This window comes from Kribbella soli, from assembly GCF_004331345.1.
GTDB classification, from domain to species: domain Bacteria; phylum Actinomycetota; class Actinomycetes; order Propionibacteriales; family Kribbellaceae; genus Kribbella; species Kribbella soli.
Genome location: NZ_SJJZ01000001.1, coordinates 1,065,470 through 1,176,708 on the forward strand (window position 1 = coordinate 1,065,470; position 111,239 = coordinate 1,176,708).

A 111,239-nucleotide genomic window follows, 5' to 3' on the forward strand; every position below is an offset into this window, starting at 1 on the left:
GTCGCGGGCGTCGGCTCGCCGACCATGCTGCTCCCGGGCCGCGACGACAACTGGATCGCCGACGCCGGTGCGGCGAAACTCCCGCAGAGCGCGAACGCCGACGAGGCCGGCAAGCTCCTCGACGCGGCCGGATGGACGAAGGGCAGTGACGGCGTACGGACGAAGGACGGCAAGCGGCTGTCGCTGACCGTCCAGACCGTCACCGGGTGGAGCGACTACATCCTGATCAACGACACCCTCAAGCAGCAGCTAGCCGCGGCCGGCATCGAGCTCAAGCCGAGCCAGGTGTCCTGGAACGAGTGGAACGCCGCCCAGACCAACGGCAAGTTCCAGCTGTCGCTGGACTCTGTCGGCCTCGGCGCGTCCACGAACCCGTACTTCACCTACGACAGCAAGCTCGCCACGACGAACACCGCACCGGTCGGCAAGTCCGCGTCGGCCGGCAACCAGTCCCGGTTCTCGAACCCGGCCGTGGACGCCGCGCTCAAGACGGCCGCCGGTACGACGGACCAGGCCGCGCAGAAGGCGGAGTACGCGAAGATCCAGTCGATCATCGCGGACCAGCTGCCCTACATCCCGGTCTACGTGAACTCGATGCTCACCGAGTTCAACACCTCGCGAGCGACCGGCTGGCCGACCAAGGACAACATGTACGTCCTGCCCGCGGCCTGGAAGGCCTGGGACGCCGGCATCGTCCTCAAGACGATCAAGCCCGCCAGCTGAGCGCGGGCCGGCCGTGCGCTATCTGCTACGGAAACTCGCCTTCTACGTCGTCGCACTCTGGGCGGCCCTGACGCTGAACTTCCTGGTTCCCCGGCTGATGCCGGGGAACCCGGTCGACCTGATGCTGTCCAAGCTCGCGACCAAGGGACCGGTCACGCCGACCACCCGGAACGCGATCGAGGCACTGCTCGGCACGGACACCCACTCGTCGCTGTGGAGCCAGTACTGGACCTACCTGCATCACCTGGTCACCGGCGACCTGGGTACGTCGATCGCGTACTTCCCGGCGCCGGTGTCCCAGGTCATCGGCCAGACGCTGCCCTGGACCGTCGGCCTGATCGGTCTCGCGACGTTGATCTCGTTCGCGATCGGGATCCTGCTGGGACGCGCCGCCGGCTGGCGGCGCGGTTCCTGGGTCGACAACCTGATCCCGGTCACCACGATGCTGCAGTCGGTGCCGTACTTCTGGCTCGCACTGCTGCTGCTCTTCCTGCTCGGCAGCACCTGGCCGGTCTTCCCACTGAGCGGCGGGTACGACGTGTACTCCGTGACGCCGGGCTGGAGTCTGCCGTTCGCGCAGTCCGTGCTGTACCACGGAGCTCTGCCGGCGTTGACGATCGTCATCTCGTCGGTCGGCGGCTGGATGCTCGGGATGCGCAACATGATGGTCTCGACGATGTCCGAGGACTTCGTGGTGACTGCCGAGGCGAAAGGCCTGACGCCGGGCCGGATCCGGTCCCGGTACGTCGCCCGGAACGCGGTCCTGCCGTCCATCTCCGGGTTCGCGATCTCGCTCGGTTTCGTGGTCGCCGGGTCGATCGTCACCGAGGCGGTGTTCTCGTACCCGGGGATCGGCTCGGCACTACTGCTTGCTGTGGGCAACAACGACTACGCGCTGATGCAGGGCGTCTTCCTGATCATCACGCTCGCGGTCCTCGGCGCGAACCTGCTCGTCGACCTCCTGTACGGCGTCATCGACCCACGCACCCGTGCGCGGTCCTAGAGAGGGGTGAACATGACAGCAACCACTGAAGGCGCAGTCGCCGTGGCGGCCCCGATCCGCCGCCGGACCTTACCGCCGATGACCGTCAAGCTGGCCGTCGGCCTGGGCATCGCCGGTCTGATCATCCTGTTCGGAGTGATCGGTCCGCTGCTGGTCGGCGATCCGTCGGCGGTCCGGGACATCGGCCTGACCGCGCCGGGGAACGGATTCCTCCTCGGCACCACGCAGAGCGGTCAGGACGTGTTCGCCCAGCTCGCGTACGCGACCCGCGGCTCGCTGATCATCGGCGTCGTGGTCGGTGCGATCACACTGCTGCTGTCGTCGTTCTTCGGCATCGTCGGCGCGTTCGTCGGCGGCTGGACCGACGAGGCGTTCTCGCTGTTCACCAACATCATGCTGGTGATTCCCGGTCTGCCGCTGGTGATCGTGATCTCCAGCTACGTCCCGAACAAGTCGATCTGGCTGGTGGCCGCGGTCCTCGCGATCACCAGCTGGGCCGGATCCGCGCGCGTCCTGCGCGGCTTCACGCTCAGCGTGCGCAGCCGCGACTACGTGCTCGCGGCCCGGATCGGCGGCGAGAAGCGCTGGCGGATCCTGCTCGTCGAGATCCTGCCGAACCTGATCCCGCTGCTCGCGTCGCAGGTGGTGTTCGCGGTGATCTTCGCGATCCTCGGCGAGGCGGGCCTGTCGTTCCTCGGGCTCGGCGCGTCCGGATCGTTCACCTGGGGCACGATGCTCTTCTACGCGCAGAACGGGCTCGCGCTCCGGCTCGGCGCCTGGTGGTGGTTCGCGCCGCCCGGCCTGGCGATCGCCCTCTTCGGCGCGGCCCTGTCGCTGATCAACTTCTCGATCGACGAGATCATCAACCCGAAGCTGCGCTCGCAGACGCGTGCCGAACGCAACAAGTGGAGCGTGAAAGCGTGAGTGTGTTGAGTATCGAGAACCTGAGCATCGACTACCGCGCTGAGACGACCGTGCACGCCGTACGCGAGGTCTCACTCACCCTGGAGCGCGGCGAGATCCTCGGTCTCGCGGGTGAGAGCGGCTGTGGGAAGTCGACGCTGGCGTACGCGATCACCCGCCTGCTCAAGCCGCCGGCGACGATCACCGGCGGACGCGTCGTGTTCTCGTCCCGCGAGGGATACGACATCGACCTGTCGAGCCTGGCCGGCGACGACCTGCGCGCGTTCCGCTGGGACAAGATCGCGATGGTCTTCCAGGGCGCGATGAACTCGCTCAATCCGGTACTGCGGATCTCCGAGCAGCTCGAAGACGTGTTCATCACGCACCGGCCCGAGCTGAGCAAGGCAGAGCGGCGCAGCCGCTGCGGCGAGCTGCTCGAACTCGTCGGCGTCGACCGGAACCGGCTTCGCGCCTATCCGCACGAGCTGTCCGGCGGGATGCGGCAGCGCGTGATGATCGCGATGGCGCTGGCGCTCGATCCGCAGGTGCTGATCATGGACGAGCCGACCACCGCGCTCGACGTGGTCGTGCAGCGGGAGATCCTCCGTGAGATCACGCGGCTGCGGTCGGAGCTGGGGTTCGCGGTCATCTTCATCACCCACGACCTGCCGCTGCTGCTCGAGATCAGCGACCGGATCGCGGTGATGCGGGCCGGGTTGATCGTCGAACTCGACGATGCGCTGACCCTCTACACGAAGCCCAAACACCCGTACACGAAGCGATTGCTGTCGTCCTTCCCCAGCCTGACCGGTGAGCGCGGCGGCTTCATACGGACCGGCGAGGTCGCCGACGTCGCCCTGGATGAGACAGATCAGACCGTGGAGGCCGGATGAGCGTGCTGGAGATGCGCGATGTCGTGAAGGAGTACCGGCTGCGCAACGGTCTGCGGACCACGCGGCTGCGCGCCGTCGACAAGGTGAGTTTCGAGCTGACTCCGGGCCGGACGATCGCGCTGGTCGGGCAGTCCGGGTCGGGCAAGTCGACGATCGCCAAGTTGCTGATGCAGCTCGAACGGCCGACGTCCGGAGCGATCCTGGTGGACGGCGAGCCGATGCGGTACCACGGTGCGCCTGCCGCGGCGTACCGGAAGGCTGTGCAGATGGTGTTCCAGGACCCCTTCGCGTCGCTGAATCCGTACCACACGATCAGCCATCACCTGGAGCGGCCGGTGAAGCTTCATCACCCGGACTTCACCCGCGAGCAGGTCGACGAGCGGGTGCTCGAGCTGCTGCGGCGGGTCCGGCTGGACGAGGACTTCGCCCACCGGAAGCCGCACGAGTTGTCGGGCGGTCAGCGGCAGCGCGTCGCGATCGCCCGGGCACTCGCCCCCGAACCGGCGATCCTCGTCGCGGACGAGCCGGTGTCGATGCTCGACGTCTCGATCCGCCTCGGCGTACTCAACCTCCTCGCAACCCTGCAACGCGAGGAGAACCTCGGGGTCCTCTACATCACCCACGACCTCGCCACCGCCCGCCACTTCAGCGACGAAATCATGGTCCTGTACGGCGGTGTCGTGGTCGAACGCGGTCCCGCGGACGACGTGATCCTGAACCCCCAGCACGAATACACCCAACTCCTCGCCGAAGCCGCCCCAGCCCCGGAGCGCCGCCTCGCCGAACGACGGTCGTAAACGACAAGTACGCCGGAGAACCAGGTGGCTCTCCGGCGTACTTTGCTGCTTTCAGAGCTTCAGCGAGGAAGCGACTACGTCTGCGAGGGAGTGGGCGATCTCGTCGGCGGTGTCCGAGGACTCGGCTTCGACCATGACCCGGACGAGGGGCTCGGTGCCCGACGGGCGGAGCAGGACTCGGCCGGTGTCGCCCAGGCGCGTGGTGGCCTCGGCGACCGCGGACTGCACCGCGGGGTCGGTGCCCGCGCGGGACTTGTCCACGTTCTTCACGTTGACCAGGACCTGCGGGAGGCGGGTCATCGCACCGGCCAGATCGGCCAGGCTCTTGCCGGTCTGGGCCACCCGGGCCAGCAGCATGACCGCGGTCAGCGTGCCGTCGCCGGTGGTCGCGTGGTCGGACAGGATCACGTGCCCGGACTGCTCACCGCCGAGCTTGTGGCCGCCGGCCTTCATCGCCTCGAGCACGTACCGGTCGCCGACCTTGGTCTGCTCGACCGCGATCCGCTCCCGGACCATCGCCTGCACGAAGCCCAGGTTGCTCATCACGGTCGCGACCACGGTGTCGTTCGACAGCTTGCCGCTGTCCCGCATCGCCAGCGCCAGGATCGCGAGGATCTGGTCGCCGTCGACGAGCTCGCCGTTCGCGTCCACCGCCAGGCAGCGGTCCGCGTCGCCGTCGAGCGCGATGCCGACATCGGCGCGGTGCCCGACGACCTCACGCTGCAGGCCGTCGATGTGCGTGGAGCCGCAGTTCAGGTTGATGTTCAGCCCGTCCGGGGCGGCGGCGACCGTGATCACCTCGGCGCCGAGCCGGCGCAGTGCCTCCGGCGCGGTCTGCGAGGCGGCGCCGTTCGCGCAGTCGATCACGACCTTGAGACCGTCGAACCGGTTCGGTGACGAGCGGACCAGGTGCGAGACATACGTCTCGAAACCCTGCCCGTCGTCGGTCACCCGGCCGACGGACGCGCCGGTCGGGCGCTGCCACTCCTCGCCCATCCGGGCCTCGATGGCGTCCTCGATCACGTCGTCGAGCTTGATCCCGCCGCGGGCCAGGAACTTGATGCCGTTGTCTGGCATCGGGTTGTGGCTGGCGGACAGCATCACGCCGAGATCGGCGCCGGTCGAACCGGTCAGGTGCGCCACGGCCGGTGTCGGCAGTACGCCGAGCCGGACCACGTCGACGCCGGCGCTGGCCAGACCGGCCACCACGGCGGCTTCCAGGAACTCACCACTGGCACGCGGATCCCGGCCCACAACGGCGCGTGGCCGGTGCCCTTCGAAGGCACCGGCCTCGCCGAGTACGTGAGCTGCCGCGACCGAAAGGTCGAGCGCCAGCTCCGCGGTCAGGTCCACGTTCGCCAGGCCACGGACTCCGTCCGTGCCGAACAAACGTCCCATCAGGTGATCAGCGCTTGCTGTACTGAGGCGCCTTACGGGCCTTCTTGAGACCGGCCTTCTTGCGCTCCTTGATCCGCGCGTCGCGGCTGAGCAGACCGGCCGACTTCAGGCCCTTGCGGTTGGCCTCACGGTCGGCGTCGTTCAGGCAGCGAGCCACGCCGAGCTGCAGCGCACCGGCCTGGCCGGTGATGCCGCCGCCGTTGATCCGGGCGATCACGTCGTACGAGCCCTCGAGGCCCGCGACGACGAACGGCTCGTTCACGTGCTGCTGGTGGACCTTGTTCGGGAAGTAGACGTCGAGGTCCTTCCCGTTGATCTTCCACTTGCCGCTGCCCGGGACGATCCGAACGCGAGCGACGGCCTCCTTGCGACGGCCGGTGGCGCCGGCCGGGTTGATGACCGCGACCCGACCCGTCTCGGCGCGCTGCTCCGGAGCCGGGTTCGTCTCGGAGGTGTAGGCGACCGGGCCCTCGGTGTCGATGGGGACCTCGGTGTCGAACTCTTCGGTCTCGGTGGTGATGTCGCTCACGCTGTGAATCCTCGTTTACCTGGTTCGTCGATCGCTTACTGGGCGATCTGGGTGATCTCGAACGGCTTCGGCTGCTGCGCCGTGTGCGGGTGCTCCGGACCGGCGTACACCTTCAGCTTGGTCAGCAGCTTCCGGCTCAGGCGGTTCTTCGGGAGCATGCCCCAGACGGCTTTCTCGACGGCCTTACGCGGGTCCTTGTCGAGGATCTCGCCGATCGGCGTCGCCGTCAGACCACCCGGGTGACCCGAGTGGCGGTACGCCAGCTTGTCGGTCCGCTTGGTGCCGGACAGGGCCACCTTGGAAGCGTTGACGACCACGACGAAGTCGCCGCCGTCCACGTGCGGAGCGAACGTCGGCTTGTGCTTGCCGCGCAGCAGGGTGGCGATCTGGACGGCGAGCCGACCGAGCGTGACGTCGGTGGCGTCGATCACGTGCCACTCGCGAGTGACGTCAGCAGGCTTCGGGCTGTACGTGCGCACGGTCGTTGACCTTCGTTTCTCAGAGGTTGAACAAAACTGGACGTCGGCGAGCGGTCAGCCGACAAGACAGTGTCTGTACCGGACCTGGAACGCACAACAGCAGCCCAGAATACCGGCGCGGCCACGTTCGGGTCAAAGCGAGCCCACACGCCGAGGGGCCCCCGGCTTGGAAGCAGCTGAGGACCGCACTAGTTTAGCGGTGAAGATTGCAGTCCGAACCCGCGTCCCGCCGGCTGATCTACCCTCATTCATCCAGGCGATGACGCCAGCTTCCGAAGAGGGCATTGTGACCGAACAGTCGCTCACCGTCCGGGACAACCGGACCGGCAAGGACTTCGACCTTGCCATCACCGATGGCACCATCCGTGCCGCAGACCTCAAGCAGATCAGCGCATCCGACGGCGACGGTGGCCTGGCCACCTACGACCCCGGCTTCGTCAACACCGCGTCCTGCCGTTCCTCCGTCACCTTCATCGACGGCGACAAGGGCATCCTGGAGTACCGCGGGTACCCGATCGAGCAGCTCGCCGAGCAGTCGAACTACCTCGAGGTGGCTTACCTGCTGGTGAACGGCAAGCTGCCGAACAAGGCGGAGTACGAGGCCTGGGCGCACGACGTGACGTATCACACGTTCGTGCACGAGAACCTGAAGACCTTCATGCAGGGCTTCCGGTACGACGCGCACCCGATGGGCATGCTGCTGGCCTCGGTCGGCGCGCTGTCCACGTTCTACCCCGAGTCGCGCAACATCTTCGACGAGGAGTCCCGGGCGCTGCAGATCCGGCGGCTGATCGCAAAGATGCCGACGCTCGGCGCGTTCGCGTTCCGGCACGCCCAGGGCAAGCCGTACGTGTACCCGGACAACGAGCTCAGCTACACGGCGAACTTCCTGTCGATGCTGTTCAAGATGAGCGAGCCGAAGTACGCCGCCGACGACCGCCTGGTGCGGGCGCTGGAGATCCTGTTCATCCTGCACGCCGACCACGAGCAGAACGCCTCCACGAACGCGGTCCGCGCGATCGGCTCGACCCAGGTCGACCCGTACACCGCGGTGGCCGGCGGGATCGGCGCGCTCTACGGCCCGCTGCACGGCGGCGCCAACGAGGCGGTGCTGAAGATGCTCCGCCGGATCGGCTCGGTCGACAATGTGCCGTCGTTCATCGAGGGCGTGAAGAACGGCGAAGAGCGGCTGATGGGCTTCGGCCACCGGGTCTACAAGAACTACGACCCGCGGGCGAAGATCATCAAGAAGGCCGCCGACGACGTCTTCGAGGTCACCGGGATCAACCCGCTGCTGAAGATCGCCGTCGAGCTGGAGAAGATCGCGCTGGAGGACGAGTACTTCGTCTCCCGCAAGCTCTACCCGAACGTCGACTTCTACTCCGGCCTGATCTACGAGGCGCTGCAGTTCCCGCCGGACATGTTCACTGTGCTGTTCGCGATCCCGCGGACCTCCGGCTGGCTGGCGCAGTGGCTGGAGATGCTCGGCGACGGCGACCAGAAGATCGCCCGGCCGAAGCAGATCTACACCGGCGCGCGAGGCGTCCAGTACGTCCCGATGGGCGACCGCTGACCCCGGAAGAAGATCTAGAGCAGCCGCCGCGAAACGGACACCGTTTCGCGGCGGCTGTTCTTTTGTGGCCGCGCCCGGATACCAGGGATGCGTCTGGGTACCGGTCACCTACATCAGCAGCAAGGTGCGGGCCTCGCCTCTCTTGCCCTGATCAAGACTTGGAGCGGCGATGCCTGGTCTCACAGTTCAACGTAAAGCCCCTACCGTGGATTTACAGGCTCAGTTGATCGGAACCCTCGGGATCGACACCTCAACAAACTGCCTGGTAGTCCGCACCGTCATGAGCACTCCTGCCGTCCCCGACAGACTCGTCGACATCGATGTCGCCTGGCCTCCAGGCTGGAGTGTCGCACTCCGTGACGGCTCACTCGCCCTGGTTGATGCAACTGGACAGGTGGCCTGCCGGCCAGGCGACGAGATAGCCGTCGGTGGAGGCTTCGTAGACACAACCCGGATCGGCGTCGTCTCGTGCACAGGCCAGGAGCGGATATTCCAGGCATCCGGGCTCACACGCGTTTGAGCGTTGCTTGTCGACAAGGATGCCCGCCGCGGAGCGGTGTCGTTGGAAACGGCCCCGGGCGGACGATGGGTCGCGGTCCGGGGCCGTTCGGCGCCTCTGCGGACTAGGACGCGGCCGGCGCCTCGGCCGGTTCCCGGAGGTGCGCGACGAGTTGGTCCACCTGACCGCGGGCGCGGATCATCGCCAGGTGGTCGATGTAGTCCCGGGACTCCACGATCAGCCCGTCCCGCACCCGCAGTACGAAGATCGCCGGCACCCGGAACGGCTCGCCGGTCGCCACGATCGTCCCGGCGTACTCGAACTCGGCCACGATCACCTCGGGGTCGGTGGTTTCGTGCACCCGGAGGTTGTCCGGCTGGAAGCGCACCACCTCGGTGACCCGCGGGCCGACCCCGCCGAAGTGCTTGCGGAGCGCGTCCCGGCTGAGCAGCGGGTGGTCGCCGTACGGGTTCATCGGGTGCCGGACGTCGGTCTGCTCGGCGTACAGCTCGGGCAGGACGGCGAAGTCGCGGTCGGCGACGCCGTGCACCAGCTTCAGGAAGACCTCTTCAGGAGTCATCGGGTTCCTCACAAGATAAGCGGAGTGACGACTTCGAATATATGGAGTCACAACTTCGTTTACAACCTCTTGAGAGTTCCTGGCGTCTTCTAGGCTGAGGTGCGACGGAGGGGAGCTGGGGTGCGGGCAGACGCGCGGGACAATCGGGCCAGGATCATGACGGCCGCGGACGACGTCTTCGGGCAGTCGCCGGGGGCGTCCACCGACGACGTGGCCAGGCTGGCCGGGGTCGGGATCGCGACCGTGTTCCGGCACTTCGCGACCAAGACCGAACTGCTCGAGGCCGTCCTGACGCTGCGCCTGGAGCGGATCCGCGACCGGGCCCTGGAGCTGGCTGGGAGCGACGACCCAGGTCCGGCGTTCTTCGAGTTCTTCACGCAGGTCGTGTCCGAGTCCGCGTCGAAGCTCGCGATCGCCGAAGCGCTGACCGCGGCGGGGGCGGCGGCCGGCGAAGAGGCGCGGGAGGCCGGTCGCGGGATGCGGGAGGCGTTCAGCGGGTTGCTGACCGCGGCCCAGAAAGCCGGCGCGGTCCGTGCCGATGCGGAGATGCCCGAGGTGTACGCGTTGCTGATCGGCGCGTCCCGCGGCGCGACCGCGGCCAAGCTCGACCCCGAGACCCGCGACCGGATGCTCGCGCTGATCTACGACGGCCTGAAGCCTCGCCGGTGAAACGCGTCCTCAAGATCGTCGTTGCCCTGCTGCTGCTCCTGATCCTCCCGCTCGGGGCCTACGCGATCTCATTGCGCGTGCAGTACGCCGGCGACCCGTCCGCCCGGACCCGCAACCAGGACGCGATCTGGCTCGGTCACGCCTGGGTCGACGGCCGGAAGACCGCCGCCGACGTGACCGCGCTGGCGCAACGGTTGCAGGGCACCGGCATCCGCGATCTCTACGTGCACACCGGTCCGCTGGAACACGACGGCTCGTTGCCGTTGGCAAAGGTTTCTCCGAAGGCGCGCTGGTTCGTCGAGGCGGTGCATGCCGCGGCTCCCGCCGTACGAGTGCAGGCCTGGCTCGGTGACGTCGTACAGCCGGGCAAGGACCCCGGTATGAACCTCGATGATTCGGCCGTCCGTCAGCGGGTCGTCGCGTCGGCGTCCACCGTTCTGCAGCAGGGGTTTCAAGGCATCCACTACGACTTCGAGCCGGTGCGGTCCGGGTCGAAGGGCTACCTGGCCGTGCTGGACGAGACCCGTGCGTTGGGTACGACGTTGTCGGTCGCGGCGGCGCAGATCGACCCGCTCTGGTACCTGCACGCGATCCCTGTCGACAAGTGGTGGTCGCAGGACTACTTCCGCCAGGTCGCGGAACGGGTCAACCAGGTCGCAGTCATGTCCTACGACACCGCGCAGCCGCTGGAGTCCTTGTACGGCGGGTACGTCGCCAAGCAGACCAAGCTGGCGCTGGAGGTCACCCCACCGGCCACGGACCTCCTCATGGGCCTCCCGGCGTACTGGGAGAACAACCCGAGCCATTGGGGCAACGCGGAGACCGTCAGCGCGGCAGTCCGCGGCGCACGCCTCGGTCTGGGCGACTCGCCTCGTCAGAACTTCGGTCTGGCCTTGTACGTCGACTTCGCGGCCACCGACGAACACTGGGCGGCGTACCGCGACGGCTGGTGCGTGGCGCCTTAGAACGGGTTCCAGCGGCTCAGTAACAGGATGAGTGCGCAGATGGCCACGTAGACCGCGTTGATCAGCAGGACCGGTGAGAACCGGCGAGCGATGGGCTCCTCCGGCAGGCCGGTGTGCGAACGCAGACGGAGCGCCTCGAACACGGCTGCGACCTTGGGCAGGTCCCTGTTCGCGATACCGCCGACAACGTGCCAGTCGTCACCTGCCTCCAGGCTGAGCCCCTCGTCCTCGACCTCGACCGCCTCCACGGCCCGCCACGACAGGCGCCGCTCGAACCAGCCGGTGCGAATCCACAGGTCGGTGGCAGTCGCAGTCACCCGGAAGAACGCACGTGAGCCGAGCGAGTGCACCAGCTGCGCACCGACGGCCGTCGCCATCAAGGCGGGGAACCATTCGCCCCAGTTCGCAAGGGTCCCGACTGCAACCGGCCCAACCACCAGTACGCCGATCAGCGCCGGCAGGCTCCACCAGGACCGAGCCTGCAGCGGTACCTCCCACGGCAGCGTCGGCACCTCCAGCGCCGGATCTACGCTCGGCTTGGACGGCTTGCTGCTGTCTGGGTCCTGCTCTGCCAGGCCTTGCGTGGACTCGGCACGCCACGGCATGCTCCGCGGGGCCCGGAACGGGCTGACCGGCCGGAGCACCTGATCACCGAGCACGAGCGTCGGCCAGCCGCCCTCAGCCAGGTCACCGACCAGCAGTGCGTCGCCGCGGTACCGCTTGAGTGTTTCCGCCCACTCCCGCTTGAGCTTCGCCGGTGCGTCGTCTTCGTCCTCGTCGAGAGCACTGAAGGCGTCGAACAACCGCAGGTCGCTCTCCTCGTCGTCCAGATCGGTCTCGAGAAAGCCCAGCAGGACCGCGCCGTCCGCCGACCGGACCGCGAACGCAGAGGAGATGTCCGGCGCGATCCGGACCGGCAGGGCCTGTCCGTTCCAGGACCTGCGCGGACGGGCTCTGCGGAGCCGGATGTCGCGCAGCAGAAACAGGACGGCCAGCACCCAGGCGCCACCGGCCACCGTGTACCAAGGGGTGTAGTCGGCGAGCTCTGCGCGCAGCCGGAGCCAGTCCGGGTCCGCAGGGTCGACGAGGACCGGGACGTCCGCTCCGGTGTCGTAGTCGTCCACCACGGTCACGGTGTGACTGCTGCCGCTGGGCAGCTGCAGAACGAGGTCTCCGTCCTTGTTCATGCCCTTCACGACAGCGGTCTGCTCGACGGCACGTCGTAGATGCGTTTCCTCGCGCTGGTCCTGCCAGTGCATCAGACCGAGCGCGGCTGCGCCCACCAGCACCAGACCGCCCGCCACGAGGAGTCTGCTGGTCACACCGATCGTTGCTGCAGCCGGCACCTGCACCTGCTGTCGTGGCATCCGCGCAGCCAGGGACCGTTGTCTACTGCGGCTCGTGAAGCTCCAGAGGAGCAGTACGGCGCACAGGACGCCGTACACGCTCCAGCCGATCCGCGCTGAGGTGATGTCGTCGTACCGGAGGTCTAGGACCATGAACAGCACACCGGCAACCGCTGCGACGATCGGCCGCCACCACAGCAGGACGAGGGACGCGAAGCAGGCGATCATCGCCAGTGAGAACGTCCGGTCCGGGCCGCAGACCCTGGGGTCGTCGATCGAGCAGCCGCCCGTGTCACCGGCGACCGACGCCACGATCGCCCCGAGCCAGACAACCGGCAGGAGCCAGCGGTAGAGCCAGCTCGGAACGACTGTGCCGGCCCAGCGGGCAGCCAGATCGCCTGTCATCGCAGTCCCCCTCCACGGTGTGGAAGAACTGTAAGGCTCAGCGAGCGCGTTGGACGCGACCTTCGTCCCAGACCGGCTCGTCGGGTTCGTAGACCGAGCCGTCGGCGCCGAAGACCAGGTAGCGGTCGAAGCCCCGGGCGAACCAGCGGTCGTGGGTCACTGCGAGGACGGTGCCGTCGAACGAGTCGAGGCCCTCTTCCAGCGCTTCGGCCGACTCGACGTCCAGGTTGTCGGTGGGCTCGTCGAGGAGCAGCAGGGTCGCACCGGACAGCTCCAGGAGGAGGATCTGGAAGCGGGCCTGCTGACCGCCTGACAGGCTGTCGAAGGTCTGCTCGGCCGCGTGCGCCAGCTCGTACCGGTCCAGCTTCCGCGACGCCAGCTCGCGCCCCATACCGTCACGGTGGTCGTCACCGCGGTGCAGGATCTCCAGCAACGTCCGACCGACCAGCTCCGGGTGCTCGTGGGTCTGCGCGAACCAGCCGGGCCGCACGCGCGCACCGAGCTTGGCGTTGCCGGTGTGCGCCACAGACGGGATCTGTACGTCGCCAACAGGCTGGTGCTCCACATCCGGATCCGAACCACCGTTGGCGAGCAGCCGCAGGAAGTGCGATTTCCCGGACCCGTTGGACCCCAGTACGGCGACGCGTTCGCCGTACCAGACCTCTAGGTCGAAGGGCTTCATCAGCCCGGTCAGCTCGAGTGCAGTGCACACCACGGCCCGCTTGCCGGTGCGGCCGCCGGTCAGGCGCATGCTGACCTTCTGCTCGCGCGGCAAGGCCTGCGGCGGACCAGCCTCCTCGAACTTGCGCAGCCGCGTCTGCGCGGCCCGGTAGCGCGAAGCCATGTCGGAGTTGTACGCCGCCTTCTGCTTGTACATGAGCATCTGTGCGCGCAGCTTGGCGTGCTCCTCGTCCCAGCGCTTGCGCAGCTCCTCGAAACGCTCGAACCGGTGCCGCCGGGCCTCGTGGTACGTCGCGAACCCGCCGCCGTGCGTCCACGCGGTATTACCCGCCGCACCGAGCTCCACGGTGACAATCCGAGTAGCGGTGTTGGCCAGCAGCTCCCGGTCGTGGCTGATGTACAGCACGGTCTTGTCGGAGCTACGCAGCTGCTCCTCCAGCCACCGCTTCCCCGGTACGTCGAGGTAGTTGTCCGGCTCGTCCAGCATCAGTACTTCGTCCGGCCCGCGCAGCAACGCCTCCAGCACCAGTCGCTTCTGCTCACCACCGGACAGCGTCTTCACCTCACGCCAGCGACAGCGGTCGAACGGTACGCCGAGTGCGGCCGTCGTACAGACGTCCCAGAGGACCTCCGCGTCGTACCCACCGACCTCGCCCCAGTCCGCCACAGCCTGCGCATACCGGAGCTGGGTCTTCTCGTCGTCCGCCTCCATCATCTTCTGCTCGGCCTTGTCCAGCTTGGCCGCGGCCTGCTGGATCGCCTCTGGCGCCACACCGAGCAGCAGGTCGCGCACGGTCGACGCGTCGCGCACCGAGCCGACGAACTGCCGCATCACACCCAGCCCACCGGACCGGGAGATGCTGCCGCTGTGCGGTTTCAGGTCGCCGGCGACGATCCTGGTGAGGGTGGTCTTGCCCGAACCGTTCGCCCCGACCAGCGCAACCTTCGCGCCGTCCCCGACACGGAACGTGACGTCGTCCAGCAGCACCCGCCCATCCGGCAGCTCGAACCCCACACCGGCGACATCCACGTGACCCATCCCCCCAGTCTGACGGCCCCGGCAACCCCCACGCGACCAGTTATCGTGGCGCGCGTGACGACATCTGTCGGCCCGGAGATCCTGCCCGGCACCCGCGAGTACCAATGGGTGGCCGCCATCGTGGACGCAGTAGAACGCCGCACCGGCCGCCCCTCCTCCTGGAACCGCCAGCTGTTCGAGGAGCTCGGCGACACAACCGGGACGGCGCAGATCGACGGACCGATGACGATCCGCCGGGACGTCATCGACGCGGTGATGCACGCGTACGACGCGACCGGGCCGCTGAGCCTCAAGGAAACCGGCGCGGCCCGGGTCGGCGCGATGCACGTGGTCCACGAGACCGATCACCACCAGAACTCGGTGGGCGACGAGACCGCGCCGGACGCCGTGGCCTACACGTCGCCGGAGGGCGTGGCCCTGACCGAGGGGCTCGCGGACATCAACCGGGACCGGGTCGTCAACCAGGTCATCGAAGACATCGGCATGGACAAAGCGGTTCCGCGGATCAACAACCTGACGGCCAGGACCTTCTACGCCGGGTATCAGACCGGCGTACAGGGTGTGCTGGACGGCCTGCAGCAGATCAGCGGCCGGTCGCCGGAAGAGGTCCTGGCCGCTGTCGACCGGGCGCCGTTCGCGCAGCGGTACAACGCGATGGCCGACGTGGTGATCGACTCGCGGCTGGACGGTTTGATGCCGCCGGAGCACCGGTCGCAGATCCGCCTCCGGCTGACCCGGCCGCTGCGCGAGGAGCTTGCGAAGCTCGCGGACTACGACCCGAAGACCGACCTCCCGAACGAGCTGTCGGACCAGGCGGGCGGTCTAGCCGGGACAGCTGTGCAACGCCTGGAAAGCGAGCTGGCCGACATCGAACGCCACTACCAGCGGCACGGCGACAACCCGCCACGGATGCCGATGTCGCCCGAGCAGCGGGGCCTCGTCGAGCGGATCGAAACCCACTACGGCCGCCCGTCCACTCTGGAAACCGACCACCTACGCCAGTTCCTCACTGCCCATTCGACCGCCTCCGTCCGACCCACGCCGGCAGCAGCCGCACCAACCACCGGCCCAGCAACAGTTGCGGCCGACGCTGGGCGTGGAGCAGCAGCTGCCGCAGGAGGAGGAGCCGCAGCCGGGGGTGGGGCTGCAGCTGGAGGAGGTGCTGCTGCCGGAGGTGGGGCTGCGGCTGGAGCCGGGGCTGCGGCTGGAGGTGCTGCCGCGAGTGGTGCAGCTGCCGGGGTGGCCTGGGGTGGGTGGCGTGCTGACAGGTCTCGCCCGGGCGGTAGTCGACCCTTTGGAAAGGAATGATCGGCAGGGATGGACGCCTATCGTGAAGCGCAGCGGATGTACGCCGAAGTCATGATGTCGACTGCCTCCGGGCAGGAGCTGGTCGCCGAGCTCGAGCGGACGCTCCAGCGGATCGGTGAACTGCTGCCACAAGCGGCGCCGGAGCAGCGTTCCGCCCTACTGCTGATGAACAGCTCGCTCGCGGAACGGCTTGCCGGGCTGCCGAAGGAGAGCCGATGAACGAGGTCCTCGAGCGCGGACCGGAGATCCCCGCCGGTACCTGGGAGCACGACTGGGTCTCGTCGGTCGTCGCCAAGGCCGCGGAGTACGCCGGCCGGCCCTCCCGCTGGAACGGGAAGCTGTACGAGCAGCCCGGACCGGTCGCAGGCATCTGCCTTCCTGACGGCAGCATGACGATCAGCCGCGAACACGTGCTCGACCCGGCCCGCCCCGCCTACACCTCAGATCGAACACTGACTCACGACGAGCGGTTCGCGGCGGCAAGCGCGACCACGATGGCGGTGTTCAATGCACGGCTCTCGATGTCCGAGGTAGGGGACGACAGCGTGCCGGGCGCGACACCGATCCAGTCGCTCGAGGACGTCGCGCTCGAGAACGCACGGTGCGACCAGTTCAGCCGGGAGTACAGCGGCCGGATCGCCGAGAGCATGACCGAACAGTCGCTGCCCTTGGGCGCTCAGGCTCCGGCGTTCCCGGCATACTCGGCGGCCACGGACCGGCTGATGTACTCGCTGGGCGGCGACCTCGGGATGAATCGCGACCAGCTCGGCGACCTCATCGACAGCACCGCGCGGACGCAGCGGTTCAACGCGATCGCCGACCGGGCGCTCGACCGTCAGGTGGGCGGGCTGATCCCGGAGTCGCACCGCGCCCAACTGCGCGAGGACCTGACCGGGCCGCTCCGCCGCGGACTCGGCGGCCTCACGATGACGGAGATGAGCGAACTCACGAACCCCGGGTCGAAACAGAGGTGGGGCTGGGACTCGGGACAGGTGACCGCGACGGAGTTCGGCTCGAACCTGGACGACATCACGGACCATTACGAGTCCTGGAACGCGGAGCACCCGGACATCGAGCCGCCGGAGCTGCCGGACTCGCTGCGCGACACGTTCCGCGACCGCGAGGAAGCGACCCGGCAGGACTGGGCCAGTAAGGGCTGGCCGGCGCAGCGACCGGTCGCGGGGCGCGAGAAGGAGTACTACGAGCGGCTGCCGGAGCAGCTGTACCCGAACGCGCGCGAGCAGGAGATCGCCAAGCTGCAGCAGTTCCTTTGGTCGCACACGGCGCCGAGCCAGCGCAATGACTCGGCAGTCGACGCCGGCGGGCGGCCCGACAACGTCCGGCAGATCGGCTCGGCCCGCAAGCCCGACCGCGGGATCGAGTGAGCTACCAGTCCTTGAGAGCGCTCAGGTAGGTGCCGCCGGACGGGCGGACAGTGCCCGTCATGAACAGCTTCAGCGGCGCGGAGTACAGCCCGTAGACGTGGCTACCGGTGAAGAAGCCGGCCGACGTACACCCGTCGTACACGACCCAGATCTCCTTGACCCCGGCTGCGGTGGTGAAGCGGAGCGCGATCGCCTCGGACGGCTTGGCAGCCTGCGGAGCGCACTTGAACACCGGCAGGCCCGGGTTCCGCTCCGGGAGCACCTTGATCGCGTCAACCACCTGCTGCGCAACGGCAGCGTCGAACTCCTGCTGTCCGAGCAGACCGCCCTGGCCCGTGCTGTAACGGCACGCGCGCAGACCGGTCACCTGAGTGCTCAGGTCGAGCCCGGTCCCTGTCGGTACGTCGTTCGGCGCCGCGGCCTGCTGGATCGGGTGCTGGACCGGACAGCTTGCCTTCTCGGACTCGGAGTTCGGCACTATGCCCTGTGAGGGCCGCTCCGCTGAGGCAGCCTTGCCCTCGGAAGCAGAGTCACTGCTGGTGGCGACTGGTGACTCACCACCAAGCAGCCCCCACACACCACCAACGGCCGCAACCACCAGCACTGCACCAGCAGCCATCGACAACGCCTGCCGGCGGCGGTGCACCCGTCGACGTGCTTCACGCGCCAGACCGGTCTTCTCCATCCCCTGGGCGCCCGCGTGGTCCTGGAACGCAGAGGTGATCTTGGGGCCGAGCTCCTGCTCAGGGTCGTGCTGCTCAGGCATCCTCGGCTCCTTCCGTGCTCAGTGTGGTCTTCAACGCGGCCAGTGCTCGGTGTACGTGCGACCGCGCAGTCGCCTCCGCGCAGTGCAGCAGCTGGGCGATCTCGGCGTACGACAGCTCCTCGTAGAACCGCAGTACGACGGCAGCTCGCTGCTTGTCCGGGAGCGTCGCGCACAGGTCCCAGATGGCATCCGCCTCCGCGCGGGCCGCCGTACCGTCCGAAACGGCGCGCGCCGTGCGCACCGGGTCGTCGACCGGCGACTCCCGCCGGCGGAACCGCCGCCACCAGGAGATGTGCGCGTTCACCACCATCCGCTTCACGTACGCCTCGGGGTCGTCGGCACGGCTCACCCGGCCCCACCGCGCGCACGCCGTCGTCAGAGCGTCCTGTACGGCGTCCTCGGCCAGGGTCGAGTCGCCCGTGAGGACATACGCGAACCGCAGCAGGGCATCCGCCTTCTCGGTGACCCACGCCTCGAAGTCGAGCGGCCCCGTCCGAACCTCAGCTGCCGCCAAGACTGCCTCCATACCCCTCAGGACGCCCGTGTGCCGCTGTCCGTTGCAGTACGACACGGTCCGGCCGAGGTCACCGAGCCAACCGACCGTTGTCTCCGCCACCGCGCTCGTCACGAGACGCACCCTGTCCCCGATGCGGCCGCTGCTCACCCTCAGCTTGGGAGTGCGCCTCGACCACAGGCACAGAAATACCAGACGCAGGGCTCTGCTCAGCCTGCAACCGCACCGCAAACTGCTCCCAGTCATGCCCCTGCCGCGGATCCGGAGCATGCCGAGGCGTCGGGTTCACCACTTGCGGCGGTTGCTGCGGCTGCTGCGGCTGCTGCGGCAACTGCTGGGGCGTCTGCTGATGCGGTGCGTGCTGCGGCGGCGGGACCTGCTGCTGACCCACTGCCCGCGGCCCACCCTGCACCCCCGCCGCCCACCGCGTGTCCTGCGAACCAGCCACCGCCTGCTGCTGCGCCCACGACGTCTGCTGGGGATGCTGCGGTTGCTGGGGATGCTGGCTCGGTTGCTGGGGATGCTGAGGTAGGTGCTCTGGTTGCGCGGGTTGCGCGGGTTGCGCGGGTTGCGCGGGTTGCTGGGGCTGCTGGGCCCAAACCTGCCCCGGTTGCTGCGGCTGCTGCGGCTGCTGCGGCTGAGCCTGCTGGGGTCGAACGGCTTGTTGCCCAGTCTGCTGCGCCCACGGCGGCTGCTGCGGCTGCTGCTGCGTCGCCTGCTCCTGCCACGACTGGGCCACATGCTGCTGATGCGGAGCATGCCGCGGCGGCGGAGGCATCTGCTTCGGCTGCTGCGGTTGGGTGGGTTGCTGCGGCTGCTGCTGAGCCTGCTGGGGCCGAACAGCTTGCTGCCCAGACGGCTGCTGGGGCTGCTGGCTCGGTTGCTGGCCCCAGCCCCGTCCCGCTTGCTGAGTCTGCTGCGCTGGTTGCTGGGGCTGCTGCTGCCAGACCTGGTTCGGGTGTTGTGTGGGTTGCTGCGGAACGGCTTGTGGTTGCTGGGCCGGTTGCTGGGCGGCTTGGGCTCTGGCGGCTTCGGCTTGGGCTTTTTGGGTGGCTAGGCGTTGGTGCTCGGCTATTTTGGGCGCGGCTGTTTGGTGGAGTTTGGCCAGGAGGCGATTGCCCTCCGGGGTGGCCATCAGGGGCATCGCCTTGAAGTGGTCCTTGAGCGGCCGGCTGGCGAGGGCGGCGAGCCTGTTGTAGCCGCGGACGAAGTGGTTGACCTCCCGGTCGGTCCACGGCCGGTTCCGCTCGGTCTCGATGGCCCAGCGGCTCGACCCGAGCTGGTGCCGCCAGACGCCGTTCTTCTGCTCGTTCGTGAACACCGGCTCGGCCTCGCCCCGCCGGTACACGTGCACGGCATCGGCGGCCCCCTCCGCCTCGATCGCATCAGCCGTGTCCAGCATGTCCCGGTAGAGCTGATCGTGCTGCGCCGCATCGATCCACCGCCCGTACCCGACCTCCTGCCGGCTGTCGTTGAACCGCTCCATGATCCCGAGCTGGCTCTGCGACTCGTGCACCGCGGCGAACGCGACCTCGACCCGGTACCCCTTCTCCTGGAACGACCGCATCAGCTCGAGGTTGCCGATCGGGTACGGCACGACGACGTCCATCCGCCGTTCCTGCACGTCGTGCAGCGCCCACCCACGCCACTGCGCCGCGTCCTCCGCGTGGCCCACCGTCGCGCTGTAGTCGTCGTCGAGCGCCGCACCCGCATACTCGGGGTGCTTCTCGAGCAGCTCGTCGTGGTCGAGGACGTACGCCTTCTTCAGACCGAGGCGATCCATCGCCGCCGCCTGCATGGTCGTCTTGCCCGCGCCGGGCTGCCCGATGATGAACAGCACAGTGGGCTGCTGCCGCCACGGCGGGCGCCCGCGGCCGTGCTGGGCGAGTCCAGGCCGGATCCGCCGCTGGTAGAACTCCCCCAGCTTCTCCTTCGACAGCCGGCTCATTGCTGACCGGCGCGGACCCGGGCGAGTAGTTCGGGGAACTCCGCGTTGATCCGCGCGATCTCGGCCTTGTCGTCGGGCGACAGACCGCGCCGCAGCTCCTCGTACCCGGCCGACACGTCCGCCAGCCGATCGGCCTCGGCGTCGTCACCGGCGTCGTCGGCGACACCGATGCGGGCGCTGTACGCCGCAATCACCGCACCGATGCGATTCCGCGCAGCCTCGAACGCCCGCTCGTCGTCGAACGACCAGTGCGGGTCCGGCTCCGTGCTCCCCGTTTCTGTCATCCCCGCGACGATATCCCGGACATGGATGCCTAAGGCAAATTAATCCCGGCGGGCCCGCAGGACCCGAAAACCCTTGGCGCTGCCCGTCCGCTCACATGGATAGCCCTGCTCGGTCATCCACCGCTGCAGGGAGTCACCACCCAGATTCTTTCCGACAACGAACCGGGCGGTCCCACCCGGCGCGAGACGTCCCAGCCAGCGCAGCAGCATCTTGTGGAGTTCGGGTTTGCCGATGTGGATCGCCGGGTTCGACCAGATCTCGTCGAACCGCACATCCTCGGGTACGTCGTCCGGCAGCACCGCCCGCACCCGGTCCGCGACCCCCGCGGCCTTGGCGTTCTCCGCCGTCAGCTCGAGCGCGCGCGTGTTCACGTCGACCGCCCACACCGTTGCCTCCGGCACCTCCACCGCGAGTGCACACGCGATCGGCCCGTAGCCGGTTCCCAGGTCGAGGAACGTCCCGGCCTTACGCGGCGGCTCCACCTCCCGCAGCAACACCGCCGTACCGATGTCCAGCCGGTCCCGCGAGAACACTCCGGTCGCGGTGGTGAACGTGTACTCCCGTCCCCAGATCCGGGCCTCGACGGTACGTCGTACGTCCGCAGAGCCAGGCTCCGCCGAGAAGTAGTGGTCAGCCACGCTGGTGCACCTCTCCCCTGACCTGACGGGCCTGCAATGCCCGTGCGGCCAGCTCGTCGTCGGCGGGATAGCGCACTTCCTCCAGGGTCAGCCCGTGCGCCGGCAGGACCGACACAGCCGAGTCCCGCACCTTCCCAGCCAGTACTGCGGCCGGCCACTCGACGTCCCGACGTCCGTCGCCCACGGGGATCATCGACCCCACCAGTGCCCGCACCATCGAGTGACAGAAGGCATCTGCGATCACAGTGCCCTCCAGCTGCCCTACACCGGTCCGCTGCCACGAGAACTCCAGCAGCGCGCGCACCGTGCTGGCGCCTTCCCGCTTCTTGCAGAACGCCGCGAAGTCGTGCTCTCCGAGCAGACCGGTCGCGGCAGCGTTCATACGATCCACATCCATCGGCCGCCCCACCCGCAGGACATGTCCGCGGGTGAGCGGGTCCCAGCCGGCCGGGTCGTCGCACAGCCGGTACACGTACCGCCGGGCCAGGGCGGAGAACCGGGCGTCAAAGCCCTCAGGAGCCGCCGTGACGGCCGTGACAGCTACATCCTCGGGCAGGACGCCGTTCAGTCCTCTCAAGAGCCTCAGCGGGTCCACAGCGCCTTCGACGTCGACGTGGGTGACCTGTCCCCGGGCGTGGACGCCCGTGTCGGTCCGGCCGGCACACGTCACGGTCACCGGCTCCGGCAGTCGCAGTACGACGCGGACCGCCTCTTCGAGCTCCCCCTGCACGGTACGGAGACCCTCCTGACGGGCCCACCCGTGAAAGGCCGCTCCGTCGTACCTCAGGTCAATCCGCCAACGCACACGCCAATCTAACGCAGCAGAGCCCCCTCACCGCGCGGTGAGGGGGCTCTGAAGGAGTACTTACTTGTCGTCGTCCTCGGTCTCGCCGGCCTTGGCGAAGCCCGCGGCCTCGGCGTCAGCCTCGGTCTTGAACCAGACCTCGGCGACCGTCTGGTCGTACCACGGCGACTCGGTGGTGTGGTACTTCATCGAGTTCTCGTTGCCCTTGATGGTGAAGCCCTCGGGCGCAGAGCCGTCCTCGAGCGGGGCAGCGGAGTTGTCGAACTTGCCGGCCACGACGTCCTGAACCGGCGCGTCCTCGACCTTGTCCTCGACCTTGGTCTCGGCAGCCTTCTTGGCCGGAGCCTTCTTGGCAGCGGTCTTCTTCGCCTTCGGCGAGTCCGACAGCGCCTCGACCAGCTCGATCTTCACCATCGGGGCGTTGTCGCCCTTGCGCGGGCCGAGCTTGGTGATCCGGGTGTAGCCACCCGGGCGGTCGGCGTACCGCTCGCCGATCTCGGTGAAGAGCACGTGCACGACGCTCTTGTCCTTGATCCGCTTCATCACCTGGCGGCGCGAGTTGAGGTCACCACGCTTGGCCTTGGTGATCATCTGCTCCGCCAGCGGCTGCAGGCGCTTGGCCTTGGCCGCGGTGGTGGTGATGGCGCCGTGCTCGAACAGCGACGTCGCGAGGTTGCTGAGGATCAGCTTCTCGTGCGCCGGGCTGCCGCCCAGCCGGGCACCCTTGGTGGGGGTAGGCATCTCATTACTCCAGGAATCTCAGGCCCGTCGGGCCGTTGAGGGTAGGGCCCGACGGGCCTTGGTCAGCTCAGTACTGCTCGGTCTCGGCGAAGCTCTCGTCCTCGTCGTCCGCCTCGTTGCCGTAGGCACCGGACGCGGCGCGCAGGTCGAACCCGGGCGGGGAGTCCTTCAGCGACAGTTGCATCTCGGCGAGCTTCAGCTTGACCTCGTCGATCGACTTGGAGCCGAAGTTCCGGATGTCCAGCAGGTCCTGCTCGCTGCGCGAGATCAGCTCACCCACGGTGTGGATGCCCTCGCGCTTCAGGCAGTTGTACGACCGGACGGTCAGCTGCAGGTCCTCGACCGGCAGCGCCAGGTCGGCGGCCATCTGCTCGTCGACCGGGGACGGGCCGATGTCGATGCCCTCGGCCTCGACGTTCAGCTCGCGAGCCAGACCGAACAGCTCGACCAGGGTCTTACCGGCCGACGCGACGGCGTCGCGGGGCAGCATCGACGGCTTGGTCTCGACGTCGACCACGAGGCGGTCGAAGTCGGTGCGCTGCTCGACACGGGTCGCCTCGACCTTGTAGGTGACCTTGAGGACCGGCGAGTAGATCGAGTCGACCGGCATCCGGCCGATCTCGGCGTCGGCGGACTTGTTCTGTACGGCGGACACGTAGCCGCGGCCCCGCTCGACGACCAGCTCCATCTCGAGCCGGCCCTTCTCGTTCAGGGTGGCGATCTTCAGGTCCGGGTTGTGCACCTCGACACCGGCCGGCGGCGCGATGTCGGCGGCGGTGACGTCACCGGGGCCCTGCTTGCGCAGGTACATGGTGACCGGCTCGTCGTGCTCGGAGGAGACGACCAGGTCCTTCAGGTTCAGGATCAGCTGGGTGGCGTCTTCCTTGACCCCGGCAACGGTGGAGAACTCGTGCAGAACTCCGTCGATCTTGATGCTGGTGACTGCAGCCCCCGGGATGGAGGACAGCAGGGTCCGGCGGATCGAGTTGCCGAGGGTGTAACCGAAGCCCGGCTCCAGCGGCTCGATCACGAACCGCGAGCGGTACTCGTCGACGACCTCTTCGGTCAGGGTGGGGCGTTGTGCGATAAGCACTTCTGTCTTCTTTCTGTTCCGCGACGACCACTATTTGAGGTCGCGAAGGAAGAACACACCGATCCGGCCGGCGGCCCGGAGGCCGCCGGCCGGAGCCGGGTCAGTTCTTCGAGTAGAGCTCGACGATCAGGTGCTCGGCGACCTGGGTGTCGATCTGCTGCCGGGTGGGCAGCTGGTGGACGAGGATCCGCAGCCTTTCGGGCATCACCTCGAGCCATGCCGGTACGACGCGCTCGCTGTGCGTCTCCCGGGCGATGATGAACGGCGTCGTCTCGACCGACTTCTGCTTGACATCGATGATGTCGTGCGCGGCCACGCGGTACGACGGGATGTTCACCTTGCGGCCGTTCACGGTGAAGTGACCGTGGACGACGAGCTGACGGGCCTGCCGACGCGTCCGGGCCAGGCCGGAGCGGTAGACCACGTTGTCCAGGCGGGACTCGAGGATCTGCAGCAGGTTGTCACCGGTCTTGCCGGAGCGCCGCGAGGCCTCCTCGTAGTACCGGCGGAACTGCTTCTCGAGGACGCCGTACGAGTAACGCGCCTTCTGCTTCTCGCGCAGCTGGAGCAGGTACTCGCTCTCCTTCGGGCGGCCGCGGCCGTGCATACCCGGCGGGTACGGACGACGCTCGAACGCCTTGTCGCCACCGACGAGGTCGACCCCGAGACGGCGCGACTTCTTGGTCATAGGTCCGGTGTAACGGGCCATGGTTCGCTACCTTCCTCTCTCTGGGATCAGACCCGGCGCCGCTTCGGCGGGCGGCATCCGTTGTGGGCGACTGGGGTGACGTCCTGGATGGTGCCGACCTCGAGGCCGACCGCACCCAGTGAACGGATCGCGGTCTCACGGCCGGAGCCGGGACCCTTGACGAACACGTCGATCTTGCGCATGCCGTGCTCCATCGCCCGGCGCCCGGCGGCCTCGGCGGCCATCTGCGCGGCGAACGGGGTCGACTTACGTGAACCCTTGAAGCCGACGGTGCCCGCGGAAGCCCACGAGATGACCGCGCCGGTCGGGTCGGTGATCGTCACGATCGTGTTGTTGAACGTGCTCTTGATGTGCGCGTGGCCCGCGGCCACGTTCTTCTTCTCCTTGCGGCGCACCTTCTTCGCGCCGGCCGCGCTGCGGCTCTTGGGAGGCATTCAGTTGCTCCTGGGGTGGTCGAAAGTCATCCGGGTCACTTCTTCTTCTTGCCGGCGATCGCCTTACGGCGGCCCTTGCGGCTACGGGCGTTGGTCCGCGTGCGCTGACCGCGCACCGGAAGCCCGCTGCGGTGCCGGCGACCCTGGTACGACCCGATCTCGATCTTGCGGCGGATGTCCGCGGTCACCTCGCGACGGAGGTCACCTTCGATCTTGTAGTTGCCTTCGATGAAGTCCCGGAGCTTGACCAGTTCTTCGTCGCCCAGTTCGTGGACGCGCTTGTCACCGGAGATCCCGGTGGCTTCGAGCGTCTTCAGGGCGCGAGTACGACCTACACCGAAGATGTAGGTGAGAGCGACCTCGATGCGCTTGTCGCGCGGCAGGTCGACTCCTACGAGGCGTGCCATGTGGCGGTGTTCCTTTCGTCAGCAGAGGTGTGGTGGCGCGCTGCGTCCTTGCCCGCCTCGGTGACTCGTTGTGCTTCACCGGCAAGGCCCCGGCCTCTGTTCCAGGGGCGACGTCCGGGACGGATCCCGGACGAGCATGCGCGCTGTGGTGCGAAAGTGCTGTGCTACTGCGTGAAGGCTTTGTCAGCCCTGCCGCTGCTTGTGCCGCGGGTTCTCGCAGATCACCATGACCCGGCCGTGACGGCGGATCACCTTGCACTTGTCGCAGATCTTCTTGACGCTCGGATTGACCTTCATCGAGCTACTTTCTTCGACAGGTGTTGGTGGGTCTTACTTGTACCGATAGACGATGCGACCCCGGGTGAGGTCGTACGGCGACAGCTCCACGACGACCCGGTCCTCGGGGAGGATCCGGATGTAGTGCTGCCTCATCTTGCCGCTGATGTGCGCGAGCACCTTGTGCCCGTTGGACAGCTCAACACGGAACATCGCGTTCGGCAGGGCCTCGACGATGGTGCCCTCGAGTTCGATAACTCCCTCTTTTTTGGGCATGTCCTCGCACTTCTGTAGACGTGACTGGCTATGGCCACAAAGTAGCCAAGGAAAGAGTCTACGCCACACACCCAGGCGAAACCCAATCGAGACCCGGTCAGCGCACCCGTGAGGCCTCGAGCTCGGTCAGATGATCCGATCCCCAGGTATCCAAGGGTATCAGCGCTTCGTTGAGTGACTGTCCGAGTGCGGTCAGTGAGTATTCCACCTTCGGCGGCACCTGGTGGAACACCTCCCGATGCACGATGTCCCGCGACTCCAGCTCCCGCAACTGCTGGATCAGCATCTTCTCGGTGACGCCGGTGATCTCCCGTCGCAGCTCCCCGAACCGCATCGGCCCGTGGTGCAACGCCCACAGGATCCGCGGCTTCCACTTCCCACCGATCACATCGGCGGCCGCATCCAGACCACAGGTGTAGGCGCGCATACTTACCTTTCCGTCAGTACCTGACTATTTAGTGAGTACTTGTCCATCCTAAAGCTTTGGCTCCAGGGTGGACGGCATGAAGACACCTGTCACCGTCCTGGGGCTCGGGGCGATGGGGACCGCCCTCGCCCGGGCCTTCCTGGCCGCCGGCCATCCGACCACCGTCTGGAACCGCACGCCCGGCCGCTCCCCCGAACTCGACGTAGTCCGCGCCGCCACCGCCGGTGAGGCGATCGCGGCCAGTCCACTCGTCGTCGTCTGCCTGCTCGTCGACGACACCGTCCGGAGCACGCTCGACGGCATCGACCTCACCGGCAAGACGATCGTCAACCTCACCAACAGCACGCCCGACCAGGCGCGGGCCACCGCGGAACGAGTCACGGCCGCAGGAGCGCAGTACGTCGGCGGCGGGATCATGGCCGTCCCCGCGATGATCGGCGGCCCCGCGGCCTTCATCTTCTACAGCGGCGTACCGGAAGCTTTCGAGGAGCACCGCGCCGCCCTGTCCGTACTGGCACGCCCCGAGTACGTCGGCACCGACCCGGGGCTCGCCGCGCTCCACGACATCGCCTTGCTGAGCGCGATGTACGGGATGTTCGGCGGCGCGCAGCACGCGCTGGCACTGATCGGCACCGAGAACCTCCCGGCCGAACCGTTCACGGAACGCTTCCTGCTCCCGTGGCTGACCGCGATGCTCGGCTCCCTGCCCCGCATCGCCAAGGATCTCGACAACGGTCCGTCCGACACGGCCGGCTCGAATCTCGCGATGCAGGCAGCCGCCTTCGACAACCTGACCGACACGTCCAATGCCCAGGGCATCGACCCGATGTTGCTGGAGCCGATGGGCACCTTGCTGCGCAAGGCCGTTGCTGCTGGGCGCGGCGATGCGGATCTCGCGGCGCTCGTCGGCCTGCTCAGGACTCCTGCTGGGTAGCGGCCCACTGCTCGCCCTCGCGCCACATCTGTTCGGGCATCAGGTCCAGCAGGTCGCAGGCCGCGTCCAGTTGCGCGAGGGCGGTCGTCGCGTCCCGGTACGCCGGAAGAATCGCGACGAACCGCCGGCCCTCACAGCTGAAACCGAACGCCGGTACGTCGGCCAGCGTCTCGACCGCCCGCGAATGCAGGACCGCCATCGCGTGGTCCTCGCGTCCGTTGAACAAGCGGTACTGCGCCGTCAGCCCATCGATCGTCAACGGCAACGGCAGAAAGCTCGCTGCCGCGACCGGTGCCAGCCCCGAAGGCAGCACCTGCAGCGGCGGCAGGGGCCGATCCACGTGCAGATCAAGGAAGTCGAAGCCGAGTTCACGTCGCCGTACCTTGTGCCGGAACCGCCCGGTCCAGAACTCCCGGCCGCGATGCCGGCCCGACGTCACGTCGACGACCTCGGCCTTCGGGTCCACGTCGAACGGTGGGAACGGCCAACGATCCAGCAACTCGGTCCCGGACGCACTGATCCGCCAGCCGAGTTGCCCGGCGGCCTCGGCCCATGCCCGTCGCCGGCGGCCGTCACGGATCCGCAGCAGCACCGTGAACCCGATCAGCACCAGGAACCAGGCCAGCACCATCCAGCCCACCCACCGCGGCTCCAGGAGCAGCCCCACGATCGCCAGCGGTACGGCGACGGCGAACCAGATCACGTAGACGATCGCGGCCCCTTGGTGCAGCTGCCACGCCAGATCCGGCCGCAGCCGGGGACCGACGACGCGGCGACTCACCTGGGCCGCCGTCAACGGCGCCGGCCCAGGCCGCCGAGGGCGATGATCGCCCACGGGATCAGCAGCCAGACCGGCCAGAAGTGCGGCCAGTGCCCGCCGTTGCCGAGCCCGATCACGAACCAGATCAGCACGTTGATCAGCACGACACCGGTGAAGCCACCGATCGCTCCGCCGCGGCCGTGATTCGGGTGGTTGTCCTTCTTCCGCTCCGGGAAATTACCCGGCTCGGGCGCCGGCTTGCTGTCCTGCACCGCCTTGGGCGTCTCGTACGTCCGGACCGCCGGCAGGTCCCGCACCAGCGGCTCGAGCTCGCCGTACGTCTGCACGGTGTAGAGCTGGTCGAGGCGGGACGAGAACTCGGGCTGGTCCAGCCGGCCATCCGCGAACGCGTCCCGCAACCGCCCGGCGATCTTGTCCCGGTCGGCTTCGGTGAAACGCTGGTGCGGCTGGTACTGAGGCATGTCCCAAGTGTGCCTCAGCCCCGGTCCCCTCCGCGTCCCCCAACGGGTGGACCCGCGGGTTCCGTCAGTCGGCCAGGGCGCCGAACTTGATGCCGAGGTCCGCGAGCTGGGATTCGCCGCCATCGAGCGCGGTCAGCACCCACGGACCGGTCGGGGTCAGCGTGAAGGTGTGCTCGGTGTGCGCGGCGTACCGGCCGTCGTCGGTGACGACCGTCCAGTCGTCCTCGAGCGTGTGGTTGTCCTGCTTGCCGAGCGTGAGCATCGGCTCGACGGCCAGTGCCATGCCCTCGACCAGTTTCGGGCCGCGCCCGGGACGGCCGAAGTTCGGCACGTTCGGCGGCTGGTGCATCGCCGAACCGATCCCGTGCCCGACGAAGTCCTCGACGATGCCGTACGACGAGTTCGCGCGGACATGCGCCTCGACCGCGGCCGAGATGTCCGACAGCCGGCCGCCGAGCCGGGCCGCGGCGAACCCGCGCCACATCGACTCCTCGCAGATCCGGGCGAGCTCCAGCAGCTCCGCGTCCACCTCGCCTACCGGCACGGTGATCGCGGCGTCGCCGTGCCACCCGTCCACGATCGCACCGCAGTCGATCGAGATCAGGTCGCCGTCGGCCAGCACGCGGTCGCCCGGGATGCCGTGCACGATCTCGTCGTTCACCGACGCACAGATCGAGCCGGTGAACCCGTGGTATCCCTTGAACGACGGCGTCGCGCCGGAGGACCGGATGTTGTCCTCCGCGATCGCGTCCAGCTCGCCGGTGGTGATTCCGGCCCGGACCGCACCGCGGAGCAGCTCCAGCGTGCGGCCGACCACCAGGCCGGCCTTACGCATGGAGAGGATCTGCTCGCGGGTCTTGATCTCGATACCGCGGTCCCTAAACATCACAGCACATCATCGTGTTACTCGGTGACCGTCTTGAGGGCGGCGAGCACCCGCTCGCTCACTTCGTCGATCTCGCCGACGCCGTCGACCTCGACCAGCAGGCCGCGCTCGGCGTACACCTGCAGCAGCGGCTTGGTCTCGGCGGCGTAGACGTCCTGCCGGTGCCGGACGACCTCTTCGGAATCGTCCGTCCGGCCCTCGATGTGCGCCCGCTTCGTCATCCGCTCGACGAGTACGTCGATGTCGGCGACCAACGCGACCACGGCATCCAGCTTGTGACCGTGGTCGGCCAGGATCTCGTCCAGCGTGCCCACCTGGGCCAGCGTCCGCGGGTACCCGTCGAGCAGGAAGCCCTCGCCCGCGTCGGCCTCGGACAACCGGTCGCGCACCATCGCGTTCGTGACCTCGTCCGGGACGTAGTCGCCGGCGTCCATGTACCGCTTGGCCTCGACACCCAGCGGCGTCTCGTCCTTCACGTTCGCACGGAAGATGTCGCCGGTGGACACGGCCGGGATCTTCAGGCGTTCCGCAAGCACCTTTGCCTGCGTGCCCTTGCCCGCCCCGGGCGGACCCATCAGCAACATTCTCATCAGCGCAGGAACCCTTCGTAGTTTCGCTGCTGCAGCTGACTCTCGATCTGCTTCACCGTGTCGAGTCCGACGCCGACCATGATCAGGATCGACGTACCGCCGAACGGGAAGTTCTGGCTCGCGTTCAGCAGGACGAGAGCGACCAGCGGGATCATCGAGATCGCCGCGAGGTAGATCGCGCCGGGCAGCGTGATGCGGTCCAACACGTACTTCAGGTATTCCTCGGTCGGCCGACCCGCCCGGATCCCCGGGATGAAGCCGCCGTACTTCTTCATGTTGTCGGCGACCTCCTTCGGGTTGAAGGTGATCGAGACGTAGAAGTACGTGAAGAAGATGATCAGAGCGACGTACGTCGCCATGTAGATCGGGTGGTCGCCCTTGACCAAGTTGCCCTGGATCCAGTTGGACCAGCCCTTGCCTTGCTGGAACTGACTGATCAGGACCGGGAGATACAGCAGGCTGGAGGCGAAGATGACCGGGATGACACCGGCCTGGTTCACCTTCAGCGGAATGTACGTCGAGGTGCCGCCGAACATCTTCCGCCCGACCATGCGCTTGGCGTACTGCACCGGGATCCGGCGCTGGGCCTGCTCGATGAAGATGACCGCGGCCATGATGACCAGACCGATCGCGATCACCACGACGAAGGTGGTGATGCCCTTCTGCTTGCGGATGCTCCACAGCTGGGTCGGGAAGGTGGCGACGATCTGGGTGAAGATCAGGATCGACATACCGTTACCGACACCACGGTCGGTGATCAGCTCGCCGAGCCACATGATCACGCCGGTGCCGGCGGTCATGGTCAGCACCATCACGGTGATGGTGAACCAGTCGTCCTTGTAGAGCAGCGGCTCGTTGCAGCCCTGGAACAGCCGTCCCGGCGTCCGGGCCAGCGCCACGAAGGCGGTGGACTGCAGGATCGCCAGACCGACGGTCAGGAAGCGGGTGTACTGCGTGATCTTCCCCTGGCCCGCCTGGCCTTCCTTCTTCAGCGACTCCAGCCGCGGGATCACCACGGTCAGCAGCTGCAGAATGATGCTGGCGGTGATGTACGGCATGATGCCGAGCGCGAAGATCGCGAGCTGCAGCAGTGCGCCGCCGGAGAACAGGTTGATCAAGTTGTACAGGTTGGCGTTCTGGCCGCCCTGCGAGATCTTGATACACGTGTGCAGCGACTGCACGTTCACACCGGGAGCCGGAACGACGGAGCCGATCCGGAAGATCACGACGATGAAGAGCACGAACAAGATCTTCCGGCGCAGGTCCGGAGTCTTGAACGCGTTGGCAAAGGCGCCTAACACCCTGTCCTCCCACAAGTTTCCCTACCGCGGGCACGGCAGGGGCCTAGCTAAGCCGCTGGGCAAGAGACGAACCAGGGCCCGTCCGACCGGCGCAGGATATCAAGCACCGGGCGTTACGAGCCCTGGACCTCGTGTCACACCTCGGTCGTGGTTCCCCCAGCCGCCTGGATCTTGTCCGTGGCGGACTTGGAGAACTTGTTTGCCGAGACCTGCAGTGCCACGGTCAGTTCGCCGTCACCCAGTACCTTGACCGGCTGACCGCTACGAACCGCGCCCTTGGCGACCAGGTCGGCAATGCCGATCTCGCCACCTTCGGGGAACAGTTGTCCGAGCTTGTCCAGGTTAACGACCTGGAACTCCACCCGGTTCCTGCTCTTGAAGCCCTTCAGCTTCGGGAGCCGCATGTGCAGCGGCATCTGGCCACCCTCGAACCACTCGGGGATGTTGTTACGCGCCTTGCTGCCCTTGGTACCGCGGCCGGCGGTCTTGCCCTTGCTGCCCTCACCACGACCCACGCGGGTCTTGGCGGTCTTGGCGCCGGGCGCCGGACGCAGGTGATGAACCTTGAGCGCCATGTCAGTCGACCTCCTCGACGGTGATGAGGTGGCGAACCGCACGCACCATGCCGCGAACCTCGGGCTTGTCCTCGTGGACGGCGCTGTCGCCGATCCGCTTGACGCCCAGGGTGCGCAACGTGTCGCGCTGGTTCTGCTTACCACCGATGCCCGAACGGATCTGGGTCACCTTCAAGCGTGCCATCAGGAAGCCGCCTCCGCCCGCGCCTTCAGCAGGGCCGCCGGGGCGACGTCCTCGACCGGCAGACCACGGCGCGCGGCCACGGCTTCCGGGGTCTCCAGGCTGCGCAACGCCTCAACGGTGGCGTGCACCACGTTGATGGAGTTGGACGAACCCAGCGACTTGCTGAGGATGTCGTGGATACCGGCGCACTCCAGTACGGCGCGCGCCGAGCCACCCGCGATCACACCGGTACCGGGAGCGGCCGGACGCAGCATGACAACGCCTGCGGCCTTCTCGCCCTGGACCGGGTGCGGGATGGTGCCCTGGATCCGCGGCACCTTGAAGAATGCCTTCTTGGCCTCCTCGACACCCTTGGCGATCGCCGCGGGCACCTCCTTGGCCTTGCCGTAACCCACACCGACGGTGCCTTCGCCGTCGCCGACGACCACGAGGGCGGTGAAGCTGAAGCGACGACCACCCTTCACGACCTTGGCGACACGGTTGATGGCTACCACACGCTCGATGTAGGCGGTCTTGTCCGCCTGCTGACCGCGACCACCGTCACGGCCACGGCGCTCACCACCGGCGCCGCCTCCGCGACGCTGCTGGCCTCCGCTCATTTCGAACTACCTTCTTCCCTTGTCGCCATCAGAAGCCGAGCCCGCCCTCGCGGGCGGCGTCGGCCAGGGCCGCGATACGGCCGTGGTACTTGTTCCCGGCCCGGTCGAAGACGACCGAGTCGATGCCGGCGGCCTTGGCCCGGTCGGCGATCAGGCCGCCGACGGTCTTGGCCTTGTCGGTCTTGTTCGCCTCCGCGCCACGCAGGTCGGCCTCCATGGTGGAAGCCGAGACCAGCGTCTTGCCGGCGACGTCGTCGATGACCTGTGCGAACAGGTGCTTCGACGACTTCGAGACCACCAGGCGCGGCCGCTCGGCCGTGCCGTTGATCTTCTTCCGGACCCGGATCTGCCGACGCAGCCGGGAGGCCGTCTTCTTGGCGGAGTGCTTGTGCGGACGCAGTCCGATCGCCATGGTTACTTACCAGCCTTTCCGACCTTGCGGCGCACCTGCTCGCCCGCGTACCGCACACCCTTGCCCTTGTACGGCTCGGGCTTGCGCAGCTTGCGGATGTTGGCGGCGACCTCACCGACCGACTGCTTGTCGATGCCGATGACCGAGAAGCGGGTCGGTGCCTCCACGTTGAAGGTGATGCCCTCGGGGGCGTCGACCGTGATCGTGTGGCTGTACCCGAGCGAGAACTCCAGCTGGGTCGGTCCCTTGGACAGGACGCGGTACCCGACGCCGACGATCTCGAGCTTCTTCTCGTAGCCGTCCGTCACGCCGGTCACCAGGTTGGCGATCAGGGTGCGGGACAGGCCGTGCAGTTCCTTGCTCTTGCGCTGGTCGTCCGGGCGGGTCACGGCAATCGCGCCGTCCTCTTCCCGGTTGACCACGATGGGCTCAGCGACGACGTGCGAGAGCTGACCCTTGGGACCCTTGACAGTGACCGTCTGGCCGTCGATCGTGACGTCGACGCCGGACGGGACCGTGACCGGGAGCTTACCGATGCGAGACATTTCTGTGGTCCTCCTTCCGGTTCTTCGTCACCAGACGTAGGCGAGGACTTCCCCGCCGACGCCCTTGTTCTTGGCCTGACGGTCGGTCAGCAGTCCCTGGGACGTCGAGATGATCGCGACGCCCAGGCCACCGAGGACCTTGGGCAGGTTGGTCGACTTCGCGTAGACCCGCAGGCCCGGCTTGCTGATCCGGCGGACGCCCGCAATGGAGCGCTCCCGGCTCGGGCCGAACTTCAGGTCAACGGTCAGAGTCTTGCCGACAGCCCCTTCCTTGGGGTCCTCGACCTGGTAGGAGGCGATGTAGCCCTCCTGCTGGAGGATGTCGGCGATGCCCTGCTTGATCTTGCTGTACGGCATCGTGGTCGACTCGTGGTACGCCTGGTTGGCGTTCCGCAGACGCGTCAACATGTCTGCGATCGGGTCGGTCATCGTCATGGCCTGGGGCCTCTTTCCCGCCGTGGTTTCGCCGTGCGGCGACCTACGGTGACTAGATGGTGGTGAATAGGGAGAAGTTCGGGGGTGGAGACGGTCACCAGCTGGACTTGGTCACGCCGGGCAGCTCGCCCCGGTGTGCCATCTCCCGCAGGCAGATCCGGCACAGGCCGAACTTGCGGAAGACCGCCTTCGGCCGGCCGCAGCGCTGGCAGCGCGTGTAGCCACGCACCGCGAACTTCGGCTTCCGGGCCTGCTTGACCTTGAGTGCTGTCTTCGCCACGTCAGTTCTCCTTGAACGGGAAGCCGAGCGCCCGCAGCAGGGCCCGACCCTCGTCGTCGTTCTTCGCGGTGGTCACCACGGTGATGTCCATGCCCCGGACCCGGTCGATCCGGTCCTGGTTGATCTCGTGGAACATCACCTGCTCGGTCAGACCGAAGGTGTAGTTCCCAGTGCCGTCGAACTGCTTCGCGGACAGGCCGCGGAAGTCGCGGATCCGGGGCAGCGCGAGCGCCAGCAGCCGGTCCAGGAACTCCCACATCCGGTCGCCGCGCAGCGTCACGTGGGCGCCGATCGGCATGCCTTCACGCAGCTTGAACTGCGCGATCGACTTGCGGGCCTTGGTGACCTGCGGCTTCTGGCCGGTGATCGCGGCCAGGTCCTTCACCGCGCCCTCGATCAGCTTCGAGTCGCGAGCCGCCTCGCCGACGCCCATGTTCACCACGATCTTGGTGAGCCCGGGCACCTGCATGACGTTCTCGAACTTGAACTGCTCGTGCAGCTGGCCGACGATCTCCTCGCGGTACTTCGTCTTCAGCCGCGGCTGGGTCCGGGGGGAGGACGCAGCCTCGGTTACTGTACTGGTCATCAGATCTCCTCGCCGGTACGCCGGGCGATCCGGACGCTCCGGTAACCCGTGTACGTCGAACCGTCGGGACGGCGCTTCTGCACCTCGACGCGGTTGTAGCCGACGCGCGTGGTCACCTTCTCCTTCTTGCCGTCCTTCTCGACCTCGACAAGAAGCGCCACGTTCGAGACGTGGATCGGGGCTTCCTGGGTGACGATGCCACCGGTGGTGCCGCCGCGCTGGGCCTGCTGCACCTTGGTGTGCTTCTTCACCCGGTTGACGCCCTCGACGATGACCTTCTCGTCGTCCGGGAAGACCTGGATGATCTTGCCCTCGAGGCCCTTGGACCTACCGGCGATCACGCGAACCTGATCGCCCTTCTTCACGTTCAGCTTCTTCTGCTGGGCCATCTCAGAGCACCTCCGGCGCGAGCGAGATGATCTTCATGAAGCGCTTCTCCCGCAGCTCCCGGCCGACCGGCCCGAAGATACGGGTGCCGCGCGGCTCGCCGTCGGCCTTCAGGATCACCGCGGCGTTCTCGTCGAAGCGGATGTAGGAGCCGTCCGGACGCCGGCGCTCCTTCACGGTACGCACGACGACCGCCTTGACGACGTCACCCTTCTTCACACCACCGCCGGGGATCGCGTCCTTGACGGTGGCGACGATCGTGTCACCGACACCGGCGTAGCGCCGACCGGAGCCACCGAGAACGCGGATGCACAAGATCTCCTTGGCACCCGTGTTGTCGGCGACCTTCAGTCGCGACTCCTGCTGGATCATCTGTTGATCTCCTGGTTGTCTCGCTGGTTCTCACCGAGGTGAGCCTTGCGGAACGAATAATTTCGATTGGTTGCCGGACCGGGCCGAAGCCCTGGACCGGGAACTACTTGGCCTTCTCGAGGATCTCGACGACGCGCCAGCGCTTGGTCGCCGACAGCGGCCGGGTCTCCATCAGGAGGACGCGGTCGCCGATCCCGGCGGCGTTCTGCTCGTCGTGCGCCTTGAGCTTGCTGGTACGCCGGATGACCTTGCCGTACAGCTTGTGCTTGACCCGGTCCTCGACCTCCACCACGACGGTCTTGTCCATCTTGTCGCTCAGCACCAGGCCCTCACGGGTCTTCCGGCTGCCTCGCGCCTCGGTGGTCGTGCTCACGGTCTCGTCCTTCACGTTCTCGGTCATGCGTTGGCCTTCTCACTGTCGTCCGCAGCTTCGTCGGCGGCCGCCTCGGCCTCGACCGGAGCGTCCACCTCCTCGGTGATGCCGAGCGCACGCTCCGACAGCACTGTGTAGATGCGGGCGATGTCCTTGCGGACGGCGCGCAGCCGACCGTGAGACTCCAGCTGGCCCGTGGCAGCCTGGAACCGGAGGTTGAACAGCTCCTCCTTGGCTTCACCGAGCTTCGTCATCAACTCGTCCCGGCCCAGGTTCCGCAGCTCGGCGGCGGTCAGGGTAGCCATCAGTTCTCACCTGCCTCTCGGGTGATGAAGCGGCACTTCATCGGCAACTTGTGGATCGCGCGGCGCATCGCCTCGCGAGCGATGTCCTCCGGCACACCGGAGAGCTCGAACATCACGCGCCCGGCCTTCACGTTGGCGATCCACCACTCCGGCGAACCCTTACCGGAACCCATCCGGGTCTCGGCCGGCTTCTTGGTCAGCGGGCGGTCCGGGTAGATGTTGATCCACACCTTGCCGCCACGCTTGATGTGCCGGGTCATCGCGATACGCGCGGCCTCGATCTGCCGGTTGGTGACGTAGTGGCTCTCCAGCGCCTGGATGCCGAAGTCACCGAAGGCGAGCGTCGTACCACCCTTGGCCGCGCCGGAGCGCGTCGGGTGGTGCTGCTTGCGGTGCTTGACCTTGCGGGGGATGAGCATTGTTCAGCTCTCCGTTCCGGTCGTCTCGGCAGGCTTGTCAGCCGCCGGCGCGGACGCCTCGGCGGCCGCAGGGGCCGCGTTGTTGTCACGACGGTTGTCACGGCGGTCGTCACGACGGCCGCCACGGTCACCACCGCGACCGCCACGGTCACCGCGGTCGCCACCGTCACGACGGGCCGGACGGCCACGCTGCTGGGTAGCGGCGCGAGCAGCGGCCTGCGCCTCACGCTCGGCGCGAGTGCCGGCGACGTCGCCCTTGTAGATCCAGACCTTCACGCCGATCCGGCCGAAGGTCGTGCGGGCCTCGTAGAAGCCGTAGTCGATGTCGGCCCGCAGCGTGTGCAGCGGGACGCGGCCTTCGCGGTAGAACTCCGACCGCGACATTTCCGCGCCACCGAGCCGGCCGGAGCACTGGATCCGGATGCCCAGGGCGCCGCCACGCATGGTGGTCTGCATCGCCTTGCGCATCGCGCGGCGGAACGCCACGCGGCCGGACAGCTGCTCGGCCACACCCTGTGCGACCAGCTGAGCGTCGACCTCGGCGTTCTTCACCTCGAGGATGTTCAGCTGCACCTGCTTGCCGGTGAGCTCCTCCAGACTGCCCCGAATCCGGTCCGCCTCGGCGCCGCGGCGACCGATGACGATGCCCGGACGAGCGGTGTGGATGTCGACCCGGACCCGGTCACGGGTGCGCTCGATCTCCACACGGGAGATACCGGCGCGCTCCATGCCCTTGCTCAGCAGACGACGGATCTTGACGTCCTCGCCCACATAGTCCTTGTACAGCTTGTCGGCGTACCAACGGCTCTTGTGGTCGGTGCTGATGCCGAGACGGAACCCGTGCGGGTTTACCTTCTGTCCCACGTCAGGACTCCTTCTTCTCAGCGGTGGCCTTCTTGGTGGCCGCCTTCTTGGCGGTCGCCTTCTTGGCCGGCTTCTCGGCGGCCTCGGCCGGCTTGTCGGCGACCTTCTTGGCTGCCTTCTTCGCCGGTGCCTTCTTCGCCGTGTCAGCGGTGTCCGCGGACTTCTTCGCGGCTGCCTTCTTGACCGGTGCCTTCTCGACCGGCTCGGCCTCGACGCGCGGCGCGACGACCACGGTGATGTGGCTCGTCCGCTTGTCGATCCGGGTGGCCCGGCCCTGTGCACGCGGGCGGTGACGCTTCAGCGTCGGACCCTCGTCCACGTAGGCCTTCGCCACGACCAGGTCGGCGCGGTTCAGGTGTTCGGTGCCCTCGGCGTTCGCCGCGGCGCTGTCGACGACCTTGTACACGGTCGCGGCAGCGGCCTGCGGGGCGAACTTCAGAGTGGCGAGTGCGTCGTCGACGCCCAGACCGCGCACCAGATCGACCACGCGGCGCGCCTTCATCGGCGTCACGCGGACGAAGCGCGCGACCGCGAAGGCCCCGGGCTGCTCGCCCAGCAGGCTCTCGCGACGGGCGCTGATCGCCCTACGCTCTTGAACGCTCATGATGTTCGAATCTCTCCGTAGATTGCTTTCGCTTCGTCACTGTCCCAGCGGGATCAGCGACGCCGTGACTTCCGGTCGTCCTTCTCGTGACCCTTGAACGTCCGGGTCGGGGCGAACTCGCCGAGCTTGTGCCCGACCATCGAGTCCGTCACGAACACCGGCACGTGCTTGCGGCCGTCGTGCACCGCAATCGTGTGGCCGATCATGTCCGGCACGATCATCGATCGGCGAGACCAGGTCTTGATGACGTTCTTGGTGCCCTTCTCGTTCTGCACCTCCACCTTCTTTGCCAGGTGGTGGTCGACGAACGGGCCCTTCTTCAAGCTGCGTGGCATTGTGGCCGGCTCCCTATCAGCGCTTCTTGCCGGCCTTGCGGCGCCGGACGATCATTCGGTCGCTTTCCTTGCGGGTGCGGGTCCGGCCTTCCGGCTGGCCCCACGGGGACACCGGGTGACGTCCACCCGAGGTCTTACCCTCACCACCACCGTGCGGGTGGTCGACCGGGTTCATCGCGACACCGCGGACGGTCGGGCGCTTGCCCTTCCAGCGCATCCGGCCCGCCTTGCCCCAGTTGATGTTCGACTGCTCGCCGTTGCCGACCTCACCGAGGGTGGCGCGGCAGCGTACGTCGACCATCCGGACCTCGCCGGACGGCATCCGCAGGGTTGCCATCCGACCCTCCTTCGCGACCAGCTGAATGCTGGTACCGGCGGAGCGGCCCATCTTGGCGCCACCACCCGGACGCAGCTCGACAGCGTGGATCGTGGAGCCGACCGGGATGTTGCGCAGCGGCAGGTTGTTGCCGATCTTGATGTCGGCGGCCGGGCCGTTCTCGACGACCGTGCCCTGCTTCAGGTTGGTCGGGGCGAGGATGTAGCGCTTCTCGCCGTCGACGTAGTGCAGCAGCGCGATCCGCGCGGTCCGGTTCGGGTCGTACTCGATGTGCGCGACCTTGGCCGGCACGCCGTCCTTGTCGTACCGCTTGAAGTCGATCAGCCGGTACGCCCGCTTGTGACCGCCACCGTGGTGCCGGGTGGTGATCTTGCCGGAGTTGTTCCGGCCGCCCTTCTTCGGCAGCGGACGCAGCAGCGACTTCTCGGGGGTCGAACGGGTGAGCTCGACGAAGTCGGCCACGCTCGAGCCACGACGGCCCGGCGTTGTCGGCTTGTACTTGCGGATTCCCATTACGACTGGCCTCCGAAGATGTCGATGCGGTCGTCGCCCTTGAGGGTCACGATCGCCCGCTTGGTGTCCGGGCGCTTACCGAAGCCGGACCGGGTCCGGCGCCGCTTGCCCTTGCGGTTGAGGGTGTTGACGTCGCTGACCTTGACCTTGAAGACCTTCTCGACCGCGAGCTTGATCTCGGTCTTGTTGGCGTCCGGTGCGACCTCGAACGTGTACTTCTGCTCGTCCAGCAGGCCGTAGCTCTTCTCGCTCACGACCGGCCGGAGCAGCACGTCACGCGGGTCCTTGTTGACTCCGTGGCTCATGCCTCTACCTCCTCGGCCTCAGTCGACGTTGCGACGGCCTTGACGGACTTGCCCTTCGGCGCGCCGGCGACGAACGAGTCGAGCGCGCTCTTGGTGAACACGATCGCGTCGCTGACCAGAACGTCGTACGCGTTCAGCTGGTCGGCAGCGATCAGGTGCACGTGCTGCACGTTGCGCAGGCTCAGCCAGGTGAGCTCGTCGGCGCGGTCGACGACGACCAACGCCTTACCCGGCTCGGTCACCTCGCCCAGCACCTTCAGGGCCGACTTGGTGGAGGGCTTGTCGCCGTCCACGAAGCTCTCGACCACGAACACCTGGCCGTCACGGGCCCGGTCGGACAGCGCACCGCGGAGCGCGGCGGCGATCATCTTCTTCGGGGTCCGCTGGCTGTAGTCACGCGGCGTGGGGCCGTGGACGACGCCACCACCGGTGAACTGCGGCGCGCGGGTCGAGCCCTGGCGGGCGCGACCGGTGCCCTTCTGGCGGTACGGCTTGGCGCCACCGCCGGACACCTCGCCCCGGGACTTCACCTTGTGCGTACCCTGGCGGGCCGCGGCCAGCTGGGCCACCACGACCTGGTGGATCAGCGGCACGTTGACCTGGACGTCGAACAGCTCGGCCGGAAGCTCGGCGGAACCCTTCTTGCTGACCTTGTCGCCCTTCACGACGACGACGTCGACCGTGCTCACTTCGCAGCTCCCTTCGCGGCGTTGCGGATCAGCACGAGGCCGCCCTTGGGGCCGGGAACGGCGCCCTTGATCAGGATCAGGCCGCGCTCGACGTCGATCGCGTGAACAGACACGTTCTGCGTGGTGACCTGCTCGTGGCCCATCCGGCCCGCCATCTTCAGGCCCTTGAAGACCCGGCCCGGGGTGGCGCAGCCGCCGATGGAACCCGGCGAGCGGTGCTTCTTGTGCACACCGTGGGTGGCGCGCAGACCGTGGAAGCCGTGCCGCTTCATGACACCGGCGAAACCCTTGCCCTTGCTGGTCGCGGAAACGTCGACCCGCTCACCGGCCTCGAAGGCCTCGGCCTTGATCTCCTGGCCCAGGGTGTACTCGCTGGCGTCGGCGGTGCGCAGCTCCAGCAGGTGGCGCCGCGGCGTCACGCCGGCCTTGTCGAAGTGACCGCGCATCGGCTTGGTCACCTTGCGCGGGTCGATGTCGCCGAAGGCGATCTGGACGCCGTCGTACCCGTGGCTGGCCGAGGTACGAACCTCGGTCACGACGCACGGGCCGGCCTGGACCACGGTCACGGGGACGACGCGGTTGTTCTCGTCCCAGGTCTGGGTCATGCCGAGCTTGGTGCCCAGCAGACCGCGCGTGTTCTTTAGCTTGCTCATTGGCTGTTCGCGTCCCTCAGAGCTTGATCTCGATGTCGACGCCGGCCGGCAGGTCGAGACGCATCAGCGAGTCGACGGTCTTCGGCGTGGGGTCGATGATGTCGATGAGCCGCTTGTGGGTGCGCATCTCGAAGTGCTCGCGGCTGTCCTTGTACTTGTGCGGCGAGCGGATGACGCAGAACACGTTCTTTTCCGTCGGCAACGGCACCGGGCCAGCAACCTTCGCACCAGTACGCGTCACCGTGTCGACAATCTTGCGTGCCGAGCTGTCGATGACCTCGTGGTCGTAGGCCTTCAGCCGGATGCGGATCTTCTGTCCCGCCATCGCTTCGCTTTGTCCTTCTCTATCGTCTTCGCCTTCGTTGCTCCGACCCCCGCGGTCGGGTGTGTCGCGTGCGCGGAACGCGCGTGACCCACCGCTTCGTCGACCTGGATTGGAGATCGGGGCCCGGTCTCGGACCGGAACCTCGGCATGGTCTCCGGTCCAGCGCACCAGCCAGATCAAGAAGATCTGGGGCGCACCCCGGCGGCCTCGCCTGAGCAACCTGAATATTGTGCCATCGATGGGCGCCGGAACGCCAATCGGGTGGCTTCACGCCCGATCCGGAACCACCTGAGCGCCGGATCAGGCGCAAAGCAGAGGTCCGCGAAGGCTCAGTACTGGAGCCCTCGCGGACCTCGTGGGATCACTTGATGATCTTGGTGACCCGGCCGGCGCCGACAGTGCGGCCACCTTCACGGATCGCGAACTTCAGACCGTCCTCCATGGCGATCGGCTGGATCAGCTCGACCGACATGTCGGTGTTGTCGCCCGGCATGACCATCTCGGTGCCCTCGGGCAGCGTGACGACACCGGTGACGTCGGTGGTACGGAAGTAGAACTGCGGGCGGTAGTTCTGGAAGAACGGCGTGTGACGGCCGCCCTCCTCCTTGGAGAGGATGTAGACCGACGCCTCGAAGTTCGTGTGCGGGGTCGTGGTGCCCGGCTTGATGACAACCATGCCGCGCTCGACGTCCTCGCGCTTGGTGCCACGAAGCAGCAGACCGACGTTCTCACCGGCCTGGCCCTCGTCGAGCAGCTTGCGGAACATCTCGATGCCGGTGACCGTGGTGGTCTGCTTGGCGTCGCGGATGCCGATCAGGTCGACGGTCTCGTTGACCTTGACCACACCGCGCTCGATCCGGCCGGTGATGACCGTGCCGCGACCGGTGATGGTGAAGACGTCCTCCACCGGCATCAGGAACGGCTTGTCGATCTCGCGCTCCGGCTGCGGGATGTAGTTGTCGACCGCGTCCATCAGCTCGAGGATCGACTCGCCCCACTTGGCGTCGCCCTGCAGAGCCGGGTGCGCCGCGACCTTGATGACCGGTGCGTTGTCGCCGTCGAACTCCTGCTCCGAGAGCAGCTCGCGAACCTCGAGCTCGACGAGCTCCAGGATCTCCTCGTCGTCGACCATGTCGCACTTGTTCAGGGCGACGACCATCGCCGGCACGCCGACCTGACGGGCGAGCAGCACGTGCTCACGCGTCTGCGGCATCGGGCCGTCGGTGGCGGCGACGACCAGGATCGCACCGTCCATCTGAGCCGCACCGGTGATCATGTTCTTGATGTAGTCCGCGTGACCCGGGCAGTCGACGTGGGCGTAGTGCCGGGCCTCGGTCTGGTACTCGACGTGCGCGATGGAAATGGTGATACCGCGCTGACGCTCTTCGGGCGCCTTGTCGATCTGATCGAAGGCCGACGCCTCGTTGAGGGTCGGGTACTTGTCGTGCAGCACCTTGGTGATCGCCGCGGTAAGCGTGGTCTTACCGTGGTCGATGTGACCGATGGTGCCGATGTTGACGTGCGGCTTGGTCCGCTCGAACTTCGCCTTCGCCACTGGGGCCCTCCTGGATAAATGTTGACTACGCCGTACGCCGACGCGCTTTGGGTGTGGTGGTCAGGAGCGAGAAGTTACTCGCCCCGGGCCTTCTTGATGATCTCTTCCGCCACGTTCTTCGGAACCTCGGCGTAGGAATCGAACTGCATCGAGTAGGACGCGCGGCCCTGGGTCTTGGACCGCAGGTCGCCGACATACCCGAACATCTCGGACAACGGCACCAGGGCCTTGATGGCCCGGCTGCCACCGGGGCCTTCGTCCATCGACTGGATCTGGCCACGGCGCGAGTTGAGGTCGCCGATCACTTCACCCATGTAGTCCTCGGGCGTGATGACCTCGACCGCGAACATCGGCTCGAGGATGACCGGAGTCGCCCGGCGGGCGGCGTCCTTGAAGGCCATCGAACCGGCGATCTTGAAGGCGAGCTCGGACGAGTCGACATCGTGATAGGCGCCGTCGGTCAGCGTGACCTTGACGTCCACCATCGGGTAGCCGGCCAGTACGCCGAACTCCATCGCCTCCTGGGCGCCCTCGTCCACCGACGGGATGTACTCCCGGGGGATGCGGCCACCGGTGACGGAGTTGACGAACTCGTAGCCGCCTTCGCCGCCGGCCTCGACCGAGGTCGGCTCGACGTTGATGATCACGCGCGCGAACTGACCCGAACCACCGGTCTGCTTCTTGTGCGTGTAGTCGACCTTCTCGACCTTCTTCTTGATGGTCTCGCGGTAGGCGACCTGCGGCTTGCCGACGTTGGCCTCGACGCGGAACTCGCGCTTCATCCGGTCGACCAGCACCTCGAGGTGCAACTCGCCCATACCGGCGATGATGGTCTGGCCGGTGTCCTCGTCGGTCCGGACCTGGAAGGTCGGGTCCTCCTCGGCGAGCCGCTGGATCGCGACGCCCAGCTTCTCCTGGTCGGCCTTCGACTTGGGCTCGATGGCGACCGAGATGACCGGGGCCGGGAACTGCATGGACTCCAGCACGACCGGCTTGGCCGGGTCGCACAGGGTCTCACCGGTGGTGGTGTCCTTCAGGCCCATCACGGCGACGATGTGGCCGGCGCCGATCGACGCGATCTCCTCACGCTTGTTCGCGTGCATCCGGTAGATCTTGCCGATCCGCTCCTTGCGGCCCTTCGTCGGGTTCAGCACCTGGGTGCCGGTCTCGAGCTTGCCCGAGTACACCCGGATGAAGGTCAGCTTGCCCAGGTGCGGGTCGGCCGCGATCTTGAACGCCAGCGCCGAGAACGGCTCGCTGTCGTCCGGCTTGCGCAGCACGACCTGCTCGGCGTCCTTGACGTCGTGGCCCTCGATGGCCGGGACGTCGATCGGGCTCGGCAGGTAGGCGTTGATCGCGTCCAGCAGCGGCTGGACGCCCTTGTTCTTGAACGCCGTGCCGGTCAGCACCGGGGTCAGCTTGCTGGCGATGGTCGCCCGCCGGATCGCCGCGACGATCTGCTCCTGGGTGGGCTCGTCGCCCTCCAGGTACATCTCCATGATCTCGTCGTCGGCCTCGGCCAGCGTCTCGATCAGCTTGTCGCGCCACTCGGCGGCGATCTCGGTGTGCGTCGCCGGGATCTCCTCGACGGTGTAGTCCTCACCCATCGTGGTCTCGCCGCGCCAGGTCAGCGCGCGCATCCCGATCAGGTCGACGACGCCGATGAAGTCGGCCTCGGCCCCGATCGGCAGCTGCAGCACCAGCGGCACCGCGGCCAGCCGGTCGACGATCATGTCGACACAGCGCATGAACTCGGCGCCGGTGCGGTCCAGCTTGTTCACGAAGCAGATGCGGGGTACGCCGTACCGGTCGGCCTGACGCCAAACGGTCTCCGACTGCGGCTCCACGCCGGCGACACCGTCGAACACCGCGACGGCACCGTCGAGGACACGCAGCGAACGCTCCACCTCGACGGTGAAGTCGACGTGGCCCGGGGTGTCGATGATGTTGATGGTGTGGTCTTTCCAGGTGCAGGTCGTCGCGGCGGACGTGATCGTGATGCCGCGCTCCTGCTCCTGCTCCATCCAGTCCATCGTGGCGGCGCCGTCGTGGACCTCACCGATCTTGTAGGTGATACCGGTGTAGAAGAGGATCCGCTCGGTCGTCGTCGTCTTGCCGGCGTCGATGTGGGCCATGATCCCGATGTTGCGGACCTTGGCCAGGTCGGTGGTGATTTGTACGGCCACCTCGGTGGTCTACCTCTCGATTCTGTACTGCGTCAAAGGGGTGAGCGCTGGGGTCCGGATCGGACCCCGGATCACCAGCGGTAGTGGGCGAAAGCCTTGTTGGCTTCGGCCATCTTGTGCGTGTCCTCGCGGCGCTTCACCGACGCACCGAGACCGTTGGACGCGTCCAGGATCTCGTTCATCAGGCGCTCGGACATGGTCTTCTCGCGACGCGCACGGGAGTACGACGTCAGCCAGCGCAGGGCGAGCGTGGTCGAGCGACCCGGCTTGACCTCGATCGGCACCTGGTACGTGGCACCACCGACGCGGCGGCTCTTCACCTCGATGCTCGGCTTCACGTTGTCCAGCGCACGCTTCAGCGTGATCACCGGGTCGGTGCCGGTCTTGGTGCGAGTGCCCTCGAGCGCGTTGTACACGATGCTCTGCGCGATCTGCTTCTTGCCGTCGACCAGGATCTTGGAGATCAACTGCGTGACGAGCGGCGAACTGTAGACCGGGTCGATGATGACCGGGCGCTTCGGGGCGGGGCCCTTGCGCGGCATTAGCTCTTCTCCTTCTTCGCGCCGTAGAGGCTGCGAGCCTGCTTCCGGTTCTTCACACCCTGGGTGTCGAGCGAACCGCGGATGATCTTGTACCGGACACCCGGGAGGTCCTTCACACGACCGCCACGCACGAGCACGATCGAGTGCTCCTGCAGGTTGTGGCCGACGCCGGGAATGTAGGCGGTGACCTCGATACCGCTGGTCAGGCGGACACGCGCAACCTTACGAAGCGCGGAGTTCGGCTTCTTCGGCGTGGTCGTGTAGACGCGCGTGCACACACCACGACGCTGAGGGGAACCCTTCAGGGCGGGCGTCTTGTTCTTGGACACCTTGTCCTGGCGGCCCTTGCGGACCAGCTGGTTAATGGTGGGCACCGCGTGGGTCTCTTTCTGTCGTCCGGCTGGGTTTGTAGCTTTTGCCTGACCCCCGCGGTCGGGTGTGTCGCGTGCGCACGAGCAGACCGAAGCCGTAATCTTCCAGACTGTCGGCAGGAGTCCCGTGCCACGCGGCCCGATCCGTTGGACGAGGGGCACGCATGACGGCCCAGGAAAGACCCCGGGCACGATCGTTAAGACTAGCGGGTGCCTCAAGCACGGTCAAAATGAGTAACTGACCGCAGTAGAGAGGCTTCCGCGCTTTTAGTCTACAGGGTCTACGCCGTGGCCCTTCCGGCCAGGAACTCCGCTGCGATCGCGGCGTCTCCCTCGACCGTCAGAGCCGTTCCCGGCAAGCGCTTCCACAGGCATAGGTCGAGCTCGGAGGCGGTGCCCGACAGGACCGCTTCTCCGGCCGCCTTGCCGCGCTCGACGTGCGGTGGATCGCCTTGTGACACAGGCGTCAGCGTCCATTCGTGCCCGGTGTCGGTGGCCCGTACGCCGACCTGCCGGGTCACCGCCGGCGCGAACCCGCGGGCCAGCAGCCGGGGCAGGAACACCTCGAACACCTCGTCCACGCCGTCGGCCGCGACCGCCGCAGGTACGACGGCCAGACCACTGTCGACCTGCTCCCCCGCCGCAACCCCGGCCTGGATCAGGTCCACCAGATGGATCACCGTCTCATGCAGGCGCCGCCGGGCCCAGAATCCCGCCCGCTGCTCCACCGGAGCGAAGTTCCAGCACGGTTCGTCCGGGTCGACCGCACGGATCGCGGCCACCAACGCGGCGGCCGTACCGGTGTACCAATCCGGCCAGGAGATCGTCGTCCGCAGCACCTCCGGCACCTTCTGGGCGGTGCCGGAGAGCAGGATCGACGCGGCCCAGCGCTGACCTGACCCCACGTGCAGGGCCAGGTCGGCGACAGTCCAGCCCGGACAGGCCGGCACGTCCGCACCGGGATCGACCCATCCGAGGGCGGCCGCGAAGTCCTCGGCCGCCCGCTCGAACTCGGTGAGATGGTCGATCGGGTCAGGCACGGAACTCGACGTCGGTGATCAGGCCGTCGGCGACCCGGTAGAGGGCGAGCTGCGGGGTGGATTCGCCGTCGTCGTACGCGACCACATGCTCCACCACCCACTCCCCCACCATCAGCCGCTGGACGACCTCGGTCTTGCAGCGGCCGGCGGCGAAGCGCGGGCGGTAGAACTCGCGCAGGAACCGGCGGCCCTTCAGCTCGGAGCCGTCCGCGAGCAGGATCCGGGCGGTCGGCGAGTACATGGCCAGGAAGGCCTCGAGGTCGTGTGCGTCGTACGCCGCGTGCTCACGGCCGATCACCCGCGCGGCCGGGGTGTCGGCAGTGACGGCCGCGACCGTCGCGGCTCCCAGGCCCACCAGCGGGGGCTGTGCCGCGACAGGAGCGGCTGGGGCGGGGGTGCTGGGTGCGGGGGTGACGGGCGGCTGAGTAGCGGGTTCAGCCGGAGTCAGGGGTTCCTGCACCGCGACGGCTGCTTTGGCTGCAGGCGTCGTACGGCGGGTCGTGGTGGTCTTCTTCTTGGCCGGGGGTGGGACGAGGAGCTTGCCGTCGGCGCCAGGCTCTTCGCCGAGGTGGGCGATCGCCCAGTCGAGAGCCTTGGTCACGGCGGCGCGTGATTCTTCGGTGTGGTCGAGCATGTCGAACCCGTGGTGCCCTTTCGGTACGTCGATGATGTCCAGCGCGGCGCCGCCCGCGGAGACGAACTCCGCTACCGGACCGGCGAGCTCCTCACGCTCGAGTCCAGCTCTGGTCAGCAGCACCGGCAGGTCCTTGTGTTTGCCGATCACTTCGGCGGCGGTTACCAAATCGTCGACACCGGGCGGGGTGGCGAGCAGGGGGTAGGTCAGGGCGACGAAGCGCAGCCAGTCGGGGCGGCTGTCCAGCCACTCCCCGGCCAGCAGGCCGGCGCCGGAGAAGAACCACAGTCCGACCCGATCGGGGTCGACCCGTGGGTCGGAACGCAGTACGCCGACCGCTGCCTCCACCTCGTCCGCGGCCACGACCAGTCGGTCGAGGCCGTGGATCAGGCTGTGGTCGACGACCGCGGCCACCAGGCCCCGCCTGGCGGCAGCCGTCGCGTAGCCCTTGTAGACCGGCCAGTCCCGAGGCATCACCTCGAGGCCGGCGGGTCCAGGTCCCCCGTGCACAAAGAGAATTGCTCCGCCTCGGGCGGTACCGGGCGGGCGGTACAGGTCGATCTCCCCCAGGCGATCGACGCGTACGTCAGAACCTTCCAGAACCCCCAAGACGAAAGGCCGCAGGTAGGCCGGCAGATCCGTCATGCACCAATCTTGGCGCATGACGGGCACCTTTACAGCCGCCACCCCGAGTGTCTTTTCCGGCACCCGTCGTACTGGCGCGTAAATACGCCGAGGGCGGCACCTCCCAGCAGGGAAGTGCCGCCCCACCCCGCCCAAACCTCACGCGCCGCACGATCACCCCCGTCCCCTCCCTCTCCATCGGCCCGGCAAGAGTCCCCATCCACTCCCGGAGGGAGAACTCCCCAAACCGGTTCGGGGACGAGACCAATCCAGACTGGGGAGGATCATCCACCCGGATCGAGCTGCTCGCCTCCCCGAACCGGTTTGGGCGACGGAGGGCGCCACGAGAGCTCGGCGTCGAAGCGGTGGTGGCTCGCATCGGGTTTGCACAGGAGGCAAATGGTCGGGCGGGACAGGTGGTCGGCGGTGCATCTTCTCTGGCAGAGGATCCGCGGGCGATCCGTCGAGAGGAGTTGCCATGCGAAACGTCGAAGCGGTGCGGGACGCTGACCCACCTGACGAGACGGACCAGAGACTGACCCGATCGTTCAGGGAGCTGCGTCACCGGCAGTCGGGCGCCTTCAGCAGACATCAGGCGGTCGCGCACGGGATCACGGACAAGGTCCTTTCGCGGCGGCGTCGTGCGCGGCAGATCCAGCAGATCCACGGCGGTGTGTACGTCGACTTCACCGGGCCGCTGCCGTGGGAGACCCGGGTCTGGGCCGCTTGGCTCGCCTACGGCCCGGATGCCGCCCTCACTGGAGCCACGGCGCTGCGCTGGTACGGCGTCGAGGGAGTTCCAGGAGACGATCGCATTCACCTCGCGGTACCGCATTCGCGCAGGGTCGACCAGCGGGCTGGGGTTCTCGTCAGCCGCCATCGCGGTTTCGCAGCGCAACTACACGGCTCCCGGACACCCCCGATCGTGCGGCTCGAAGTCGCGGCTCTGATGAGAGCGAGTGCAGACCCGAACGCGCCCCGGCAGGCCGCTCTGCTACTCGATGTCTGCCGCCAGCGCGCTACTACTCCCCAGCGTCTGCTCGCCGAACTCGACTCGCTCACCAGACTGCCCGCTCGCCAGGTGCTCCGCCGGATCGTGCTGGACGCTGCGGACGGTGTGCAGTCGTTCCTGGAGCAGGTCTACTTGCGCCGAGTCGAGCGGGCGCATGCCCTGCCGAGCGCTGAGCGGCAGGCCCGGGTCGAGTCGACAGACGGGTCTGGCCGAAGCGTCCGATATCGCGACGTCCTGTACTCGCCCTACGGACTCGTCATCGAGCTCGACGGGCACGCCGGTCATTCGGACTCCGAGTCGCGGTGGCGCGACATGCACCGGGACAATTCCACGGCGATGAGCGGCAACCTGACCCTGCGATTCGGCTACCAACTGATCGGCCAGCCATGCCTGGCAGCCGCACAGGTGGCTACTGCCCTCCGCCTTCGAGGCTGGACCGGCACCGCTCGCGCCTGCTCGGCCGGTTGTTCCGTCGCTCGCAGCGCCGCCTAGCCAGTTTGGGGAGATTGTTCTCCCCAAATCGGGCGGCGGCCGTCCCCAAACCGGTTTGGGGCGGCCACTGCTCAGGGGTTCGGATACAGCGCGAGGGCGGCGCCTCCCGGTTCGGGAAGCGCCGCCCTCGGCGGAGTGACTGCGCTCAGTTCTTGTACGAACCGAGGTCGAAGTCGTCGAGCGGGACCGACTGACCGCTGGACGGGCCGAAGTCGTAGTCGTACGACTCGTAGCCGACCATCGAGTACATCGCGGCCTTCGCCTCCTCGGTGGGCTCCACCCGGATGTTGCGGTACCGGTCCATACCCGTACCGGCCGGGATCAGCTTGCCGATGATGACGTTCTCCTTCAGACCGACCAGCGAGTCGGACTTGCCGTGGATCGCGGCCTCGGTGAGGACGCGGGTCGTCTCCTGGAAGGAGGCGGCCGACAGCCACGACTCGGTCGCCAGCGAGGCCTTGGTGATACCCATCAGCACCGGACGGCCCGAGGCCGGCGTACCGCCCTCGGCCACGACGCGACGGTTCTCCGCCTCGAACATGATCCGGTCCGCCAGCTCGCCCGGCAGCAGGTTCGCCTCGCCGGACTCGATCACCGTGACCCGGCGCAGCATCTGCCGGACGATGATCTCGATGTGCTTGTCGTGGATGGCCACACCCTGCGACCGGTACACCTCCTGGACCTCGTCCACCAGGTGCTCCTGCGCCTTGCGGACACCCAGGATCCGCAGAACCTCCTGCGGGTCCGGCGTACCCTGCGTCAGCTGCTGACCGACCTCGACGTGCTGACCGTCCTCGATCAGCAGGCGGCCACGCTTCGACACCGGGTAGGCGACCTCCTCGGAACCGTCGTCCGGGGTGAGCACCAGCTTCCGGGTCTTGTCGGTGTCCTCGATCGCGATCCGGCCCGCGGCCTCCGAGATCGGCGCCTTGCCCTTGGGCTGACGCGCCTCGAACAGCTCGACCACACGCGGCAGACCGTGGGTGATGTCATCACCTGCGACACCACCGGTGTGGAAGGTCCGCATCGTCAGCTGCGTACCCGGCTCACCGATGGACTGGGCCGCGATGATGCCGACCGCCTCGCCGATGTCGACCGGCTTGCCGGTCGCCAGCGAACGGCCGTAGCACTTCGCGCAGGTACCGGTCTTGGCGTCACAGGTGAGCACCGACCGGACCTTGACCTCCTCGAGCCCGGCCGCGACCAGCTTCGCGATCGACACGTCGCCCAGGTCGGCGCCGCCGGCGAGCACGACGTTGCCGTCGGCGTCCAGGGCGTCGGTGGCCAGGGTCCGCGCGTACGCGCTGGTCTCCACGTTCTCGGCGTGCACGACCTTGCCGGACGGGTCCTTCTCGCCGATCTGCTTCGGCAGGCCCCGCTCGGTGCCGCAGTCCTCCTCGCGGATGATGACGTCCTGCGACACGTCCACCAGACGACGGGTCAGGTACCCCGAGTCGGCGGTCCGCAGCGCGGTGTCGGCCAGACCCTTCCGGGCGCCGTGGGTGGCGATGAAGTACTCGACCACCGACAGGCCCTCACGGAAGTTGGACTTGATCGGCCGGGCGATGATCTCGCCCTTCGGGTTGGCCACCAGGCCACGCATACCGGAGATCTGCCGGATCTGCATCATGTTGCCTCGGGCGCCCGAGTGCACCATCATCCAGATCGGGTTGTCCTTGGCGAAGTTCTCCTCCATCGCCTTACCGACCTCGGCGTTGGCGCCGGTCCAGATCTCGATCAGCTCCTGGCGCCGCTCGGACGAGGTGATCAGACCCCGCTCGAACTGCTTCTGGACCTTCTCGGCCTGGGACTCGTACCGCGCCATGATCTCCGGCTTGGACGGCGGCGTGCTGAAGTCGTCGATCGACACCGTCACGCCGGAACGCGTGGACCAGTAGTAACCGAGGTCCTTCAACGCGTCCAGGGCGTGCGCGACCTCGACCTTGGTGTACCGCTCGGCCAGGTCGTTGACGATCCCGCCGAGCTGCTTCTTGCCCACCTCGGTGTCGACGAACGGGTAGTCCGCCGGCAGCGCCTCGTTGAACAGCGCCCGCCCCAGCGTGGTCTCCAGCGCGAAGCCGCCGTTGTCCAGCTCGAGCGCGCCCTGCGGAGCCGCCGAACCGCTCAGCCGGATGGTGATCTTGGCCTGCAGTGCCAGCTCGCTGCGGTCGAAGGCCATCATCGCCTCGGCCACCGAGCTGAACGCCCGGCCCTCGCCCTTGGCGCCTTCCTTCAGCATGGTCAGGAAGTAGATGCCGATGATCATGTCCTGGGTCGGCATCGTGACGGGACGACCGTCGGCCGGCTTCAGGATGTTGTTCGTCGACAGCATCAGGATCCGGGCCTCGGCCTGCGCCTCGGCCGACAGCGGCAGGTGCACCGCCATCTGGTCACCGTCGAAGTCCGCGTTGAACGCGGAGCAGACGAGCGGGTGGATCTGGATCGCCTTGCCCTCGATCAGCTGCGGCTCGAACGCCTGGATGCCCAGCCGGTGCAGGGTTGGTGCACGGTTGAGCAGGACCGGGTGCTCGGTGATGACCTCTTCCAGCACGTCCCAGACCTGGGCGCGCTGACGCTCGACCATCCGCTTGGCGGACTTGATGTTCTGCGCGTGGTTGAGGTCGACCAGCCGCTTCATCACGAACGGCTTGAACAGCTCCAGCGCCATCGCCTTCGGCAGACCGCACTGGTGCAGCTTCAGCTGCGGGCCGACGACGATGACCGAACGGCCGGAGTAGTCGACGCGCTTGCCGAGCAGGTTCTGACGGAACCGGCCCTGCTTGCCCTTGAGCATGTCGGACAGCGACTTCAGCGGCCGGTTGCCCGGGCCGGTGACCGGACGGCCACGGCGGCCGTTGTCGAACAGCGCGTCGACGGCCTCCTGCAGCATCCGCTTCTCGTTGTTGACGATGATCTCCGGCGCGCCCAGGTCGAGCAGTCGCTTGAGCCGGTTGTTCCGGTTGATCACCCGGCGGTACAGGTCGTTCAGGTCGGAGGTGGCGAACCGGCCACCGTCGAGCTGGACCATCGGCCGCAGGTCCGGCGGGATCACCGGAACGCAGTCGAGCACCATGCCCATCGGGCTGTTGTTGGTGGCCAGGAACGCGGTGACGACCTTCAGCCGCTTCAGGGCGCGGGTCTTGCGCTGGCCCTTACCGGTCTTGATCGTCTCGCGCAGGTTGTCCGCCTCGGCCTTCAGGTCGAAGGTCTCCAGCCGGCGCTGGATCGCGGCGGCACCCATGGCGCCCTCGAAGTACTTGCCGAACCGCTCCTTCATGGCGCGGTAGAGGATCTCGTCGCCCTCGAGGTCCTGGACCTTCAGGTTCTTGAACCGGGTCCAGACCTCGTCGAGGCGGTCGATCTCACGCTGCGAGCGGTCGCGCAGCTGCTTGACCTCACGCTCGGCGCCTTCCTTGACCTTGCGGCGTACGTCGGCCTTGGCGCCCTCGGCCTCGAGCTGCGCCAGGTCCTCCTCGAGCTTCTTCATCCGCGTCTCGATGTCGTTGTCACGACGGTTCTCGAGCTGCTTGCGCTCCACGTCCACGCGGCCCTCGAGCGAGGACAGGTCGCGGTGCCGCGACTCCTCGTCGACGTCGGTGATCATGTACGCCGCGAAGTAGATGACCTTCTCCAGGTCCTTCGGGGCGAGGTCGAGCAGGTAGCCGAGCCGCGACGGGACACCCTTGAAGTACCAGATGTGGGTGACCGGCGCGGCCAGCTCGATGTGGCCCATCCGCTCGCGGCGCACCTTGGAGCGGGTGACCTCGACGCCACACCGCTCGCAGATGATGCCCTTGAAGCGAACGCGCTTGTACTTGCCGCAGTAGCACTCCCAGTCCCGGGTGGGACCGAAGATCTTCTCGCAGAACAGGCCGTCACGCTCGGGCTTGAGCGTCCGGTAGTTGATCGTCTCGGGCTTCTTGACCTCGCCGTGCGACCACTGGCGGATTTCATCCGCGGTCGCCAGGCCGATCCGAAGCTCGTCGAAGAAGTTCACGTCGAGCACGATGTGTTATCTCCCGTTGCTAAAAATGGTCTGAGTGAGTTGGTTGTTGATCTCAAGCGGCAACCCGCTCAGACCTCCTCGACGCTGTTCGGCTCGCGCCGGGACAGGTCGATGCCCAGTTCCTCCGCTGCACGGAAGACGTCCTCCTCGCTGTCGCGCATCTCGACCCGGCTTCCGTCGGACGAGAGCACTTCCACGTTCAGACACAGGGACTGCATTTCCTTGACCAGAACCTTGAAGGACTCCGGGATACCCGGCTCCGGAATGTTCTCGCCCTTGACGATCGCTTCGTACACCTTGACGCGGCCGACCACGTCGTCCGACTTGATGGTGAGCAGTTCCTGCAGCGCGAAGGCGGCACCGTAGGCCTCCAGGGCCCACACCTCCATCTCGCCGAACCGCTGGCCACCGAACTGGGCCTTACCACCCAGCGGCTGCTGCGTGATCATCGAGTACGGACCGGTCGAACGAGCGTGGATCTTGTCGTCGACCAGGTGGTGCAGCTTCAGGATGTACATGTAGCCGACACCGATCGGGTCCGGGAACGGCTCACCCGAACGACCGTCGAACAGCTTCGCCTTGCCCTGCCCGTTGACCATCCGGACGCCGTCCCGGTTCGGCAGCGTGGAGCTGAGCAGGCCGGTGACCTCCTCCTCCGTGGCGCCGTCGAACACCGGAGTGGCGACGTTCGTCATCGGCTCGGCCGCACCGGCGCCGATCTTGATCAGCCGCTGCGCCCACTCCTCCTCGTTCTCCGGGTCGACCTCCCAGCCGCGGCTGGCGATCCAGCCGAGGTGGGTCTCCAGGACCTGGCCGACGTTCATCCGGCCGGGCACGCCCAGCGGGTTCAGGATGACGTCGACGTGGGTGCCGTCCTCGAGGAACGGCATGTCCTCGACCGGAAGGATCTTCGAGATGACGCCCTTGTTACCGTGCCGGCCGGCCAGCTTGTCGCCGACCGAGATCTTCCGCTTCTGGGCGACGTACACCCGGACCAGCTGGTTGACGCCCGGCGGCAGTTCGTCGCCGTTGTCCCGGTCGAAGACCCGGACGCCGATGACGGTGCCCTCCTCGCCGTGCGGGACCTTCAGCGACGTGTCGCGGACCTCGCGCGCCTTCTCACCGAAGATCGCGCGCAGCAGCCGCTCCTCCGGAGTCAGCTCGGTCTCGCCCTTCGGCGTGACCTTGCCGACCAGGATGTCACCGGTGGTGACCTCGGCGCCGATCCGGATGATGCCGCGCTCGTCCAGGTCGGACAGCATCTCGTCGGAGACGTTCGGGATGTCCCGGGTGATCTCCTCCGGCCCCAGCTTGGTGTCGCGGGCGTCGACCTCGTGCTCCTCGATGTGGATCGAGGTCAGCAGGTCCTGCTGTACGACGCGCTGGCTGAGGATGATCGCGTCCTCGTAGTTGTAGCCCTCCCACGTCATGAACGCGACCAGCATGTTGCGGCCGAGGGCCATCTCGCCCTCGTCGGTGCACGGACCGTCGGCCAGCGGCGTACCGATCTCGACCCGCTGACCGGCGTCCACCAGCGGGCGCTGGTTGATGCAGGTGCCCTGGTTCGACCGGCGGAACTTCGCCATCCGGTAGGTCTGGTAGGTGCCGTCGTCGGCCGCGATCTCGATCAGGTCGGCCGAGACCTCCTTGACCACACCGGGCTTGTCGGAGACAACCACGTCTCCGGCGTCGACCGCACCGCGGAACTCCATGCCGGTACCGACCAGCGGGGCGTCCGAGGTGATCAGCGGCACCGCCTGGCGCTGCATGTTCGATCCCATCAGCGCGCGGTTGGCGTCGTCGTGCTCGAGGAACGGGATCAGCGCGGTCGCCACCGACACCATCTGGCGCGGCGAGACGTCCATGTAGTCCACGTCGTCGACCGGCACGAGCTCGACCTCGCCGTGACGGCGACGGACCAGCACGCGCTCCTCGGCGAACCGGTTGTCGTCGTTCAGCGCGGCGTTGGCCTGAGCGATGACGAAGCGGTCCTCCTCGTCGGCGGTCAGGTAGTCCACCTGGTCGGTGACCTGGCCGTCGACAACCTTGCGGTACGGCGTCTCGACGAAGCCGAACGCGTTCACCCGGCCGTACGACGCGAGCGAGCCGATCAGACCGATGTTCGGGCCTTCCGGCGTCTCGATCGGGCACATCCGGCCGTAGTGCGACGGGTGCACGTCACGGACCTCGAAGCCGGCCCGCTCACGGCTCAGACCACCCGGGCCGAGCGCGTTCAGCCGGCGCTTGTGGGTCAGGCCCGCGACCGGGTTGGTCTGGTCCATGAACTGCGACAGCTGCGACGTACCGAAGAACTCCTTCAGCGCCGCCACCACCGGACGGATGTTGATCAGGGTCTGCGGCGTGATCGCCTCGACGTCCTGGGTCGTCATCCGCTCCCGGACCACGCGCTCCATCCGGGCCAGGCCGGTGCGCAGCTGGTTCTGGATCAGTTCACCGACGGTCCGCAGCCGACGGTTGCCGAAGTGGTCGATGTCGTCTTCCTCGACGACGATCTCGCCCTTCGGGGCCGGCAGCTCGGTCTTGCCTTCGTGCAGCGCGACCAGGTACTTGATCGTGGCGACGATGTCGTCGACGGTCAGCACCGCCATGTCGTGCGCCTCGTCACGGCCGAGCTTCTTGTTGATCTTGTAGCGACCGACCTTGGCCAGGTCGTAGCGCTTGCCGTTGAAGTAGTAGTTCTCCAGCAGCGCCTGCGCGGCCTCGCGGGTCGGCGGCTCACCCGGACGCAGCTTGCGGTAGATGTCGAGCAGCGCGTCGTCCTGCCCGGAGGTGTGGTCCTTCTCCAGGGTCAGCCGGATCGACTCGTAGTCGCCGAACTCTTCCAGGATCTGCGCGTCGGTCCAGCCGAGCGCCTTGAGCAGGACGGTGACGTTCTGCTTGCGCTTGCGGTCCAGGCGGACGCCGACCATGTCGCGCTTGTCCACCTCGAACTCCAGCCACGCGCCGCGCGACGGGATGATCTTGGCGGTGAAGATGTCCTTGTCGGACGTCTTGTCCGGGGTGCGCTCGAAGTACACACCGGGCGAGCGGACGAGCTGGGACACGACGACCCGCTCGGTGCCGTTGATGACGAAGGTGCCCTTGCGCGTCATCAGCGGGAAGTCGCCCATGAAGACGGTCTGGCTCTTGATCTCACCGGTTTCGTTGTTCATGAACTCGGCGGTGACGAACAGCGGCGCGGAGTAGGTGACATCCCGCTCCTTGCATTCGTCCACCGTGTTCTTCGGAGGCTCGAAGCGGTGGTCGCGGAACGACAGCGACATGGTGCCGCTGAAGTCCTCGATCGGGGAGATCTCCTCGAAAATCTCTTCTAGGCCGCTGGGGCCGGACAGGTCCGACCGCCCCTCGGCCTCGGCGGCGGCCACACGGGCCTGCCACGTTTCGTTACCGACCAGCCAGTCGAAACTGTCCACCTGAAGCGCAAGCAGATCCGGAACCTGGAGAGGCTCGGAGATCTTTGCGAAGGAGATGCGGCGGGGGCCGGTGACGTTGGAAATGCTGTCGGACTGGGGGTTGCGCGAGGCGACCAAGGGGCGTCCTTCCACGGGCTCGCAAAATCACATCGGTGCTGGGAGCGCACGCCAAGCCGCCCCAGTCAAGTTGAGAACTCGAGCGAGGGCGAGAGAAAAGGCAGCGCAAAGCAATAGGCTACATGATCCAGGCAAGCCTGTCCAATGGGGTCCAATAGTCTGCCGTCGGACCACCATCTCCGTCAAGGACCGACCCGGAGTCTCCAGTGGGCAGATCGCCCACGAGACACCCAGCGCCCCTCTGGTGCGGAGTTACCTAGAGATTACAGTCCGGCGATCTCCTGGACCAGCCATCGGTCGCCGTTTCGGACCATCGTGAACCGGGTCCGGTTCAGGTCCACCCGGGGACTACCCTTCGTGATCGTGCTGGTCGTCGTCTGGTTGACGAAGATGATCAGCGTGACCCGGTCGGCGTCGCCGTCGCGGACCCCGACCTCGCGGACGTCGGCCTTCACCGTGGCCTTGGTCTTGGTGGCCAGTTCGCCGGCCACCTTCGCGGTCTCGTCGAACTTCGCGGCGAACTCCGGAGTCATCGTCGCCCGCGCGGCGGCGAAGCTTTTGTCCAGGTCGCGGTAGTCGTAGCTGAGCGCCGTCTCGGCCGCCTTCCGGCCCGCGGCGGAGGCCTGGTTGCGGGCGTCCTCGGCCTGCTTGCCGTGCCACGCCTTGATCCCGAGCACCGCTGCGACCGTCAGAGTGAGTACGACGACGACGCCGAGCGCGGCCGTCAACGCGGTCCCCAGACCCCGTTTCTGCTCACTCTCCGTAGAGATTTCGGCGGCCGGCGACTTCTCGAGAACGCCGTCATTGGCGTCGTCTGTGGCCGGGGTCACATCCTGCGGACGAGGCTCCTCGACCGATTCCTCGACCAGTTCGTCCTCGACGACGACCGGCGCGCCCGGGGCCGGCGCGTCCGGCTGGTCCGGTTTCGCCGTACGGCGCTGGCCGGCGATCCGTGGGCGGCTGCGGCGGTCCGACATCAGCCCACCACCTGCAGGTCGGCGGTCAGCCAGCGGTCCTTCTCGCGGACCATGTCCAGCTTGATCCGGTACCGGCGCTGAACGCCGTCGGCCGAGGCCGTGTTCGTCACCACCGCGTTCACGATCACCAGCACCTGAGCCGAGTCCTTGTCGTTGGAGACGACGGCGGCTTCCTTGACGTCGCCCTTGGAGGTCGCCTTGTTCGTCACCACGTCGGTCTTCACCGCGGCGATCCCGGACTGGAACTCCTGCTTGAACTGCCCCGTGGAGTCGTCCAGGACCCGCTTCGAGTCCGCGTCCCAGGTCTGGTAGTCGTACGTCGTGAAGTCCAGCGCCAACTGCCGCGCCGCCTTCATCGCGCCGTCGCGTTGCGAGTCGTCGGCCCGCTGCTTGCTCAGGGCGACCACCGACAGCGTGAGGCCGGCGATCGCCACCACGAGCAGCACGCTGAGAGCCCAGGCCAGCACCAGCCGGCCGTTCCGTGCGATCACTTGCCGGTCACCGGTCCAAGGATGAGTGCCTTCCAGGAGTCGCTGCCGAGCAGCTCCTGCTGTCCGCCGGTCGAGCCGAGGATCATGCCCGGCATCCCGTCGGTCCCGCCGGCGGCGCCGGTCGCCGGGTCGTACCCGAGCCCGTAGCCGGACCTGTTCAGGTCCTCGCTCGACGACGGCGACGGCTTGTTCTGCGAGCCGCGCACGTTGATCCCGCTCGACGGATCCGCCGTACAACCGGCCTTGGTGTTCGCCGGGGTGGGTTTGACGTCCTGCGGGACCCGCTTGTTCGTCCCGCCGTACCCTGGCCGGCAGGCCGGCGGCTGGAGCCCGACGACCAGGCCGAAGTGCGCGTCGTAGTGCCCCTCGGCGTTCTTGGCGGGCACGACGTACCCGCCCATCGACACCGCCGGGTACACCACGAACAGCTGCTCGACGGCGTCCAGCCGGACCGCGGTCAGTTCGCTCACCGTCAGCAGGTTACCGAGCAGCACCGCGACCGACGCGCTGTTGTCCTGGATCAGGCCGGTGATCTGGGTGGAGGCGAGCGAACCCTGGTCGATCACCTTGCGCAGGTTGCTGTCCGAGCTGACCAGCGTGTCGGACAGCAGCGCCAGGTTCTTCGCCCAGGTCTTGATCGCGTCGCCGCTGGCCACCTGGGTCGCGAGGACGGTGTCGCCGTCGTTGATCAGCTTGATCGTCTGCAGCACGTTCGCGTCCGCGTCGTCGATCAGCTTGCCGGAGCTGTCGATGATCTTCTGCAGGTCGGTGCCCTTGCCCTTCAGCGCCGCCCCGAGCTCGCGCACCGTGGTCCGCAGGCTCTCCTTGTCGACCGAGTTCACCAGCTGGTCCAGGTTCAGCAGCAGCTCTGTGGTGTCGATCGGGATCGCGGTGTCCTTGCGCTCGATCTTCGAGTTGTCCTGCAGGTACGGCGCTCCGTCGCGGCGCGGCTGCAGGTCGACGTACTGCTCGCCGATCGCGGACCGGTTCGCGACCACCGCGAGCAGGTCGTTCGGGATCTTGGTCTTCTTGTCGATGTCGAGGTTCACCTGGACACCGTCGGAGAGCAGCTTGAGCTCCCCGACCCGGCCGACCGGCTGGCCGCGGTAGGTCACCTCGGCGCCGCTGAAGATGCCGCCGGACTCGGCGAAGCTGGCGCTCACCGTGTAGTCATCGTCGACGATCAGCTTGTCGATCTGGGCGTAGCGGGCGCCGACGAAGGCGACGCCGACGACGGTGATCAGCAGGAACACCATCAGCTGGATCCGGACCGCTTTGGTGATCATCCGACCACCCCCGGCATCAATGCCTTGGCCAGGTCGGGATCGAACCCGGACCGGTTCAGCTTCGGTGAGCAGACCGGCAGGCCGAGCACCGTGATGCAGGTCGTCGCGGTCCCGGTCGGAACCGGCAGCGACGGCAACACGCTGCCCTGCCCCGGACTGGTCGGCAGGTGCACCGGGAGGCTGATCCGGCCGGTCGGCAGCGCGGTCGGGCCGACCGTCGGCAGCTGGATCCCGAGCAGGCTGTCGAGTGCCTTCTTGGTGTTCACGTCCACCGTGATCCCGAGGTTGGTGTAGTCGCCCTTCGCGGCCTTGGCGGCGTTGTCGGGGAACGGATAGGTGAACAGCAGCTCCAGCGACTTCGGCAGGTTCTCCCCCGCCTCGGCCAGCTTGGTGAGGATCGGGTACAGCGACTGCAGGTTGGCGACCAGGTCCTTCTGCGCGGACGTGATCACCCGGGTCGCGGTGTTGCCCAGCGTGGCCAGCGCCTGCAGCGTCTTGACCAGCGCGGCGCGCTGCTTGTCCAGGGTCGCGATCGACGTCGGTAGCGAGTCGATCGCGGTCGCCAGCGTCGCCTTCTGCGCGTTCAGCTTCTTGGCGAGCGCGTCCACCGACTTGATCGCGGTGACGATCCGCGCCTTGTTCTGGTCCAGGGTGCCGACGAACGTGTTCAGCTGGGTCAGCACGCTGCGGATGGCCGGCTCGTTGCCGGTGAGCGCCTTGTTCAGCTCTTGCGTGATGATCTGCAACTGCGCGACGCCGCCGCCGTTCAGCAGCAGCGAGAGCGCGGACAGCACTTCCTCGACCTCGACGTTGCTGGTGGTCCTGGACAGCGGGATCAGCTCGCCGTTGTCGAGCTTGCCGCGCGCCTTCTCGGACCCGGCGGGCCGGGCCAGCGACACGAACTTCTCGCCCAGCAGGCTGGTCTGGCGGATCGTGGCGTGCGTGTTGTCCGGCAACTCGAGGCTCTTCGGCAGCTTGATCCGCACCTTGGCGACGTACCCGTCCAGCCAGACCTTCTCGACCGTACCGACGGTGACGTCGTCGACCTTCACCGACGACTTCGGCACCAGGTCCAGGACGTCCGCGAACTCGACGGTGACCGTGTACGACGGCCCCTTGATCTTCGCGCCGCCCGGCAGCGGGAGCGAGTAGACGGAGAAGTCACAGCCGCTCAGCAGCATCGCGAGCGCGGCGACTCCGGCGACGATCGACGTACGGCGTTGGATTCTGGGGAGCTTCACTTGACCAACCCCCCGAGCGTTGGGTCCACGGGGTCGGGGCTGTTCAGCGGGGCCTTCGGTGTCGGCGCCCACGGCGTACCGGCAGGGCCGCCGCTGACGGGCCCGGTGCCGGTCAGCGATTCGATCAGCGGCAGCTTGGCCAGCGCGTCCAGGACCGGCTTCAGCGTGGAGCACATCGACATCGGCTGGTTCGCCTGCAGCAGCAGCGAGCAGACGAACGTCGCCGGGTCGTCGAGCTGTCCCGGGTTGATGCGCTGGTCCAGCGTGCCGAACTGCGGGTTGTAGATCCGGGCAAGGTTGCCGAGACCGAGCGGTGCGGTGTCGAGCACCTCGGCCAGCGCGGCCTTCTCGTTCACCAGGATCTGCGACAGCTTGGTGGCGCCGGTGACGGTGTTCTTCACCAGCGTCCGGTTCTCCTTGACGAACGTCGCGACCTCGCCGAGCGCGGTGGCGAGCAGCGACAGCGCCGTACCCAGGTCCTTGCGCTCGCCCGCCAGGGTGGTCGAGGTGGCGGCGAAGTTCGTGTTGAACTGCCGGACCAGCTGGTCGTTCGCGGCGAGCGCGGACACGAATGTCTGCAGCTGCCGGATCGTGTTGAACAGTGCCGACGAGTTGCCCGACAGCGTGCTGGTCAGCTTCGAGACGTCGGTGATGGTCTGGTTCAGCTTGGCGCCCTGGCCGTTCAGGTTCTTCGCCGAGACGTCGAGCAGCCGGGCCAGCGCGCCCTGGTCGTTGGCGCCCTTCGGCCCGAGCGCCACGGACAGGTCGTTGAGGCTCTGGTAGATCTGGTCGAGCTCCAGCGGTACGGCGGTCCGATCGAGCGGGATCTGCGCGCCGTCGGCCATCACGGCGCCCTTGGAGTACGCCGGCGAGAGCTGCACGTACCGGTCCGCGACGATCGACGGCGAGGCGATCACCGCCTTCGCCTCGGCCGGCACCTTGTGCTTGGCCTCCCACCAGAACTTCACCCGCACGCTGCGGCCGGCCGGCGTGACGCTCTCCACCTCGCCGACCTTGATGCCGAGGATCCGGACGTCCGATCCCGGGTACACCGAGACCGCACGCGGGAAGTACGCCGTCGCCGTCACCCGCTCGGGCTTCGGCCACAGGGACACGGCGCCGACCACGATGATCACCAGGACCACTGCCATCGCGATCAGCCGCGAAATCGCATTGACCCGCATCAGCCGCCACCTCCCAGGATCGGGGGGATCCCGGTGGGCAGCACCTTGGGCAGCGGGATCTCGGGCACCGGCGCCAGGTTCTGCAGGTACGTGTCGAACCACGGCCCGGTGCCGAGCGTGTTCGTGAAGACCCGGACGAACGGCGCCAGACCCTTGATGCTCGCGTCCAGGGAGGTCTGGTTCTGCAGCAGGACCGCGAGCACCGCGTTCACCTTCTGCAGGGTCGGCCCGAGGTCCTTGCGGTTCTCCCGGACCAGTGCGGTGATCTGCGCGGACAGCTTCTGCGTCGACACCAGCAGCTGGTGGATCAATGCCCGCCGGGCCTGCACGGCCTGGAAGACCTTGTTGCCGTCCTTCATCAGCTTGATCAGCTGCTGGTTGCGGTCGGCAAGCACCTTGGTGACCACGTTCGAGTGCTGCAGCAGCAGCTTGAGCTGCTCGTCGCGCTTGGCAACGTTCCGGGACAGCCTGGACAGGCCGGTCAGCGACGCCTGCACCTCTTCGGGCGTGTTCTTGAACGTCGCCGACAACGTGTCCAGGGCCTTCGCCAGCTGGGCGGTGTTGATCCGCTCGGTGGTGTTGGCCAGGTCGGTGAAGGCGTCCACGACGTCGTACGCCGAGATCGTCCGGGCCAGCGGGATCTCGGAGCCCGGCTTGAGCTCGCCGGGACCGGCCGGGTTGAGCTTCAGGTACTTCTGGCCGAGCAGGGTCTTGATCTTCATCTCGGCGCCGGTCTGGTCGCCGAGCTTCACGCCCTTGTCGACCACGAAGTCGACCCGGACGTGGGTCCCCTCGAGCTCGACGTCGCGAACCTTGCCGACGCGCACGCCGGCCACCCGGATCTCGTCGTTCGGCTTCAGGCCGCCGGCCTCGGAGAACTGCGCGGAGTACTTCGTCCCGCCGCCGATCAGCGGCAGGTCCTGCGCCTTGAACGCGGCCAGCATGATCAGCCCGATGACCGTCAGGCCGACCACACCGATCGTGACCTGGTTCTGTTCGCGGAAAGGCTTCACTTCTTACACCTCGCCGAGTTCAGGTCGTAGGCGACCGGGATGCGGGTGCCGGTGGGTAGTGTGACGTTGCCGTCGAAGTTGCACAGGTAGAAGTTGAACCAGGAGCCGTACGACGCGGTGCGGGTCATCGTGTTGAGCTTCTCCGGCATGAACTGCAGGGTCTTCACCCAGATCGACTGGGTGTCGTCCAGCGTGGTGGCGACCGCGCGCAGCTTGTCCAGGTCGGCCTTGATCGGCACCCGGGTCTGCTGCAGCAGGCCGGCGGTCTTGGTGTTCAGCGAGTTGATCGAGGTCAGCGAGCTGAGGATCGGGTTGATGTCCTGGCTCAGGCCGGTGATGAACTGCTGCAGGTTGACCAGCAGCTGGGAGAAGTTCGCCTGCCGCTGGGAGACGATCTGCAGCGTCGAGGTCAGGTTCGTGATCAGGTCGCCGATCACCTGGTCGGCGTCGGCGAGCGTGGTGGTCAGCGACGCCGTCTTGGCCAGCAGCGACTCGATCGTGCCGCCCTCACCCTGCAGCACCTTGATCACCTCGAACGCGAACTGGTTCACGTCCGCCGGGGTGAGCGCGGTGAACAGCGGCTTGAAACCGTTGAACAGCACCGACAGGTCGAGGGCCGGCGTCGTGCGTTCCTTCGGGATGACGCCGTTCTTCTTCAGCCGGTCGCCGCCGCCGATGCCGTCGGTGAGCGCGACGTACCGGTTGCCGACCAGGTTGCGGTAGCGCAGCGTCGCATGCGTCGAGGTGTCGATCACCTGGTCGGAGTCGACGCTGATCGTCACCATCGCCAGCGTGTTCTCGTACAGGGCGATCTTGTCGACCTGCCCGACCTTCACACCGGCGATCCGGACGTCGTCGCCCTGGTTCAGCCCGACCGCGTCGGTGAACACGGCTTTGTACTTCGTCGTCGGGTTGAAGCTGATGTTCCCGATCGTCACCGCCAGCAGCGCGGTCGCGACGGTCGTGATCACCACGAAGATCCCGAGCCGGACGGTGTCGAACGTGGTCTTCCTGTCGAAGAAGCTCATTTGAGGTTCACCTGCCCGCCGCGGAGGAGAGGCCCGACCATCAGCGTCGTCAGATCCGGTACGTCGTTCGCCGCGACACCCATCTCCGGGCCGACGACCGAGTCGATCACCTTCTGCTCGGCCGGCGATCCGACGCCCTGGGTGTCCATCGCGAACCCGGGCATCGCCCGGTTCAGCTTGACGTCGAGCGGGAAGCGCTGGTTCTTGTTGTGGTCGCCGATCACGCCGTCGTCACCGGTGATGTACGGCGCCGGGTTCTCCTGGGTGTACGGGCCTGGCTTCGAACCCGGGTGGCTGTAGTTCTTGCCGACACAGGTCGGCCCACGGTGGTCCTTGTACACCGGCAGCTCGTTCGGCTCGTACGGCGTCGGCTGGTTGGTGATCAGCTCGAGGTTGATGTTCAGCCGCCCGTCGCGGAACGTGTCGTTCAGGATCGGGGCGGTGTCGGTCATCACCTGGAGGAAGCACGGCACCTCCGGCGAGTACCGCTCCAGCAGGTCGAGGACGGGACGCGTGACCTGGCCGAGCCGGATCACCCGGTCCTCGTTGGCCTTCAGGAACGTGTCCCCGGTCGTGGACAGCGTCTGCACGTCGACGAAGAACTGCTGGAGCTGCTTCTGCTTCTCGACGACCGTGTTGCCGGTGATCGTCAGGTTCCGCAGCGCGCGGACCAGGTCCGGCGTCGCATCGCCGTAGATGTCCGAGACCTGGGTCAGCTTGGCGAGCGCGTCCATCAGCTTCGGGACGTGCGGGTTCAGCTTCTTCAGGTACCCGTCGAGCTGGGTGAGGGTGCCGGCGATCTCGGCGCCGCGGCCCTCGAGCGCGGTCGCGAGGGTGTTCAGCGTGGCGTTCAGGTCGGCCGGGTCGACGGCCTGAAGCAACGGCAGCGCGTCGTTCAGCACCTTCTCGATCTCGATGCCGACCGCGGTCTTGTCCCGGCTGATCACATCGCCGGCCTTGATGTGCGGGCCCTCGGCACCGGTCGGTGGCACCAGCGCGACGTACTTCTCGCCGAACAGCGTCTTCGGCAGGATCCGGGCACTGACCGCGGCGGAGATCTCAGCCACCTGGTCCGGCTTGAGGGCCAGGTTGACGGTCGCCTCGTCGCCGTCGGTGGAGACCCCGCGGACCTCGCCGACGATGATGCCGCGGAGCTTCACGTCCGCGTGCTCGTTGAGCTGCAGGCCGATGTGGCTGGTCTTGAGCTCGACGTTCACGGTCTTGGTGAAGACCTTGGCGTAGAACGCGTACGTCAGCCAGAGCAGGAACACCAGTACGCCGATGAACGCGACGCCCAGCACCTTGTGCGAGATGAGTCTGGTCACGTCAACCCGCCAGCCTGACGGTGGTCGTCGTACCCCAGATGGCCATCGACAGCAGCAGGTCGACGACGTTGATCACGACGATGGACGTCCGTACGGCGCGACCGACGGCGACGCCCACACCGGCCGGGCCGCCACTGGCGTGGTAGCCGTGGTAGCAGTGCACCAGGATCACCAGGACCGAGAACACCAGCACCTTGCCGAACGACCAGAGCACGTCTCCGGGTGGCAGGAACAGGTGGAAGTAATGGTCGTACGTGCCCGTACTCTGCCCGTAGAACGTGGTGACGGTGAGTCTGGTCGCGAAGTACGACGAGAGCAGGCCGACGACGTACAGCGGGATCACCGCGATCAGGCCGGCGATGATCCGGGTGGTGACCAGGAACGGCAGCGACGGGATCGCCATCACCTCGAGGGCGTCGATCTCCTCGCTGATCCGCATCGCGCCGAGCTGCGCGGTGAACCCGCAGCCGACGGTCGCGGCGAGCGCGATACCGGCGATCAGCGGGCCGATCTCGCGGGTGTTGATGTAGGCCGACACGAAGCCGGCGAAGGCCGAGGTACCGATCTGGTTCAGCGCCGAGTAGCCCTGCAGGCCGACCTCGGTGCCGGTGAAGAACGCCAGGAACGTGATCACGCCGACGGTGCCGCCGATCACCGCGAGCGCGCCGCTGCCGAGCGTGACCTCGGCGAGCAGCCGGAGGATCTCCTTGCGGTACCGCGTGACGGACTTGCCGGACCAGGCCAGCGCCTTGATGTAGAAGGCGAGCTGCTCACCGAGATGGTCGAGCGAGTTCAGCGGCTTCTTGACCAGCACGTCCACCCAGGCCGACACGTCAGGCCCCCTTCGGCGGAACGAGCTGGAAGTAGATCGCGGTCATCGAGAAGTTCGCGACGAACAGCAGCATGAACGTGATGACGACCGACTGGTTCACCGCGTCGCCGACACCCTTCGGCCCGCCGCCCGCGTTACAGCCCTTGTACGACGCAACGATCGCGGCGATCGCCCCGAACACCAGCGCCTTCGCTTGCCCCTGCCACAGGTCAGGAAGATGCGCCAGCGCGGTGAAGCTCGCGATGTAACTACCGGGGGTGCCGTCCTGGAGAACGACGTTGAAGACGTAGCCGCCCATCACGCCGACCACGCTGACGAAGCCGTTCAAGAAGAACGCGACCAGCATCGTCGCCAGCACCCGCGGTACGACGAGGCGCTGGATCGGGTCGATACCGAGCACCATCATCGCGTCGAGCTCTTCGCGGATCTTGCGCGAGCCGAGGTCCGCGCAGATCGCCGAGCCACCAGCCCCGGCGATCAGCAGCGCGGTCGCGATCGGCGACGCCTCCCGTACGACGGCCAGCACCGCGGCGGATCCGGTGAAGGCCTGCGCGCCGAACTGCTTGATCAGGCCGCCGACCTGCAGCGCGATCACCGCGCCGAACGGGATCGCGACCAGCGCGGTCGGGATGATCGTCACGCTCGCGACGAACCAGGCCTGCTGGAGGAACTCCTTCACCTGGAACGGCCGGCGGAACGTGGCCCGGCCAGTGTCGAGAGCGAAGGCGAACAGCGAACCGGCTTGCTTCAGCGGGGCGGTCGCGGAAACGGTCACCGGGCCCCCACCGTCGCGGTGGCGAACGAGCCGGGTGGCGGGGTGATGCCGTGTTCCCGGCACCATGCGCCCGGCTCCCGCTGGGTCGGCCGGAGCATGCCGCTGCTGGGCAACTGCTGGATCGGGATCGGCGGCAGCGGCGGCAGCTCCTGGCCGGCCTCGGCGGCCAGCTCGTCGGCGTCCTTCTCCTCGGACATGCCGATCGGGCCGACCATCTGCGCGTTCAGGAACTGGCGGACGACCGGTTCCTCACTGGACAGCAGCATCTCCCGCGGGCCGAACATGGCCAGGTGCCGGTGGTAGAGCATGCCGATGTTGTCCGGCACGGTGCGTGCGGTGTTGACGTCGTGGGTGACGATCAGGAACGTCGGGCTGAACGCCTCGTTCAGGTCGATCATCACCTGGTTCAGAAACGACGTACGGACCGGGTCCAGGCCGGAGTCGGGCTCGTCGACCAGGAGGATCTGCGGGTCCAGCACCAGCGCGCGGGCCAGGCCGGCCCGTTTGCGCATACCGCCGGAGATCTCGCCGGGTAGCTTCTTCTCCGCGCCCACCAGGCCGACCATCTCCATCTTCTCCATCACGATGGAGCGGATGTCGGACTCGGACTTCTTGGTGTGCTCGCGGAGCGGGAACGCGACGTTGTCGTACAGGTTCATCGAGCCGAACATCGCGCCGTCCTGGAACAGCACGCCGAACAGCCGCCGTACGTCGTACAGCTCGCGCTCGCTGCAGGTGGCGATGTCGGTGCCCTCGATGTACACGTGGCCCTTGTCGGGCTTGAGCAGACCGATCAGCGTCTTCAGGAACACGGACTTGCCGGTACCGGACGGGCCGAGCATCACGCAGATCTCACCGGCCGGCAGCGTCAGGGACACATCGCCCCAGATCAGCTGGCTGCCGAAGGACTTGGTGAGACCTTCGACGCGGACTTCTACGCCCACCGGCCCTCCTCACGGGAATGTCTGCTGGCCCCCGACCGACGACGTTCTGCCGTCCCAACGACGGGGCAGTGGCCTAGGTTACGCACGAGTACGGTTTTGCGTAACCCCTGAAAGTCAAGCGGATGAGATCCTAGCGATCCGAAATGCCAGAAGGGCGGCCCCCTTGCGGGGACCGCCCTTCTCTACACATTCGTTACGTCCCGCAGCGGAACGTAACGGAGGTCACTTGAGCGTGACGGTGGCGCCGGCGCCCTCGAGGGCCTCCTTGGCCTTCTCCGCGGCAGCCTTGTCGACCTTCTCCAGGATCGGCTTCGGGGCCGACTCCACGAGGTCCTTGGCCTCCTTCAGGCCGAGGCTCGTGAGACCGCGCACCTCCTTGATGACCTGGATCTTCTTGTCGCCGGCCGACTCGAGAACGACGTCGAACTCGTCCTGCTCCGCGGCCTCTTCGGCAGCGGCAGCCGGCGCGCCCGGAGCGGCGGCAACGGCGACCGGGGCGGCGGCGGTGACGCCGAACTCCTCCTCGAACGCCTTAACGAACTCCGACAGCTCCAGCAGGGTCAGTTCCTTGAACTGGCCGAGGAGCTCTTCGGTGCTGAGCTTCGCCATGGTGGCGGTCCTTCCTAACAATGGTGCTTGGTGATCACTGATGGGGGTGTTGCGTGAGCTGCCTCAGCTGTCCGCTGCGGCAGTCTCCTCGGTGCTCGCCTCGGCAGGTGCCTCGACCGTGTCCTGGACGGTGTCCTGGACGTCCGCCACTGCATCCTGCACAGGGGCTTCGGCCGGCAACTTGTCCTGCAGCGCCGCGAACAGGCGCGCGGCCTGCGACAGCGGAGCAGCGAACAACGACACCGCTTGCTGCGGGGCCGCCTTCATCGCACCTGCGAGCTTCGCGAGGAGGACCTCACGCGACTCCAGGTCAGCGAGCTTGCTGATCTCGTCAGAGCCGAGTGCCTTACCTTCCAGCACTCCACCCTTGATGACGAGCAGGGGATTCGCCTTGGCGAAGTCACGCAGACCCTTGGCCGCAACCACCGGGTCGCCCTTGATGAAGGCGATTGCCGAGGGGCCTTCGAGCAGCGAGTCGAACGAGTCGACTCCCGCATCCTTGGCCGCGATCTTGGTCAGCGTGTTCTTCACCACGGCGTAGTTCACGTCGTCACCGAGCGAAACTCGCAATTGCTTGAGCTGCGCAACGGTGAGACCGCGGTACTCGGTCAGCACGGCGCCGTTGGAGCTACGGAACTCGTCCGTCAGCTCCGCGACAGCGGCTGCCTTGTCCGGCCTCGCCATGGGGGTCTCCTTCTTTCGGCTTCCACGCCTCAGACCCCTGACAATGAAAAACGCCCCTGCGCAGGCGCAAGGGGCGTGAACATACAGATGTCACTATCCAAGTCACCTGCGCGGGCCGCCCACCTGAGTGGGACTTTCAGCTACCTAGGGCAGCAACCAGCGGTCTTCGGCTCGATAACAGTATCAACGTCTAGCTTGGCAACCAAATCGGCGGTCAGGCCGATTGTTCTGCTCGCGGATGCGGCGGGATCCAGCGGTGCATCGCCGTTGCCGCCGCCCATCCGGTCCCGGCCATGATCACGATCGCCGGCGCCAGTCCGAGCAGCGCAGTCGCGCCTGCGAGTAAGAGGGGTCCGGCGCCGTTGCCGGTGTCGGCGAAGAGACGGAACGCGCCGAGGAACTGGGCCCGTCCGACCGGCGGTGAGGCGTCCGCGCCGAGGGTCATGATGACCCCGGCGCCCAGGCCGTTCCCGATCCCCATCAGCAGTGCGACCGCGGTGAGTGTGGCCGTGGTGTGCGTCAACGGCAGCAGCAGATGCGCCAGCCCCAGCACGATCATCGACGGTACGGCGACCCACTTGCGACCGAGCCGGTCCATCACCGAACCGGCCGGATAGAACAGCAACATGTCCACCGCACCGGACAGTCCGAAGATGATGCTGGTCGTCTGCGCGTCCAGTCCGATGTGCAACGCCCACAGCGGGATCACCACCTGTCGCGACGCCCGCACCGCCCCGACGAGCAACGCTCCGACACCGAGAGTCCGCAGTACCGGGAAGTGATCGCGGATGACACCCCAGGTCGACTGTGCCGCGATCGGTCCCCTACCGCGTCTGTTGGCGACGTCCGGCAGGCTCACCAGGACCCCACAGGCGAGTACGGCGGCCACCAGGTGCACCCAGTACGCGCCGTCCGTACCGAGGAACTTCATCGCGCCTGCGCCGAGGAACGGGCCGATGAACGAGCCGATGCGTTGTACGCCGCCCAGTGTGGACAGCGCGCGGGCCCGTAGCTCGATAGGTACGGCTTCACTCAGGTAGGCCTGTCGGGCAAGGCCCCAGACCGCACCGGCCAGTCCGGTGCAGCCGATGGCGATGGCCAGACCCCAGACCGTCGGAACAACCAGGCAGGCTGCCAATGCAAACGCTACGAGGACGGTGGCCGACAGCATCGCGCTGCGCTCGCCAATGCGGTTCGTGAGTGCACCAGCTGGGATGTCACCGATCACCTGGCCCAGTCCGGCTGCAGCAACAACCAGACCGGCTACAGCGACCGAGGCGCCCAGGTGCGTGGCCGACAGCGCTACTACGGGTGCGATAGCGCCCTGACCGATTCCGTACAGCAGAGCGGGCAGATAGACCGCAGGTGCGATTTTCCAGAGGCTCCGGGCCTGTGACATCACCGGCCGCCGGCCAGCGCCGTACTGCGGTCCCGGGCAGCTGGGGTGGCCCCCAGCAACTCAGACACCGACCAGGCACCTTCGGCGACCCTCATCCCGAACTCCTCCATCCGCTCGACCGGCATCCGCATCTCGGGGCCGGAGACACTCAGACAACCGGCAACCTCACCGGAGTAGCCGAACACCGGCGCCGCGACGCTGCAGATCCCTGGCGTCCGCTCGGTCCGCGACATCGCGTACCCGCGCCGACGGATCGCAGCGAACTGCTCCGCGAGCACCTCCGGGTCGGTGATGGTTGCCGGCTGCACCTGTTCGAGCGGGCCCTTCAGGACCTCCTGCTGCCTCTCGAACGGCAGGAACGCCAGCAACACCTTCCCCGGTGCACCGAGTGGCAGCGCCACCGGCAGACCGAACTCCGTGTAGGTACGGCGCAACTGGTGATGGCTCTCGACCTGGTCCAGGACGACGCGCTGCCCTGACGGCAGCAACTCGTGCACGGCCGCGGTCTCCCCTGTGTCATCGCGGAGTGCACGCAGCACCGGCAGGGCAGCGTCGCGCAGGCCGGCCGGAATTCCGCCGCTGTGCGCCAGTTGCACGACCAGCGGGCCGATCGCGTACCGCCGGTGGGCGGTCTGCCGGACGAGGCCGTTCTCCTGCATGGCGAGCAGCAGCCGGTGCACGGTGCTCGTCGACAGACCGGTCGCCCGCGCCAGGTCGCTGATCCCGAGGTCCGGCGTCCGCGCGTCGAAGCAGCGAAGGATCGCCACAGCGCGGTCGATCGACTGCACCGAACCGCGCGCTTCCTGCATGGTGAAACCATATCCCGCGATACGGGAAAGCTGTCGAGGTAGTGTCCAGCCGGTGAGCATCACCGCCGCCTGGAGCCGGTTCGACGAATGGCTCGCCCAGAACGCTCCAACGACGTACGCCGTACTCGCACCGCCGGCCACCGACGCGGAGCTGGAGACGGCTCGGCGCGTGGTCGAACTGCCGCCCGAGCTGATCGAGTCGCTCAGGTGCCACAACGGCCTGACGTCCTGGGCGAACCTCTTACCGGAGGCGCCGCCGTCGAGCGCAGCTCAGATCGCCGAGAACTGGCAGATGCGGATGGACCTCGCCGCGGACGTCGACGGTTTCGCCGTTCATCAGCCGGAACCGGAGCCCTACTGGCATCCGGCCTGGATCCCATGGGCGGACGGTGACGGCGATCTTCAGGTCATCGACCTGCGCCCAGGCCCGTCGCGCGGACGACTGGGCATCGCGGCTCACGACGGGACCGGCGACTTCGACGCCGCCTGGCCGGACCTCACGTCGTACCTCTCAGAGGTGGTGCACTCCCTGCACCACGGCACCGGCGTCAACGGCTGGTACCCGTACCTCACCACCCACCAGGAGCTCTGGTGGGACCTCGGCCCGGACCAGCGGACCGTCAACGACGAGCCACTGATCCGGGTACCGGTCGAGAACTAGCTCAGGACGGCGAGTGCGTCGATCTCGACGAGCATGTCCGGCAGCGGCAGGCCGGTGAAGACGGTGGTCCGCGACGGCAGCACGCCGCTCGGCGTACGGGTCGACACGAACTCGGCGTACGCCTCGTTCATCGCGGCGAAGTCCTCGCGCTGGGTGAGGTAGACGCGCAGCATCACCACGTCGTCGATGCTCCCGCCACCGGCCTTCAGGATCGCCTCGATGTTCTGCAGGACCCGCGTGGTCTGGCCCTTCACGTCACCGGTGAACACGAAGTCGCCGCTGGCCGGGTCGACCGAGCCCTGGCCGGACACCTGCAGGATGTTGCCCTTGCGGACGCCCTGCGAGAACACCGGCATCGGCGGTGGCGCGTCGGTGGTGGAGACTGCGGTCTTGTCGGACATCAGGTCTGACACCTCTCAGTTGTAGTCGGCACTGATCGCATTGGCGGTGGCGAGCAACTCGGGCAGCAGCTCGAGCACCTGGTCATAGTTCAGCAGTACGTCGGGCACCGACAACGACACGGCCCCGACAACACGCCCCGTGCTGTCGGTCAGCGGCGCACCGATGCAGTTGATGAACGACTCGTGCTCAGCCTTGTCCTGAGCCCAGCCACGCTCTTTCGTCACCTGCAGCTCGTCCCGCAACCGGTCCGCGTCGGTGATGGTGTTGGGAGTGAACACCTTGTAGTCCAGCGTCGCCAGCACCGCCTCCCGCTGCCGCTTCGGCTGCGCGGCCAGCAGCACCTTGCCGACCGCAGTGCAGTGCAGAGCCGCCGGTACGCCGACCTGCGAGTACATACGCACCGAGCGCACGCTGTCGAGCTTGTCGACGTAGATGACCTCACCGTTCTCCCAGGCGGCCAGGTGAACCGTCTGGCCGGTCTTCTGGTTCAGCTCACGCAGATGCGGTGCAGCAACTTGCCGTACGACGTGTTGCTCGCGCGCAACGTCCGCGAGCGCGAACAGCCGCGAGCCCAGGCGGTAGCGGTGCGCCGAGTCACGCCGTACGAACCGCTCTGCCTCCATGGTGCGCAGCAGACGCAGCACTGTCGTCTTGTGCACGCCTAGCTCGGTCGCGAGCTGGTCGAGCGACCTCTCCCCCTCGCCGAGGCTCTTGAGGATCTGCAACGCCCTGCCGAGGCTCTGACTCATGCTGCACCGATCTTCGTTGCCGCCCACTCCTCGTCGGTGCAGCTCAGCAGGCGCTCGCGCACCTCTCGCGCCGGCGGCGGCGCGTGGTCTTCTGGAGCCGTCAGGACTGCAGCAGCGTTCAGGTGCCCCAGCCGGAGCCGCTGCGTCATCGGCAGACCTTGCAGCGTCGCGGCCAAGAAGCCCGCCGCAAACGCGTCACCGGCCCCGACCGTCTCCACTACGTCCACCGTGAGCGCCGGAACCTCAGTGCGACCGCCTGGCTCCAGCACCATCGCCCGGTGCGCGTCGTCCTTCACAACCAGGACTGGTGTCTCCAGTCGCTCGTACAGCTCGTCCGGGTCCCCCGTGCCGGCGAAGACCTCCGCCTCGTCAGCACCGATCAGCACGATGTCGGCCGCTTTCAGCAACCGCCACAGGGGCTCAGGGTCCCTGTCCCGCCAGAGCGCAGGCCGCCAGTTCAGATCCACGCTGAGCAGGAACTCACGCGGCTCGGTCGCCAGCCGCTCCAGCATTTCCGCACTGGTGGTGGAGATCGCTGCAGTGATTCCGGTCGTGTGCACCAGCTTGGCCTGTTTGAGTCGCTCGCTGACCTCAGGCCGTTCCAGGAACCCCGGGTCCATGGCAGCCGCCGCCGAGCCGGCCCGGTAGTAGTGCATCCGGGAGCGCCCGTCCTCCGACTCCTTCACATAGAGCGCGGTCGGCCGGACCGGGTCCAGCTCGACACCGCCGACGTCGACACCACGCGCCTGCAGATCCCGCAGTACGTGCTGACCGAAGCCGTCGTCCCCGAGCCGCGAGATCCACCCGGTCGGTACGCCGAGAGCCGCCAGCCCACCGGCCACGTTGCACTCCGCCCCGCCGACCGACCGCCGGAACGTCTCCACGTCTTCGAGAGGTCCCGGCCCGCCCGCCAGCATGATCATCGCCTCACCCAGGCAGATCGCCGCCGTCTCAGGAAGCGGTTCGGGCATCGGCACTCCTTGGCGGCGGGGTGATGGGATAGGCATGCGCGTTGACGCGACTTCCGGCGCGATGCTACAACCGACGAGTCAGAATACGCAATGAGCGTTGCGTATTTTGCAATCCAACTCCAGGGGGTCAGATGCCTGCTTACGATGCCGACACCGTCGCCGCTCTCGCCGATCAGCAGGTGAGCTGGCAGGACAAGGCCCTGCCGCCCGCCTTCTGGGGCCGCACCGTCGCGGAGGTGCTGGCCGACCGGCCTCGGCTGTCCCAGCTGCCCACTCCCCTGATGACGCTGTCGGCTCCCGGCCTGCGACACAACGTCGACACCCTCGCCACCTGGTGCACCCGGCACGGCGTCGCGCTCGCGCCGCACGGCAAGACCACGATGGCGCCTGCCCTCTGGGCGATGCAGTTAGACGCCGGCGCCTGGGCGATCACGCTGGCCAACGGGTTCCAGCTCGGCGTCGCCCGCGCGTACGGCGTACAGCGAGTGCTGATCGCGAACGCGGTGATCTCGCCCCTGCAGCTGCGCTGGATCGCCGACGAGCTCGCGGCCGACCCGTCGTTCGAGGTGCTGGTGTGGGCCGACTCGGTCCGCACCGTCGAGATCATGGAGGCGGCCCGCTCGGCGTACGTCGGCGCGGACGCGCGACCGCTCGACGTGATGGTCGAGGTCGGCGGCATCGGCGGCCGGACCGGCGCCCGGGATCTCGAGACCGCGCTCGCCGTCGGCGACGCGATCGCCAACGCGTCGACGCTGCGTCTCATCGGCGTGGCCGGGTACGAGGGCGCGATCGGGCACGGCGTCGACGAGGCCAACCTCGAGGAGGTCCGCGCGTACCTGCGAGAGCTCGCGACCGTTCACCACCGGCTGCGGCCGTTGTACGACGAGGACGTCGTACCGGTGGTCAGTGCGGGCGGGAGCCAGTACTTCGAGCAGGTCGCGAAGGTGCTCGCCTCGGAGGCCGGCGAAGGCGCCCGGGTGGTACTGCGGTCCGGCGCGTACATCGCCCACGACGACGGGCTCTACCGTCGGCTGTCACCGCTCGGCGAGCACCCGCGGACGGACGGCGAGCAGCTCGTACCGGCGATGCACGGGTGGATGCGGATCACGTCGCAGCCCGAGCCGGGCCTGGCGATCTTCGACGGCGGACGCCGCGACTTCCCGTTCGACCAGGACTTTCCCGAGCCGCAACTGATCCGGCCGCGGTCGGACGGCTCGCCGATCCTTCCAGCCACCGGGATGAAGGTGACGAACCTCAACGACCAGCACGGCTATCTGCAGTTCGGCGACGACCAGGACGTGGTGATCGGCGACGAGCTGCGCGTCGGCCTGTCGCACCCCTGCACGGCCTTCGACAAGTGGGGCCTGATCCCGGTCGTCGACGACCCGGACGCCGTGGATCCCGTCATCGTCGACCTGGTCCGGACGTTCTTCTGACATGAGCGATCTGCTGATCACGGGGGCACTGGTCGTCGACGGTTCGGGCGCACCCGGGTACCACGCCGACGTCGCGGTCGACGCCGGACGGATCGTGGCCATCGGCAACGACCTCCCGGCCGCGCACCGGACGATCGATGCGGACGGACTGGTGCTGTCCCCCGGGTTCATCGACATGCACTCGCACTCGGACCTGCAGATCCTGGTCAACCCCGACCACACCGCCAAGGTCAGCCAGGGCGTCACACTCGAGGTCCTCGGGCAGGACGGCCTGTCCTTCGCCCCGATCGACGATCCGACGCGGGCCGTCGTACGCCGCCAGATCGCCGGCTGGAACGGGGAACCGGACGACTTCGACTTCTCCTGGTCGACGGTCGCCGGGTACCTCGACCGCCTCGACCAGAGGATCGCCTGCAACGCGGCGTACCTGGTCCCGCAGGGCACGTTGCGCCTCATGGTCGTTGGCACCTCCAACCGTCCGGCGACCGGCGACGAGCTCGCGCGGATGAAACAGCTGCTCGCGGACGGACTGCGCGACGGAGCGGTCGGGATGAGCAGCGGGCTCACCTACACGCCCGGCATGTTCGCCGGCACCGACGAGCTGGTCGAGCTGTGCGAGGTCGTCGCGTCGTACGGCGGGTACTACGCGCCGCACCAACGCTCGTACGGCGAGGGCGCGCTCGAGGCGTACGCCGAGATGGTCGACGTGGCACGCCGCTCCGGGTGTGCGCTGCACCTGACCCACGCGGTGATGAACTTCGCCCCGAACGCGGGCCGAGGCTCCGAGCTGGTCGAGATGATCGACAAGGCCCTCGCCTCCGGGGTGGATGTCACCACCGACACCTATCCGTACCTGCCGGGCGCCACCACCCTCGCGGCGATCCTGCCGAGCTGGACGGCCGAGGGCGGACCGGACGCGCTGCTCGGCCGGCTCCGCGATCCGTCCGCGCGGGAGCGCATCAGCTACGAACTGGAGCAGGTCGGGTCCGACGGCTGCCACGGCTGCGTGGTGGAGTGGGACACGATCGAGATCGGCGGCGTCCGCAACCCGGCCCTGTCCGACGCGGTCGGCAACACGGTCGCGGCCCTCGCGGCACGGACCGGCAGGCCGGCCACGGAGGTCTTCTTCGAGATCCTGCTGGCCGACGACCTCGCCACCTCGATCCTGCAGCACGTCGGCCACGAGGAGAACGTGCGCGCGATCATGCAGCACCCGTCGCACACGGGCGGCTCGGACGGGATCCTGGTCGGCGGCAAGCCGCACCCGCGGTCGTGGGGCACGTTCCCGCGGTACCTCGCCCGCTACGTCCGCGAGCTCGGCGTACTCGACCTCGCCGATTGCATCCACCACCTCACCGGCCGTCCCGCCCGCCGCCTCCGGCTCCCGGACCGCGGGCTGGTCCGCGAGGGGTACGCCGCCGACCTGGTCCTCTTCGACCCCGCCACGGTTCAGGACACCGCCACGTTCCCCGAACCCCGCCGGCAAGCCGCAGGCATCCCGTACGTCTTCGTCAACGGCACCCCCGTCATCGACGACTCCCACCGAACGGCCGCCCTGCCCGGCCGCGCCATTCGCCGTACCTCGAGCTGAGAGGAACTTGTTGTGAACACCCTGGAGCTGCTCCGAGCCGATCGGGTTCTGACTGTCGTCCGCGCCCCGGAGATCTCGGACGCCCGCGACCTCTGCGCCGCGTTGGTTGCCGGCGGCATCCACGTCGTCGAGCTCACCTACACCACCCCGGACCTCCCCAGGCACCTGGAACGCGCCGCCTCTACCGCTGCCGAGACCGGCGCGGTCGTCGGCGCCGGCACCGTCCAGACCGGCGACCAGGCCACGCAGGCGATCAACGCCGGCGCCCAGTTCCTCGTCACGCCCGGCCAAGGCCCTGAGGCCGCCGCGATCGCCGAAGCCGCGCGTACCGCCGGCATCCCCGTTGTCCTCGGCGCCTTCACGCCGTCCGAGGTCATGACCGCGCTCGCCCTCGGCTCGGCCGCGGTGAAGATCTTCCCCGCCCACCAGCTGGGCCCGAAGTACTTCAAGGACCTCAACGGCCCGTTCCCCGGCGTCCCGCTGATCCCGTCCGGCGGCGTCAACGCCACCAACGCCCACGACTTCCTGGCCGCCGGCGCCCTGGCCGTCAGTGCCGGCACCGACGTCGTCTCCCCCGCCGACGTAGCCGCCGCCAGCTGGGAGTCCATCACCACCAAAGCCAAGAACTTCTGCGCAGCTATTGAACGGTGATGCTGCCGTAGCTGGTCCGTAGGTAGAGGCGGTTCGAGGAACTGGGGTCGTTCGGTACGTCGACCTCGGTGGAGCCTTGGGCCGCGAGCGCATCGATCGCGTACGTCGCCGTACGTGGGAGCTGGACCGTGAGAGAACCGTCGCTGGCCGTGGCGGTGACCTGATCCGGCGCGCTGTCGAAGAGCATGTTGATCGAACCGTGCACCGCGTCCACCGAAACCCGCGGGCTCCGCAGGCGGGTCAGGGTGACCGAAGCATCGGTGGCTTCCACGGTCAGCGGCGACGCGACGCCGGTCGCAGACATCGACGTACCGTCGGCCTTCGCGTGGACGGCGGCCGCACTCGGCACCTCCACCGTCAGCTCTACGTCGCAGTGCACATCGGGACAGGTGGTGTCGACGTCCAGCACTCCGCCAACCGTCGCCACCTTTACGGCAGGCTGTGCGACCGCGTACGTCCCGTCGACTGTCACATGCACCTGTCCGTCGGCGCTCGCCAGCAGTTGCAACGGGACGCCCGACACCACCTTCACTCCTTGCGGTCCGGGCGTGAAGGAGGCCGAGTATTCGTACGGAAGCTTCCCCCGGATCAACGACACGGTCACCGCCGCGCCGGTGAGCACCAGCACCAGCACCGGCACCAGTCCGATGATCAGCATCCTCCGCTGCGCGGTCGTCATCACGTGTCCAGGTACTTGAGCACGGCCAGCACCCGGCGGTGCTCACCGTCGGTCGGCGACAGCCGGAGCTTCAGGAAGATGTTGCTGATGTGCTTCTCCACGGCGCCTTCGCCGACGACGAGTGCCTGGGCGATCCCGGCGTTCGACTTGCCTTCCGCCATCGCCCGGAGAACGTCCTGTTCCCTCGGACTCAGCACCGCGAGCGGATCCACCTTCCGCGAGCGCACCAGCAGCTGCGAGATCACTTCCGGATCCAGCGCCGCGCCACCGCCCGCGACCCGGCGCAGCCCGTCGATGAACTGATCGACATCCGCCACGCGGTCCTTGAGCAGGTACCCGACACCGCCCGGGTTCCCACCGATCAGTTCACTCGCGTAGCGCTCCTCGACGTACTGCGACAACACCAGTACGCCGACCTCGGCGTACTGCTCGCGGATCACCAGCGCCGCCCGCAGTCCCTCATCGGTGAACGACGGCGGCATCCGTACGTCGACCACGCACACGTCCGGCCGATGCGCCTCGACCGCCTTCAGCAACGCGTCGCCGTCCCCGACTGCCGCGACCACCGCGCAGTCCTGCTCCTCCAGCAGCCGCACGATGCCCTCACGCAACAGCACCGAGTCCTCGGCGATCACCACCCGCATCCGCTCAGTCTCCTCAACCACAGCGTCCTCAACCACAGTGTTTTCAGGCACAGGGCACCTCCGCGATCAGCGTGGTCCCGCCGCCCGGTGGGCTGTTCACCGTGAGTCGTCCGTCGACGCCGGCCACTCGGTCGGTCAGCCCGCGCAACCCGGTGCCCTTGGAGGGATCGGCGCCACCTCGCCCGTCGTCCCGCACCTCGACCCGCAGTACGTCGCCGTCCCGCACCACCGACACCTCCACGTGCGCCGCCTCAGCATGTTTGGCCACGTTGGCCAGCGCCTCCGTCACCACGAAGTACGCGATCGATTCGATCGTCAGCGACGGCCGGTGATGTACGCCGATCCGCAGGCGGACCGGCACCGGAGATCGGACCGCCACCGCCGACAGAGCCGCGTCCAGACCGCGATCGCTCAGCACCGGCGGATGCAGTCCTCTGGTCAGGTCGCGGATCTCGACGATCGCCTGCATCGCCTCCGAATGCGCCTCCTCGATCAACGCGCGCACCGCGGGCTCCTTGTCCCCGAGGCGGTTCTTGGCCCGGCCGAGCGTCATCGCCAGCGAGACGAGCCGCTGCTGGGCACCGTCGTGCAGGTCGCGCTCCATCCGCCGCCGCTCGGCCTCGACGGAGTCGACCACCTGCTGCCGGCTCGTCACCAGTTGCGTGACGCGCTCCGCCAGGGCACCGCTCTCCGACCGGCCGAGCAACCTCCGCGCGAGCTCCGCGTCCAGGGCGGACGCCAGCCGCATCAGCCACGGCGACACCACGATCAGGAACACGGCCGCGACGATCGCCACCATCGCAGCGGACTTGGGCGAGTCGATCACGAAGGGCCCGAGCTGCGCCTGCGAGGCCGCGAACCGGTCGTAGTACAGCGGCAACGCGATCAGCACCGGAGGCACCGACCACGCGGCCAGGATCAGCACCAGCCAAACGATTGCCAGCGGCAACAGCAGGAGGTAGTACAGGAACTGCTGCCACATCCCCCGGTCGGTCACCGCGAGCGTCGCGTCGGCGACCCGTGATCCGCCCGGCGGCGGCGGGATCAGCGGCGCGATGACCTGCCCGCGAGTGATCCGTGCCCGCGCTCGCTCCCATCCGGCCACCCGGTACACGAACCGGTTCGCGCCGACGCTCAGCGGGATCCCGACGTACCCGAGCGGCCAAGCCAGTAAGGCGACCAGGACCGTGACCAGCGCCAGCAGTCCGGAGGTCAGCACCACGACCGCGTCACCCAGGATGTGAATGGTTGCCAACCACAAGTACGGCGACCGCCAGAGTCGCCAGGGCGCCCGGGGAACCGGATTCGCAGCAACCGTCATCCGGACCACCTCCCCGTGTCAGCGCCTGCTTGCCGTCACAACTTACGTCGTCGCCGTGGCCGGACGGCATGAGGACAGCCCACGGACCCGACCGGGGGTTATCCCCACCCCTGTTCGTGGGCTGGCCGGACTGTGCCGGGCGGCTGCCGCCGGGATCCTCGAAACCATGACGACGCCCCTGATCAGCAGCACTCGCACCGGCGAGATCGGCCGGAACCTGGACGGGAGAATCGGAGACGCGATCGACGACCGCGTGGCCGATGCGCTCGAGGACTACATCGCCGAGGGCCGGCTGGACGGCAGGATTCGCGCGCGTCGCTCACCCGGAGGTCTGGCCGCTCTGGTCGCCGCCGGTGTCGCCGCCGTGCTGCTTCCTTGGTGCCTGATCCTCGCCGCCACGCTGCCGAGCACCTACCAGGCGGGCCACTGGAAGCTGACCTGGATCGGTCTCGACTGCGGCACCGCGATCGCCGCCGGACTCACGGCGTACCTGCTGCACACTCGCAACAGGTACGCCGCTCTGACCGCGATGGCCGCCGGGACGCTGCTGACGGCCGACGCCTGGTTCGACATGAGTACGGCGGCGGCCGGGTTCGACCGCACCCTCTCGGTGACCGAGGCGCTCCTCCTGGAGCTGCCGCTGGCCGTGTGCGCCTTCGTGGTCGCCGCGCGCGAGCTCCGCCGGGTCTAGCCGATCAGTTCGAGCACAGGACCCTCGTGCAGCGCGCGGTAGACCTTGTCGCGCAAGGCATTCGCCTCCGCGTCGGTGAGGGTGCGGTCAACCGGCCGCAGGACCAGTCTGACCAGGAGGTTCCGTTGACCGGGAGTCATCTGGAGACGCTCACGGGCACCCGTCGGCAAGTCGTCATACGACGTTTCGCCCAGCACCTCCAGCGACTCCGCGGCATCGGCATCCGGGCCGAGCGCGGCGCGCACCTTGTCACCGAGAACCTCCGCCGATACGTCCGCCGACTCGTCGACGACAACCGACAGATCACGTCGTACCGGCGGCATCGACGAGACCGCCTTGTACGGCGCGAGATCCAGCATCTGGCCCGCCACACGAGGATCCGTCGAGCGGAGCAGGCGGATGTCCCGGATCCCCTTGCGGAGCATGAGCAGCCGGTCCAGGCCCGGGCCCATCGCGAGGCCGGTCCAGCTGTCGTCCAGGCCGGCCATGCGGAGGACGTGCGGCGCGGCGACCCCGCATTCACCGATCTCGATCCACTGATCGTCCAGCAGGACATCGATCTGCCGGCCGTGGATCGTGTACGGGTGGACGGCCGGCACGGTGCGGTAGGTCTGGCCGGGCAGGACGGTGTCGACCAGACGGGCGATCATGTCCTCCAGCTCCGGTTCGCCCAGCGTCACATTGCGGCTGACCCGCCACAGGTCGAGCTGATGCGGCGTACCGGTGTGCTGCCAGTCGACCGAGTCCCGGCGGTAACAGATGCCCGCGCAGATCATCAGCACATCGGACGACTCCGACCCGGCGAGCTCACGAAGAGCGGGCGGAATCATCGCCGACGTGTGACTTCGAAGGACCTCGGAAGCCGACGCGTAGCGCGTGTACCGAGCCTCCCGGGTCACCGCGTCCGACGCGTAGCCGAGGTTGTCGTAGTTGTCGGCCAGCGGTACGACGGGATGGTCGCGACGGGTCCAGATCTCGGTGTACGGCCACGCGGCACCGAGCGCCGTACGGATCGAGTCGACGACGAGCTGGACGGCGTGCGGGCCCTGGGCCGGGTCGGTGAGATCGCGCAGCGCGAGGGCAGAGTGCAGTTCTTCAACAGCGAGGACAGACATGAGTTTCTCTCCAGAATGACGGTCTCGACGGGGGTCCACCCCGGTCGGCCGCGGTCACCTCAGGAGAGAGCGCAGCAGCAGCTCACCCCGTCGGCACCGTCGTGCCGGCCGGGGCGCAGAAATCGCTGCCCGTACTGCGTCATGTCGTCCACTGTACCGTCCGGCCACCAGCTTCCGCCGCGAAATTCGGCCCGCAGCCGAACCACGGAGTGCGACGATGGGCCGCATGCGATGGATCGACACCCTGGAAGGCGCGGCCGCCGAGAAGCTGCCCGAGGCCGTGCACCGCTACTTCCGGCAGGGCTCGGCCGGCGGGGTCAGCGTCGGCGAGGCGACCTCGGCCTGGTCGGCGTACCGGTTCCGTCCGCACGTGCTGAACGACGTGTCCACCGTCGACCTGAGTACGACGGTGCTCGGCACACCCGTGGACGCGCCGATCCTGGTCGCGCCGTCGACGATGCAGCGGCTGGCCGACCCGGACGGCGAACTGGCGATGGCGCGCGGCGTCCGCGCGGCGAAGTCGATCCTCGGTGTGTCCAGCAACGCCGGTACGACGTTCGCCGAGCTAGGAGCGACCGGCGTTCCGTGGTGGCTACAGATCTACGTCGTGCGGAACCGGGAGATCACCGTCCGGATGCTCGACGCCGCCGTCGAGGCCGGAGCGCGGGCGGTCGTGCTGACCGTCGACACCCCGGTCGTCGGGCGCAAGGAAGACGACGGCGAGACGGTCTGGGACGTCGCGCAACCCGGACAGTTCCTGGCCAACCTGCCCGACGGCGAGTGGACCGACGACGACCTCGACAAGGCCGACGACCTGAACCCCGACGTGATCGGCTGGCTCGCGGAACGCACCGGCCTACCGGTGGTGGTGAAGGGCGTCCTCCGCGGCGACGACGCCAAACGCTGCGCGGACGCGGGCGCCGCCGGCCTCATCGTCTCGAACCACGGCGGCCGTCAGCTCGACGGCTCGGTCCCCACAGCGCGGGCGCTGCCCGAGGTCGCCGAAGCCGTCGCCGGAAGCAACCTCGAGGTGTACGTCGACGGCGGCATCCGCCGCGGCGAGCACGTCCTCGCCGCACTGACCCTCGGCGCCCGCGCGGTGTTCGTCGGCCGTCCTGCCCTCTGGTCCCTGGCTGTCGGCTCGTCCGAGGGCGTCACCCGGCTGCTGACCGACCTCGGCACCGAACTCGACCACACCCTGCGGCTGGTAGGCGTCTCCACACCGTCGTCACTGACACCGGACCTCGTCACGCACTGACCACCTGGGGAGTCCCAAGACGCAGAAAACCCCCGGGAGTCCCGGGGGCTTTCTGTTGATGAGGGGTGGAGGCTCAGGCCTCGTCCGCGTCCTCGGTGAGGTTGCGGCTCAGGTTGGGGTCAACCTGGACGCCCGGCCCCATCGTGGTCGAGAAGACCGTCTTCTTGATGTAGCGGCCCTTCGAGCTGGCCGGCTTCAACCGGAGGATCTCCTCGAGCGCGGCGCTGTAGTTCTCCACCAGCTGGGCCTCGTCGAACGACGCCTTGCCGATGATGAAGTGCAGGTTCGCGTGCCGGTCGACCCGGAACTCGATCTTGCCGCCCTTGATGTCGTTCACGGCCTTGACCACGTCCGGGGTCACCGTGCCGGTCTTCGGGTTCGGCATCAGACCACGCGGGCCGAGGACCCGACCGAGGCGGCCGACCTTGCCCATCAGGTCAGGAGTCGCGACGACGGCGTCGAAGTCGAGCCAGCCGTCGGTGACCTTCTTGATCAGGTCGTCGTCGCCGACGAAGTCGGCGCCGGCGGCCTTCGCGGCCTCGGCCTTCTCACCGGTGGCGAAGACGAGGACCCGTGCCGTCTTGCCGGTACCGTGCGGAAGGTTGACGGTGCCACGCACCATCTGGTCGGCCTTACGAGGGTCGACCCCGAGACGCATCGCGACGTCCACGGTGGAGTTGAACTTCTTGCTGCCGGCCGCTTCCTTGGCGAACTTGATCGCCTCGAGCGGGGTGTACAGGTGATCGAAGTCGATCTTCTCCGCGACTGCGCGGTAAGCCTTACTACGCTGTGCCATTGCTTGTCTCCTGGTGCGAACGGTGTTCGTCGTTCGCGGGTTGTGGTGAATCGGGCGATCGTCGCCCTTCCACTCCTGCTGACCCGGTGTGGGCCGGGTGGACTACTACTTGTCGACGGTGACGCCCATGGAGCGCGCCGTACCCTCGATGATCTTCATCGCCGCGTCGATGTCACGGGCGTTCAGGTCCGGCATCTTGGTGGTGGCGATCTCGCGGACCTGGTCCTTGGTGATCTTGCCGACCTTGTCGCGCTGCGGGACGGCCGAGCCCTTCTGCAGACCGGCGGCCTTCTTGATCATCTCCGGCGCCGGCGGCGTCTTGGTGATGAAGGTGAAGGAACGGTCTTCGTAGATGGTGATCTCGACCGGCACCACGTTGCCACGCATGGATTCCGTCTGGGCGTTGTACGCCTTGCAGAACTCCATGATGTTGACGCCGTGCGGGCCGAGCGCGGTACCGACCGGCGGGGCCGGCGTCGCTGCACCGGCCTGGAGCTGCACCTTGACCAGGGCAGCGATCTTCTTCTTGGGAGGCATTCTGTCGGGTCCTTAGACTTTCTGGATCTGGTTGAAGCTGAGTTCCACCGGGGTCTCCCGGCCGAAGATCTCCACCAGGGCCTTGATCCGCTGGGCCTCGGCATTGATCTCCGTGACTGTGGCGTGCAGGGTCGCGAACGGCCCGTCGACCACCATGACCGAGTCGCCCACACCGAAGTCGGCGACCTCGACCTTCTTCTTCGCCGCGGTCTTGGCGGGTGCGGCACCGGCTTCGGCTGCCGCCGCCTCGGCTGCCGCCACGACAGCCGGAGCGAGCATCTTCTCAACCTCTTCGAGGCTGAGCGGGACCGGCTTCTGGCTGTTCCCGACGAAGCCGGTCACCGACGGCGTGTGCCGCACGGTCGACCAGGACTCGTCGGTCAGGTCCATCCGGACCAGCACGTAGCCGGGGAGCACGGTGCGCTTGACCATCCGGCGCTGACCGTTCTTGATCTCGGCGACCTCTTCGGTCGGCACGATGATCTCGAAGATGTAGTCCTCCATGTTCAGGGAGTTGATCCGGTTCTCCAGGTTGCCCTTGACCCGGTTCTCCATCCCTGAGTACGTGTGGACGACGTACCAGTCGCCGATCTGCGACCGCAGCCGGCTGCGCAGCTCCTCGAGCGGGTCGCCCGGTTCCTCGGGCTCCGCCTCCTCGGCCGCTGCGTCGTCCTCGTCGTCGTCCGTCGCGGCGGCGGCCGCGGCCAGCGCGTCCACGTCGGCGTCGTCCTCGGACTCGTCGTCACCGGACTCGTCGTCACCGCTGGAGAAGACCACCTCGTCGGCCGCGGCAGGCGCCTCGGCGGTGGTCAGCGGAGCGGTCTCGGCGGTCTCGTCGGCCAGTTCCTCGGCGGCGTCCTCGACGTCGTCCTCGGTCACGACCTCGGCGGCCTCGGACTCGTCGGCCGCCGGCACCACCACTACCGGCTCGTCGTCGGAGGTGTCGGCGTCCGCGCGGGGCGTCTCCGCCTCGTCGTCGGCGGAGTACTCGTCGTCGTCCACATCGTCCTCGTCCTCGCCGGCGGCGTCGTCGTCGAGACCCGCGAACGGGTCGTCGTCGTCATCGTCGTCGTCAGCGAACAGATCGTCATCGGTGGCGTTCTCGTCGAAGTCGAGATCGAGGTCGGCGTCGGATACGTCGAACTCGTCCTCGTGGTCGAGGACCTCGTCGTCGCGCTCGGACACGTCGTACTCCGTCATCTGTGGCTCGGGGTCTTGTCTGCTTCGGGTCGGGTCAGGAGCCCGGGACCTACGGTCGGGATCGTGGTGGGCGGCCTCAGCCGAAGATCTTGAACATCGCCCAGCCGAAGGCGAGGTCGAGGACCGAGACGATCGCGATGACGAACACCACGAAGGTCAGGACGACCGCGAAGTAGGTGGAGAGCTGCTTGCGGGTCGGCCAGACGACCTTGCGGAGCTCGGCAACCACCTGGCGGTAGAAGCGCAGCAGGCCCCTGCCCTGCTTGCCTTCCGCAGGCTTGCCGGCGCCGGACGGTGCCGGGGTGCGCGTCTCCGTCACGACCTACCTCTTTCGCTAGCGGCGGCCTGACCGGCCCTGCGCCGGTCAGGATTTGCAGGGCACGAGGGACTTGAACCCCCAACCTTCGGTTTTGGAGACCGATGCTCTGCCAGTTGAGCTAGTGCCCTCTGCAATCCATCCGGACGCCGCGTCGGACCTGATCTCGGGCATGCCGGATCAGGGCCACCAACGCCCGGACCTAGAGAAGTGTACGGGGTCGGAGCCACCTGGTCGAACTCAGCCTCTCGGCATCCTTCGCCCTGGCCCTGCCCGCACGACCCCCCATCGGGCGCCGCACCGCGGTCAGAACCATACAGCCTCCAGATGGTCCCAACGGACAGTGCCCCCGGCGCGTTCCCCGCCCACCCCGTGAAACCCGCGAGCACCGCCGTACGGCGTGGTGCCAGGATGGGCCGCATGGGTTCCAGGATCTCGGCGCGGATCGGCGCCATCAGTGAATCGGCGACGCTGGCGGTCGACGCCAAGGCGAAGGCGCTCAAGGCGGCCGGGCGCCCGGTGATCGGGTTCGGCGCGGGTGAGCCGGACTTCCCGACGCCGGACTACATCGTCGAGGCGGCGGTCGCGGCCGCGCGGGATCCGAAGAACCACCGGTACAGCCCGGCCGGCGGCCTGCCGGAGCTCAAGCAGGCGATCGCCGACAAGACGAAACGGGACTCCGGCTACGAGATCGAGGCGTCCCAGGTCCTGGTCACGAACGGCGGCAAGCACGCGGTCTACAACGCGTTCGCGACGCTGCTCGACCCGGGTGACGAGGTCCTGCTGCCCGCGCCGTACTGGACGACGTACCCGGAGACGATCCGGCTGGCCGGCGGCGTACCGGTCGAGGTGCTCGCCGACGAGTCGCAGAACTACTGCGTCACCGTCAAGCAGCTCGAGGCGGCCCGGACCTCGAAGACCAAGGCGCTCCTGTTCTGTTCGCCGTCGAACCCGACCGGCGCGGTCGACAGCCCGGAGGCGGTCGAGGCGATCGGCCGGTGGGCGCTCGAGCATGACCTGTGGGTGATCACGGACGAGATCTACGAGCACCTGACGTACGGCGACGTACGGGCGACCTCGATCCCGGTCGCCGTACCGGAACTGGCCGACAAGACCGTCGTACTGAACGGTGTCGCCAAGACCTACGCGATGACCGGCTGGCGGGTCGGGTGGCTGATCGGGCCGAAGGACGTCATCAAGGCCGCGACGAACCTGCAGTCGCACCAGACCTCGAACGTCTGCAACATCGCCCAGCGGGCCGCGCTCGCCGCGGTGTCCGGCGATCTGAGCGCGGTCGACGAGATGAAGGCCGCGTTCGACCGGCGCCGACGGACCATGGTCCGGATGCTCAACGAGATCCCCGGTGTCGAGTGCCCGGAGCCGACCGGCGCGTTCTACGCGTACCCGTCGGTCAAGGGTGTGCTCGGCAAGGAGATCGCGGGGCGTACGCCGACGTCGTCCTCGGAGCTGGCCGATCTGATCCTCGACGAGGTCGAGGTGGCGGTCGTGCCGGGTGAGGCGTTCGGCGCGCCCGGGTACCTGCGGCTGTCGTACGCGCTCGGCGACGACGACCTGGCCGAGGGCCTCGGCCGGGTTGCCAAGTTGCTGAGCTGATTTCGCGGGGCGGGTAGGGGATCGGTAACCTTCGGTAATGACGCAGCGGGATCTGCGGGTGCTGCCGAAAACACACCTGCATCTGCACTTCTCCGGGTCGATGCGGCACCTGACGCTGGTCGAGCTGGCGGACAAGCACGGCGTACGGCTGCCGGACGCGCTGCGGACCGATTGGCCGCCGGAGCTGTCGGCGGCCGACGAGCGTGGCTGGTTCCGGTTCCAGCGGCTGTACGACATCGCGCGCTCGGTGCTGCGCACGGAGGACGACGTACGGCGTCTGGTCCGCGAGGCGGCCGAGGACGACCGGGCGGACGGCTCGCGCTGGCTGGAGATCCAGGTGGACCCGTCCGGGTACGCGAACCGGTTCCACGGGATCACCGAGTTCACCGACCTGGTGCTGGACGCCGCCCGCGACGCGTCGGCGTCGACGGGAATCGCCGTCCAGGTCATCATCGCCGCCAACCGGACCCGGCACCCGCTCGACGCCCGCACACTGGCACGGCTGGCCTCGCAGTACGTCGGACGCGGTGTGGTCGGGTTCGGCCTGTCGAACGACGAGCGGCGCGGTACGACGTCCGAGTTCGCGCCGGCGTTCCGCATCGCGCGCAGCGCCGGGCTGCTCGCGGCGCCGCACGGTGGTGAGCTGTGCGGTCCGGCGACTGTGCGGACCTGTCTGGACGAGCTGGGCGCGGGCCGCATCGGCCACGGCGTCCGTTCCGTCGAGGATCCCGACCTCCTGAAGCGGGTCGTCGACGCGCAGATCGCGTTGGAGGTCTGCCCCGCGTCCAACGTCTCGCTCGGCGTCTACCGGCGCCCCGAGGACGTCCCCCTCCGCAAGCTCTACGAGGCGGGCGCCCGAATCGCCCTCGGCGCCGACGACCCCCTGCTCTTCGGCTCCCGCCTGGCCGAACAGTACGAATCCGCCCGCACCGTCCACGGTTTCACCGACCCCGAACTGGCCGACCTCGCCCGCAGCTCGGTCCTCGCCTCCACCGCCCCACCCGACGTCCAGAAGACCCTCCTGACCGAAATCGACGAATGGCTAGGAACCCCCGCCACAGTCCCGGCCTGAGTTCCGGACAAGTGCTGGTTGCGTTCCGGTTCAGGTCATTGTCCGGGGGTCGGCGCGGGCCTAACTTTGCGTGCATGACGCCGACGAAGATCCTGCTTCCAGAGGACGAGCTGCCGACCCGTTGGTACAACGTGCTGCACGACCTGCCGACGCCTCCGCCGCCGGTGCTGCATCCGGGCACAGGGCAACCGATCGGGCCGGACGATCTCACGCCGCTGTTCCCGATGGACCTGATCCTGCAGGAGGTCTCGCAGGAGCAGTACGTCGACATTCCGGGCGAGGTGCTCGACGTCTACCGGCTGTGGCGACCCAGCCCGTTGTATCGCGCGCACCGGCTGGAGAAGGCGCTCGATACGCCGGCCCGGATCTACTACAAGTACGAGGGCGTCTCACCGGCGGGATCGCACAAACCGAACACCGCGGTCCCCCAGGCGTACTACAACGCGAAGTCCGGCGTCCGGAAGCTCACCACCGAGACCGGCGCCGGCCAGTGGGGTACGGCGCTCGCGTTCGCCTGCGCGCAGTTCGGATTGGAGTGCGAGGTCTGGCAGGTGCGGGCGTCGTACGACCAGAAGCCGTACCGGCGGACGATGATGCAGGTGTTCGGGGCGACCGTGCACCCGAGCCCGTCCGACCTGACCGAGGCCGGGCGGAAGATCCTCGCCGGTGACCCGGACTCCACCGGATCGCTCGGGATCGCGATCAGCGAGGCGGTCGAGGCTGCCGTGCAGGATCCCGAGGTGCACTACGCGCTCGGCTCAGTGCTCAACCACGTGCTGATGCACCAGACGATCATCGGCGAGGAAGCGCTGATGCAGCTCGCAATGGTGGGTGAGACCCCCGACCTGATCGTCGGCTGCACCGGTGGCGGGTCGAACTTCGGCGGCCTGGCATTCCCGTTCCTGCGGGAGAAATGGGCCGGCCGGATGTCACCGGTGGTGCGCGCGGTCGAGCCGGCCGCCTGCCCGTCACTCACCCAGGGCAGGTACGCGTACGACTTCGGCGACACCCTCGGGATGACGCCGTTGATGAAGATGCACACGCTGGGCCATGACTTCATCCCCGACCCGATCCACGCCGGCGGCCTGCGGTACCACGGGATGAGCCCGCTGATCAGCCACCTCTACGAGACCGGCGAGATCGAGGCCGTCGCCAAACCACAGTCCGAGTGCTTCGCCGCCGGAGTCCAGTTCGCGCGGACCGAAGGCATCGTCCCCGCACCCGAGCCCACCCACGCCCTGGCGGTCACCGTCGAAGAAGCCCAACGCTGCAAGGAGTCCGGCGAGGAGAAGGTCATCCTCACCGCCCTCTGCGGACACGGTCACCTCGACCTCGCCGCGTACGACGCCCACCTGTCCAACGCCATCACCGATCGCACCTGGGAGGACGCCGAGATCCAGTCGGCAGTAGCCGAGGCCCTGACCCACCTGCCCGCGATCGGCTGACAGGTCAGCGCCCGCCGCGCTTCCACCACGGCTTGGGCCGCTTCGCCACCGCGGTGAGCCAGTCCTCCGGGATGGCCCACTCGCGGGAGGTCAGCGCGTCGAAGTACTGCACCTTCAGGCTGTCCGGCAGCCAGTACGTCGCCTTGTGGCGGCCGGACACCTCGAAGTACGTCGTCCGTTGGCGACGGCTCCACACCGTCGCCTGGTTCGAGCTGTAGGCGAGGCGTACGTAGTCCCAGCGCGCCTGCTCGTCGTCCATGTCGAAGGGGCGCTCGACCACGCGCCCTCGTCCCTGCGGCTCCTGCTCGATCTCGTCGATCAGCTTCTGCACAACGGGGCGATCGTCGGTGAGCTTCGCCGGCAGCTGCAGTCCCACCGGATCCAGCACCACCGCACCCAGCCGCGGCCGCGCCACCTCCAAGAACACCTCGAGCAGCGCGAACCCTTCCTCCACCCGTCCGAACCGATCCAGCTCGGCGTGCAACGTCGTCACGGCTTCCTCGGGCATCCCACAACTTTAGAGGTCCGCCGTCGAGGGGGCTGCCCCTATCTGCCCCGGGATGCCCCGCCGCCCTCACGCTCAGCAACCGTCTCCCCGCGGCGAAATCACCGTCGATAGGCCGCCGCGAACCATTCACGGCGGCCGAGAACCCCTTTTTCCACAGGGATTCGGGGCAGATCGGGGCAGCATGGGGCAGATCGTCCACAAGGCCCGATTTCGTGGTCGCGGAGGGTGTTCAGCGCCTTACAGTTACCGCCATGTCAGGGCCGAACGAGTTTCTCCGCGAGGCGCGAGAACGCACCCCATCACGGCGCGCGCCGGGCGAACACATGTCCCGGAGCGAGCTGGCCGACACCATCTGCGCGTGGCTCTGGGACACGACCGAGATCAAGTACGGGCTCGACGGCCACTACATCGCCAAGCTGGAGCGCGGCGCGGTCCGCTGGCCCGGTGCGGCGTACCGCTCCGGGCTGCGCCACGTGCTCGGCGTTGCCTCCGACAACGACCTCGGGTTCTTCCCGCCGTCCGGCGTCTCCCTGACCGAGCCGGAGCTGACGCCGCCGGCGTCGATGGCCGGCCACGACGACGACCTGGTGAACGCGGGCGACGAGTCCATCGCGCTGCTGTCGTTCGCCGAGGAGTCGAATGTCGGCGAGCTCACCGTCGAACAGCTGCACGCCGACATCGAGCGGATCGCGCAGTCCTACCTGCGGACGCCGATCAAACCGCTGTTCGCGAAGAGCCGCGCGATCCGGGACCGCGCCTTCGGACTGCTGGCCGGCAACCAGTCGCCGCGCCAGTCCCGTGACCTGTATGCGGCCGCCGGCTGGGCGATCACGCTGCTCGCCTGGATGTCGGTCGATCTCGGAAGGCCGGACATCGCCGAGGGCCATACCCGGACGGCGTGGGCCTGCGCCGAGGCCGCGGACCACGACGTACTGCGGGGCTGGATCCGCGCCACCCAGCACACCGCCGCGTTCTGGCAGGAGGACTTCGCCCGCGCGGCGGCGTACGCCGAGGACGGCCTGCGGTACAACGCCGGCACGGCACGACTCTTCCTCGCCAGCGCGGCCTCGGTCGACCTCGCCCGCGCCGGACGCACGGACAGGGCCCGTGATCTCCTCGACGTCGCCCGAACTCTCGCCGTCCGCCCAGCCGATTCCGAACCTGGCGGAGTCCTGCTCTGTACGCCGGAACGCGCGGAAGGACTGTGGGCGGACACGCACCTGGCGTTCGGCGACGCACAACGCACCGCGGATCACGCCGACCACAGCATCGCCCTGTTCGAGGCCGTCCCGTACGCACTCCGGAACGCCGGTTCCGAGCGGATGGCCCGCCTGCAGCAGGCGAAGGCGCGACTGCTCCTCGGACACCTCGACGGTGCGATCGAGGCGGTCGACCCGGTGCTGGAGCTCCAGCCGGAGTACCGCGTTCGCCCGTTGATCCAGCGCCTCGCGGAGGTCGCGGCCCTGACAGCGCCGTACGCGCGCAGCCCGAAGGGCCGGATGCTGCGGGACCGGATCGCCGAGTTCACCCAGCAGCCGGGACTGCCGGCCCGCCTGACCACCCCGAACCGACGACGCGTGATCGAGGAGCACAGATGATCAGGGAAGTCCGCGATCACTGGTACTGGCGCCCGAACTGGCGTCCCGGGCGGTCGTTCTACACATGGCACGTCGTCTTCCCGAACGACGCCGTGCTGACCGACGTGCACGCGGCGTACAAGCGGCTGGTCGGTTCGCTGCCCGGCATCACACCGGTGCCGGTCCAATGGCTGCATCTCACGCTGCAGGGGATCGGGTTCGTCGACAAGGTCCCGCAGGCGGACCTCGATCCGATCATCGACGCGGCGCAACGGCGGCTCGAGTACTTCCGGCCGTTCGAGATCAAGCTCGGCCCCGCGATCGTCGACGTCGAGAGTCTGCAGCTCCCGGTCTCCCCTGTCGACCGCCTGCGCCGTCTGCGCGCCCAGCTCCGCGCCGCGATCACCGACGTCTGGGGCAGCGACTCGGTGCCCGCGCTGCCCGAGCTCGACCCGCACGTCTCACTCGGCTACTGGAACCAGCCCGCCCCCGCCGAGCCGCTCCGCCAGCGCGTCAACGCCCTGGCCGGCGGCGTCGCCAGGACCGAAATCACCCGCGTAAGCCTCATCAACCTGAACCGCGACCACAACCAGTACGAGTGGACCACCTACGCCTCCCTCCGCCTCGGCGCCCGGCCCACCGCCTCCGACGACACCAGAGCAGGCCGATGAACGCGACCACCGATCTCGCAGCGGCATCGATCATTCGTGCCCTCCTGGACTTCCGCACCTTGTGGACAACTCACGATCTCGTGACGACCAGCGGGGTCACCGCACCGTCCGTCCGCCGCGTGATCGACCAGCTTCATCAGGAACAACTAGTAGAGCGCCAGGCCCCGGGCGTCTTCGCCGTACCGAACTGGCTCGCACTGCTCCGTCGCTGGAACGAGGACTTCCAGTTCAGCCGCAACGTTCGGTTGACGTACTGGCGAAGCAAGCACGACGTCCGGGCCCTCCTCGACCGCATTCCGGGTACGGCGGTCCGGCACGCGCTCAGCGGCACTCTGGCCGCCCAGCACTGGGCACCGGAAACCCCGGTCGGGCCAACGGTGATCTACACACCGGATGCCCAGGCAGCCGCCCGGCTCTGGGAGCTGGTGCCGGCCAGGGGCAGGTCGATCATCCTGGCCCAGCCCACGACCGATCTCGCGTACACCCGTACCCGAAAGCTCGACAGTGGCCTCCGTCTGGCGGCACCCGCTCAGGTCGTGTCAGACCTCCTGACGGGCGCTGCCAAGTCCCCTGCAGCCGCTGATCCCCTGACGCACTGGATGCTGCAGCACGAACTCGAGTGGCGTTACTGAGCCGACGAGTAGGCGCGGATGGACACCACGTGCGCTCGTGGGGCGCCGTTGGTGTGGTGGGTGGTGAGGCGGAGGTGGGTGGCTCGGGTGGGGGTCTCCAGGTAGTGGTGCTGGGTGCGGTGGTGGTTTTCGGTGACCTGGGCGACTGACTGCCACGGACCGTCGCCGTCGCGGACCTCCACGTCGTAGGCGGCGACGAGCGTGGGGAGGGACTCGAACGGGGTGCGGTGGTGGTGGAGGTTGATGAGGTCCTCTTGGACGTCCGCGTCCAGGACGACGACGATCTCCGAGAGCTCGACCGCCTCAGTCCAGGCGAGTTCGAGCCAGGGCTCGGAATCCCAGGCCAGGTCTTCGGACGACCAGAGGTTCGGGCCGCCGTACGGGCGGGCGTAGCCGCCGATGACCTTCTCTGGTGCGTACGCCGCGGTCTCGCCGAGGCGGATGCACACGCCGCCGCGGGGCAGAATGTGTTTCCAGGCGCGGAACTGCTCTGTCCACTGCTCGTCGGGCGCCGGGTCGCGATGGGCGAAGTGAACCGTGCCGGGGAGACCGGTCTCAGCCGTGTGCACGGAGATGTCCGGTGTGCTTCGCAGTACGACGAACGCGTTGGACGGAGCTGACGGGCGCCAGGCCACCGGGACGTTGATCCAGCGCTTCTCGCCGGCCGGCACGTCGACGGTGCAGGAGTCGACGAGCTTGGCCGGGAGGTAGTTCTGCGCCTTGACCGGGTCGTGGAGCTCGACGGTCAGCGAACCTCCCGTCGAGTCGACGAGCAGCTCGAAACCATCGAGCGCGGGGTCGACCGGGATGACCATTCCGAGGTCGGTGGTCAGCGGCAGCGTTCCGGAGGAGACCTCGAGCGCCGGCCGGGTCAGAGTCGAGGACGCGGTGACGGTCGCCGACAGTGCAACGTTTTCCGGATCGTCGTCGATCACGCCGAGGATCGACGAGTCGGCGCGGGTCAGCGCGTGCTGCATCAGCCCGAACCGGTCGTGCGCCAGCTCCCGCGGCGTCAGCCCGTTGCGCAGGGCAACAGCTGCGCCGACCCCGGCCGCTTCGCCGAGCAGCGCACAGGTCGCCATCACCCGCGTCGTACCGAATGCGACGTGGCTCGCGCTGATGTTCCGTCCGGCCATCCAGAGATTCCGGACGTTCCGTGAGTACAGGGAACGCAGCGGAATGTGGTAGTTCCCGTCCGGATGCCAGTGCTTCGAACCGCGCTCGGCCGCGTACACGCCACCGGGCGGGTGCAGGTCGATCGACCAGCCGCCGAAGGCCACGCGGTCGTCGAAGTCCGTCTGGTCGAGCACGTCGTGCTGGGTCAGCACGTGGTCGCCGAGGAAACGCCGGTACTCACGTTTTCCGGGCACCGACCCGATCCACTCCAGGGTCAGGTTGTCCGCGTCGAACCGCCCGGAGTTCTTGATGTGGTCCCAGATCCCGTACACCACGGCCTGCAGCTCGTCGCGGATCGCCTCGTTGTCGTCGACGACGTCCAGCTCACCGCCCCACTCGATCCACCAGAACGCGCACCCGTTCATATCGGACCGGATCACGCGGCGTTCCGGAATCGAAGTTTCCGTGACGTCCCGGGCGAACGACGGCGGCACGAACCGCACCGGTTCCCCGGCGTCCTTGCTGTAGAAGAGGAGCGTGCTGCCGAGCGTGTTCGAGTCCGGTACGTCGGGCGCCCACGACTCGCCGTACTCCGAGCGCGGCTCCCGCCCGGTCCGGTGCTCCGCTCCCGCGAGGACGCCGACCAGGCCGTCGCCCGAGCAGTCCACGAACACCGGGCTGACGAACCGGATCTCCTTCTCGGACCCCATCTGCCAGCCGGTCACCGACCGGATCTCACCGTCCGCGGCCTCCACGGACCGGACGTCGGTGTTCAGGTACAGCGTTATCCGCGGCTCGGCCCGGACCGCCTCCAGCAGCACGAGATCCCAGTAGTACGGGTTTCCGAGAGGATTCCGGAACTGGTTCTCGACGAACAGCTCACCCATGATGCCGGTCTCGCGGGCGAAACTCTGGGTGCCGTGTGCGGTCGCCCCGCACACCCACACCCGGACCTCACTGGACGAGTTTCCGCCGAGCACCGGCCGGTTCTGCACCAGCGCCACGGTGCTCCCCTGCCGCGCGGCGCCGATCGCCGCGCAGATCCCGGCGAGCCCGCCGCCGACAACGGTCAGATCGGACTGGACCTCGAGCTGCTGCATGCATGGACCTTTCAGGTATCTCGCTGGACGACGGGCTGCCCGGGCCCGTTCGGATGATGTGCGGTCAGGTGGTCGGGCACCCGCTGTGCGACCAGGACGAACAACAGGCCGGCCGTCAGGACATCGCTCGCGCGGCCGGCGAAGAACTCGGTCCAGTTCGCGCCGTTCGGCGTACCGGTGTCGAGGGTGACGTCGGCGATCCGGCCGATCGGCGCGTCCGGCATCCCGGTGATCGCGACGGCGAGCGCACCCTGCTCGCGGGCGCGCTCGATGAAGTCGAGCGTGGTCGGATCGGTGCCGGACCGCGAGACGGTCAGCGCGACGTCACCCTCGCCGAGCAGGCCGGCGCCGATCTGCGAGGACTGCGGGCCGTCGAAGAACCCCACCGGAATCCCGATCCGCAGCAGCCGGATGTACAGCTCGCGGGCCGGGATCGCGTCGCCCCACTCGCCGTAGATGTGGGTCCGCCGGGCGCCGGCGATCGCGTCCGCGACCCGGGTGGCCGCGGTCAGATCGATCGCGGCCAACGCGTTCCGCAGCGCGTTCGCCTGCGTCGACGCGAGCACGTTCAGCACCTGCTCGGGCGGATCCGCCGGACCGATCGCCATGCCGATGTCGCTCGCCCAGCCGGCCTCCAGGCCGCGTCCGACCTCCATCGCCAGCGCGGCCCGCAGCGCGGGGTACCCGACGTACCCGAGGTGGGTCGACAGCCGGGTGACCGTCGCGGCCGAGGTCTGCGCGGCCTCGGCGAGCTTGGTGATCGAACCGCGCGCGACCTCGTCCGGGTTCGCCAGGATGTGTTCGGCGACCCGCTGCATCGCACCGTTCAGCTCGGGCAGCGCCCGCTTGACCAGCTGCAACGGACTCGGACTGCCGGCTCGTTCCATCGAGGAATCCATTCCGTGATCATCACGTATAGACGAACTGGGCACTCGCGACGCCGTCGGCGTCACTCACCACCCGCACCCAGTGCGCACTGAAACCAGGCGGGAAAACGTGTGACCGCACCTGCCCCGGCTCGACCGTCAACGTCTCCACCGCGCCGAACCGGCCGTGCCCGTGGAAGTCGATCTCGACCGTGATCGTCAGCGGGGTGTCGGAGAAGTTCTCCAGGTGCAGGCACTTTCCGTCGAAGCCCGTCATCAGGTACGGATCGGACGGAACGCCGGCGGAAACCGGTGTCTCCCACCACGGCCCGCCCCACCCGGCCGGCTTTCCGAAGCTCCACAGGTCGTCGGTCTTCCCGAACCACAACCCGGACTGCGGCTCGGCCGTCGTCGGATTGAGCCCGTGACTCGGTGAAGCGTTGTCCGCACCCGCCACCAGCATCCCGCGCCACGAGCAGAAATCACCCAGGACCCACAGGTGCGTCGAGATCGGGCGGACACCCCAGATCCGGCCGCCGTACGCCCACGGCGACACCTCGTAGAACATCCCGTGGTGGTCCATCAGCAGCCGCTCGTGCTCGACCTCGCGGATCCGCGGCCACTCGGTCTGCCACTTGTGGTCGAAACAGTGCGAGGCCTTCGGCAGCCGGTACCGCGTCCACTGCTGGTCGGCCTCGGTGAACACCTCGAGGATGGCCGAGGCCCGGTCCCACCCGGTCGCGAAGATCGTCCCGCCGAACTCGTGCCGCCCGCCGATCGCGGTGAACGGATCGTCCCGCAGGATCTTCCACGACGTACCGTCGTACTCGGCCAGCCGGCCGCGGGACCGCTCGCCGGCCCACTCCGGCTCGGCGTACTCGTTGGAACACACCACGAGCCGGCCGAAACTCGTGTAGCAGTCCTTGTAGTGGACCTTCATCTCGCCGTCGGTCCCGAGCTCGTCGTTCAGGTCGAAGAGCTGCGTGCATTCGTACGTCGTGACGTCGAGCTCGAACAACTCGCCTTCCATCGCGAGTACATAGACGTGCGTATCCGGTTTCGTCAGGTGCCGCGACGTACCGCAGACCCTGAGCGGCGCGAGCTCCGGGACCGTCACGATCTTGTGGTCCGCGGAAATCACGTGCGGACCGAGTACCAGCTTCGACGTGGGAAAATGCACGAAACGGTTGGTGTACGTTCCGTCCACGCCGAGAGTTTCCGGAACGATTTCCATCGACAGGTCGGCGTCGACCCGGCGCAGGCTGACGCCCGCGCCGGACGGCGCCTTGTGGGAGTTGTAGTTCTGGACGTAGAGCTTCCCGTTCCACGGCATCAGCGAACCGATGCCGAGCTCGCTGCGCGGCGGACCGAAGTCGCCGATCTGCGCGAGATGCGGAAAGACACCTGACACGTTCTGCATCATTTGATCCCTGTATGAGTCATGGCGGCGATGAAGCGGCGTTGCAGGACGACGAACACGATCAGCACCGGCACGATCGAGATCACCGAGGCGGCCATCGTCAGGCCGGGCGCGATCTGGCCCTGTTCGTCGACGAAGTTGGTCAGGCTGAGCGGCAGCGTGTAGCGGTCCGGGTTGCTGATCAGCACCAGCGGCGTCTCGTAGTCGTTCCAGGACCAGACGAACGCGAGGATGCCGAGGGCGCTCATCACCGGCGTTGCCAACGGCAAGTAGATCCGGGTGAACACCCGCCACTCGTTGGCGCCGTCCATCCGGGCCGCCTCGGCGAATTCCGCCGGCTGGCTGACGAAGAACTGCCGCATCAGGAACGTTCCGAGCACGGTGAACATCCCCGGCAGGATCAGCGCCCAGAGCGTGTCGTACAGCCCGAGTTTCTGGAAGTAGATGAACCGCGGAACGAGCAGCAACTGGGCCGGAATGATCGCCGTTGCCAGGTACAGCAGGAACAGCTTGTCCCGGCCCTTGAAGGACATCCGGGCGAACGCGTAGCCAGCCATTGTCGCGGTGATCAGCTCCCCCGCGACGCGCAGCAGCGCCACGAACACCGAGCGGCCGAACGCCGGAAGCACCGAGGTCGCCCCGCTCAGGACCGTGCTGAAGTTGTCCCACTGGAACGGGCTCGGGATCCACTGCATCGGGATCTTGTAGGCGTCCACGTCCGGCTTCAGCGCGGTCGAGATCATCCACGCGAACGGCGCCAGGAAAGCGATGGCGAGGATCCACAGCGGAACGCCCCAGATCCACTTGCTGTACTTCTTAGTCATTGAGGGCCCTCCCTCGCTGCGCCCGCCAGGTGAGCAGGGTCAGGACGAGTACGCCGACGAAGGTCACCAGGCCGATCGCCGACGCGTAGCCGAACCGGTAGAACTGGAAGCCGGTCTGGTACATGTAGTACGAGATCGTGGTGGTCGCGTCGCCCGGACCGCCCGCGGTGATCAGCGCGATCAGGCCGAAGCCCTGCGACGCCCCGATGATCAGCGTGACCAGCAGGAAGATCGTTGTCGGCAGCAACGACGGCCAGGTGATCACGCGGAACTTCGACCAGGCGGAAGCACCGTCGATGTCGGCCGCTTCGTACAGCTGCCGCGGCGCGTCCTGCAGCGCGGACAGGTAGATCAGCGAGCAGTACCCCACACCGCCCCACACCGCCATCACGATCAACGCCGGCAGCGCCCAGTGCGAGGAGGCGAACCACCCCGGCTGGACCCCGAACGCGTCGAGGACCTGGTTCACCAGGCCGGCCTTCGGGTTCATCAACATCAGCCAGGTCATGCCGATCGCGACCACGTTGACGATGTACGGCAGGAAGAAGATCGCCCGGAGGACAGCGCGACCCGGGAGCGGCCGGTTGAGCGCGATCCCGAGGGCGAGTCCGAGTACGACGGTGAGCGGGACCGACACCACGACGTACACCAGCGTCAGGCCGATCGCGTGCCAGAACCCGGGGTCCCGGGCGATCGCGACGAAGTTGTCGATGCCGTTGAAGGTGATGCCGCCGAGGCCGGACACCAGGTTCCAGTCCGTGAAGGCGAGCACCACCACGCTGATCAGGGGGATCAGCGTGAACGCGATCACGCCGAGCAGGTTCGGGGCGATGAACAGGAACCCGATCCAGCCGGACGGGCGGATCCCGGAGCCCTGCTCGGTGCGGGCCTTGGTACCGGCCGCGACGACCGTGGCGGTGGCCATCAGGGCCTCCTCTCGTTTCGGGCGATCGCGGCGTCGGCGAGCCGCCGTACCTCTCGGATCGCGACCCCCGGGTCCTTCTCGCCGAGCCAGCACAGGTCGCGCTGCTGCTTCACCGCCAGGGAAATCTCCGGAAATCCGGTCAGCCGGGTGTCGGTCGCGAGCTTCGGATCGGACGTCAGGACGACGCGCCGGAACGACTCGAGATCGAAGTACTTCTCCGGCTCTTTTCCGAGCATTCCGGAAACGATCTGCTCGTCGGTGACGTTGCCGAGCGCCGGCATCTTGCCGCCCTTGAGCATCGGCGTCGCGCCCTCGGTCAGCCAGAACTTCACGAACGCCCAGGCCGCCTCGAACTTGGGCGACTTCGGGTTGACCATGATGAAGTTGCTGAACGAGCCGCCGTTCCAGTTCTGGCCGTCGACGGTCGGCGACGGCGCGAACGCGACCTTGAAGTCGTGCGGGTACTTCTTCGCGTCGTACAGGTAGCGCAGGTTGAACGGGGCGGTCGACCAGAGGTGGAACTCCTCGCCGAGGAACGAGTTCTGCTGGTACGCGTCGAGGTGCCGGGACAGCACCTCGGTCCACGGGAACGCCGTTCCCTCGGCGATCATCTCGCGGCCGAGCCGGAAGCCCTGCTCGAAGTGCGGATCGCCGAAGTTCGAGCGGTTTCCGTCGTACCAGTAGTTCGGCCCGAGGGCGATCCGGGCGACGTCGGGCAGCGTGTACGTGCCGACCGTCTTGTCCGTCGTCAGCCTCTTCGCCGTCGCGCGGAACTCGTCGATCGTCCACGACTGCGGGAGCTCGACGCCGGCCTGCTGCCGGAGCTTCTCGTTGAACAGCACGAAGAACGGCTCCCGCGCGGTGGCGAGCGCCTTGACCTTGCCGTTGTCGATGTACGACCGCGGCTGCTCGGTGTCGAGGAACACCTGCAGGTCCGGATCCGCCTTGACCCGATCGGTCAGGTCCGCCGCCAGTCCGGACCCGGCCCGCAACGCCATCGCGCCCTGCGAGTACGTGAAGTACACGTCGATGTCGACGCCACCCTGGAGGGCGGTGTCGAGCTTGAGGTTGCCGCGGTCGTCGTTCACGAACCGCGTGTAGTTCACCTTGTACTGCGGAAACTTCTCCTGGAACGCCTTCACCACATCAGCCGGCCCGGATGCCGCCGGCACCCCGCCCCAGACCTGCAGAGCCCCCGACCGCCCACCATCGCCACCGGAACACCCCGGCACCACAGCAGCCGCCAGCCCTGCCCCCACCCCGGCCAACACCTCCCGCCGAGAAAATCTTTTACGCCTCACAACCCACCTCCCACCAGATTGCGCAAAAGATTAGCGACCCCAACCCCTCCTGCCTACCCCCAACGCAAATCTTTTTCACGTGCCGAAGAACGGGTAGTGGTCCCCAGACCCGGGCGCACCCGACCCCGACCCACGCCTCACCAGGCAATCAAGCCGCGGCCACTACCCGTTCTTCGGTACGCCGCAGGGCACTCTCGACAGTCGCCACCACCCACCGGGGATCGCCGATCACCTGCTGATAGGTGAACCGCAAAACGAGCCACCCGGCGGCGACGAGCTCGTCGTACCGCCGGCAGTCGGCGGCGAACTTCGCAGCCGATCCATGGAACTCGTATCCCTCAGCCTCCAGGACGACGCGCGCCGAACGGTGTCCCAGATCGACTCGCGCCCGGAACTCCCCGACATCTATCAGCAGCTGCGGTTCGAATCCCTCGATGCCGGCCGTCACCAGCAGACTCCGCAGCATCGACTCGAGGAAGCTTTCGGCGAGACCCGTAGCGGCGGCCCCGACCCGCACCGCGTTCGGCCGGCCGAGCCCGGACATCCCCACCGCTGCCGCAACCAGCTCGTCCTGGTTCACCCGACCCGTGGCGAGCGCAGCGTCGGCCACCGCCAAAGCCTCGCCGAACGGAAGGAGCCGGGCACAGTCCAGGACGGTTCGCAGCAGCGAGGTTCGGCGCGTACGCCGATCCGCTGTCGGTAGATCCGCCCAGTGGAAGATCGCCGGCGGACCGGGCCTGGTGTTCCTGTTTGTCGGCAGCGTGATGTGCGGCTTGGTCGGCGACGCAAGGAGAGGCAACTGCCAGCGCGCGGCTGCGCTGGTGTGCGACAGGACCCCGTCGTAGGCGATGGCGGTCGTCAGGTCGGGCGCCAGACCCGGCAACCCGTAGATCCCGCGGGTCAGCCGCTCGACATCGCCACGCTGAACAGCCGCCGCCACCGATCGCCTGGAGGTCGCCCGCACCAGCTCGGCGGACGTGGCCCAGCCACCCAACCGAGCAAGCACCTCGACGACGGACACCACCAAGACATCCTGCCCGCTCCCGCCGACCCCCGCCCAAAGTTGTCCACAGGTACCGAAGAACGGGTAGTGCTCCGCCCCGCCAGCCCAAGCCACGCACCCCGGCGCGGCCCACCCAGCCGAAACAGCCACCACTACCCGTCCTTCGGTTCACAACCCAAGGCGCCACGAACAGCCCGTGTTATCCACGGGCGGGTCCGAGGTGTGGGTCAGAGGGTGCAGTTCACCAGGACGGGTTCGTTGATCAGGGTGATGTTGAAGGATTGTTGGACTTGGGTGCGGACGTGGGTGGCCAGGGTCAGGAGTTCCTTGGCGGTGGCTTGGCCCCGGTTGGTGAGGGCCAGGGTGTGTTTGGTGGAGACGGCGGCGTTGCCGATGGTGAAGCCCTTGGAGACGCCGGCGTGTTCGATGAGCCAGGCGGCGCTGGTTTTGACGCGGCCGTCGGGTTGCGGCCATTGGGGAGCGCCGGCGGGGACCTCGGCGGGGGTGTCGAGGATGGGGTTGGTGAAGAAGGAGCCTGCGCTCCACGTGTCGTGGTCGGCGGGGTCGAGGACCATGCCTTTGCTGCGGCGCAGGCCGAGGACGGCTTCCCGGACCTCGGTCATCGGCGCGCGCGAACCCGGCTCGACGTCGAGCACGCGGGCAAGTTCGGCGTACCCGACCGGCGCCGACAGGTCGCCCAGCGTCAGCTGGAACGTGACCTCGAGTACGACGTACCGCGACGGGTCGGCCTTGAACCGCGAGTTGCGGTAACTGAACCCGCAGTCGCCCGCGAAGATCGTCTCGACCTTGCCGGCAACCCGGTCCCACACCCGCACGGACGCGACCGTCTCCGCGACCTCGTGACCGTACGCGCCGACGTTCTGCACCGGAGTCGAGCCGGCGAGCCCGGGGATGCCGGACATCGACTCGAGCCCGCTCCACTCCTCCGCGATCGCGCGCTGTACGACGCCGTCCCAGTCCTCCCCGGCCGCGATGTGCACCATCGCCCCGGAGCACATGTCCGCGTCGACGCTGATGCCGGACGTCGCGATCTTCACCACGGTCCCGCGGAACCCGTCGTCCCCGATCACCACATTGCTGCCGCCCGAGAGCAGCAGCACCGGCTCCCCGGCCGCGTCGGCGTCCCGGACTGCCGTGATCAGGTCGTCCTCGGTACTGACCTCGACGAACTTGTCGGCCGAACCACCGATCCGCAGCGTGGTGTAGTCGGCCAGCGAAACGTGCGTACTCACCGGACCCGCACGACCGCCCTGGCCCGGCCGAGCACCTTCTCCTCGCCGGCGAGGGCCGTGATGTCGATCTCGGCCAACCCGTCCGCGACCTTGTCGACCTTGGCCGTGAACGTCACGCTCGCGCCCTTGTCGTCGTCCGGTACGACGACCGGCTTGGTGAACCGTACGCCGTACTCCACCAGGTCGGCCGGATCGTCGATCCAGTCTGTGACCACGCGCACCGCGGACGCCATCGTGAGCATCCCGTGCGCGATCACACCGGGCAGGCCGAGCGCCGCGGCCATCCGGTCGTTCCAGTGGATCGGGTTGAAGTCCCCGCTGGCCCCGGCGTACCGGACCAGGTCCTCGCGCCGCAGCGTGACCGTCAACGGCGGCAGCTCGGTTCCTACCTCGGTCATGCGTCCGCCCGGTTGTGCGAGAGGGTCGACGTCGCCGTGGCGATCGGCTCGCCGTCGACGGTGGTCAGGGTGGTCTCGTACATGATCACCTCGACGGGACCGGCTTTGCGCACGGTGGTGATGGTGGCGGTCGCGGCGATGGCGTCACCGGCCTTGATCGGGCGGGTGTAGCTGAACTTCTGCGCGCCGTGCACGATCCGGTCCAGCCGCAGGCCGAGCTCCTCGTCGTTCAGCAGCTCCTCGAGGGCGCGGCTGCCGACCATGAACGCGAACGTCGGCGGCGCGATCGCGTCATCGCCCCGGTACGCCGGGTTACGGTCGCCGATCGCGTCGGCGAACTCCCGGATCTTCTCCCGGCCGACCTGGTAGGACTCGGCGGCCGCGTAACTCCGGCCGACCATCGTGGCGTCGATCGTCATATCCGCTAACCCTACTGGCAGACTATGGTCCGGGTTTCCGCTGCCCACGATTGTGACGGAGAAGGTTGAACGTGACGGCAGTGGCGGCGCTGGCGAAGTACGCGCCTCGGTACCGGCTGGAGATCGGCGCGCCGGAGGGCTCCGAGTGGCTGCGGGTGGACCGGATCCTGGAGCCCGGCAGCCCCGAGCTCACCGAGCTGCTCAAGCGGGACGACGAGGCCAGTTGCCACCGTACGGCGCACGCGAACGCGCTCAGCATGATGTCGTTCTACGCCGGCCGCGCGCCCGCGACCGCGCTCCTGCTCTGGGCCCTGGAGGGCCACGTCCTCGACATCCGCCCGCAGAACCTGTGGGTCCGCCCGCACGACGGGCACGGCATCGCGGCGGTCGCCGTACGCTCCGCCGACTTCCTCCCCGGCGGGCTGGAGACGCTGTACGACGTGGTGCTGCGACAGCACCTGCTTCCACTAGCCGAGGAGCTGCACCAGCGGACGCGGGCCGGGTTGCGGCAGGTGTACGGCGGCGTCGCGGCGGGCGTCGCGATGGGATTCTGTGCCGCAACACGCGAGGACGTCACGGTGGAACCGGCGCACCTGCTCAAGCGGTGGCGGACGTTCGTGGCGAAGGCCCCGGGCGGGCTCGCGCGGCTCGGCGAGGTGGAGGTGGCGGCCGGGAAGCTCGTCTACCTACGGAACACCTGCTGTCTGTATTACACGAGCGATGTCGGCAACGGGACCCTCTGCGGCTCCTGCTGCCTCACTCCTCGTGACGAGCGTCTCACCGCCTACGAGGGCGGCCGCCCGATTCTCACCGTCTGAAGGAACGGCCAAGGGCCGCTTCGGTAGTCCGAAGCGGCCCTTGCGAAAGACCTGAGGTCAGCGGGTCTCGCGGTGGTCCGTGTGGTCGTTGCACCGGTGGCAGTACTTCTTCAGCTCAAGACGATCCGGGTCGTTCCGCCGGTTCTTCTTGGTGATGTAGTTCCGCTCCTTGCAGACCGTGCATGCCAGCGTGATCTTCGGGCGAATGTCGGTTGACTTGGCCACTGCTGCCTCTTCTGTTCAGGAGTGCGCAACTGAGGTGATCGCACTCTCGAGATACTGCCTTGCCAGGTAGCGGGGGCGGGAGTCGAACCCGCGACACCACGATTATGAGCCGTGTGCTCTAACCACCTGAGCTACCCCGCCGGGTGAGTTCGTCATCCCACCCGGAGGTGGGATGCCGTTCTCAGAGCCCCTTTACGGAATCGAACCGTAGACCTTCTCCTTACCATGGAGACGCTCTGCCGACTGAGCTAAAGGGGCGGGCCGAGGAGAGAGATTACACGGTCCGCCGCCCCGATGTGAAATCGAGCCGACCGCACTGTGCAGGCCCCTCAGTCCGTCCCGGAAATCATACCGGGTCCGGCGGAGTGCTCTTGACCATTTTCAGTCCAGTACGGCGTCGTCCTCGGAGAAGTCGTCCGAGGCGTCCGTCGGCGGATGCGCGAGATGCCACTGAACCGACGCGCGGAGCGTCTCGGCCGGATCCACGGGAGCCCAGCCGAGCACCGTGCGCGCCTTCCACGGGTCCATCAGCAGGTGCTGGTCGATCGCCCCTGTGAGCGACAGGTCCGACGGCAGCAGGTCGTCCCGCACCCGCACCAACTCCGTGTCCTCGGTTCCCGCCGCCGCCAGGATCTGTTCGGCGAACAGCCGGTACGGCGCGGTCGACGGCTCCACCACGTTGAAGGCACCGGGGACGTCACTACCCAGCGCCAAGGACACTGCGGCTGCGACGTCGCCGACGTACACCCGGCTGAAGAGGAACTGCCCGGAACCGACCGGGATCCGGCGCCGCCCGGCCCGGACGCGCCGCAGGACGAACTCGAAGCGCCGCTGATAGTCGTGCTCGCCGTACACGGCTCCGAGCCGCAGCACGGTCGCGCCCCGCGGGAGATACCGCTCCTCCACCTCGAGGTTCTCGTACTTCGGCCCGTCGACGAAGCGGCGGTCCCGCAGCGGTGATTCCTCGGTCAGCGGCAGCGCGTCCGTCGTACGGTCCGAGTGCAGACCGTCGTACGCCCGGTAGACGTCGCCGCTGGAGATGGCGACGAGCTTCACGGACGGGCCGACCGCGCCGAGGGCCGCGTCGGCGGCCGCCGCGTTCATGCCCGAGATGTCGACGAGCGCCTCGGGATCGAACGGTTTCAGCGCGGCGGCCAACGCCGTCCCGTCGTGCCGGTCGACGTGCGCGTGCTCGACCGGCACCAGATCATCGGGCTCATGGTCGCCGCGATGCACCACCAGCAGCGTGTGCCCCTCCGCAGCCAGCCGCTCGACGACGGCCCGGCCGATGAACTGGGTTCCACCCAAGATCGCGATCCGCATGAACACAGTCCTACCGGTCCGGGCGCTCGGGTCCTAGGTTCGTCTGCGATCGGCAGACACCGGATGTCGAGAATCGCCGCACGGCTCCGTCGTACTGGCAGGACCTACGAGAGGAGCACGGATGTCCGAGACAGCAATGCCGCCGGTGGTGCCGGCCGAGGAATGGGCCGCGGCCCGCGCCGAACTGCTGGTCGCCGAGAAGGAGGCCACGCGCGCTCTGGACCGGATCGCGGCCCAGCGGCGGCGGCTGCCGATGGTGCGGTTCGACGAGTACACGTTCAGGGCGGCCGACGGTCCGGTCACGCTGCGGGAGCTCTTCGGTGAGCACCGCCAGCTCGCGCTGTACCAGTTCATGAACGCCGGTCCGGACGTGTTCTGCGGCGGCTGCACGTACTTCACCAAGAACGTCGCCAACCTCGCCGGCCTGGCCGGCAACGACGTGGCCTGGGCGACCGTTTCCGATATGCCGATCGAGCAGATGGCCGGGTACTGGAAGCAGATGGGCTGGGAGCACATCCCGTTCGCGTCCTCGGCAGGTACGACGTTTTCCGCCGACTGCGGCGTCGGCGGCGGCTTCCTGCTGAGCCTGTTCCTGCGCGACGGCGACAACGTTTTCCGCACCTACACGACCGGCCAGCGCGGCGTCGACCGGCTGCTGTTCAGCACGAACGTCTCCGACCTCGCCGTGTACGGCCGCCAGGAGGACTGGGAGGACTCCCCGGCAGGTTGGCCGCAGGCGCCGACGTACGGCTAGGTCCAGACGCGGCTCGGGTACGACGTCCGCAGTACCGGCATGACCTCTGTGACGAAGGTCTCGACGGACTCCCGGTTCTCCTCCTCCGGGAGTCCCGCGACCTCCAGCGAGATGCCGGAAAGCTCGTGCCCGAACGTTTCCTGGTACCGGCCGAACTTGTCGATCACCTGTTCCGGCGACCCGACCAGCACCGATCCGCCGTCGAGGAACTCCTCCAGCGTCCGGAACGGCAGCTGGTTGTGCCGGGCACCCGGTGAGTCCATGAACGCGTCGAAGATCGGCCGGTACCCATCGACCGCCTCCTGCGACGTTTTCTTCACGTACAGCCCGTTGAACCCGGCGCCCACCACAGCAGCCGCCGGGTCCCGTCCGTACGCCTCCCAGCGCTCCCGGTAGTGCCGGATCAGACCGGCGTACTTCTCCAACGGATGGAACCCGTTCGCCGAGAACAACGGGTCGCCCCAGCGCGCCGCCAGCTCGGTGGACTCCGTCGACGACGCCGACCCGTGCCACAGCGGGATGCCGTCCGGTCGGTACGGCCGCGGCTGCGTGGTCGCGTCCGTCAGCGCCGGGCGATAACGCCCCGACCAGGAAACTTCGGTTTCCCGGAGCAGTCGCCGGAGCAGCTCGTACTTCTCCCGGTTCCGCTCCCACTGCCCGTCCAGCTCGTACCCGAACAGCGCGTTCTGTTCCGGGTCGTTTCCCTTCCCGATGATGATGTCGAGCCGTCCACCCGACAGCTGGTCGAGCGTCGCGTAGTCCTCCGCCACCCGCACCGGGTCCAGTAGCGACAGCACCGTCACCGTGGTCAACAGCCGGATCCGTGACGTCACTGCCGCGATGTAGGACAGTACGACGGGCGGCGACGACGAGATGAACCGTTGCGCGTGCCGCTCCCCCACGCCGTACGCGTCGAAGCCCAGCTCCTCCGCCCACTGCGCCTGCTGGACGACGCGCCGGAACCGCTCGGACGGCGTGAGCTGCACGCCGCTGATCGGGTCCGGCGAGTTGTCGATCAGCGTGTACGTACAGAACTTCACCCGAGTGTCACCGCACCTTCTTCTCGCCCGCGGTCACCGGCAGACCGAGGCGATTGCCGGGCACCGGCGCCGGGCAGGTCCCGTACGCCGTGAACGCGAACGGCAGGTTGATGGTCCGGTTGAAGTCGATTCGCACCGACCCGTCCCGCTCCACCGGCCCGGTCGTCACCGTCCGCCAGGGCGCCGTCTCCTCGCCGTTCGTCTTGTCGTGGAACGAGAGGTTGAGCCGACTGTCACTCGCAGCGGTCGCGACCAGCTCGTACGCCGTACCTCCCAACGCCACGTGCACCGTGCCGACCGCGGTGATGTGCTGACGCAGATCGTCGCGCGCCGTCGACACCTCCACCCGCTGCGCCTTCGGGTACGGACTGAAATACCCGGTGATCGTCCACGCATCGTCGATCGGGTACGTCGGTACGCCCTTGAAGCCCTTCCGCGTCGCAGCGGCGGGGTCCCGTTGCCGGACGGCGTACCGGCCGCCGCGCAGGACGAGTTCCGCCAAACGGTTTCCGTGCAGCAGCCAGCTGAGTGAGCCGGCTTCCGGAACGCTGGCGGAAACCGTTCCGTGGACTGGTTCTCCGCCCGCTGTCAGTTCACCGGAGGCCGTGACGTGAGCCTGTTCGTCGGCCCACCATTTTCCGGCCAGACCGTCGATCGCGGTGGGCGTGTCCGACAGCCAGTTGAAGGCGACGACGGACAGCCAGCCGTAGTCGGTGTCCAGGTCGCGCTCCCGCGCCGCGTGCCAGGTCTGCCAGTCCTGCTCCAGATCGGAAACGACCGTCATGATGCTTTCCTTTGTTCGCGGTGGGCTACCTCGGAGCGGACCAGCGGGATCACGTACCGGCCGAAGTCGATCGCGTCGTCGTAGATGTCGTAGCCGCGGGCGGAGAAGATCCGGATCCCGAGGTCGTAGTAGTCGAGCAGCGCGGCAGCAACCGTTTCCGGCGTTCCGACCAGTGCCGTGGAGTTTCCGCCGCCACCGGTGAGGCCGGTCGGCGCGGTCCAGAGCGCGCGATCGTGCCGCTCACCGGCCGCGACCGCCTTCAGCAACCGCTGCGATCCAGCGTTTTCCGGCGTCTTCGACCGCAGCCGGGTACTCGCCGGAACACCGCCGGCCTGCACGTCCTTGATCCGGCCGAGAATGCGTTCCGCCTTCTCCCAGGCGAGTTCCTCGGTCGGCGCCAGGATCGGCCGGAACGCGATCTGGAGCATCGGCCGGTCCGTCCGCCCCGCACGCGCCGCCGCGGCGTCGATGGTCGCGAGCTGTTCCCGGGTCCCGGCCAGCGGCTCACCCCAGAGCGCGAAGATGTCCGCCTCGGCCGCGCCGACCGCGTACGCCGCCGCGGACGAGCCGCCGAACGAGATCCGCGGCCGCGGCTGCTGAACCGGCTTGATGTCGGCGAGGAACTGCTCGAACCGATAGTGCTTTCCGTCGAAGTCGAACCGGGTGTCCGAGGTCCAGGCCTGCTTGAGGATCTGGATGAACTCGGCCGTCCGCCCGTACCGGTCGTCCTTCGCCAGGAAGTCACCCTCGGCGGCCTGGTCCGCAGTCGACCCGCCGGTGATCACGTGCACCTCGAACCGGCCGCCACTGAGGTGGTCCAGGGTCGCAAACGTTTTCGCGGTCAGCGTCGGATAGGCGACGTTCGGCCGGTGGGCGACGACGAGGTTGATCCGCTCGGTGCGGCCGGCGACGTACGCCGCGACCTGGGCCGGGTCGGGCGAGCCCGAGTGGTAGGCGAACAGGATCCGGTCCCATCCGT

The 111,239-nt window shown here is 67.8% G+C and carries 122 protein-coding genes, 3 tRNA genes and 1 pseudogene (2 of these 126 running past the window's edge); 27 read left to right on the top strand and 99 right to left on the bottom strand.

Annotated elements, in window-relative coordinates; all coding sequences use genetic code 11:
• The 5 genes in view from E0H45_RS05325 to E0H45_RS05345 are tightly spaced (at most 13 nt apart) and all read left to right on the top strand, a layout consistent with a single transcriptional unit that may run on beyond the window.
• Positions 1-723 carry the end of an ABC transporter substrate-binding protein gene (locus E0H45_RS05325; RefSeq protein WP_131335142.1) on the top strand. The gene continues 972 nt to the left of window position 1, outside the view, so only the last 723 of its 1,695 coding nucleotides appear in the window; its start codon lies off the left edge, out of view; it ends in the stop codon at positions 721-723.
• Between the two features lie 13 nt (positions 724-736).
• Complete coding sequence (locus E0H45_RS05330) at positions 737-1,726, top strand: ABC transporter permease (protein ID WP_131335143.1); 990 nt, start codon at positions 737-739, stop codon at positions 1,724-1,726.
• 12 nt (positions 1,727-1,738) lie between these two features.
• On the top strand, positions 1,739-2,650 hold the full coding sequence (locus E0H45_RS05335) for an ABC transporter permease (RefSeq protein ID WP_131335144.1): 912 nt from the start codon (positions 1,739-1,741) through the stop codon (positions 2,648-2,650).
• Entirely contained in the window at positions 2,647-3,522 is an 876-nt protein-coding gene (locus E0H45_RS05340) for an ABC transporter ATP-binding protein (protein ID WP_131335145.1), read from the top strand. The genes E0H45_RS05335 and E0H45_RS05340 overlap by 4 nt, the downstream gene beginning before the upstream one ends.
• On the top strand, positions 3,519-4,319 hold the full coding sequence (locus tag E0H45_RS05345; RefSeq protein ID WP_131335146.1) for an ABC transporter ATP-binding protein: 801 nt from the start codon (positions 3,519-3,521) through the stop codon (positions 4,317-4,319). Before E0H45_RS05340 ends, E0H45_RS05345 begins: the two co-directional genes overlap by 4 nt.
• Before the next feature lie 51 nt (positions 4,320-4,370).
• On the opposite strand, the gene glmM is transcribed toward E0H45_RS05345, so the two are convergent.
• From glmM to rplM, 3 genes are read right to left on the bottom strand one after another with little or no spacing between them, the layout of a single operon-like run.
• Positions 4,371-5,717, bottom strand: a complete 1,347-nt coding sequence (glmM, locus tag E0H45_RS05350; RefSeq protein ID WP_131335147.1) for a phosphoglucosamine mutase — start codon at positions 5,715-5,717, stop codon at positions 4,371-4,373.
• Between the two features lie 7 nt (positions 5,718-5,724).
• Positions 5,725-6,246, bottom strand: a complete 522-nt coding sequence (rpsI, locus tag E0H45_RS05355; protein ID WP_131335148.1) for a 30S ribosomal protein S9 — start codon at positions 6,244-6,246, stop codon at positions 5,725-5,727.
• A gap of 35 nt (positions 6,247-6,281) precedes the next feature.
• A complete protein-coding gene (gene rplM, locus E0H45_RS05360) occupies positions 6,282-6,725 on the bottom strand; it encodes a 50S ribosomal protein L13 (RefSeq protein ID WP_131286311.1) in 444 nt (147 codons plus the stop codon).
• Positions 6,726-7,011: 286 nt separating this feature from the next.
• Between rplM and E0H45_RS05365 the strand changes: the two genes are divergently transcribed.
• On the top strand, positions 7,012-8,298 hold the full coding sequence (locus tag E0H45_RS05365) for a citrate synthase (RefSeq protein WP_238154810.1): 1,287 nt from the start codon (positions 7,012-7,014) through the stop codon (positions 8,296-8,298).
• 623 nt (positions 8,299-8,921) lie between these two features.
• Here E0H45_RS05365 and E0H45_RS05370 read toward each other — a convergent pair.
• The gene (locus E0H45_RS05370; RefSeq protein ID WP_131335150.1) at positions 8,922-9,377 is read right to left on the bottom strand and encodes a nuclear transport factor 2 family protein; all 456 of its coding nucleotides are present in this window, start codon (positions 9,375-9,377) and stop codon (positions 8,922-8,924) included.
• 120 nt (positions 9,378-9,497) lie between these two features.
• Here E0H45_RS05370 and E0H45_RS05375 point away from each other — a divergent pair, with 120 nt between their 5' ends.
• Together E0H45_RS05375 and E0H45_RS05380 are read left to right on the top strand one after the other, a co-directional pair.
• A complete protein-coding gene (locus tag E0H45_RS05375; protein WP_238154811.1) occupies positions 9,498-10,046 on the top strand; it encodes a TetR/AcrR family transcriptional regulator in 549 nt (182 codons plus the stop codon).
• Positions 10,043-11,011: a glycoside hydrolase family 18 protein gene (locus E0H45_RS05380; protein ID WP_131335151.1), complete on the top strand. Its 969-nt coding sequence runs from the start codon at positions 10,043-10,045 to the stop codon at positions 11,009-11,011. Before E0H45_RS05375 ends, E0H45_RS05380 begins: the two co-directional genes overlap by 4 nt.
• Here the strand turns inward: E0H45_RS05380 and E0H45_RS05385 are convergent.
• Complete coding sequence (locus tag E0H45_RS05385; protein WP_131335152.1) at positions 11,008-12,762, bottom strand: hypothetical protein; 1,755 nt, start codon at positions 12,760-12,762, stop codon at positions 11,008-11,010. The two genes, E0H45_RS05380 and E0H45_RS05385, sit on opposite strands and share 4 nt — an antisense overlap.
• A gap of 37 nt (positions 12,763-12,799) precedes the next feature.
• Entirely contained in the window at positions 12,800-14,482 is a 1,683-nt protein-coding gene (locus E0H45_RS05390; protein WP_131335153.1) for an ABC-F family ATP-binding cassette domain-containing protein, read from the bottom strand.
• A 54-nt stretch (positions 14,483-14,536) separates the two neighbouring features.
• Between E0H45_RS05390 and E0H45_RS05395 the strand changes: the two genes are divergently transcribed.
• The 3 genes from E0H45_RS05395 to E0H45_RS05405 are packed head-to-tail and all read left to right on the top strand — an operon-like array spanning position 14,537 to position 17,175.
• A complete protein-coding gene (locus E0H45_RS05395) occupies positions 14,537-15,790 on the top strand; it encodes a hypothetical protein (protein ID WP_131335154.1) in 1,254 nt (417 codons plus the stop codon).
• Between the two features lie 9 nt (positions 15,791-15,799).
• Complete coding sequence (locus tag E0H45_RS05400; protein ID WP_131335155.1) at positions 15,800-16,009, top strand: hypothetical protein; 210 nt, start codon at positions 15,800-15,802, stop codon at positions 16,007-16,009.
• Complete coding sequence (locus E0H45_RS05405; RefSeq protein WP_131335156.1) at positions 16,006-17,175, top strand: hypothetical protein; 1,170 nt, start codon at positions 16,006-16,008, stop codon at positions 17,173-17,175. Before E0H45_RS05400 ends, E0H45_RS05405 begins: the two co-directional genes overlap by 4 nt.
• Position 17,176: 1 nt before the next feature.
• Here the strand turns inward: E0H45_RS05405 and E0H45_RS05410 are convergent, their stop codons facing one another.
• The 14 genes from E0H45_RS05410 to E0H45_RS05475 all read right to left on the bottom strand — a co-directional run bounded on the left by E0H45_RS05410 (position 17,177) and on the right by E0H45_RS05475 (position 26,494).
• Positions 17,177-17,941: a hypothetical protein gene (locus E0H45_RS05410; protein WP_131335157.1), complete on the bottom strand. Its 765-nt coding sequence runs from the start codon at positions 17,939-17,941 to the stop codon at positions 17,177-17,179.
• Positions 17,934-18,569, bottom strand: a complete 636-nt coding sequence (locus E0H45_RS05415) for a SigE family RNA polymerase sigma factor (RefSeq protein ID WP_238154812.1) — start codon at positions 18,567-18,569, stop codon at positions 17,934-17,936. The genes E0H45_RS05410 and E0H45_RS05415 overlap by 8 nt, the downstream gene beginning before the upstream one ends.
• Entirely contained in the window at positions 18,526-20,403 is a 1,878-nt protein-coding gene (locus E0H45_RS05420) for a zeta toxin family protein (RefSeq protein ID WP_131335158.1), read from the bottom strand. The genes E0H45_RS05415 and E0H45_RS05420 overlap by 44 nt, the downstream gene beginning before the upstream one ends.
• Entirely contained in the window at positions 20,400-20,687 is a 288-nt protein-coding gene (locus E0H45_RS05425; RefSeq protein ID WP_131335159.1) for a hypothetical protein, read from the bottom strand. The genes E0H45_RS05420 and E0H45_RS05425 overlap by 4 nt, the downstream gene beginning before the upstream one ends.
• 39 nt (positions 20,688-20,726) lie before the next feature.
• Positions 20,727-21,326, bottom strand: coding sequence for a class I SAM-dependent methyltransferase (locus E0H45_RS05430; protein ID WP_131335160.1), 600 nt, complete (start codon positions 21,324-21,326; stop codon positions 20,727-20,729).
• Complete coding sequence (gene truA, locus E0H45_RS05435) at positions 21,319-22,131, bottom strand: tRNA pseudouridine(38-40) synthase TruA (RefSeq protein ID WP_131335161.1); 813 nt, start codon at positions 22,129-22,131, stop codon at positions 21,319-21,321. Before truA ends, E0H45_RS05430 begins: the two co-directional genes overlap by 8 nt.
• 60 nt (positions 22,132-22,191) lie before the next feature.
• Positions 22,192-22,872, bottom strand: a complete 681-nt coding sequence (gene rplQ / locus E0H45_RS43580; protein ID WP_131335162.1) for a 50S ribosomal protein L17, sunset domain variant — start codon at positions 22,870-22,872, stop codon at positions 22,192-22,194.
• A 67-nt stretch (positions 22,873-22,939) separates the two neighbouring features.
• Complete coding sequence (locus tag E0H45_RS05445; RefSeq protein WP_131335163.1) at positions 22,940-23,965, bottom strand: DNA-directed RNA polymerase subunit alpha; 1,026 nt, start codon at positions 23,963-23,965, stop codon at positions 22,940-22,942.
• 100 nt (positions 23,966-24,065) lie between these two features.
• On the bottom strand, positions 24,066-24,674 hold the full coding sequence (rpsD, locus tag E0H45_RS05450) for a 30S ribosomal protein S4 (RefSeq protein ID WP_131335164.1): 609 nt from the start codon (positions 24,672-24,674) through the stop codon (positions 24,066-24,068).
• A 26-nt stretch (positions 24,675-24,700) separates the two neighbouring features.
• Positions 24,701-25,108 (bottom strand): 30S ribosomal protein S11, encoded by a 408-nt coding sequence (gene rpsK, locus E0H45_RS05455; protein ID WP_130384622.1) that lies wholly within the window; start codon positions 25,106-25,108, stop codon positions 24,701-24,703.
• Positions 25,109-25,143: 35 nt separating this feature from the next.
• Positions 25,144-25,515: a 30S ribosomal protein S13 gene (rpsM, locus tag E0H45_RS05460; protein ID WP_020388083.1), complete on the bottom strand. Its 372-nt coding sequence runs from the start codon at positions 25,513-25,515 to the stop codon at positions 25,144-25,146.
• A gap of 183 nt (positions 25,516-25,698) precedes the next feature.
• The gene (gene rpmJ, locus E0H45_RS05465; protein ID WP_008361054.1) at positions 25,699-25,812 is read right to left on the bottom strand and encodes a 50S ribosomal protein L36; all 114 of its coding nucleotides are present in this window, start codon (positions 25,810-25,812) and stop codon (positions 25,699-25,701) included.
• A 33-nt stretch (positions 25,813-25,845) separates the two neighbouring features.
• Positions 25,846-26,067, bottom strand: a complete 222-nt coding sequence (gene infA / locus E0H45_RS05470; RefSeq protein ID WP_012923661.1) for a translation initiation factor IF-1 — start codon at positions 26,065-26,067, stop codon at positions 25,846-25,848.
• Positions 26,068-26,164: 97 nt separating this feature from the next.
• A complete protein-coding gene (locus E0H45_RS05475) occupies positions 26,165-26,494 on the bottom strand; it encodes a winged helix-turn-helix transcriptional regulator (RefSeq protein WP_131335165.1) in 330 nt (109 codons plus the stop codon).
• 76 nt (positions 26,495-26,570) lie between these two features.
• On the opposite strand from E0H45_RS05475, the gene E0H45_RS05480 reads away from it, so the two are divergent.
• Positions 26,571-27,428: an NAD(P)-dependent oxidoreductase gene (locus E0H45_RS05480; protein WP_131335166.1), complete on the top strand. Its 858-nt coding sequence runs from the start codon at positions 26,571-26,573 to the stop codon at positions 27,426-27,428.
• On the opposite strand, the gene E0H45_RS05485 is transcribed toward E0H45_RS05480, so the two are convergent.
• From E0H45_RS05485 to E0H45_RS05640, 32 genes and pseudogenes are all read right to left on the bottom strand, one after another.
• Entirely contained in the window at positions 27,409-28,209 is an 801-nt protein-coding gene (locus E0H45_RS05485) for a hypothetical protein (protein ID WP_238154813.1), read from the bottom strand. The genes E0H45_RS05480 and E0H45_RS05485 overlap by 20 nt on opposite strands.
• An 11-nt stretch (positions 28,210-28,220) precedes the next feature.
• Positions 28,221-28,670, bottom strand: coding sequence for a DUF1707 SHOCT-like domain-containing protein (locus E0H45_RS05490; RefSeq protein WP_131335167.1), 450 nt, complete (start codon positions 28,668-28,670; stop codon positions 28,221-28,223).
• Positions 28,671-28,734: 64 nt separating this feature from the next.
• Positions 28,735-29,556 (bottom strand): type I methionyl aminopeptidase, encoded by an 822-nt coding sequence (gene map, locus E0H45_RS05495; RefSeq protein ID WP_420323324.1) that lies wholly within the window; start codon positions 29,554-29,556, stop codon positions 28,735-28,737.
• A gap of 17 nt (positions 29,557-29,573) precedes the next feature.
• A complete protein-coding gene (locus tag E0H45_RS05500) occupies positions 29,574-30,146 on the bottom strand; it encodes an adenylate kinase (protein WP_202872203.1) in 573 nt (190 codons plus the stop codon).
• Entirely contained in the window at positions 30,146-31,447 is a 1,302-nt protein-coding gene (gene secY, locus E0H45_RS05505) for a preprotein translocase subunit SecY (RefSeq protein WP_131335169.1), read from the bottom strand. Before secY ends, E0H45_RS05500 begins: the two co-directional genes overlap by 1 nt.
• A gap of 134 nt (positions 31,448-31,581) precedes the next feature.
• A complete protein-coding gene (gene rplO / locus E0H45_RS05510; RefSeq protein WP_131335170.1) occupies positions 31,582-32,022 on the bottom strand; it encodes a 50S ribosomal protein L15 in 441 nt (146 codons plus the stop codon).
• 1 nt (position 32,023) lies between these two features.
• Complete coding sequence (gene rpmD, locus E0H45_RS05515; RefSeq protein WP_131286341.1) at positions 32,024-32,206, bottom strand: 50S ribosomal protein L30; 183 nt, start codon at positions 32,204-32,206, stop codon at positions 32,024-32,026.
• Positions 32,206-32,805 carry a 30S ribosomal protein S5 gene (rpsE, locus tag E0H45_RS05520; RefSeq protein WP_131335171.1) on the bottom strand — a complete coding sequence of 200 codons (600 nt, stop codon included), beginning with the start codon at positions 32,803-32,805 and terminating at the stop codon, positions 32,206-32,208. The genes rpmD and rpsE overlap by 1 nt, the downstream gene beginning before the upstream one ends.
• Before the next feature lie 28 nt (positions 32,806-32,833).
• Positions 32,834-33,217 (bottom strand): 50S ribosomal protein L18, encoded by a 384-nt coding sequence (rplR, locus tag E0H45_RS05525; RefSeq protein WP_131286343.1) that lies wholly within the window; start codon positions 33,215-33,217, stop codon positions 32,834-32,836.
• 2 nt (positions 33,218-33,219) lie between these two features.
• Positions 33,220-33,762, bottom strand: a complete 543-nt coding sequence (gene rplF, locus E0H45_RS05530) for a 50S ribosomal protein L6 (RefSeq protein WP_131335172.1) — start codon at positions 33,760-33,762, stop codon at positions 33,220-33,222.
• 27 nt (positions 33,763-33,789) lie between these two features.
• Entirely contained in the window at positions 33,790-34,197 is a 408-nt protein-coding gene (rpsH, locus tag E0H45_RS05535; protein ID WP_131335173.1) for a 30S ribosomal protein S8, read from the bottom strand.
• A 94-nt stretch (positions 34,198-34,291) separates the two neighbouring features.
• The gene (locus E0H45_RS05540; RefSeq protein ID WP_012923674.1) at positions 34,292-34,477 is read right to left on the bottom strand and encodes a type Z 30S ribosomal protein S14; all 186 of its coding nucleotides are present in this window, start codon (positions 34,475-34,477) and stop codon (positions 34,292-34,294) included.
• 1 nt (position 34,478) lies between these two features.
• Positions 34,479-35,063, bottom strand: a complete 585-nt coding sequence (gene rplE / locus E0H45_RS05545) for a 50S ribosomal protein L5 (RefSeq protein ID WP_131335174.1) — start codon at positions 35,061-35,063, stop codon at positions 34,479-34,481.
• Positions 35,063-35,452, bottom strand: coding sequence for a 50S ribosomal protein L24 (rplX, locus tag E0H45_RS05550; protein ID WP_131335175.1), 390 nt, complete (start codon positions 35,450-35,452; stop codon positions 35,063-35,065). Before rplX ends, rplE begins: the two co-directional genes overlap by 1 nt.
• A gap of 1 nt (position 35,453) precedes the next feature.
• Positions 35,454-35,822: a 50S ribosomal protein L14 gene (rplN, locus tag E0H45_RS05555; protein WP_012923677.1), complete on the bottom strand. Its 369-nt coding sequence runs from the start codon at positions 35,820-35,822 to the stop codon at positions 35,454-35,456.
• 103 nt (positions 35,823-35,925) lie between these two features.
• Positions 35,926-36,222 carry a 30S ribosomal protein S17 gene (rpsQ, locus tag E0H45_RS05560; protein ID WP_131335176.1) on the bottom strand — a complete coding sequence of 99 codons (297 nt, stop codon included), beginning with the start codon at positions 36,220-36,222 and terminating at the stop codon, positions 35,926-35,928.
• Complete coding sequence (gene rpmC, locus E0H45_RS05565) at positions 36,219-36,500, bottom strand: 50S ribosomal protein L29 (RefSeq protein WP_131335177.1); 282 nt, start codon at positions 36,498-36,500, stop codon at positions 36,219-36,221. Before rpmC ends, rpsQ begins: the two co-directional genes overlap by 4 nt.
• Entirely contained in the window at positions 36,500-36,919 is a 420-nt protein-coding gene (rplP, locus tag E0H45_RS05570; protein WP_130384638.1) for a 50S ribosomal protein L16, read from the bottom strand. Before rplP ends, rpmC begins: the two co-directional genes overlap by 1 nt.
• A gap of 3 nt (positions 36,920-36,922) precedes the next feature.
• Complete coding sequence (gene rpsC, locus E0H45_RS05575) at positions 36,923-37,783, bottom strand: 30S ribosomal protein S3 (protein WP_131335178.1); 861 nt, start codon at positions 37,781-37,783, stop codon at positions 36,923-36,925.
• A gap of 148 nt (positions 37,784-37,931) precedes the next feature.
• Positions 37,932-38,387 (bottom strand): annotated as a pseudogene (rplV, locus tag E0H45_RS05580) (50S ribosomal protein L22); the annotation flags it as partial.
• Between the two features lie 53 nt (positions 38,388-38,440).
• A complete protein-coding gene (rpsS, locus tag E0H45_RS05585) occupies positions 38,441-38,722 on the bottom strand; it encodes a 30S ribosomal protein S19 (RefSeq protein ID WP_130384641.1) in 282 nt (93 codons plus the stop codon).
• A 16-nt stretch (positions 38,723-38,738) separates the two neighbouring features.
• Complete coding sequence (gene rplB, locus E0H45_RS05590) at positions 38,739-39,572, bottom strand: 50S ribosomal protein L2 (protein ID WP_130384642.1); 834 nt, start codon at positions 39,570-39,572, stop codon at positions 38,739-38,741.
• A complete protein-coding gene (gene rplW, locus E0H45_RS05595) occupies positions 39,572-39,877 on the bottom strand; it encodes a 50S ribosomal protein L23 (RefSeq protein ID WP_130384643.1) in 306 nt (101 codons plus the stop codon). Before rplW ends, rplB begins: the two co-directional genes overlap by 1 nt.
• Positions 39,874-40,566, bottom strand: coding sequence for a 50S ribosomal protein L4 (gene rplD / locus E0H45_RS05600; protein WP_131335180.1), 693 nt, complete (start codon positions 40,564-40,566; stop codon positions 39,874-39,876). The genes rplW and rplD overlap by 4 nt, the downstream gene beginning before the upstream one ends.
• Positions 40,563-41,219, bottom strand: coding sequence for a 50S ribosomal protein L3 (rplC, locus tag E0H45_RS05605; RefSeq protein WP_131335181.1), 657 nt, complete (start codon positions 41,217-41,219; stop codon positions 40,563-40,565). Before rplC ends, rplD begins: the two co-directional genes overlap by 4 nt.
• Before the next feature lie 16 nt (positions 41,220-41,235).
• On the bottom strand, positions 41,236-41,544 hold the full coding sequence (gene rpsJ / locus E0H45_RS05610; protein WP_012923688.1) for a 30S ribosomal protein S10: 309 nt from the start codon (positions 41,542-41,544) through the stop codon (positions 41,236-41,238).
• A gap of 361 nt (positions 41,545-41,905) precedes the next feature.
• On the bottom strand, positions 41,906-43,099 hold the full coding sequence (tuf, locus tag E0H45_RS05615; RefSeq protein WP_131335182.1) for an elongation factor Tu: 1,194 nt from the start codon (positions 43,097-43,099) through the stop codon (positions 41,906-41,908).
• Between the two features lie 74 nt (positions 43,100-43,173).
• Positions 43,174-45,234 carry an elongation factor G gene (fusA, locus tag E0H45_RS05620; RefSeq protein WP_238154974.1) on the bottom strand — a complete coding sequence of 687 codons (2,061 nt, stop codon included), beginning with the start codon at positions 45,232-45,234 and terminating at the stop codon, positions 43,174-43,176.
• A gap of 122 nt (positions 45,235-45,356) precedes the next feature.
• Positions 45,357-45,827 carry a 30S ribosomal protein S7 gene (rpsG, locus tag E0H45_RS05625; RefSeq protein ID WP_130384648.1) on the bottom strand — a complete coding sequence of 157 codons (471 nt, stop codon included), beginning with the start codon at positions 45,825-45,827 and terminating at the stop codon, positions 45,357-45,359.
• Positions 45,827-46,201: a 30S ribosomal protein S12 gene (gene rpsL, locus E0H45_RS05630; protein ID WP_130384649.1), complete on the bottom strand. Its 375-nt coding sequence runs from the start codon at positions 46,199-46,201 to the stop codon at positions 45,827-45,829. The genes rpsG and rpsL overlap by 1 nt, the downstream gene beginning before the upstream one ends.
• 278 nt (positions 46,202-46,479) lie before the next feature.
• On the bottom strand, positions 46,480-47,238 hold the full coding sequence (locus E0H45_RS05635) for a maleylpyruvate isomerase N-terminal domain-containing protein (RefSeq protein WP_131335184.1): 759 nt from the start codon (positions 47,236-47,238) through the stop codon (positions 46,480-46,482).
• Positions 47,231-48,517: a nuclear transport factor 2 family protein gene (locus tag E0H45_RS05640; RefSeq protein WP_131335185.1), complete on the bottom strand. Its 1,287-nt coding sequence runs from the start codon at positions 48,515-48,517 to the stop codon at positions 47,231-47,233. Before E0H45_RS05640 ends, E0H45_RS05635 begins: the two co-directional genes overlap by 8 nt.
• A gap of 457 nt (positions 48,518-48,974) precedes the next feature.
• Between E0H45_RS05640 and E0H45_RS05645 the strand changes: the two genes are divergently transcribed.
• Positions 48,975-50,000, top strand: a complete 1,026-nt coding sequence (locus E0H45_RS05645; protein ID WP_131335186.1) for a hypothetical protein — start codon at positions 48,975-48,977, stop codon at positions 49,998-50,000.
• A 145-nt stretch (positions 50,001-50,145) separates the two neighbouring features.
• Here E0H45_RS05645 and E0H45_RS05650 read toward each other — a convergent pair whose 3' ends face one another.
• From E0H45_RS05650 to E0H45_RS05730, 17 genes are all read right to left on the bottom strand, one after another.
• Positions 50,146-54,006, bottom strand: a complete 3,861-nt coding sequence (locus tag E0H45_RS05650) for a DNA-directed RNA polymerase subunit beta' (RefSeq protein WP_131335187.1) — start codon at positions 54,004-54,006, stop codon at positions 50,146-50,148.
• Between the two features lie 68 nt (positions 54,007-54,074).
• Positions 54,075-57,557, bottom strand: a complete 3,483-nt coding sequence (gene rpoB, locus E0H45_RS05655; RefSeq protein ID WP_131335188.1) for a DNA-directed RNA polymerase subunit beta — start codon at positions 57,555-57,557, stop codon at positions 54,075-54,077.
• A gap of 263 nt (positions 57,558-57,820) precedes the next feature.
• A complete protein-coding gene (locus tag E0H45_RS05660) occupies positions 57,821-58,534 on the bottom strand; it encodes a hypothetical protein (protein WP_131335189.1) in 714 nt (237 codons plus the stop codon).
• On the bottom strand, positions 58,534-59,025 hold the full coding sequence (locus E0H45_RS05665) for a hypothetical protein (RefSeq protein WP_131335190.1): 492 nt from the start codon (positions 59,023-59,025) through the stop codon (positions 58,534-58,536). Before E0H45_RS05665 ends, E0H45_RS05660 begins: the two co-directional genes overlap by 1 nt.
• The gene (locus E0H45_RS05670) at positions 59,022-60,311 is read right to left on the bottom strand and encodes an MCE family protein (protein WP_131335191.1); all 1,290 of its coding nucleotides are present in this window, start codon (positions 60,309-60,311) and stop codon (positions 59,022-59,024) included. Before E0H45_RS05670 ends, E0H45_RS05665 begins: the two co-directional genes overlap by 4 nt.
• Complete coding sequence (locus E0H45_RS05675; RefSeq protein WP_238154814.1) at positions 60,308-61,552, bottom strand: MCE family protein; 1,245 nt, start codon at positions 61,550-61,552, stop codon at positions 60,308-60,310. The genes E0H45_RS05670 and E0H45_RS05675 overlap by 4 nt, the downstream gene beginning before the upstream one ends.
• A complete protein-coding gene (locus E0H45_RS05680) occupies positions 61,549-62,736 on the bottom strand; it encodes an MCE family protein (RefSeq protein ID WP_131335192.1) in 1,188 nt (395 codons plus the stop codon). The genes E0H45_RS05675 and E0H45_RS05680 overlap by 4 nt, the downstream gene beginning before the upstream one ends.
• Positions 62,736-63,749 (bottom strand): MCE family protein, encoded by a 1,014-nt coding sequence (locus E0H45_RS05685; protein WP_131335193.1) that lies wholly within the window; start codon positions 63,747-63,749, stop codon positions 62,736-62,738. Before E0H45_RS05685 ends, E0H45_RS05680 begins: the two co-directional genes overlap by 1 nt.
• The gene (locus tag E0H45_RS05690; protein WP_131335194.1) at positions 63,746-64,777 is read right to left on the bottom strand and encodes an MCE family protein; all 1,032 of its coding nucleotides are present in this window, start codon (positions 64,775-64,777) and stop codon (positions 63,746-63,748) included. Before E0H45_RS05690 ends, E0H45_RS05685 begins: the two co-directional genes overlap by 4 nt.
• The gene (locus tag E0H45_RS05695; RefSeq protein WP_238154815.1) at positions 64,774-66,102 is read right to left on the bottom strand and encodes an MCE family protein; all 1,329 of its coding nucleotides are present in this window, start codon (positions 66,100-66,102) and stop codon (positions 64,774-64,776) included. Before E0H45_RS05695 ends, E0H45_RS05690 begins: the two co-directional genes overlap by 4 nt.
• Position 66,103: 1 nt before the next feature.
• On the bottom strand, positions 66,104-66,934 hold the full coding sequence (locus E0H45_RS05700) for an MlaE family ABC transporter permease (protein WP_131335195.1): 831 nt from the start codon (positions 66,932-66,934) through the stop codon (positions 66,104-66,106).
• A 1-nt stretch (position 66,935) separates the two neighbouring features.
• A complete protein-coding gene (locus E0H45_RS05705; protein ID WP_131335196.1) occupies positions 66,936-67,709 on the bottom strand; it encodes an MlaE family ABC transporter permease in 774 nt (257 codons plus the stop codon).
• Positions 67,706-68,653: an ABC transporter ATP-binding protein gene (locus E0H45_RS05710; protein WP_131335197.1), complete on the bottom strand. Its 948-nt coding sequence runs from the start codon at positions 68,651-68,653 to the stop codon at positions 67,706-67,708. The genes E0H45_RS05705 and E0H45_RS05710 overlap by 4 nt, the downstream gene beginning before the upstream one ends.
• Positions 68,654-68,875: 222 nt before the next feature.
• On the bottom strand, positions 68,876-69,262 hold the full coding sequence (gene rplL, locus E0H45_RS05715; RefSeq protein ID WP_131286391.1) for a 50S ribosomal protein L7/L12: 387 nt from the start codon (positions 69,260-69,262) through the stop codon (positions 68,876-68,878).
• 63 nt (positions 69,263-69,325) lie between these two features.
• Entirely contained in the window at positions 69,326-69,946 is a 621-nt protein-coding gene (rplJ, locus tag E0H45_RS05720; RefSeq protein WP_131335198.1) for a 50S ribosomal protein L10, read from the bottom strand.
• A 214-nt stretch (positions 69,947-70,160) separates the two neighbouring features.
• Positions 70,161-71,345 carry an MFS transporter gene (locus E0H45_RS05725; RefSeq protein ID WP_131335199.1) on the bottom strand — a complete coding sequence of 395 codons (1,185 nt, stop codon included), beginning with the start codon at positions 71,343-71,345 and terminating at the stop codon, positions 70,161-70,163.
• Positions 71,345-72,154, bottom strand: coding sequence for an IclR family transcriptional regulator (locus tag E0H45_RS05730; protein ID WP_131335200.1), 810 nt, complete (start codon positions 72,152-72,154; stop codon positions 71,345-71,347). Before E0H45_RS05730 ends, E0H45_RS05725 begins: the two co-directional genes overlap by 1 nt.
• A gap of 52 nt (positions 72,155-72,206) precedes the next feature.
• Between E0H45_RS05730 and E0H45_RS05735 the strand changes: the two genes are divergently transcribed.
• Positions 72,207-72,815: an SMI1/KNR4 family protein gene (locus E0H45_RS05735; RefSeq protein WP_238154816.1), complete on the top strand. Its 609-nt coding sequence runs from the start codon at positions 72,207-72,209 to the stop codon at positions 72,813-72,815.
• Here the strand turns inward: E0H45_RS05735 and E0H45_RS05740 are convergent.
• The 3 genes from E0H45_RS05740 to E0H45_RS05750 are packed head-to-tail and all read right to left on the bottom strand — an operon-like array spanning position 72,812 to position 74,937.
• Positions 72,812-73,216 (bottom strand): RidA family protein, encoded by a 405-nt coding sequence (locus tag E0H45_RS05740; protein ID WP_130384668.1) that lies wholly within the window; start codon positions 73,214-73,216, stop codon positions 72,812-72,814. The two genes, E0H45_RS05735 and E0H45_RS05740, sit on opposite strands and share 4 nt — an antisense overlap.
• 15 nt (positions 73,217-73,231) lie before the next feature.
• Positions 73,232-73,966, bottom strand: coding sequence for an IclR family transcriptional regulator (locus tag E0H45_RS05745; RefSeq protein WP_131335202.1), 735 nt, complete (start codon positions 73,964-73,966; stop codon positions 73,232-73,234).
• Positions 73,963-74,937: a sugar kinase gene (locus tag E0H45_RS05750; RefSeq protein WP_131335203.1), complete on the bottom strand. Its 975-nt coding sequence runs from the start codon at positions 74,935-74,937 to the stop codon at positions 73,963-73,965. The genes E0H45_RS05745 and E0H45_RS05750 overlap by 4 nt, the downstream gene beginning before the upstream one ends.
• A 131-nt stretch (positions 74,938-75,068) precedes the next feature.
• Here E0H45_RS05750 and E0H45_RS05755 point away from each other — a divergent pair, with 131 nt between their 5' ends.
• The 3 genes from E0H45_RS05755 to E0H45_RS05765 are packed head-to-tail and all read left to right on the top strand — an operon-like array spanning position 75,069 to position 78,615.
• Positions 75,069-76,373 (top strand): type III PLP-dependent enzyme domain-containing protein, encoded by a 1,305-nt coding sequence (locus E0H45_RS05755; protein ID WP_131335204.1) that lies wholly within the window; start codon positions 75,069-75,071, stop codon positions 76,371-76,373.
• Position 76,374: 1 nt separating this feature from the next.
• The gene (locus E0H45_RS05760) at positions 76,375-77,964 is read left to right on the top strand and encodes an N-acyl-D-amino-acid deacylase family protein (protein ID WP_131335205.1); all 1,590 of its coding nucleotides are present in this window, start codon (positions 76,375-76,377) and stop codon (positions 77,962-77,964) included.
• Positions 77,965-77,976: 12 nt separating this feature from the next.
• Complete coding sequence (locus E0H45_RS05765) at positions 77,977-78,615, top strand: bifunctional 4-hydroxy-2-oxoglutarate aldolase/2-dehydro-3-deoxy-phosphogluconate aldolase (RefSeq protein WP_131335206.1); 639 nt, start codon at positions 77,977-77,979, stop codon at positions 78,613-78,615.
• On the opposite strand, the gene E0H45_RS05770 is transcribed toward E0H45_RS05765, so the two are convergent.
• From E0H45_RS05770 to E0H45_RS05780, 3 genes are read right to left on the bottom strand one after another with little or no spacing between them, the layout of a single operon-like run.
• On the bottom strand, positions 78,602-79,294 hold the full coding sequence (locus E0H45_RS05770) for a DUF4097 family beta strand repeat-containing protein (protein WP_131335207.1): 693 nt from the start codon (positions 79,292-79,294) through the stop codon (positions 78,602-78,604). The genes E0H45_RS05765 and E0H45_RS05770 overlap by 14 nt on opposite strands.
• Positions 79,294-79,938: a response regulator transcription factor gene (locus tag E0H45_RS05775; RefSeq protein WP_131337657.1), complete on the bottom strand. Its 645-nt coding sequence runs from the start codon at positions 79,936-79,938 to the stop codon at positions 79,294-79,296. The genes E0H45_RS05770 and E0H45_RS05775 overlap by 1 nt, the downstream gene beginning before the upstream one ends.
• 43 nt (positions 79,939-79,981) lie before the next feature.
• Positions 79,982-81,259, bottom strand: coding sequence for a sensor histidine kinase (locus tag E0H45_RS05780; protein ID WP_131335208.1), 1,278 nt, complete (start codon positions 81,257-81,259; stop codon positions 79,982-79,984).
• A gap of 166 nt (positions 81,260-81,425) precedes the next feature.
• Between E0H45_RS05780 and E0H45_RS05785 the strand changes: the two genes are divergently transcribed.
• Entirely contained in the window at positions 81,426-81,950 is a 525-nt protein-coding gene (locus E0H45_RS05785) for a hypothetical protein (protein WP_131335209.1), read from the top strand.
• Here E0H45_RS05785 and srmL read toward each other — a convergent pair.
• On the bottom strand, positions 81,947-83,065 hold the full coding sequence (srmL, locus tag E0H45_RS05790) for a PheS-related mystery ligase SrmL (RefSeq protein ID WP_131335210.1): 1,119 nt from the start codon (positions 83,063-83,065) through the stop codon (positions 81,947-81,949). The genes E0H45_RS05785 and srmL overlap by 4 nt on opposite strands.
• Before the next feature lie 226 nt (positions 83,066-83,291).
• Between srmL and E0H45_RS05795 the strand changes: the two genes are divergently transcribed.
• The gene (locus E0H45_RS05795) at positions 83,292-84,323 is read left to right on the top strand and encodes an alpha-hydroxy acid oxidase (protein ID WP_131335211.1); all 1,032 of its coding nucleotides are present in this window, start codon (positions 83,292-83,294) and stop codon (positions 84,321-84,323) included.
• Between the two features lie 73 nt (positions 84,324-84,396).
• On the opposite strand, the gene rplA is transcribed toward E0H45_RS05795, so the two are convergent.
• From rplA to E0H45_RS05820, 5 genes are all read right to left on the bottom strand, one after another.
• Entirely contained in the window at positions 84,397-85,119 is a 723-nt protein-coding gene (gene rplA / locus E0H45_RS05800) for a 50S ribosomal protein L1 (RefSeq protein ID WP_131335212.1), read from the bottom strand.
• 105 nt (positions 85,120-85,224) lie between these two features.
• Positions 85,225-85,656, bottom strand: a complete 432-nt coding sequence (gene rplK, locus E0H45_RS05805; RefSeq protein ID WP_131335213.1) for a 50S ribosomal protein L11 — start codon at positions 85,654-85,656, stop codon at positions 85,225-85,227.
• Between the two features lie 12 nt (positions 85,657-85,668).
• Positions 85,669-86,577: a transcription termination/antitermination protein NusG gene (gene nusG / locus E0H45_RS05810; RefSeq protein ID WP_420323330.1), complete on the bottom strand. Its 909-nt coding sequence runs from the start codon at positions 86,575-86,577 to the stop codon at positions 85,669-85,671.
• A 355-nt stretch (positions 86,578-86,932) separates the two neighbouring features.
• Positions 86,933-87,175: a preprotein translocase subunit SecE gene (secE, locus tag E0H45_RS05815; protein WP_131335215.1), complete on the bottom strand. Its 243-nt coding sequence runs from the start codon at positions 87,173-87,175 to the stop codon at positions 86,933-86,935.
• Positions 87,176-87,230: 55 nt separating this feature from the next.
• A tRNA-Trp gene (locus E0H45_RS05820) sits at positions 87,231-87,303 on the bottom strand.
• A 289-nt stretch (positions 87,304-87,592) separates the two neighbouring features.
• On the opposite strand from E0H45_RS05820, the gene E0H45_RS05825 reads away from it, so the two are divergent.
• From E0H45_RS05825 to E0H45_RS05835, 3 genes are all read left to right on the top strand, one after another.
• Complete coding sequence (locus tag E0H45_RS05825; protein WP_131335216.1) at positions 87,593-88,786, top strand: pyridoxal phosphate-dependent aminotransferase; 1,194 nt, start codon at positions 87,593-87,595, stop codon at positions 88,784-88,786.
• Between the two features lie 37 nt (positions 88,787-88,823).
• Positions 88,824-89,858 (top strand): adenosine deaminase, encoded by a 1,035-nt coding sequence (locus E0H45_RS05830; protein WP_131335217.1) that lies wholly within the window; start codon positions 88,824-88,826, stop codon positions 89,856-89,858.
• Between the two features lie 74 nt (positions 89,859-89,932).
• Positions 89,933-91,303, top strand: a complete 1,371-nt coding sequence (locus E0H45_RS05835) for a TrpB-like pyridoxal phosphate-dependent enzyme (RefSeq protein ID WP_131335218.1) — start codon at positions 89,933-89,935, stop codon at positions 91,301-91,303.
• Positions 91,304-91,307: 4 nt separating this feature from the next.
• On the opposite strand, the gene E0H45_RS05840 is transcribed toward E0H45_RS05835, so the two are convergent.
• Positions 91,308-91,811 carry a hypothetical protein gene (locus E0H45_RS05840; RefSeq protein WP_131335219.1) on the bottom strand — a complete coding sequence of 168 codons (504 nt, stop codon included), beginning with the start codon at positions 91,809-91,811 and terminating at the stop codon, positions 91,308-91,310.
• Between the two features lie 251 nt (positions 91,812-92,062).
• On the opposite strand from E0H45_RS05840, the gene E0H45_RS05845 reads away from it, so the two are divergent.
• Genes E0H45_RS05845 through E0H45_RS05855 form a run of 3 tightly spaced genes read left to right on the top strand, consistent with a single transcriptional unit; the run spans position 92,063 to position 94,691 of the window.
• The gene (locus E0H45_RS05845; protein WP_131335220.1) at positions 92,063-93,409 is read left to right on the top strand and encodes an NsdA family TPR-like regulatory protein; all 1,347 of its coding nucleotides are present in this window, start codon (positions 92,063-92,065) and stop codon (positions 93,407-93,409) included.
• Positions 93,406-94,059, top strand: coding sequence for a 2'-5' RNA ligase family protein (locus tag E0H45_RS05850; RefSeq protein WP_131335221.1), 654 nt, complete (start codon positions 93,406-93,408; stop codon positions 94,057-94,059). Before E0H45_RS05845 ends, E0H45_RS05850 begins: the two co-directional genes overlap by 4 nt.
• Positions 94,056-94,691, top strand: coding sequence for a hypothetical protein (locus E0H45_RS05855; RefSeq protein WP_131335222.1), 636 nt, complete (start codon positions 94,056-94,058; stop codon positions 94,689-94,691). The genes E0H45_RS05850 and E0H45_RS05855 overlap by 4 nt, the downstream gene beginning before the upstream one ends.
• Here the strand turns inward: E0H45_RS05855 and E0H45_RS05860 are convergent.
• The 10 genes from E0H45_RS05860 to E0H45_RS05905 form a co-directional block, all read right to left on the bottom strand.
• Entirely contained in the window at positions 94,685-96,907 is a 2,223-nt protein-coding gene (locus E0H45_RS05860; RefSeq protein ID WP_131335223.1) for an FAD-dependent oxidoreductase, read from the bottom strand. The two genes, E0H45_RS05855 and E0H45_RS05860, sit on opposite strands and share 7 nt — an antisense overlap.
• An 11-nt stretch (positions 96,908-96,918) precedes the next feature.
• A complete protein-coding gene (locus tag E0H45_RS05865) occupies positions 96,919-97,794 on the bottom strand; it encodes a MurR/RpiR family transcriptional regulator (protein WP_238154817.1) in 876 nt (291 codons plus the stop codon).
• Between the two features lie 22 nt (positions 97,795-97,816).
• Positions 97,817-99,196, bottom strand: coding sequence for a hypothetical protein (locus E0H45_RS05870; RefSeq protein ID WP_131335225.1), 1,380 nt, complete (start codon positions 99,194-99,196; stop codon positions 97,817-97,819).
• Complete coding sequence (locus E0H45_RS05875; RefSeq protein ID WP_131335226.1) at positions 99,193-100,017, bottom strand: carbohydrate ABC transporter permease; 825 nt, start codon at positions 100,015-100,017, stop codon at positions 99,193-99,195. Before E0H45_RS05875 ends, E0H45_RS05870 begins: the two co-directional genes overlap by 4 nt.
• A complete protein-coding gene (locus E0H45_RS05880; RefSeq protein ID WP_131335227.1) occupies positions 100,010-100,942 on the bottom strand; it encodes a carbohydrate ABC transporter permease in 933 nt (310 codons plus the stop codon). The genes E0H45_RS05875 and E0H45_RS05880 overlap by 8 nt, the downstream gene beginning before the upstream one ends.
• Positions 100,942-102,201, bottom strand: a complete 1,260-nt coding sequence (locus tag E0H45_RS05885; RefSeq protein ID WP_238154818.1) for an ABC transporter substrate-binding protein — start codon at positions 102,199-102,201, stop codon at positions 100,942-100,944. The genes E0H45_RS05880 and E0H45_RS05885 overlap by 1 nt, the downstream gene beginning before the upstream one ends.
• Before the next feature lie 190 nt (positions 102,202-102,391).
• Positions 102,392-103,264 carry a DUF559 domain-containing protein gene (locus E0H45_RS05890; protein ID WP_238154819.1) on the bottom strand — a complete coding sequence of 291 codons (873 nt, stop codon included), beginning with the start codon at positions 103,262-103,264 and terminating at the stop codon, positions 102,392-102,394.
• 209 nt (positions 103,265-103,473) lie between these two features.
• Positions 103,474-104,499 carry a UDP-N-acetylmuramate dehydrogenase gene (locus E0H45_RS05895; protein ID WP_131335229.1) on the bottom strand — a complete coding sequence of 342 codons (1,026 nt, stop codon included), beginning with the start codon at positions 104,497-104,499 and terminating at the stop codon, positions 103,474-103,476.
• Positions 104,496-104,897, bottom strand: coding sequence for a MaoC family dehydratase (locus E0H45_RS05900; RefSeq protein WP_131335230.1), 402 nt, complete (start codon positions 104,895-104,897; stop codon positions 104,496-104,498). Before E0H45_RS05900 ends, E0H45_RS05895 begins: the two co-directional genes overlap by 4 nt.
• On the bottom strand, positions 104,894-105,316 hold the full coding sequence (locus E0H45_RS05905; RefSeq protein WP_131335231.1) for an FAS1-like dehydratase domain-containing protein: 423 nt from the start codon (positions 105,314-105,316) through the stop codon (positions 104,894-104,896). Before E0H45_RS05905 ends, E0H45_RS05900 begins: the two co-directional genes overlap by 4 nt.
• 71 nt (positions 105,317-105,387) lie before the next feature.
• On the opposite strand from E0H45_RS05905, the gene E0H45_RS05910 reads away from it, so the two are divergent.
• Positions 105,388-106,134 carry a (2Fe-2S)-binding protein gene (locus E0H45_RS05910; protein WP_238154820.1) on the top strand — a complete coding sequence of 249 codons (747 nt, stop codon included), beginning with the start codon at positions 105,388-105,390 and terminating at the stop codon, positions 106,132-106,134.
• Positions 106,135-106,191: 57 nt separating this feature from the next.
• Here E0H45_RS05910 and rpmG read toward each other — a convergent pair whose 3' ends face one another.
• From rpmG to E0H45_RS05930, 4 genes are all read right to left on the bottom strand, one after another.
• Positions 106,192-106,359, bottom strand: a complete 168-nt coding sequence (rpmG, locus tag E0H45_RS05915; protein WP_130384703.1) for a 50S ribosomal protein L33 — start codon at positions 106,357-106,359, stop codon at positions 106,192-106,194.
• A 67-nt stretch (positions 106,360-106,426) separates the two neighbouring features.
• Positions 106,427-106,500, bottom strand: a tRNA-Met gene (locus E0H45_RS05920).
• Positions 106,501-106,544: 44 nt separating this feature from the next.
• Positions 106,545-106,617: transfer RNA gene (locus E0H45_RS05925), tRNA-Thr, on the bottom strand.
• Between the two features lie 123 nt (positions 106,618-106,740).
• On the bottom strand, positions 106,741-107,682 hold the full coding sequence (locus E0H45_RS05930; RefSeq protein ID WP_131335232.1) for an NAD-dependent epimerase/dehydratase family protein: 942 nt from the start codon (positions 107,680-107,682) through the stop codon (positions 106,741-106,743).
• 121 nt (positions 107,683-107,803) lie between these two features.
• On the opposite strand from E0H45_RS05930, the gene E0H45_RS05935 reads away from it, so the two are divergent.
• A complete protein-coding gene (locus tag E0H45_RS05935) occupies positions 107,804-108,436 on the top strand; it encodes a DUF899 family protein (RefSeq protein ID WP_131335233.1) in 633 nt (210 codons plus the stop codon).
• Here E0H45_RS05935 and E0H45_RS05940 read toward each other — a convergent pair.
• The 3 genes in view from E0H45_RS05940 to E0H45_RS05950 are tightly spaced (at most 7 nt apart) and all read right to left on the bottom strand, a layout consistent with a single transcriptional unit that may run on beyond the window.
• Positions 108,433-109,476 (bottom strand): LLM class flavin-dependent oxidoreductase, encoded by a 1,044-nt coding sequence (locus tag E0H45_RS05940; RefSeq protein WP_131335234.1) that lies wholly within the window; start codon positions 109,474-109,476, stop codon positions 108,433-108,435. The two genes, E0H45_RS05935 and E0H45_RS05940, sit on opposite strands and share 4 nt — an antisense overlap.
• Positions 109,477-109,483: 7 nt before the next feature.
• Complete coding sequence (locus E0H45_RS05945; protein ID WP_131335235.1) at positions 109,484-110,260, bottom strand: DUF1684 domain-containing protein; 777 nt, start codon at positions 110,258-110,260, stop codon at positions 109,484-109,486.
• Positions 110,257-111,239, bottom strand: partial view of an LLM class flavin-dependent oxidoreductase gene (locus tag E0H45_RS05950; RefSeq protein WP_131335236.1) — the 3' portion only. It continues 118 nt past the right edge of the window; 983 of the gene's 1,101 nt are visible here — the last part of the coding sequence; the start codon falls outside the window, past its right edge — the gene reads right to left on this strand; the stop codon is at positions 110,257-110,259. The genes E0H45_RS05945 and E0H45_RS05950 overlap by 4 nt, the downstream gene beginning before the upstream one ends.

Coding starts and splice junctions, on each gene's coding strand:
- E0H45_RS05865 (WP_238154817.1), bottom strand. CDS start 97,794: ATGGAACGAGCCGGCAGTCCGAGTCCGTTGCAGCTGGTCAAGCGGGCG.
- E0H45_RS05845 (WP_131335220.1), top strand. CDS start 92,063: ATGTCAGGGCCGAACGAGTTTCTCCGCGAGGCGCGAGAACGCACCCCA.
- E0H45_RS05670 (WP_131335191.1), bottom strand. CDS start 60,311: ATGATCACCAAAGCGGTCCGGATCCAGCTGATGGTGTTCCTGCTGATC.
- rpmD (WP_131286341.1), bottom strand. CDS start 32,206: ATGGCACGCTTGAAGGTGACCCAGATCCGTTCGGGCATCGGTGGTAAG.
- rpsK (WP_130384622.1), bottom strand. CDS start 25,108: ATGCCTCCCAAGAGCCGCAGCGCGGCCGGCGCGAAGAAGGTGCGCCGC.
- rpsJ (WP_012923688.1), bottom strand. CDS start 41,544: ATGGCGGGACAGAAGATCCGCATCCGGCTGAAGGCCTACGACCACGAG.
- E0H45_RS05725 (WP_131335199.1), bottom strand. CDS start 71,345: ATGTCACAGGCCCGGAGCCTCTGGAAAATCGCACCTGCGGTCTATCTG.
- rplQ (WP_131335162.1), bottom strand. CDS start 22,872: ATGCCTACCCCCACCAAGGGTGCCCGGCTGGGCGGCAGCCCGGCGCAC.
- E0H45_RS05930 (WP_131335232.1), bottom strand. CDS start 107,682: ATGCGGATCGCGATCTTGGGTGGAACCCAGTTCATCGGCCGGGCCGTC.
- rpsS (WP_130384641.1), bottom strand. CDS start 38,722: ATGCCACGCAGCTTGAAGAAGGGCCCGTTCGTCGACCACCACCTGGCA.
- E0H45_RS05770 (WP_131335207.1), bottom strand. CDS start 79,294: ATGACGACCGCGCAGCGGAGGATGCTGATCATCGGACTGGTGCCGGTG.
- rplO (WP_131335170.1), bottom strand. CDS start 32,022: ATGGCGCTCAAGGTTCATCACCTGCGTCCGGCGCCCGGCGCCAAGACC.
- E0H45_RS05740 (WP_130384668.1), bottom strand. CDS start 73,216: ATGTCCGACAAGACCGCAGTCTCCACCACCGACGCGCCACCGCCGATG.
- E0H45_RS05755 (WP_131335204.1), top strand. CDS start 75,069: ATGCCTGCTTACGATGCCGACACCGTCGCCGCTCTCGCCGATCAGCAG.
- rplE (WP_131335174.1), bottom strand. CDS start 35,063: ATGACCAGTACAGTAACCGAGGCTGCGTCCTCCCCCCGGACCCAGCCG.
- glmM (WP_131335147.1), bottom strand. CDS start 5,717: ATGGGACGTTTGTTCGGCACGGACGGAGTCCGTGGCCTGGCGAACGTG.
- E0H45_RS05750 (WP_131335203.1), bottom strand. CDS start 74,937: ATGCCCGAACCGCTTCCTGAGACGGCGGCGATCTGCCTGGGTGAGGCG.
- rplN (WP_012923677.1), bottom strand. CDS start 35,822: ATGATCCAGCAGGAGTCGCGACTGAAGGTCGCCGACAACACGGGTGCC.
- E0H45_RS05855 (WP_131335222.1), top strand. CDS start 94,056: ATGAACGCGACCACCGATCTCGCAGCGGCATCGATCATTCGTGCCCTC.
- E0H45_RS05405 (WP_131335156.1), top strand. CDS start 16,006: ATGAACGAGGTCCTCGAGCGCGGACCGGAGATCCCCGCCGGTACCTGG.
- E0H45_RS05830 (WP_131335217.1), top strand. CDS start 88,824: ATGACGCAGCGGGATCTGCGGGTGCTGCCGAAAACACACCTGCATCTG.
- rplP (WP_130384638.1), bottom strand. CDS start 36,919: ATGCTCATCCCCCGCAAGGTCAAGCACCGCAAGCAGCACCACCCGACG.
- E0H45_RS05935 (WP_131335233.1), top strand. CDS start 107,804: ATGTCCGAGACAGCAATGCCGCCGGTGGTGCCGGCCGAGGAATGGGCC.
- E0H45_RS05400 (WP_131335155.1), top strand. CDS start 15,800: ATGGACGCCTATCGTGAAGCGCAGCGGATGTACGCCGAAGTCATGATG.
- rplJ (WP_131335198.1), bottom strand. CDS start 69,946: ATGGCGAGGCCGGACAAGGCAGCCGCTGTCGCGGAGCTGACGGACGAG.
- rpsH (WP_131335173.1), bottom strand. CDS start 34,197: ATGACGATGACCGACCCGATCGCAGACATGTTGACGCGTCTGCGGAAC.
- rpsQ (WP_131335176.1), bottom strand. CDS start 36,222: ATGACCGAGAACGTGAAGGACGAGACCGTGAGCACGACCACCGAGGCG.
- infA (WP_012923661.1), bottom strand. CDS start 26,067: ATGCCCAAAAAAGAGGGAGTTATCGAACTCGAGGGCACCATCGTCGAG.
- E0H45_RS05690 (WP_131335194.1), bottom strand. CDS start 64,777: ATGAGCTTCTTCGACAGGAAGACCACGTTCGACACCGTCCGGCTCGGG.
- rpsG (WP_130384648.1), bottom strand. CDS start 45,827: ATGCCGCGCAAGGGCCCCGCCCCGAAGCGCCCGGTCATCATCGACCCG.
- E0H45_RS05680 (WP_131335192.1), bottom strand. CDS start 62,736: ATGCGGGTCAATGCGATTTCGCGGCTGATCGCGATGGCAGTGGTCCTG.
- E0H45_RS05760 (WP_131335205.1), top strand. CDS start 76,375: ATGAGCGATCTGCTGATCACGGGGGCACTGGTCGTCGACGGTTCGGGC.
- E0H45_RS05390 (WP_131335153.1), bottom strand. CDS start 14,482: ATGGGTCACGTGGATGTCGCCGGTGTGGGGTTCGAGCTGCCGGATGGG.
- E0H45_RS05345 (WP_131335146.1), top strand. CDS start 3,519: ATGAGCGTGCTGGAGATGCGCGATGTCGTGAAGGAGTACCGGCTGCGC.
- rplL (WP_131286391.1), bottom strand. CDS start 69,262: ATGGCGAAGCTCAGCACCGAAGAGCTCCTCGGCCAGTTCAAGGAACTG.
- E0H45_RS05410 (WP_131335157.1), bottom strand. CDS start 17,941: ATGCCTGAGCAGCACGACCCTGAGCAGGAGCTCGGCCCCAAGATCACC.
- E0H45_RS05875 (WP_131335226.1), bottom strand. CDS start 100,017: ATGACTAAGAAGTACAGCAAGTGGATCTGGGGCGTTCCGCTGTGGATC.
- E0H45_RS05730 (WP_131335200.1), bottom strand. CDS start 72,154: ATGCAGGAAGCGCGCGGTTCGGTGCAGTCGATCGACCGCGCTGTGGCG.
- E0H45_RS05905 (WP_131335231.1), bottom strand. CDS start 105,316: ATGACGATCGACGCCACGATGGTCGGCCGGAGTTACGCGGCCGCCGAG.
- rplW (WP_130384643.1), bottom strand. CDS start 39,877: ATGAGCCACGGAGTCAACAAGGACCCGCGTGACGTGCTGCTCCGGCCG.
- E0H45_RS05850 (WP_131335221.1), top strand. CDS start 93,406: ATGATCAGGGAAGTCCGCGATCACTGGTACTGGCGCCCGAACTGGCGT.
- E0H45_RS05775 (WP_131337657.1), bottom strand. CDS start 79,938: ATGCGGGTGGTGATCGCCGAGGACTCGGTGCTGTTGCGTGAGGGCATC.
- E0H45_RS05880 (WP_131335227.1), bottom strand. CDS start 100,942: ATGGCCACCGCCACGGTCGTCGCGGCCGGTACCAAGGCCCGCACCGAG.
- E0H45_RS05335 (WP_131335144.1), top strand. CDS start 1,739: ATGACAGCAACCACTGAAGGCGCAGTCGCCGTGGCGGCCCCGATCCGC.
- map (WP_420323324.1), bottom strand. CDS start 29,556: ATGTTTAGGGACCGCGGTATCGAGATCAAGACCCGCGAGCAGATCCTC.
- rplF (WP_131335172.1), bottom strand. CDS start 33,762: ATGTCTCGCATCGGTAAGCTCCCGGTCACGGTCCCGTCCGGCGTCGAC.
- E0H45_RS05475 (WP_131335165.1), bottom strand. CDS start 26,494: ATGCGCGCCTACACCTGTGGTCTGGATGCGGCCGCCGATGTGATCGGT.
- fusA (WP_238154974.1), bottom strand. CDS start 45,234: ATGGCCCACATCGACGCCGGCAAGACGACGACGACCGAGCGGATCCTC.
- E0H45_RS05660 (WP_131335189.1), bottom strand. CDS start 58,534: ATGTCGGACCGCCGCAGCCGCCCACGGATCGCCGGCCAGCGCCGTACG.
- rplX (WP_131335175.1), bottom strand. CDS start 35,452: ATGGCCCAGCAGAAGAAGCTGAACGTGAAGAAGGGCGATCAGGTTCGC.
- E0H45_RS05425 (WP_131335159.1), bottom strand. CDS start 20,687: ATGACAGAAACGGGGAGCACGGAGCCGGACCCGCACTGGTCGTTCGAC.
- E0H45_RS05840 (WP_131335219.1), bottom strand. CDS start 91,811: ATGCCCGAGGAAGCCGTGACGACGTTGCACGCCGAGCTGGATCGGTTC.
- E0H45_RS05640 (WP_131335185.1), bottom strand. CDS start 48,517: ATGACGGATCTGCCGGCCTACCTGCGGCCTTTCGTCTTGGGGGTTCTG.
- E0H45_RS05870 (WP_131335225.1), bottom strand. CDS start 99,196: ATGATGCAGAACGTGTCAGGTGTCTTTCCGCATCTCGCGCAGATCGGC.
- E0H45_RS05500 (WP_202872203.1), bottom strand. CDS start 30,146: ATGAGAATGTTGCTGATGGGTCCGCCCGGGGCGGGCAAGGGCACGCAG.
- E0H45_RS05785 (WP_131335209.1), top strand. CDS start 81,426: ATGACGACGCCCCTGATCAGCAGCACTCGCACCGGCGAGATCGGCCGG.
- E0H45_RS05480 (WP_131335166.1), top strand. CDS start 26,571: ATGAAGACACCTGTCACCGTCCTGGGGCTCGGGGCGATGGGGACCGCC.
- E0H45_RS05945 (WP_131335235.1), bottom strand. CDS start 110,260: ATGACGGTCGTTTCCGATCTGGAGCAGGACTGGCAGACCTGGCACGCG.
- E0H45_RS05825 (WP_131335216.1), top strand. CDS start 87,593: ATGGGTTCCAGGATCTCGGCGCGGATCGGCGCCATCAGTGAATCGGCG.
- rpsE (WP_131335171.1), bottom strand. CDS start 32,805: ATGAGCGGAGGCCAGCAGCGTCGCGGAGGCGGCGCCGGTGGTGAGCGC.
- srmL (WP_131335210.1), bottom strand. CDS start 83,065: ATGTCTGTCCTCGCTGTTGAAGAACTGCACTCTGCCCTCGCGCTGCGC.
- rplA (WP_131335212.1), bottom strand. CDS start 85,119: ATGGCACAGCGTAGTAAGGCTTACCGCGCAGTCGCGGAGAAGATCGAC.
- rplC (WP_131335181.1), bottom strand. CDS start 41,219: ATGAGCAAGCTAAAGAACACGCGCGGTCTGCTGGGCACCAAGCTCGGC.
- rpmC (WP_131335177.1), bottom strand. CDS start 36,500: ATGGCTACCCTGACCGCCGCCGAGCTGCGGAACCTGGGCCGGGACGAG.
- E0H45_RS05835 (WP_131335218.1), top strand. CDS start 89,933: ATGACGCCGACGAAGATCCTGCTTCCAGAGGACGAGCTGCCGACCCGT.
- rplB (WP_130384642.1), bottom strand. CDS start 39,572: ATGGGAATCCGCAAGTACAAGCCGACAACGCCGGGCCGTCGTGGCTCG.
- E0H45_RS05490 (WP_131335167.1), bottom strand. CDS start 28,670: ATGCCTCAGTACCAGCCGCACCAGCGTTTCACCGAAGCCGACCGGGAC.
- E0H45_RS05745 (WP_131335202.1), bottom strand. CDS start 73,966: ATGAGTCAGAGCCTCGGCAGGGCGTTGCAGATCCTCAAGAGCCTCGGC.
- rpmJ (WP_008361054.1), bottom strand. CDS start 25,812: ATGAAGGTCAATCCGAGCGTCAAGAAGATCTGCGACAAGTGCAAGGTG.
- E0H45_RS05780 (WP_131335208.1), bottom strand. CDS start 81,259: ATGACGGTTGCTGCGAATCCGGTTCCCCGGGCGCCCTGGCGACTCTGG.
- E0H45_RS05370 (WP_131335150.1), bottom strand. CDS start 9,377: ATGACTCCTGAAGAGGTCTTCCTGAAGCTGGTGCACGGCGTCGCCGAC.
- rplK (WP_131335213.1), bottom strand. CDS start 85,656: ATGCCTCCCAAGAAGAAGATCGCTGCCCTGGTCAAGGTGCAGCTCCAG.
- E0H45_RS05900 (WP_131335230.1), bottom strand. CDS start 104,897: ATGACCGAGGTAGGAACCGAGCTGCCGCCGTTGACGGTCACGCTGCGG.
- rplR (WP_131286343.1), bottom strand. CDS start 33,217: ATGGCGATCGGACTGCGTCCGCACAAGCACTCCGCCAAGAAGACGGCC.
- rpsM (WP_020388083.1), bottom strand. CDS start 25,515: ATGGCACGCCTCGTAGGAGTCGACCTGCCGCGCGACAAGCGCATCGAG.
- rpsD (WP_131335164.1), bottom strand. CDS start 24,674: ATGGCCCGTTACACCGGACCTATGACCAAGAAGTCGCGCCGTCTCGGG.
- E0H45_RS05385 (WP_131335152.1), bottom strand. CDS start 12,762: ATGACAGGCGATCTGGCTGCCCGCTGGGCCGGCACAGTCGTTCCGAGC.
- E0H45_RS05795 (WP_131335211.1), top strand. CDS start 83,292: ATGCGATGGATCGACACCCTGGAAGGCGCGGCCGCCGAGAAGCTGCCC.
- E0H45_RS05860 (WP_131335223.1), bottom strand. CDS start 96,907: ATGCAGCAGCTCGAGGTCCAGTCCGATCTGACCGTTGTCGGCGGCGGG.
- E0H45_RS05420 (WP_131335158.1), bottom strand. CDS start 20,403: ATGAGCCGGCTGTCGAAGGAGAAGCTGGGGGAGTTCTACCAGCGGCGG.
- E0H45_RS05645 (WP_131335186.1), top strand. CDS start 48,975: ATGCGAAACGTCGAAGCGGTGCGGGACGCTGACCCACCTGACGAGACG.